This is a genomic window from Epibacterium sp. ABZ3_068, from assembly GCF_056159265.1.
In genome coordinates this window covers 3,985,313-4,091,697 of record NZ_JBSWUV010000001.1, presented here as the reverse complement: position 1 = coordinate 4,091,697, position 106,385 = coordinate 3,985,313, and the positions used below count along the sequence as shown (strand labels likewise).

Sequence of the window (106,385 nt, the reverse complement as noted above, 5' to 3'; positions counted from 1 at the left end):
TATTCTGTTGAAAAACTCTTCTTGTTTGGTGCTGGATTGACTGGTTCAATTCTTGCGACGTTGCAGGAGATTGACCGCGATGATGGGGCCGAGGCAGGAAGCGCAGGGAGCGTTGTTCTACGAGTTCTCGATTGAGGACCATGTTCCTCAGGATCACATTCTCCGTGGCATAGACCGGTTCGTCGAACTTTCAGGCATCCGGGGACACCTTGCCCCCTTCTATAGCTCAACGGGCAGACCGTCAGTTGATCCGGAACTGATGATCCGGATGCTGCTGGTGGGCTACGTGATGGGCATTCGATCTGAGCGTCGGCTCTGTGACGAGGTGCATCTCAACCTCGCGTACCGCTGGTTTTGCCGCCTCGATCTCACTGATCCGGTGCCGGACCATTCGACCTTCTCGAAGAACCGGCACGGCCGTTTCCGAGACAGTGACCTTTTGCGGCATTTGTTCGAGACGGTTGTTACGCGCTGTATCGAGGAAGGGTTGGCCAGTGGGCAGCGTTTCGCAGCTGACGCCAGCCTGATCCAGGCTGATGCCAATCGGCAGAACTCCTCACCGCAGCGGGATTGGGCACCTGAGAAGATCGTCCCTGAAGATGCACCCCGCGCCGTCAGGGAATACCTAGAGACGTTGGATGAAGCCGCCTTTGGTGCTGCAAGCCCGGTGAAGCCGAAGTTCACCTCACATTCCGATCCAGCCTCGCAATGGACAGGGGCACGGGGTGGACCCGCCTATTTTGCCTATTCCGCCAACTATCTGATCGACACCGACAACGGTGTGATCCTGGATGTTGAAGCAACTCGGTCTATCCGACAGGCTGAGGTCGGTGCTACCCGAACCATGGTTAGTCGGGTGCACCAGCGCCATGATCTCAAGCCGGAACGGTTGATCGCAGACACGGCTTATGGTTCGGGACCCATGCTTGGCTGGCTTGTCGATCATGGCATTGCTCCGTATATCCCGGTTATCGATAAATCCGGTCGCAACGACGGGACCTTCGAGCGAGCCGACTTCACCTATGACACTGAGAATGACGCGTACATCTGTCCAGGTGGCAAGGAACTCAAACAATACCGCCGGGCCTTCACAAAGCCGAGGGAACCGAAACCGGACAAGGACGGCATCCTTCGTTATCGTGCCCGCAGATCCGACTGCGACGCCTGCAACCTGAAAAGCCGATGCTGCCCGAAAGAGCCGCGGCGCAAGGTAACACGGTCGGTCCACGAACCATCCCGAGACGTGGCGCGCGCCATCGCCCAAACCACCCAATACGCGATCTCTTGCAAGCTCAGGAAGAAGGTCGAGATGCTGTTTGCCCACCTCAAACGCATCCTCGGTCTCGGACGCCTCCGATTACGTGGTCCATGCGGCGCACGCGACGAATTCCACCTCGCCGCCACCGCCCAGAACCTCAGAAAACTCGCAAAGCTCATCACGGCTCCCCAAACAACACCCGCCATATGATCAAGGTCTCGGCTGTGCAGATATCGAGATCAAAACCGAGCATTCAAATCGGCGAGTTTTTCAACTGAATAAGCCAATAGCTGCCTTTCCTGAACAGCCGAACATTTCTGCTGCGCCAGTCCATTTTGAAAAGGCGCAGCTTGGGCTTTCGGTCTGAAATCAGGCTTTTCCGGCGCCAGTAATCCGGTTCACGTGGCCCATCTTGCGGCCGGGCTTTGCTTCGGCTTTGCCGTACATGTGGATGGCGCAGTGCTTTTCCTGAGCAAGCTCGGGAAGGCGGGCGATGTCATCGCCAATCAGGTTCTCCATGACGACATCGGCAAAGCGTTGACCTTCGCCCAAAGGCCAGCCGACCACGGCACGGATATGCTGTTCGAACTGATCCACTGTGCAGCCGTTCTGTGTCCAGTGACCGGAGTTATGTACGCGTGGGGCAATCTCGTTCACGATAAGACCCTGCGGGGTCACAAAAAGCTCCACCCCCATGACGCCGACATAATCGAGCGCGTTCAGGATCTGGCCTGCCAGCAGTACTGCGTCCATGCGCTGACTGCCTGAAAGACGTGCAGGCACAGTCGTCGTATGAAGGATGCCGTCGCGGTGGATGTTTTCACCGGGGTCAAAGCAGGCGACCTGACCGTCGATGCCCCGGGCCGCGATGACGGAGATCTCATGCGAGAACGTGACAAAACCCTCTAGGATTGCAGGCGCGCCGGCCATATCTGCCAGTGCCTTGGCCGCATCCGCTTCGGATTTGATCCGGGCCTGCCCCTTGCCATCATAGCCAAAACGACGGGTCTTCAGGATGGCCGGAGCGCCAATTTCAGCAAGCGCGGTTTCAAGGCTGGCCATATCTGTGACATTCGCAAAAGGCGCGGTCTTCAGGCCGAGATTCTGCAGAAACGTCTTTTCGGTCAGGCGGTCCTGGCTTACGCGCAGGGCTTCGCGGCCGGGGCGGATCGGGCGAATGGCTTCGAGCGTATCGAGCGCTGCGGTCGGGATGTTCTCGAATTCGTAGGTGATTACATCCACATCGGCGGCAAAGGCTTTCAGCGCTTCGACATCTTCATAGGCAGCGGTGGTGATCCGGTTAGCCACTTGACCCGCAGGCGGCGTGAGACTGGGATCAAAGATATGCGATTTAAATCCAAGACGAGCTGCCGCAACGGAAAGCATCCGGCCAAGCTGGCCGCCACCGAGGATCCCGATGGTCGCGCCTGCATGAAGAGGGTTATTCATCCACCGGCTCCTCGGGAATTGAGGCAGAGAGAGCGGCGCGCCAATCGTCCAGACGTTTTGCAAGCTCTGGATCATTGTTGGCCAGAATGCCTGCGGCCATCAGCCCTGCATTGGCAGCGCCTGCGGCGCCGATTGCCATGGTGGCCACCGGAAATCCTTTGGGCATTTGTACAATAGAGTAGAGGCTGTCGACACCGGACAGGGCGCGGGTTTGTACCGGGACGCCAACCACGGGAACGCGGGTCTTGGACGCAACCATACCCGGCAGATGCGCTGCTCCGCCGGCACCTGCGATAATCACCTGAAGTCCGCGATCTGCGGCTGATTTGCCATAGTCCCACAAGCGGTCTGGTGTGCGATGAGCCGAAACGATCTTGGCCTCGTAGGTCACATTCAATTCATCCAGAATGGTTGCGGCTTCTTTCATGGTCGGCCAGTCGGACTGGCTGCCCATGATAATGCCTACTTTTACATCAGCCATACGCAAAAGGCTCCTTTGGGTGGCAGCGCGCCCGGCACAGAGGCTGCGGGCAGGTGTCATGAATGCGCGCGCACTATAGTGATGCTGGACGGTGGCGCAATGGTTCGCGCATCCAAATGCGGTGGCAGAGGCGTGCTGTCAAGGGAGCCTTGGCACGGGGAGGGCTCCCGCGCCCGCGTCCGTGCATAAAACATGCCCGTTTGGGCCTTGGGCCGAGCGCCGTTCAGCTATGCTGCCCGGCGCGGTTGCATCCAGTCTTTCTCGTCTCAGCCCATAATTGGGTGTTGGCTGGGTTTTTATCTGATGATTGTAGACTGACAAACACCCGGTCGTATGCCTGATCAACGAAAGCAAAGGCGACCCAAATGCGCCAGGTCTCAGAATTTGGAGTGTGCGGTCCATTCTGGACCTATCTGTCTGCACCGATCCGCGTATCCGCTCCTGTGGTCGGGACAGTCTTAGTACTGATGCGTTGTCTCAGGCGATGATGTCCGGGGTTAACCGGTCCTCGATCTGCGCGATGACATCTTTTAGCCGCAACTTCTGCTTTTTGAGCCGTCGGATTGTCAACTGATCGCTGGTTGTTTTCTCTTCCAACGCAGAAATTGCCTCATCCAGATCTCGGTGCTGCCTGCGAAAAACTTTGAGCTCGATTTTTAAAACCTCGTCGGTTTTCATCGAAAGATCGCTTTGCACATTCATTGCGTGACTCTGATACTGTGGTTGCTACCTGTTCATTCATAAGGTTTTAACCGGTTTTTCGCTAGGCCTAGAGGTGGCTGGTCTTGCGAAATCTTTCAAATTACCCATATTGAAGAGGACGAGGCCGCCGCTACGGGGTCTGGTGCAAAGACGTCGCTTTGAATTGAAGGACGAGAAACGTGTCAAAACTTACCTTGGGCTCTTACCCGCATATGCTGGGGTTTGAGCAATTGGAACGCCTTCTTGAACGCTCTGCCAAATCTGGCAACGAAGGCTACCCCCCGTATAATATCGAACAGACATCGGATTTTTCATATCGCATCACCTTGGCCGTTGCCGGATTTGCAGAGGAAGACCTGTCCATAACAATTGAAGATCGCCAGTTGGTGATCCGCGGACGTCAAAGCGACGACAGCGAAGGTCGGGTTTTCTTGCACAGAGGCATCGCCGCGCGCCAATTCCAGCGCATGTTTGTCTTGGCTGATGGTGTGGAAGTTGGGGAGGCCATGATGGAAAATGGCCTGCTGCATGTGGACCTGACCCGGTCCCGCCCGGAAACCGTTGTTCAGACCATTAACATCAAAAAGGGGTAATATAAGATGCAGGAAAATTTCGAGAACGTCTCCGGTTCGCGACGTGTGGTCTATGTCAAAACAGTTGATGTATCTGCCCTGCCGCAAGAGGTGCAGGACAGCGCCGAGGGGCGCAGCCACCTTTATGCGGTGCATGATGATAGCGGTGAACAACTGGCGCTGGTTGCTGATCGCCGCATGGCTTTTGTGTTGGCGCGGCAAAATGATTGTGCTCCGGTCCCGGTTCACTAAACCGATGACCGCCAGTCACGTAATGTAGGCATACAAAGGCGGGTTTTGACCCGCCTTTTTCGTTCCCATAGACAGTTGAACAGAAACAGCGGCTAAGGGAACGGCATGGCAATGAACAGTTTCAATTTTGATTGGGTCGACGCATTTACCGACCGCCCCTTTGGCGGCAACGGCTGTGCCGTGGTGCACGGAGGAGCGCATCTGCCGACCGATGTAGCCTGCGCCTATGTTCGGGAAACCTCACTGGTGGAGTGCACTTTTATTGCACCATCCGAAGTTGCGGATTTTCACGTTCGCTATTTCCTCGCCAGTGGTGAAATTCCCTTTGCCGGGCATCCGACCATTGCAACTGTTGCTGCGCTGCGAAGCCGGGGACTGGTCCAGGGCTCCCTTCTGACGCTGGAAACACAGGCCGGGATTGTTGCCATAGAAGTCCAGGGGGAAGACATTGAGATGACACAGGTTGCACCTCAGTTCGGTGTTTTTCCCGACCCTGATCTGGTTGCCGCTGTGGTGTCGCTACCAACAAGTGCCATTGTCGGGAGGCCGCAGAAGGTCTCAACAGGATTGCCGTTTTGTGTGACGGTCCTCAAGGATCGGGCAAGTCTTGAAGCGGCCAGACTCAACCTCGATGCATTGGAAGAACTTGCTCAATCTTTGGGAAGCAATCGGATCGACATGATGGAGCCTTTCTTGGTGACACTAGAGGGCGCAACTGCGGCAGGGGATACGTTTTCTCGTCTTCTTATGGCTCCGCCCAGCCCGCCTGAGGATCCGTTTACGGGTTCCGCCACGGGGGCAATGGCAGCATATCTTTGGCACCATGGGATGATGGACAAGGAGAGTTTCATTGCCGAGCAGGGCCACGGTTTAGGGCGTCCGGGCCGAGCGCGTGTGACGCGCGTCGGGACTGCGGATGCGATCACGGGGGTCAAGGTTGCAGGGCAGGGCTTTGTTTTGATGTCGGGCCAGGTGCATCTGCCAGACCAGCTTTGAAACGTCACAAGAGAGATGGCCCCGATATGGGGGCCATCCCGGCGTATGTGCAACTCTATTCTGTTTTGGCCACCATGAGGCCGCCCGCTCTTTCTGAAACAAAGCCAAAGACATTGCCGATCAGAAGCGACACAAAGACCATGCCCGCTGCTTGGGCTATTGCGGCCGGGTTGGCGATGGCAACGCCAGTCAGTAAGGCAAAGGCCGCAGTGGATGCGTATCCATAAACGCCGGCGGGGATCGTGGACAACAGCGCCTGATGTGCGCCCATGACCAGCACAACCACGGACACAGAAACGATTGCGGATGTCACCAGAACCGATCCTCCTACGGTGCCGATTACAAAAAGCGCTGCTGCGGCGATCAGGACGCCCCATCCGTGATTGACGGCGGATTTGGTGAGCCCATCCAGGCCGCCACCGGTGTGATAAAAGCTGCCCCAGCCCACAAACAGAGCCCAGACCTGAAGGCCAAACCCTGTGCCCAGGCACAGATATGTGGCCACCCCGGCAAGGGCGCCAATGGCGATCGCTAGTGCGGTAATCAAATTCATAACAGTTCCTCCCAGATACTTTTGACGCCCGCGATTACCAGATGCGGACGCTGCAAAAGCCTAAGCGCAAAGAGGAAGCCCCCCAATGAGACGATTGTTTATGAGACTATTCAGTTCGTGAAATTATCAGAAAATACTGTATGTCTGCGCGCGCGAGTCACAGCTGTCTGCTGGGGTTCGGAGTGAGAAAAGTAATCTTTTACTTGCGCTTGTGGCGTATTTGCTGGCGCGTTGCGATATTCAGAAGTCGCAGGAATTTTGGGCAGTCGAGCGGCTTTGGGTACGGGCAGTCCGCCGTATGACGCAGCATGTTTCGCAGCCCGGTCAGCTGTCGAATATGCAGATCCAGCGCGTCCGCACGTGCGTGTAGCTCAGAGCGATTGCGTTGGGGCTGCCCATCGGGGCCAAGCATGGCTGCGATCTCGGTGAGGGAAAACCCTGCTGATTTTGCCAGGGAAACAACTGAAAGCTGGACCAGGGTCTGGGGCCCAAACAGCCGCCGCAGCCCCTTGCGGCCTGAAGATTGGATCAGGCCGATTTCCTCATAGTAGCGCAAAGTGGACGCTGAAAAACCAGAGCGCTGCGCAATCTCTGCAATGTCCAGAAGCGTGACTTTTCCAGCTGCATCCTGAGAGGCGGCATCCTGTGGTTTCATGATTGACCTTAAGTTGACTTGAAGTCGTAGCATCACGTGAATCAGTGAAAATCGCAGGAGGAATTGCACATGATCGGGAAACCAAAAGCACAGCGACTGTGGCGAGACGGCGCGGCCCTCTCTCTTATGTTGGCGGCGTCCCTTATGGTGATGGGCAACGCCACGCTCAGCCCCGCGCTGCCTTTGTTGGCGGCCGAGTTTGCGTCGGATCCCTGGGCGGATTGGCTAAGCCGTTTTCTGGTGCCAGCTCCATCGGCGGCTGTGGTGGTCTGCGCACCTTTGGCAGGGCGTTGGGCCGATCGCATGGGGCGTCGGCGTCTTTTGTTGATAGGGGTTGCGCTGTTTGCGCTTGCGGGCTGTGCGGGGCTTTGGTTGCCCGATTTACGTTGGATTATGGCAAGCCGTCTGGTGTTGGGCGTTGGAATGGCCTTGATCATGACGGCGCAGACCGCGTTGCTGGGGGATTTGTTTGATGGAGACCAGCGACAGAAGATGCAGGGGCTTTCGATCATGGCGCGCAATTTGGGCGGGTTGGTCTGTATTTCGGCGGCTGGGGTGTTGGCAACCTGGGGCGCGCGGTTGCCGTTTGCGATCTATCTTCTCGCCTTTGCTGCGATGTGGGTGATCTGGCAGGGCGTGCCAAAGGACCGCGCGTCGCAAGTTTCCAAGAACCTCACCGCTTCTTCCGGGATTAGTGGAGGCCGCACTGGATGGCCGCTGGCTGTTGCAGGAATTGCAGTCTTGCAGGGTGTGACGAACCTTGCCTTCTTTGTTATGCCGACACAGGTGCCGTTTTTCCTGAACAGTCTCGGGATCCATGCTCCGGTTGCCGCCGGTGCAACACTTGGTTCGATGACATTGGTCGGCGCGCTTTTTGCCATGCAATTTTCGCGTTTTGCGAGGGTCTTGGGAACCGCTGGAATATTTGCTTTGGGATTTGGAATTATGGCGTCGGGCTATGCGCTTTTGTCCATCGCATCCGGACTGTGGCCGGTTCTGGGGGCTGCGGCTTTGGTTGGGATCGGGTATTCGCTGGTGACCCCAAGCTTTGCCGGCCTCATGCTCACAGCGGCGCCGGTGTATTGGCGCGGTCGGGCCAGCGGAGTGCTGACGACGGCCATCTTTGTCGGACAGCTTTCCTCTCCTGCGCTAAGCCTTCCGGCAATTGCGGCCTGGGGGTTTCCTGTGACCTATGGCGTGCTGTCCGGCGGGCTGATGTGCCTCGCGATTATCTGGAGCGTCTGGGGAGTTAAGGGCGCGCGCAAGGTCAGGGCCTAACGGGAAACTTTGGTTAAGAGCAGGGGAAGCCAGGCCGTGAAATAGAGTGGAGCTGCTTCTTGCCCCAACAAAAACGGCCCGCCAAAGAAGGCGGGCCGATATTCTTTAATGCGTAGCAAAGGCTTACCCTTTGATCAGGCCCATGCTTTCCAGCTTGAGGATCACCTGATGTGCGCAGTTGTCGACATCTGTACCTTCGGTCTCGACGCGCAGTTCCGGGTTCTCCGGGACGTCATAGGGGTCAGAAATACCGGTGAACTCTTTGATTTTGCCTTCGCGAGCCAGTTTATACAGGCCTTTGCGGTCGCGGCGTTCGCATTCCTCGATGGAGGTTGCAACGTGCACTTCGACAAACGCACCATACTGTTCAATGCCCTGACGGACCTGACGGCGAGTGGTGGCATAAGGAGCAATCGGCGCGCAGATCGCGATACCACCGTTTTTGGTGATTTCGGAAGCAACATAACCGATCCGCTGGATGTTCAGATCGCGGTGCTCTTTTGAGAAGCCCAGTTCCGACGACAGGTTCTTACGAACAATGTCACCGTCAAGCAGGGTAACCGGACGGCCGCCCATTTCCATCAGCTTGACCATCAAAGCGTTTGCAATGGTGGATTTGCCGGAACCGGAGAAACCGGTGAAGAAGACGGTGAAACCTTGCTGAGCGCGTGGCGGCTTGGTCTTACGCAGTTCCGAGACAACCTCCGGGAAGGAGAACCATTCCGGGATTTCCAGGCCTTCCGCCAGGCGGCGGCGCAGCTCGGTGCCCGAGATGTTCAGGATGGTGATGTCATCCTTGTCCTCAATCTCGTCGATGGCTTCGTATTGCGCGCGTTCCGCAACCCAGACCATGTGTTTGAACGGCACCATTTTGATGCCCATTTCTTCTTCGTGCTCTTGGAAAAGTTCCTGCGCGTCGTAAGGACCATAGAAATCTTCGCCTTGGCTGTTTTTGCCGGGACCCGCGTGGTCGCGGCCAACGATGAAATGGGTCAGACCGTGGTTTTTGCGGATCAGACCGTGCCAAACCGCTTCACGGGGGCCAGCCATACGCATGGCCAGCGGCAGCAGCGACATCGAGGTGGTGGACGCCGGATACTTGTCCAGAACCGCCTCATAGCAGCGAACGCGGGTGAAGTGGTCCACATCACCGGGTTTGGTCATGCCGACCACGGGGTGGATCAGCAGGTTTGCTTCGGCTTCACGCGCGGCGCGGAAGGTCAGTTCCTGGTGTGCGCGGTGCAGAGGGTTGCGGGTTTGGAACGCAACGATTTTGCGCCAGCCCAGCTTGCGGAAATAGGCGCGCAGTTCGTTCGGAGTGTCGCGACGCGCACGGAAGTCATAGTGAACGGGCTGCTGGATGCCGGTAACTGGGCCGCCCAGATAGATTTTGCCCGCCTGATTGTGCAGGTAGTCCACTGCAGGGTGGGCAATGTCGTCAGCGCCGAATACCTTTTCCGCTTCTACCGATTTATTCGGCTCCCAGCGGTCGGTGACGGTCATGGTCGCGAGGATTACGCCTTCCTGGTCGCGCAGAGCAATGTCTTCGCCAACTTCCAGCGACTGCGCAAACTCTTCGGACACATCCAAAGTGATCGGCATCGGCCAGAGTTGGCCGTCTGCCAGACGCATGTTTTCAACAACACCATTATAATCAGCTTCGCTCAGGAAGCCCTTCAGCGGGTTGAACCCGCCGTTCATCAAAAGCTCAAGGTCACAAATCTGACGCGGGCTCAGGTCATGACTTTTAAGGTCAGCAGCCTCAACTTTCAGCTTTTGTGCAGATTCATAAGATACATACAGCTCGGGAATAGGAGCTAGGTTACTCAATGTTGACATGCGAATTCTCTCATCGTTATCGCAGAATTGGTAAAGGGAGGTGCCTTTTCCAGTTGGGGCATACAGGTAACAGGACGCTGATGTCCACCGTACCAACGTAAAAAGGACAAGATGTGCTTCTGCTGGCCCATCGAGATCTCTGTTCGGCCTTTTTCATGAGCTTTGGGACGAGATTATGTGAATTTTGGAAATTTCAGATGGAAAGTGTTTTTAAACCCGTGTGTATTGAGACGCGGGAATAATGAAATGGCGGCCAGGGGCGCAAAGTTTCAGGTTGTTTGAGGCAACTCTTCACGCAGAACGGCGGCGCTTTTCAGCGGCCAGGCCCGAACAGGGAGCGAAACCCCCCGCAGTTCAAAGGTCCGCAGTTCCTTTCCTGCGAGCGTTATGTTGGCAGCTCTCAGCAGGCTCTCTGAAACCAGAAGTTCGACACCGAGGTCCTTACACATGGCCTCAAGCCGACTGGCGGCATTGACTGTTCCGCCAATAATCGTGCGTGGCGCTTTTGAGCCGCTGCCGATTTCACCAACCACAACTTGCCCCAAATGCAGCCCCATACCGATTTTGACCGGTGAGTCTCCGGCTGCGACAAGCCCTTCGTTAAATCGTTGCAGCGCCTCAGAGATGCCGCAGGCCGCTGTCAGCGCAGCCCGGGCCGAAGACCTGGGATCGTGGGTCTCAAAAATCGCCAGCAAACCGTCGCCCATGTATTTGTCGACGTTGCCGCCCGCATTGGTGATTTCCGGTACGATTGCGTCAAAGAAGCGGTTCAAAAGAAACACGACATCATAAGGTAACAGGCCTGCTGTGCGCTGTGTGAAGCCGCGCATATCCAAGAACAGGATTGCGATTTGACGTTCCACCCCTTGGCTGGCGTGCGCCCTGGTGCGCCCCCCTTGGGGGCGAAAGACGCGATAGACGGTGATGGGCTGGTCCGGGCGTATTTGACAGGCCAAGCGCATATTGGGAGCGGCTTTCGCAGCTTGAAGAGAGCGTGTTTCCGCCAAAGACGGCGGCGGCAGGGTTTCTGCTCCTTTTTCGATCACAACACGACATGTGGTGCAGCGTCCCTTTCCGCCGCAGAGCGCAGTATGGGGAACGCCGTGTGTTTGCGACATCTCCAGTAGGGTCATCCCCCGATCACCGTCCACGGTTGGACCGTCCACATAGCTGATTTTTACAGCGCGTCGACGCAGAATCATGCGCCGGAGCAGATAAACTGCAGCGAGCCCGGCCAGGAGATACCAATAGCCCTGAGTGCTGCCATCCGAAATTTGAACAAGCATTTGACGGGCGGCGCTGTTTGGCCAGTTGAAATCTGCCCGCATGTCCGGCGCAAACCCATCTTCATATGCCAGTTCAGCCAGCCGCCTTCCTTCAAACAAAAATCCCGTCAGCGCAAAGAATGGAACAAAGACCGCAACTCCAATTGCGTAGGGAATGACAGATTGCCACCAATGGGTAAGACGCAGCCAGTGATGTAGACCAATGCAGCCGTGGACCCAGACGACAACAAGCAGCAATGCCTGATACCAACCAGATGTACTGCCCCAGATCAGCAGAATAAGATAACCGTATTCGTCGTTTACTCCAAACAGCTCATGCGCAGCGCGGGTGAAAACCATATGCCCCAAAAGCTGGAGCGGGATCACAAGGCCGAGGATCACCTGCAGCCATTGATGAACCGGCATTCGCAACGTCCGTCTCTGGATGAGCGCATAAAAGGCCAGCCCTGCGTGGCTGAGAAGGGCAGTGCCCAAAACTATGGATCCGACCAAGCTGCGCGTCACATAAGTGCGCGCGTCTTGCATGGCGTCCATCCATTCATAGGAGATCAGCCCAAGGCCGAGATTGAAAAAATGCAGGAAAGCGTAAAGAAATAGGATCAGGCCGGAAATGATCCGAAACTTGGTAACCCGGTCGCCCTGCCACAGTTGTTCAGCCAAAGACACCTCCGCTTCACTTCGTCCATAACTGTGACGGGGAACTCCAAGGGTCAAGTCAAATTGCGTTTAAAGCCTGCGACAGCTTGAAACATCTTGCCCGTTTATCGGTTTGCTTCCGATAGGAATGCAAAAAGGCGGCTATTGCCTGCCGCCTTTTCCTCGGATTTCACCAGATCTTGGTGCCTAGTCTTGTTCCGCTAGGAAGCGTTCGGCATCAAGGGCGGCCATACAGCCCATACCCGCCGATGTGACCGCTTGGCGGTACTTGTGGTCGGTCAGGTCGCCGGCGGCAAAGATGCCAGGGATGGAGGTTTCGGTGGAGCCGGGTTTTACAGAAACATATCCGCCGTTGTGCAGCTCCAGTACATCTTTTACCAGTTCTGTCGCGGGCGCATGACCAATTGCAACAAACACACCTTTGCAGGGGATATCGCTGATTTCGCCGGTCTTCACATTTTTGACTTTCACACCTTCAACACCAACGGGGTTATCGGTGCCATAGACTTCGTGCAGCTCGTGGAACCACAAAGTCTCGATCTTCTCGTTTTTAAACAGGCGGTCCTGAAGGATCTTTTCAGCACGCAGCTCGTCGCGACGGTGGATCAGCGTCACTTTTGAGGCAAAGTTGGTCAGGAACAGCGCTTCTTCGACGGCTGTGTTGCCCCCGCCAATGACCACGATTTCCTGACCGCGGTAGAAGAAACCGTCGCAGGTTGCACAGGCCGAGACACCAAACCCTTTGAATTTTTCTTCGGTTTCCAGGCCCAACCATTTGGCACGCGCTCCGGTCGCGAGGATCACAGCGTCGGCGGTGTAGGTGGTGCCACTGTCCCCTTTGGCGACAAAGGGGCGCGCGGATGTATCAAGCGATGTGATCAGATCGCCAACAATGTCACAGCCCATTGCAGATGCGTGCTCTTGCATCTTGACCATAAGGTCTGGGCCCTGAACTTCGGTAAAACCGGGGTAGTTTTCTACTTCGGTGGTGGTGGTCAACTGGCCCCCAGGCTCCATTCCCTGAACCAGAACCGGTTCCAGCATGGCACGGGCGGCGTAAACCCCTGCGGTATAGCCCGCAGGACCCGAGCCGATGATCAATACCTTGGTGTGGCGTGTCTCAGACATTCGAAATCCTCAAGTCTTAATACAAAACGGGCTTGCCGTTGGTTGAGGATGCATATAGCTGCCGCCTGCGTTTGCTTAAACCCCTCAGATCGCGCAAAGACCAACGTCCCACCATTGACAGAATGCCAGTGTTTTTGTTCTTGATTTTACGGAAAGAGAATAATGCTGCGCAGTTGCGAAATAATATTGCGCGAATGAGCCGGGTTGTTATAACAAACCTGATTTTACGGGAGCATGAATATGGTCACAACGCGACTGGATCCGATCGATCGAAAGATTTTGTCGGAGTTGCAGGCCGATGGTCGCATGACCAATGTGGAACTTGCCAAACGGGTCGGTATCTCGGCTCCGCCCTGTCTGCGCCGTGTTCGCGCCTTGGAAGAGGCAGGCTTGATCGGCGGGTACCATGCGGATGTGAATGCGCGTGAGCTGGGATTTGAAGTTCAGGTCTTTGCGATGGTGGGGCTGGAAAGCCAGGCCGAGCATGAGCTGAGTGCATTTGAAAAGCAGTGCCGCAGCTGGCCACTGGTTCGGGAATGCCACATGTTGAATGGTGAGGTGGATTTCATTTTGAAATGCGTTTCGCCTGATCTGTCGACGTTCCAAAATTTTCTGACGGTGCAGCTTTTGACCACACCGAACGTTGCCAGCGTGAAGACCTCCTTGGTGATCCGCGGTGCCAAGGATGAGCCGGGCGTGCCGTTTGAAATCCTTGAAGAGCGATTGGCACGCGAAGCCTGAGCCGCGATCCAATTCAAAGTCCAATACGTATAGCGTCAAAGATGGAGGCGTCGTTTCTTGAGCGCCTTCCGATGCCAACAGGTTGACATCTTTTCTCCCTAAGAGGTCAGCAGCCTTCTGCTTGCAAAGCGTACCTGTGTCACCCTCTGCCAGTGTCGCCCTCTGAAGGTGCTAACTCCGTTCTGTGAAATCGCATGGGCGCATGTGCGGACAAGGATCACTATCCCGTTATTTATTGTGGGTTTCCGGCCCCAAAGATCATCCTAATTGCCTGAAACAGCCAAAGATCTGAGGTTTCGTGTCAGTCGGAGTGGTCGCTCCAGTGGATTGGGCAGACTGGAATGGCACGCCTTGGACCATATCACGCGGGAACGTGGCAAAAAGTCAATGACCACCCATTCGAGTTGGCCCTTTACGGTGCGCGTCAGAGGGCCAACCGATCGGATATGCCTTTCTGACGCTTAGGCTCGTTAGGCCAATGTCGGCGGCATATCGCCTTCTGGGCCGGTCTCTTCCATTCTCTGGTGACACAGTGGGCCAAAGTCTGCCGCTGTTTCAATATGGGAGAACAGGTTGATATACAGGGCGCGGATGGCATGGCTGACCAGTTTTAACGCACCGGGACCGGGGTGATAGGTTTCAAACGGGAGGCCTCCGACACGGATGACGCAGTGTTGGGAAAGGCAGAGATGAAACATTTCAACCGGCGTTGGAGGTGCGGTTTCAACGATGTTCATACCGTCTAGGAATTCTCCCACCGGGGTCAATAGACCCTCGGTGGTGTCGTCGCCACGTAGGTGAGCAGGGGTACGCAGCAGACGAGCAGCCGGTCCTGCCACCACACAGGACGCAGGCTTGGACAGTCCGAGACTGTCGGGCATAAAGCTAACAAGGCGTTGTTTTTGACCGCGGGCGTTGGGGCGCGTCGGCAGAATTGTCGTGCTACCTTTCCACAACAAGATATGGCGCTTGCCGTCGACCGTCAAAATCTTGTCGCCCGGCAAAAGATCTTCAACCGCAACGGGACCATCGCTTGTGTCCACCAAGGAGCCACGACAAAAAGCGGTGAAGGCTCCTTCAAACAAAGGCAGGGCAGGGGCCGTATGCCGGGTCTCGGCGATATTGCCGTTGGGCAGCAAGCTCATCACATCATAGCGACGAAGCTGCGGCTTGGGCGCGCCGCGTAGCGAAGCTTGGTCCTGAAGCAGGGCCTGTGTTTCAAGTACATTGGTCGCCGCACGTTGCAGCGATTGCGGAATGGTCATTCAGAACGACCCTCTATGTGTTCTCACCAGTTAGACACGGCCTGGCTTCGAGTTCCCCGCCAACGGATCAAAGGAAGACGATCGTTGTGCAGAAGCGGGTTCATCAAGGCATTTCGAGTTCAGATCGACAAACCTGGCGAAAAGGCAGCTGTGTCCAACATGGAGCAATTCTAAGTTCTACGTTAGGAGAAATCCCCTAACGAATGGTCACCGCCGATTTGATATCCCCCATCTAACATATATCCTTGTAAGAGTGCGCCCATGTGGTGGAAGGCTGCGTATATGCGGGAGGTAGATTGGACGATATCAAACGAGGAGCCCACGTCAGGCGCTTTTGCGGATAGGAGCGTATCGGTTTAGGTATGATGGTGAAATCTCGCACAGGGCACTGCGTGCAAACGGGAGAGTGGTTTTGTTTGCACGCGCAGTGGCGATCACGGATTTCAAAAAACGGCTTTTCATGTTTTCTCCTTAGTCCACTCGTTAAACATACAGTGTTTCCTAGGTTATGACTTTTTACATTATCGGTAATTAATGTGCCGGGATTGTGGCTGCGCAGAGGAAATTGCGGGAACGCACTTTGGTTATCCACAGGGGGTGTGGGTAAGTTTAAGGTGCTGGAAATATTCAAAATTAACGCGGCGAAGGGTGAAAAATAAGCGCCAAAGAGACTCCAATTGAGGCCAAAACTGGCCCGAGAACGCCGCACTTACTTAAGTCGCACCAAATTTTATTAAACCTTGAACAGTCAGTTGGGGTAACGCGGAACGGGCGAGATTGAGCCCCCCGTTTCAGAGGCGAATACAGGCAATCAAGCGGCCATAATCCGCCTCACCCGCATGGGTGGTTCTGCGGTAGGAATAAAACCTGTCGGCATCGTGATAGGTACAGTGACGGGTCCAGTCGACCTTAGAAATGCCGATCTCGCGCAATTTGGCCAGTCCGAGACCGGGAAGGTCGAACATGTGGCGATCGCCTTCGCCGCGCATAAAATAACGGGCGTTATCCGGGGTCTGGGCCATGAAGTTTTCATAGAACTCTGGCCCGACCTCATATGCGTTTTGAGAAATGGTTGGACCGATGACCGCGTGTATGTTTGTGCGCTGGGCCCCCAGAGCAAGCATAGCGTCTACGGTTGCCTCCAGCACGCCGTTCAGCGTCCCTTTCCAACCTGCGTGGGCCGCACCGATCACGCCCGATTGAGGGTCCGCGAACAGAACCGGTTGGCAGTCCGCTGTCAGGATTGACAGGACCTTGCCTGGTATATCTGTGACAATGGCGTCAGCGCGTTCTGGCTCGGGCAGGGGGTGATCGGGGGTCAGGGTCACCACATCGGATGAATGAACCTGGTGGACGCCGATCAGAGCATCTTCCGCTGCGCCCATGGCCTCGGCGACACGCGACCGGTTCAGGGCAACAGCTTCACGCTGGTCGCTGGACCCCAGGCCGCAGTTCAGGCCGCTGAATATGCCCGAAGACGCGCCCCCTCGACGGGTGAAGAACCCGTGTTTCACAGGTGACAGAAGGTCCGAGGTGAGAATTTCCAGCGTCATGCTTCCAATCCGGGTGGGGGAGTTTGGGACTTTGGGAACAATCCCATGACTTTGAACAGGTTTCCCATTTCCTGCGGGTGCGTCAACCGCCGATGTGCCGCAACCAGCGTTTCCAGTGCCGCTCCGCTGAGTGGCTGAGCCAGTGTTTGCGCCCGGTTTGTGATCCCCAGCCGCTCGAGGAAAATACCCTGAGGTGTGATGCGGGAAAAGGCGCAGCCTGCTGTCGTAGCCGCCTGGCTGAGGGCCTCGAAATCCACATGCGTGGTCAGATCCGCTGCACCGGGGTCCTGAAGCGGGTCGGTTGGGGCATGTGCTCGCAGGGCCTGGAGGGTATCTCCAAGGGAGCGCCAGTCACCGTAGTCGATGATCAGGCCCGCGCCGCCATGATTGGAAATGCGGGTCGCGATTTCTGCAAGGACGACCGGGGCCGCAGGGCAAATCTCCACAAGATCGTCGTTTTTGGTATCCTCAAGCCGGTGATCCAGCGCGACCTGGGCTGTAGGGGGAGCAAGGCCGAAGGACAGCGCCCCGTCGGTCACCCCAATACGTTTCTCGCACCAGCCATCTCCCTGCCGGACAAATTGTCGAACGGGCAGCGCATCAAAGAACTCATTTGCCACAAGGAACAGCGCCTGCTGAGGCAGCTCGGCCGCATGGTCGCACCATGTAACATCGTACTGTGAAAGCGCGTGTTCTTGTGCCGCGCGCAGGGTGGGTGAGGCCTCTACCAGATGCAGTTGCATCGCCTCGTGGAACTCCGGCACCCCGCGCGTGGCCCGCAGAAGGTCGGCCATCAGCGTGCCACGACCCGGGCCAAGTTCTGCCAGAGTGAAGGGAGCAGGGGCACCTTGATCCATCCAGGCCTGCGCAAGGGACAGGCCGATCAGCTCTCCGAACATCTGAGAGATCTCCGGGGCGGTTGTGAAATCGCCCTGTGCGCCCAAAGGATCGCGGGTGGTGTAGTAGCCAAAGGTGGGATGTAACAGGCATTCCGCCATGTAATCCGCGACGGACAGCGGGCCGTCATTGGCTATACGAGTTTTGAGGTGGTCGAGCAGGCTCATGCGGGGACCTGCTGGTTTCCGGCCCTGCAGGCGCGGATTACAAAGTAGACTCCCAAGGCGACCATCGGCAGGGACAGCGCCTGCCCCTGTGTCAGACCATAGCCGTTGATTTCCCACGCCAGCCCCAAAGGATTACCGGGAGAGACAAATTGCAGATCGGGCTGCCGGAAAAATTCAACAAGGAAGCGCGCGCTGCCGTAACCGGCAAGGAAGGTGCCCAAAATCAGACCCGGACGCAGGAAAGCCTGACGGCGGTACACCAGAAACAGAACCAACGCGCCAAGAACCAGCCCTTCGAGCGTTGCCTCATAAAGCTGGCTTGGATGGCGTGCACAGAGCTCTCCTGCAGTTTGACCGCAGTTCTGCGCTTCTAAGCCTGGAAAGGCAACGCCCCATGGGAGGGAGGTGGGACGCCCCCAAAGCTCTGCGTTGATAAAGTTGGCAAGCCGCCCCAACATCAGGCCTGGAGCAACTGTGTGGGCAACCAGATCGGCCATTTGCAGCTTGGGTATATTATGGCGCGCGGCGTAGATCCACGAGGCTACAACAACGCCCAGAAGACCGCCATGAAAGGCCATGCCGCCCTGCCAAATCCGAAGAATTTCCAAAGGATGCGAGAGGTAATATGCGGGCTGGTAAAATAAGACAAAGCCCAATCGCCCTCCCAAAACAACGCCAAGGATGATCCAGGTGATCAGATCCTCGACCTGTTTGGGCTGCATTGGTGCCGTACCCGCAGGCCATAGTGTAGCGCGTTGCACCGCCATCACTGCCAGTTGCCATGCGATCAGGATACCGGCGATATAGGCCAGCGCATACCAGCGCAGCGCAAATTCATATTCTCCAACAGCTATGGTGAATAATTCAGGTGAGAGGTCGGGAAAGGGGATCAATGCGTGCATATTGGGTCAATGCCTTTGCAACAGGTCCAAAGTCAACGGCTTGCCGTTGGCGAATTGCTTGCCCATATAGGGGGTAAGCTTCACACGGAGAAGACATATGCAGACCCGCAACAAGATCCTGGACGATATTTCGCAGTTGATGACCAATGCCATGGGTGTGGCCCAGGGCGCCCGCGACGAGGCAGAAACCGCCGCAAAGAGCTTGGTGGACCGCTGGCTTGCGGATCGCGATTTTGTGACCCGCGAAGAGTTCGACGCGGTTCGCGCCATGGCGCAAAAAGCACGCGAAGAGAACGAAGCGCTGAAGGTTCGCCTGGCTGCGATCGAAGAAAAGCTATCTGACTGAGCACAAGACGCCTGTCAAAGATGATCTGTTAAAGCAAAGCGCGCCCGGATGTGGGCGCGCTTTTTTGCCTTTGCGGTTCACTCAATCGGAGCGCCAAAGAGCACGATCATCCCGCCCAATAGGGTCAGCACTGCAAAGACTGCCGTGCGTCTTAGCTGTCCGCTTTGGTAGGCGCGCAGGGCCGCCAGAAGCGCTTGTACAGCGTAGTAGGCAGCAAAGGCACGCGAGGCATAGGTGATGATCTCAAACACATTTGCTTGCCAAGTGAGCCAGAGGCCAAAAGCGGTCAGCAGCGCGTAGACCACTGGAGCGGGCAGGCGGTGTCGGGTCAGCTCTGCAACCAGCCCGCCGGACCCCGCAGTATCGGCAACGGCAGCGCTGAACTGTGCGCTGAGAGCGGCTGCGATCAATAGCATCGGCAGTATTGGTGCTACAACCGCCATCAGGGAGATGATCGCAGTTTCCTCCAGTGCCATGGCTTCTGGTGCAAAGATAAAGGTCAGGCAGAGGATATACACCATGTAAATTGCGGTCGACAGGATCTGCGCCAGCCTCAAGGCGCGGATCCGGGTGGATGCGTCATATGTGTCGCCAAGATAGCGTGCAGTCTCAAATCCCTGGACCGTCACCAAAAGGCCAAAACCAAGGGCCAGCGCCCCCCATCCGGTTTGTGTAGGAGGGGACCAGACCAATGTGCCTGCATGGATGTGTTTGGCAAAGGCCCAGATAAGGGCGAACAGCAAACCGGCGATGATCGACAGTTTTACCCCGACTGAGATCTGCTCTAGCCGTTCCAGAGCGCCAAAGCCTCGGGTCCAACCGACAAGCAGAATGATGGCAAAGACACCGCTTGTTACAATACGTGCGTGAAAGCTGTCGCTACTGTCTGTGAGCGTGACTGCAAAAGCGCCCAACAGGTTCAGGTAATAGGCAACGGATACAAAATAGGCGAAAGCCAACATCCATGAACCGACAGTCTCGAGAGTGCGGTCAATCATCGAAGGGGGCGCCGGGGTTTCCAACCAGCGGATATTGAACACAATCGCTTGCCCGAACCCCGCAGCCACAGCACACAAAGCAGCCATGACCAAAGGGGCAAGACTGCCATAGGATGCGTTCAGGATGGGACCTAGAACCAGAAAACCGCTGCCGATAATGGAGGCAAGCGGTGTGATCGTTGCCCGCCATAGGGGCGCATGCGCAAGGCGAGGCCACATAAGCAGCCCCCCACAGAGAACCGTGACCGAAATTATGAGTGCATTCAGAAGCATTGGGCGTGCGAGATCGTTGAGAGAATAAGCAAACGTCAGCTTAGATCATGATGGAGAATGCGCCCTGATATGTGTCAAGCCAAAGAAAAACGCGCCCCTCGGGAGGAGCGCGTCAATGAATGAGCCGTCGGGCGGTGACTATTTCTTATCTTCTGCAATTTCGCGGTCGTAGTCCAGACGCTCTGCAGCTTGCAGCGTCAGGATTTGGAAAAGGCGGGAGGCCTCGTCATCTGACCCGACCGGCGCGCCGCCGTCAGCTCCACCGCCGCCGCCAAAGACGTAGGTCGGCACGTTCCGCTTGGCAAACGCATCGGCCCAAAGGCGCTGAATCTCAACCTCGGCGTCAAGCTTCTGCGCCAACGCGTTGTCAGCTTCCAGGATCTGGCGCTTGGCGTAGGCTTCAGCGTCAGCGGCAACTTGCACAGCCTCCGCGTCAATCCGGGCTTTCTCCAGCAGAATCTCGGACTGTTCCTTGGCAATGCGGGCGGCTTCTCTTTCCCGCTCAGCTGCGGTGATGGCCAGTTGCTTTTCCGTCTCTGCGTCCGTGGTGCGTTCGATCTGGATGACCTTGGCCGAGGCCTGGCGTTCAGCAACTTCGCGTTCACCGCGTGCAACGGCGAGCAGCTTTTGCTCTTCTTCCTGGATGCGCTGTTCACGGGCGATGGCGCGATCAGCCGCTGCCTGCTGGCGCAGGGCCATGCGATCCTTGAATTTCTGATTCGGGTTTACATCGGTCACACGAGCCGAGGTGACGGTAATCCCAAATTTCGTAAAGCTCTGGGCCTTGCGACGCGGTTGGCCTGTGTCATCCAGCAGCTTTTGGACCACAAAGACAGTTTTTGTATCTTCGCCAAACTCTTCCTGGTCGGTTCCAAGTGCCGCATTTGCAGACCCTGTGCGGTTTTGATCCGTTGGCACTTTCTGTTCGATCCGACGCACCAGATAAATACCGTCTTCCATCTGGCGCTGAAATTCATTGTTGAATTCGGTTTTGCCGCCTTGGAAGTAATCTTCAGCTGACATCAATGCTGCATTTGCACCCAGCGTTTCTTCAAACGCGGGCACCAATTCGGTGCGCAACAGGTTTTCCGGGGTCCGGTACTGACGTGCCAATCGCAGGAAGGCGTCCTGGTCCGACGGGAGCTCAAAGCGGGCTGTGGCTGATACCAAAGCATCCACTTGATCCAGAAACACCAGAGATTTTGGCATGAGGTTAGCGCTCATCTGCGAACTGTCCTGCTCGGCACGGACATCGCCTTGACCGGTTGTTGAGGCTTGCACGGACATCGCGTTTTTCCAGGCGTTGTAGCGGCCAAAGAGATAGGTGTTGTATCCGGTGTCGGATACCATTTTCTCTTCGCCCAGAATGGTGCGAACGTGGTATTTAAAGCCGGGCTCTGCATAGAAAAACATGCCGTTGAAGGTGGAGACCGTAAACAGCAGAAGGCCCGCAGCTTTGAGCCCGTGGCCCGCAAAGCTAACCAGCCCATCCAGGTTTTTCTTTTCGTGAAAATCAAAAGCACGCCGAAGGGCAAAGCCAGAGGCGACAATGAACAGGCCAAGGATTGGTAAGAATAGCATGGGTTACCTCATTGATAATGATTCAAAAAATACATGATTTTATTCCTGTGTAGAACTGATCATGTGTTTGGAATTAATTAAGTCTCTATTGGGGTTTTTAATCTTATGCGGCTGTCTGTCGGTGCTGTGCGTTAGCGGCATGTCTCGCTTGGGCTCTATTTCGGCGGCACCTTGTCTTTATTTTGCGGCAGGAATGCGACGAAATATCGTTCAGGTCAACCGATTTAGGATTTCCTGATGTTGGAGCATGGAGCACGCGTTGGGGCAGTGCGGCCAGTTCCGTAAAGAGCATTTCCTGATGAAGCTGTCGTGGAAGTCTTTTTTGTTTCGCCCGGTAGGAAATGCCCTATTCCAACTGAACATTGAATGCCCTTGGCAAACTCCGGTTCCGAAGGTTGATCGAATCTTGCCATGTCAGCCCTGTTGAGGATCCAGGAAAATGGCCGACGTTCTGTGCTGGCCCGGTTTGAAGACCGATCGCCAGGTAGAGGTGATGGGCAGGCCTGCCACCCTCAGCCCCTATTTGAAGCAATCGCTAAAGCAATGTGATGACGGGATTTTCAGATTGTGCGCATTCGCGCGGTCTGACAAGAAGCGGGACGATATTTTGCGCATCAGGGCATGTCGTCCACAAGTTATTGCAGTTATCCCCAAATAAAGGGTTGCCAGAAAGCGTTTGGGGCTTCACCATATCTTGTAGGGAGGCGGTATTCTGCCCCTTCCTATTGAGCAGAAAGCTAATGATTGGGGTGCTGCCACGCCCAATGGTTAGGAGCGAAAGAGGTGGACCCATGTCCCTTTCCGAGCAACAACTTTTCGAAGAAGCCCATCCGATTGATATTGTCGAACATCTTGCGTCGCATCACGACTGGGATTTCGATCGTATCGCAGATGACCAGATCGCTATGGCGGTGGAAGGCCAATGGCGGACGTATTCATTGACTTTGGCCTGGTCGGATTATGAAGAGACCCTGCGTATGGTCTGCAGCTTTGAAATGGACCCACCGCAGGACAAACTGCCGGGTCTTTATGAGCTGATCAACAAGATGAACGATCAGTGTTGGACCGGCTCCTTCACGTATTGGCCAGACCACAAGCTGATGCTGTATCGCTACGGTCTGTTGCTCAGCGGCGGCCAGACTGTGACACCGCAGCAGATCGACAGTCTGATGAATATGGCGGTCGCCAATTGCGAGCGTTATTATCCGGCGATCCAATTGAATATCTGGGGGGAACGTTCACCTGAAGACGCGATGCAAGTCGCCATTGCAGAGGCCTACGGGCGGGCGTAAAGATTTGCCCCAAACCAGAACACGGACGGAGAGGGGGCCCCAATGAACATGGAAAAAATCGCAGCCCGCGGGTTGGTATTGCTGGGCTGCGGCAAAATGGGATCGGCCATGCTGAAAGGCTGGCTGGAAGGTGGACTGCCCCAAACATCTGTCTGGGTGCAGGATCCTTTTCCGTCAGATTGGGTGAATTCTACGGGCGTTCACGTCAATACTGACCTGCCGCAAAAACCTGCGATTGTATTGATTGCGGTGAAACCGCAGATGATGACAGAGGCGCTTCCGGTCCTGAAATCCTATGGGGGAGGCGGTACTTTGTTTGTCTCTGTCGCGGCCGGAACGTCGATTTCCACGTTTGAGGGCATCCTGGGTGCGGGAACTCCCATCGTGCGCGCCATGCCCAATACCCCTGCTGCCATAGCCAAAGGGATTACGGCAATTATTGGAAACGCACATTGCACGACCGCGTCTTTGGAAGACGCGGAGATGCTGTTGTCAGCGGTTGGCCAGGTGGTGCGCCTGGAAACAGAAGCGCAGATGGATGCGGTCACAGGCGTATCGGGATCCGGCCCGGCCTATGTGTTTCACATGATCGAAACGCTTGCTGCCGCCGGTGTGGCGCAAGGTTTGCCTGAGGACCTCTCCATGAAATTGGCCAAAGCGACAGTCGCAGGTGCCGGGGCGCTGGCAGAGGCCGCCGAGGAAAGCCCCAGCCAGCTTCGTGTCAATGTTACCAGTCCCAATGGCACCACGCAGGCGGCGCTTGAGGTTCTGATGAATGAAGCGGACGGGCTTCCGCTGCTTATGAAACGTGCGGTTGAGGCCGCGAGCAAACGATCCGAGGAGCTGTCTCGTGGCTGAGATTTCGTTTGACGACTTTATGAAAGTGGACGTGCGCACCGGCCGTGTGGTGCGGGCCGAAGCCTATCCTGAGGCGCGCAGGCCTGCGATCAAGATGTGGATCGATTTCGGAGATGAAATCGGCGAGAAAAAAACGTCTGCGCAGGTGACAGCCCATTACACGCCAGAGAACCTGGTTGGAAAACAGGTCTTGGCTGTGGTCAATTTTCCCGCGCGTCAGATCGGCAAATTTATGTCAGAAGTGTTGGTTCTGGGCTTGCCGGACGAAAATGGTGAAGTGGTTCTGATTGGCCCGGACGGGGATGTTGCAGCTGATGTGCCGCTGGGGGGAAGGCTCCATTGACCAACGTCCTCATTGCACGCCGGATGACCGCAGACGTGGAAGCGCGCGCCAAGGCTGAGTTTGGTGCCGTCATCCGTATGGAAACCGCTCCCATGAGCGTGGAAGAAATGGTTGATGCTCTGCAGTCGTATGACGTGGTGTTGCCGTCGTTGAGGGACCAATTCTCGGCAGAGGTGTTTGCTGCGGCAGGGGCTGGCATCCGGTGCAAACTCTTGGCCAATTTCGGTGTCGGATACAACCATATCGACGTAACGGCGGCCCGGAACGCTGGTCTTGCGGTCACAAACACGCCCGGGGCGGTGACTGACGCAACTGCAGACATAGCGTTGACCCTGATCCTGATGACGGCGCGCCGAGCGGGAGAAGGGGAGCGCGTTGTTCGTGCGGGGAACTGGCAGGGGTGGCATCCGGTGCAGTTCCTTGGGGCTCACGTCAGCGGCAAACATGTCGGCATTCTGGGAATGGGGCGGATCGGTCAGGCGATTGCACGGCGCTGTCATTTCGGTTTTGGTATGGACGTCTCCTATGTCGCGCGAAGCGAAAAACACCTCGAGTTTCCCGCCAGCCGAGCCTTAGATATCAAAGAACTTGCCGCTCAGGCCGACTTTCTTGTTGTCGCAGTTCCGGGCGGTGCTGATACGCTGCATCTTGTTAATGGGGAAGTTCTGGCAGCGATGAAGGACACGGCATTCCTCGTCAACATCGCACGCGGCGAGGTGGTTGACGAAGCCGCGCTGATCTCGGCCCTTGAGGGAGGGGAGATTGCAGGTGCGGGTCTTGACGTTTATGAATTTGAACCGATGGTGCCAGAAGCTCTGCGCGCGATGGAGAACGTCACGCTACTACCTCACCTTGGCACGGCTGCCGAAGAGATCCGGAGCGATATGGGACATATGGCCCTCGACAACATCGCGGCATTTGTTTCCGGAAAACAGCTGCCGAATACAGTTTTTTGACGTGTAACGCATAAATCTGATGTTCTCCCGCCCGTCGTTGTTTCGCTAAAGCGAACCTCCTCCCGTTGGGCATGGCAGCGCACCTTCGGTGCGCTGTTGGCGCGCAAACCTTTCAACGTAACGACAAACAAAATACACCAAACAACGAAGGAAAAACTTCAATGCGTGTAACTGTCCTTTTCCTCGCGCTGATCTCATTGGCTGGGTGTGAACCGCGCCGGGATTTCCGGAGGCTGATTTGTCTTAGTTACGCGGCCATGTCTGATATCTCCAGAGCCGCGTAGAAGTTTGCTTCGGCTTCTGCTGGCGGGATATTCCCGATGGGTTCCGGCAGGCGGCGATTGTTGAACCAATCGACCCATTCGAGCGTGGCATATTCCACGGCATCGAAGCTGCGCCATGGCCCACGTCGGTGAATGACTTCGGCCTTGAACAGGCCATTGATTGTCTCAGCAAGCGCATTGTCGTAGCTGTCACCGACGCTTCCCTCTGAGGGTTCGATCCCAGCCTCGGCTAAGCGCTCGGTGTATTTTATGGACAGATATTGCGATCCGCGGTCCGAGTGGTGCGTTAGTCCCGATCCGGGTTTGCGTTGATGAACGGCCTGTTCCAAAGCATCAAGAACGAAGTCGGCGGTCGCTGTGCGGCTGACGCGCCATCCAACGATGCGGCGGGCAAAGACGTCGATGACGAAAGCCACACACACAAACCCCTGCTCCCCTCTCACACATGCCTTGCATGTGTTGCCGGTCAGTGGTCGCGACGTAGGTGAAGTCGTCGTCCATTGGGCTCGAACCAATGGCGCCTGCATGGACGACCCCACAGCACGTTTGGTGCGGGCGCGTAGAACTGGCGGTTCACCTTGTCCAGTGGGCATGGCAGCGCCTTGTCCGGGATCGTTGTTTTGGGCTTCTTACCGCGTACAACCATTGCCCGGCAGGCGAATTGCAAGGCAATTCTGCCGAGAGGCGCCTTCAACCCCAATGTCCTTCATCAGCCGTGCGACAGTACAGCGTGCGATATCAAAGCCTTCGCGGCGCATTTGGTGCCAGACCTTTCGAACGCCATAGACGCTGAGGTTTTCCTCAAAGACACGCTCAATCTCGGGCTTCAACTCTTCATCACGCTTGGCGCGATCAGAAAGGCGTGAAGGGGCAGCGCGCTTGGCCAAATGATCATAGAAGGTGGCTGGGGCAATCGGCAAAACCCGGCAGATTGGCTCGACCCCATGATCACCCCGGTGATCTTCCCCTCTCATCGAAACTGCGTTTCGACTGCTGGGCAGTGTATGAACTGGATCATCGTTTCAGCGGGCGGTCGAGCTCCGTCCCGCTGCGCGGCAGTCGCCGCTTGCGGCGATGAGAGCGAGGGCAAAATAAGCAGACGCTTTGCGCAGGATCTCATTGGCCTGCTTCAGTTCGCGCACTTCGCGCTCAAGCGCCTTCATCTTCTCGGCCTGCTCTGCTGTTAGGCCTCCGCGTTGGCCAGTATCAACCTCGACCTTCTTAACCCATTCGTTCAGCGTCTGCGGCGCGCAGCCGATCTTCGACGAAATCGACACAATCGCCGCCCAACGGCTCTCATGCTGCCCGGCGCCATACAATAACATCCGTACAGCGCGTTCGCGCACTTCTGGTGAATACTTGTTCGTTGTCTTTGTCATGGTGCTCCATCCTACTCATGAGTTGGAGCATCCGGCAATCCCGGCGCGGTTCAGTGTAACGGTATTCCATTGGTTCCGTTGATCTAACTCTGCTACGCTAGCTCTGTAAAAGAGGGCTGAGAAACAGAGTGCTTTGCGCCGAGCGAAGCTCGGCGCCCGGCCCAAGGCCGCACAGAGCCTGTTCCGGCTTGCCCGGAGCAGGCGCGGGCGCGGGAGTGTCGCGCCTTCGTTCGAGCTGGGATAAAGGCGCTTAGAGTTTCGAGACCCGTGTGTGGGTATCTGTCACCGATTCCACCCGTTCCGAATAGCGATCCACCAAATACTCTTTGCGGTTGCGCATGAGATATGTGAACTTCACAAGCTCTTCCATCACATCGAACACGCGCCGATAGAAGGGGCCTTCTGGCAGACGTTCCCCTTCTTTGAATTCCAACCAGGCTTTGGGGATCGAACTTTGGTTCGGGATAGTAACCATGCGCATCCAACGCCCCAGGATTCTCATCTGGTTTACCGCATTGAAACTTTGCGATCCGCCGGACACCTGCATCACTGCCAGCGTCTTACCTTGTGTAGGGCGGATGCCGCCTTGTGCAGACAGCGGCAACCAGTCGATCTGCGTTTTCATGATGCCTGTCATGGTGCCATGGCGTTCTGGCGAAGACCAGACCATACCCTCGCTCCAAATGGCCAGCTCGCGCAGTTCCGTCACCTTCGGGTGTTCTGCAGCGTTCTTGTCATCTGGGAAGGGCAGGCCAGACGGGTCGAAAAGTCTGGCTTCGCATCCCAAAGCGGTGAGGATGCGTGCACATTCTTCTGCGACTTTTCGGGAATAGCTCACATCGCGGAGTGAACCATAAAGGAGCAGGATGCGGGGCGCATGTCCCGGATCATCCGCAGCGGCAAGTGCGCCCACATCAATGGGCACGAAAGCCTCGGGTGTCACAGCGGGCAGGTCGCTCAGATCAGGCAGATCCGGGCGCGGTGATTTTGTGTCAGGCACTTTCTTCTTCCAGATGCAGCTTCATGTCGAGCAACACTTGCTGCAAAAGCACCGTTTCCCTCAAGAGGCGTTTTGCCTCATTCACGGTAATAATACCGTCCTCAATAGCGGATTGGTATTCGCTCATCAGGGTTGCAAACCGTTGGCTCAAGGCTATGACGTCGGAATTTACACCGCCCGGACGCGAAACGGCATTGGGTCCATTCCCATAGGACAAAGTGATGTTTCGCAGATCTGCAAGCGCCGATGTCACATGCGGAAAAGAGGCCGATGCTTCCAGACGAGCGACCGCGTCAACAGGCATGAACCGATCTGAATGTTCTGCGTTGTCTGAGTAGTATCGTCCAAGCGTTGCCTTGGATTTTCCTGTTATTTCACAGGCGGCTTCGATGCCTACGTCTTTGACAAGAGCTTCTGTGTGTTTTTTGAGATATGTGCCGATGTCTGCCATTACCGTCCTTTGCCACTCGTCCCCGTTCAGGTTCTTGGGGAACTCGTGGAATTATTTCCCATTTCCGATTTGTAAAGGAAATGCGATTTTCTGACCATCCCTACCGGGTTTAGTGGGGTTGTGAGTGGAGAGGCGTGGCGAAAACGCATCCCTACTTGCAATTTGGTCGCTGCAAAAGTGAGTGGGCAGTGGCTTGTTATAGGCAATTGGTCTGCCATTTTGGTGCATTCCGGCAGCACATTTTTTTGTGCAGCCACCTGTTGTTCACCTGGTTTTGCAGAACCACGAACGACGTATGGGCTGAGCGGGTATTTAGTTCGCCGGAATGCGCTTTTTTTCAATGACTTATTCTGTTGTTTTTGCATGTTCCGGTTCGCCCGGAGCATGCAATTTTTGGTTTGGAAGCAGGTTTCGGTGGCATCGGAAAATGGGATTGTGTTCCTCTGCTTGCCCTTCCAGAATCTCTGTTGCGTCGCTAAACCCCGGTCATGGCCAAGCTGTACTTTAACTATTCCACGATGAACGCCGGAAAATCGGCAATGCTGTTACAGGCGTCCCACAACTACCGTGAAAATAATATGCAGACTTATCTGCTCACGGCTGATTTTGATGATCGTGGTGGGGAAGGACAGATCGCTTCACGAATCGGTATCGCAGCCCGGGCAGACACGTTTTCCGCCAGTGATGACCTGTTTGAACGTGTGCAATCGGTTGTCTCTACGCAGGCTATAGCGGCGATTTTCATCGACGAATCCCAATTCCTGTCCAAAGATCAGGTCTGGCAGTTGGCGCGGGTGGTTGATGATCTGAATGTGCCGGTGCTGTGCTATGGGCTTCGGGTTGATTTCAGGGGGGAGCTGTTTCCGGGGTCTGCGGCTTTGCTGGCGCTGGCCGACGAAATGCGGGAGGTGCGCACCATCTGCTATTGCGGCAAAAAAGCTACGATGGTTGTGCGCAAGGATGAGCAGGGCCGGATACTGACTGATGGCGAGCAGGTGCAGATCGGCGGGAATGAAAGCTACGTGTCCCTCTGCCGCAAACACTGGCGCGAAGCGATGGGTCATTAGACCTGGAGGGGGTCACATCCAAACAGCCATGGCTCTTGGTCTAGACCGTTAGGTGGATTTTGCAGAGCGGCGTTGAAAAATGATCCATTCCCATGTTGAGCGATGCGTATTATACGCGCGCCCATGACCAGCAATCCGCCAGAACTTCGCCCCGACCTCGCTCCCAAACCCACCTTGACCGACGCACCGCGCGACGGGCAGCCCACGTTGGGCATGGTATCTCTTGGATGCCCCAAGGCTTTGGTTGACAGCGAACGTATCCTGACCCGTTTGCGAGCCGAAGGATATGGGATCTCTCCTGATTACGCGGGAGCGGATGCGGTGATCGTGAACACATGTGGTTTTCTCGACAGTGCAAAGGCAGAAAGCCTGGATGCGATTGGCGAAGCGCTCAAGGAAAATGGCAAGGTGATCGTAACAGGGTGTCTGGGAGCGGAGCCTGATTACATTCGCGAACACCACCCGCGTATTCTGGCAGTCACCGGGCCGCATCAGTACGAACAGGTTTTGGACGCTGTGCATAAAGCAGTACCGCCGAGCCCGGATCCCTTTGTTGATCTTTTGCCTGCGTCCGGGGTGAAGCTCACCCCGCGCCATTTCAGCTATTTGAAGATCTCAGAGGGCTGTAACCACAAGTGCAAATTCTGCATCATCCCGGATATGCGGGGTAAACTAGCCTCGCGTCCGGCACATGCAGTCCTGCGCGAAGCTGAGAAACTGGTCGATGCAGGCGTGCGTGAACTGCTGGTTATCAGCCAGGACACATCGGCTTATGGCTTGGACCGGAAGTATTCACCGCATCCCTGGAAAGAAGGCGAGGTGCGCAGCCACATTCAGGATCTTTCTCGCGAATTGGGTAAACTTGCTCCGGCGGACGAGCTGTGGGTGCGGTTGCACTACGTATACCCCTATCCGCATGTGCGCGAGTTGATCCCGCTGATGGCCGACCCTAACAACGCGCTGCTGCCTTACCTGGACATTCCGTTTCAGCATGCCCACCCAAATGTCCTGAAACGGATGGCGCGTCCTGCTGCTGCGGCCAGGACGTTGGATGAAATCCGGGCATGGCGTGAAATCTGCCCCGACATCACCCTGCGCTCCACCTTCATTGTGGGATACCCCGGTGAAACCGAGGATGAATTCCAGCACCTTCTGGATTGGATGCAAGAGGCGCAGCTCGACCGGGTGGGGTGCTTCAAATACGAAAACGTGGATGGCGCGCGGTCGAACGAGCTGCCGGATCATGTGTCTGAAGAGGTCAAACAGGATCGCTGGGAGCGGTTCATGGAGACAGCTCAGGCCATTTCCGAGGCAAAGCTTGCATCCAAAGTGGGGCAAAAACTGCAGGTGATTGTGGATGAGATCGACGAGGACGGCGTTGCAACATGCCGGACCAAAGCCGACGCGCCCGAGATCGACGGTAATCTGTTTATTGATGAAGGCACCGACAGCCTGTCAGTTGGTGATCTGGTGGTTGTCGAAATTGATGAGGCCGGGGAGTACGACTTGTGGGGACGTCTCAAATAGGCGCCCTTACAAATCTGTCAGCGTTGCTGAAGTCGATGATCCTGTGGTTTTGTTTTAAACCACCCGTGTGACCCAGTGATCGCCAAACAGCCTGAACAAACAGGCTATTTGTCTTGCGTGTCTCGCTGAAGTTTGGCGATTTGATCAAGAACTTCTTTGTTAGGGCAAAAGTCTTGCACCGCCTGTTGTTTACCGTTCTTCAAAGTCGAAAGATGCAAGGCACAGGCCCGATCACAACCGGAGCCGCGGCATTTGGTAACAAGCTGAGAATAGCTGCGCGGGTCCAATGCTCCGCTATGCATCGCCGCGCTAAGGTCCGCCCCAACTGAGGAAGCAACTTCTTTTGTCATCCACATGTGCCGGTAAACCTGACCATGCGGACCCTGGCGTTGGTCATCATCGGAAGGTTTCAATTTTGCTTTGCCCATGTCAGCCTGCCTGCTGCAAATAAGAGAACAGATCTGCGTTGCGGCAGTAGTCGGGTGGGCAGTCACCCATTGCATTGCGCAGCGCTGCATCTCCATTTTCGCCAACCGCGTCGCATTTGGCCAACCACCTTTGGCAGGCACCGGCCGCGCCGCAGCGGCTGCAGCGTAGAACGGCTTCTGCTATCTCATCGAACTGAAGACGACCGGCAATTGCCTCTTCTTGGAGGTCCAGACCCACAGCTTTGCCCATACGATCAAACAGGCGCGCGTGCTTCTTTATCTTGGCCGTTTCTGTCATCCAGATACTCCTTTGATAGCGTCTTACTATCCCCTAGCAAAGGATCTGCACCTCGTTCTTGATTTACATCAATCAAAACACACAAAGCTGGATCTGAAATACGCTTATAGATGAACGTCTTTTATTTTCAGTGTTTTGGATTTGGTTTTCAGGCGGCTTCTGTACCAAGGTTACCCCGGGAAAACTGCGGCATTTTGTTAAAAATGTTGCAGGCTCGGCTGCGAACCCCTGACGGCAGAGGGACGATCATTGCCTGAAACGCCAGACTGAGGCGAATGGGCTCACGTGTGTAGGGTTTCGAAATAGGCACGGGTTGCATCCTGTACCCGACGGAAACGGTCGCCGCCGAGCTTCTTGCCGCCATACCAGCGGGTAACGATGATCACGTGATTTGTCAGAGCTTCGCGTTCCATCATGCGCAGGATTACCATGCCCGCGCCGCTTTCTCCGTCGTCCGCTTTGAGGCCGCCAGTAGGCAGGACCGCAGCCCAGGTATTATGGGTCGCTTTTGCATATGCGCGCTCTGATTTCAATTCAGCAAGAACCGCATCAACTTCGGCGCGTGACTGAACCGCGGCGCCGCTGACGGCATATTTGCTTCCCCGGTCAGTCAGGATCACGCCTAGTTTGTGCAGGCTGGGCAACTCACTTTGCGGGGAGGCTCCCATTAATTCAGACCGTATTTGCGAATGGTCGCCTCGACAACGTGAATACGATCCGGGTTCGATGGGTGGCTGCCCAAGAAGCGATCGCCTGGATCCGGCAGGCGATAGAAGAATTTAACGCCAACACTTGGGCGAAACCCCGCCTTATGAGTAATGATGGTGCCCAGTTCATCCGCTTCCAGCTCGAACTCTTTGGAATAGCCACGCGCGCCGACTGTGGCCCCCAGGTCTTGGGCATGTGCGATATCAGCGGCTGTGCCGCCGGCAAGCGTTGCCAGACCGGCAAGAATTATAGCACCTGAAAGGGCATTCTCACGCTGACGTTCCAGGTGGTTGCGAATGTGATGGGCCGCTTCGTGAGACATAACAAAAGCCAGCTCGTCGCGGTTGTCCAATTGGCGCAGCATTGCCTGCGTGAAGACGATCCGGGGACGGCCGCTTTTGTCCAGGGTTTGAAAAGCATTGGGCGGGGCAGAGCGGTCCGGGTCGATGGTGACCAGAAAATCGCAGTTCAGTTGGGTTGTCCGGTTGCGGCATTCTCGTTCCGCTACGGGTTCCACAACCGATTGAACGGAAGAGAAATCCGCACGGCTTATTCCACGTGCCGCACTGGTTTGCGACGCGTTGACGACACTGGGCTGTTCGATGGCAACATCACATGCAGCGACTGAAAGAAGGGCCACTAACATCAAGATACGGCGCATTTTTTGTCCTTTTCCCGATACAGGATTTCAGCGGAGATCTTAACCCGTCCCGGCGGTGAGTATCAATCGCTACGCATGCGATGTCATCTTTTGTTGTCTTTACGGCTTGTCACATTGCTTTGGCTTGCCAGTCTTGAGGGCGCATGGCAAGCTGGCCATATGTTTACAATAGAACATGAATTCGACTCCACCGTTATTACCCTGGTCGATGAGGGGGAGACCCCGCTTCAAGAGGATGTGATCGTCAATGCGTTTTCGGAATGTGTCACTGTTGAACAGGTGGATGTGACCACCGACAGGGTGGTGCGGATTTCATTAAGCCATGCACAGGTCCGGGACTTGGCAGCTGCGTTGGATCTGCCCGAAGGGATCTATCGTCTGGTCCATGATGATGGCGACAGTTGAGACAACTGACCGTTCATTCCTGTGATCTTATGACGATGTGACGCGGAACAGCTTGTCCCGGGCTGTGGCGCCGCGAATGAGCACAAGCCGCGATGGCGCCAGTCCCAAAGCGGTGGCCAGCATAGCGCGCACAGCTTCGGTGGCTTTGCCGTTTTCCGGAGCCTCAGTCACACTGATTTTCAGCGCAGGCTCTGCAATTGTTATGCTGTTTCGCCCGGCCTTTGGGGTCACACGCACAGCAATTTCCTGACCCTCCAAGGCGAGATGAGAAAGGTCCGGAAGATCTTTTTTCTTTGGTTTGCCCATTGGGTCTTCTTTTTGGTTGGCTGTGAAGCGCCGATGCTTGACTGGAAATGCCAATACATGCAAGGCCGACAGGGGGAAACCCACTTGTAAACCCCAGCGAAACCTAAGCCCGGTCGGGATTGTCCCTTGAACTTCAGCCTGTGACAACAGACATAGGCTAGGCCCATGTAAAGAGGTTTCACATATGAGCACCCGAAATGACGCCGCCCTTGAATTCCTGCTGAGCCGCCGCTCCCGACCCGCGAAGACCCTGGTCGAACCTGCGCCAAGCCGGGAGGAGCTGGAACCTATACTGACTGCCGCCGCGCGTACTCCGGATCACGGTATGTTGGTGCCCTGGCGTTTTATTGTTGTGGAAAAAGGCTCGATGCTGCGGTTGGCGGAATTGACGGTTGAAACCGGCAGGCGGCTGGGGAAGTCCGAAGAGGATATCGCCAAGGGGCGCAGCCAGTTCGATCTGGGACATCTTGCCGTTGTCGTGGTCGAAGTACAGACATCGTCCCCCAAGATCCCGGCTATTGAACAGACCTATGCTGCCGGAGCTGCGTGCCTGTCGCTTCTGAATGCTGCACTTGCGTCAGGCTGGGGGGCAAACTGGCTGTCCGGATGGGTAAGTCACGACCGCTCTTTCTGCAAAGAAGCCTTTGGTCTGGATGACAACGAAAGCATTGCCGGGATTGTCCATATCGCAACCGAAGGTTCTCGCCCGCCTGAGCGTCCGCGCCCGGATCTGTCAGAAATCACGACCTGGCTTAGCGCGTAATCGCCTTGGCACGTTACAAAGACTGGGTGTCAAGATGATCCTAGATTCGTTTTTTAAAGCGCTGGCGCAGCTTGGGGACCCACGGTTTCGGCATGTGCTGCTGAAAGGCATCGGCTTGACCATGGCTCTGCTTTTTGGGGCTTACGCGCTGATCTTTTTCGGTATCAATGCTTTGGTTGGATCCGAAACAACGTTGCCCTTGGTCGGGCAGGTTGCCTGGGTTGACGATCTGCTGTCGTGGGGGTCTCTTCTTGTGATGATCCTGTTGTCGTCGGTGCTGATGGTTCCGGTCGCCTCTGCAATAACGTCGATGTTTCTTGAGGATGTGGCGCAGGCCGTGGAAGATCGCCATTATCCACATTTGCCCAAAGCCGAGCCCGTGCCAATCTGGGTTGCACTCAAGGACACAGTCAATTTCCTGGGTGTGTTGATCTTTGCAAATTTGCTGGCGCTTGTACTCTATCTGCTGTTTGCGCCTGCTGCGCCTTTTATCTTTTGGGCGTTGAACGGTTTCCTGCTTGGACGAGAGTATTTTACATTGGTTGCAAGTCGCAGAATAGGCATCACGGCAGCGCGGGCATTGCGGTCCAAACATGCAGCCACTGTTTGGTTGGCCGGAGGGCTGATGGCCATTCCGCTGTCAGTTCCCTTTGTGAATCTGGTGATCCCGATCTTGGGCGCGGCAACCTTCACCCATGTCTTTCATCGTCTGAACAACCGCGCGGCGTCGGCATAGGTGGCCACGCGGGTTTTCCAAATGGCGCGTGAATTGGCTGCAATGCCAGGAATGCGCGGAAATTCATCACCTTGGCAGGCAGATGCCATCGTAAACGGCGCTTTGACTGGGCAGAGGTAAGAATTTGTTTCTATGCTCTCAAGTGCGGGGGCGCTTTTGCGCTCATTCCCGGCGCCCTCACACTCGCACGGCGGCCCTCCTCCAGCAGGGCCGCCAACCCCTTCCGGCAATTACAAGCAGCGGCTTAGATGGGCAGGCTATTGTGGGTCAGGAATACGGTCGAACCAGTCGAAATCATTGACCGAGATGACACCAGACAGGATGATGGTGGCAATAATCGCCCAGATAACAACTGCCACACCCGTTGTAATCAGCGCCTTGGCTTTGAGATGATGCTGCTCCGGGGCGCCGGCATGCGTGCCTGGAACAATCTCTCCACGGTCCCCTTGGGTTTCAATGCGGATCGGAATGATGATCAGGAAGGTCATGAACCAGATCACGGCATAGAGCACCAGCCCAGATGTAATCCCCATTTGATACCCTCACTTAATTGGTCCTTGCGTTGCGCATCCACATCGGACAGATGCGGTCTGCGCCCGGTATGCAGATTGGCCGGGCGCAGCGCCTATCCTGTCACACTTCTTCGAGTTCAACCAGACAACCGTTGAAATCTTTGGGGTGCAGGAAAAGGACGGGTTTGCCATGCGCGCCAATTTTCGGCTCACCACTGCCAAGGACGCGGGCACCCTGTTCTTTCAGATGATCGCGTGCGGCCAGAATGTCTTCGACCTCATAACACACGTGGTGAATGCCACCTGCCGGGTTTTTCTCCAAAAAGCCGTTAATGGGCGAGTCCTCACCCAGCGGATACAAAAGCTCGATCTTGGTGTTTGGCAATTCGATGAAGATCACCGTCACTCCGTGATCGGGTTCATCCTGGGGGGCACCAACCGTGGCACCCAGTGCGTTGCGGTATTGGTCTGCCGCGGCTTCCAGATCTGGAACGGCAATTGCAACGTGGTTCAAACGTCCAATCATGTGCTTCCTCCTCCTGTCACAATGGTCTCAGTAGATGTTTTTAAGTGGGGATGTTTATGCGCGCCGCATCGCAGCAAAACAAGTGCGACACATCCGCTTTTGCAACCAAGGTCGCAAAGCTTCTAAAATTGAGGGCGTAGTTAACTTCTAATTAGCCTCGTTTTCCTAGCCTCGATTCGGAACACATTCGTCCTGGAGCATGTAAAGCTATGGAAGATTCGGAACTCTTTGCCGCCTCCCAGCGTCTGCCGACCTCGCGTCGTCCTTTGCTGGGGCTTACTGTATTGGTCGTTGAAGACAGCCGTTTTGCCTGCGAGGCAATGCGCCTGCTTTGCCTGCGAAGCGGCGCACGAATTCGACGTGCGGATTGTCTGAAATCAGCCCGCCGCCATCTTCAGGCTTATCGTCCCTCTGCGGTGATCGTGGATCTAGGTCTGCCTGATGGCAGCGGTATCGACCTGATTACGGAATGTGTCGAAGCCACACCGCGCGTGGGCGTTGTGCTGGGCACATCAGGTGATTTGGGGCGCGAGGAAGAAGCGCTCAATGCCGGCGCGGATGGTTTCCTGCAAAAACCCATCGCAACTCTGGGTGAGTTTCAGGGACAAGTTCTGCGGCATCTGCCCGCGGACTGGCAGCAACGCGGTCCATCCGTTTTGTCGGATGAAGCTGTAGAGCCGGATCTGTTGGCTTTTCAGGACGACCTTGCCCATGCGGCGGATATTCTGTGCGAGGGTGAAGACGGCAAAAGTCTCGATTATGTCGCGCAATTTGTCGGGGGCGTGGCGCGCAGTATTGGCGACGGTGCGTTGGCGGATGCGGCTTCCGGTCTCGCGGCTGCCCGTGCCAGCGGACAGCCATTGGGCCATGCAACCGCTCTGATCGCTGGCTTGGTTCAGGATCGCTTGGAAAAACGGGTCGCAATCTGACATGATAGAGACAATTCTTGTTGCCAGCGCCACACTGATCATTGTGCTTGCGCTACAGGCTCGCCTGTCAGCGCGTCAGATAGAACGCGCCAAAGTACGGCGCTGACCCTGCGTGGAGCGAAAATTGTCAGCGCGCCAACGAATTCCCCTTAACGGGCGCGGTCCATCTGCCACGCTTCAAAGACAGATTCGCGGCAGAAACGCATCCTGGTCGGCGGGATCAATCGGTTCAAATCGCAGATGACGTTTTGACCAATTATAGTGTTCGGGCACGTGACCGGGCACAAACATCACCGCGTGGAAGAGATAGAAGTTATCGTGTTCGCTGTGCATGAAGGAGGCAAAGACCGGTAGGCGCATATCCCAGACCGAATTCAAGCCCTCGCTGTATTTATCCCCAACTGGTTTGAGGATGCAGCTGAAACGGCCTTCAAGATCGACACCACGGTGGGCATAAAGGGCAAAAGCCGAGACCCAGGACCACACGGCCAAGCTGGTCAGCACACCCGCATACACCACTGCACGGCTTGTCTCCCCACGTTGGGCCCGTAAGATCCCAACCACTAGCCGAACATAAGAAAAAGAGCCGAGAAGCCAGAACAAACTGATTTCAACTGCTGCGTCGATGCTAAAATAGAAACCAAGCAAACCGAACGGAACCATTGTTAGCACCAAAAACACGGAGCATAAGTTCAACAGACGTTCGGGCCACAGACGATGTTGGACGCGCGCCGTGCCCAGCTGCACTAGCAGAGTGAGGGTGGCTAAAACAAGCGGTAGGGTGGCTAAAATAAGCGGTATAGTAATGCCCTGGCCAGTTGGTACCCAGCTGGAGAGCCAAAAAATGACGATCGCCGTAAAAAGTGTTTTCAATTTATTTTTCCCTGAAATGAGCGACGTTTGTATGCGAAGAAGATTCGCTGCGTATGGGTCGCAGTGGACAGGTATTAATCGTTTATGTGCTTCAGCGCCCGGGACAAAAAACGTCCCAGATCGCGGTGGTTGTCAGGTTGTATGAAATATTCAAATTCACCGCGCGCTGCGCGGAATTCAGTGCGTAACGTGCCATCTTTGTCCAGGATCATTGATCTGGGTATATAATTGCCATCCGGTGCAAATGCGGCACTGGTTGCTGCGTCGTGATCTTGGTTGACGATAACAAAACCATTTCTCGTGCAAGCCGTTCGATGCGTGCGTTGTGAAATGCCTTTCGAAACGCCTTACAGGTTGGGCACCAGTCGGCATGAACGAGCAAGTAGATCGGTTTACCTTCGATCTTGGCCCGGCTCAGGCCCGTCTAATACGACACCCAGTCAATGCCGCTGTCATTAAAGCTTGTACTTGAAAGGCTACCACCGGCCAGGCAGGAGAGCGCAGCACAAAGGGCGGCCAGTGTGGCCGCCCTTTGTGTGTGTTTCAGAAAGACCCTCACTGGGATCACTGATCCTGCGGAATGACACGCAAGTTTAGTTCCATCAACTGTTCGGCCAATGGCTCGGATGGGGCGGACATCATCAAGTCTTCGGCGCGTTGGTTCATCGGGAACATGATGACTTCGCGGATGTTGGCTTCATCCGCCAGCAGCATTACCATCCGGTCGATACCTGCCGCACAACCACCGTGGGGAGGGGCGCCGTATTGGAAGGCGTTGACCATGCCACCAAAGCGTTTTTCCACTTCGTCTTTGCCATAGCCTGCGATTTCAAAGGCTTTGAACATGATTTCCGGGCGGTGGTTCCGGATTGCGCCGGACACCAGCTCGTAACCGTTACAGGCCAGGTCATACTGGTTGCCGCGCACGTCCAGCGGATCGCCGTTCAGCGCATCCATACCACCTTGGGGCATGGAGAATGGGTTGTGTTCAAAGTCGATTTTGCCGGTTTCCTCGTCCTTCTCGTAGATCGGGAAATCCACGATCCAGGCAAAGGCAAAGCGGTCACGCCAGTTTTCGTCTTCCGGTGCTTTGGGCGTTTCTTCCCAGATAACGTTACGGGCGCGGCCTGCGATGGCTTCAATCGCTTTGGGCTTGCCGCCCAGGAAGAACGCCGCATCACCGACCTCAAGGCCAAGCTGCTGGCGGATCGCCTCGGTGCGTTCGGGGCCGATGTTTTTCGCCAAAGGACCGGCCGCTTCCATGCCATCGCCCTGATCGCGCCAGAAGATATAGCCCATGCCGGGCAGGCCTTCTTGTTGCGCGAATTTGTTCATACGGTCGCAGAACTTGCGGGACCCACCTTTGGGCGCCGGGATGGCGCGCACTTCGGTGCCGTCTTGCTCCAAGAGCTTGGCAAAGATGGCAAAACCGGACCCGCGGAAATGTTCGGAACAATCCTGCATCTTGATCGGGTTGCGCAGGTCGGGTTTGTCAGAGCCATACCATTTGGCAGCATCCTTGTAGGAGATCTTCGGCCAATCCTCGGCGGCGTCGACCTTGCGGCCTTTGCCGAACTCTTCAAACACACCTGCAATCACTGGAGCGATGGTGTCAAAGACATCCTGCTGGGTGACAAAGGACATTTCCATGTCGAGCTGGTAGAAATCGGTTGGTGACCGGTCGGCGCGCGGGTCCTCATCGCGGAAACAAGGCGCGATCTGGAAGTACTTGTCAAAGCCTGACACCATCATCAGCTGTTTGAACTGCTGGGGGGCCTGGGGCAGGGCGTAGAATTTGCCCGGATGCAGACGGGAGGGCACGAGGAAGTCGCGCGCGCCTTCGGGGCTGGATGCGGTGATGATTGGGGTCTGGTATTCGTTGAAGCCCTTGTCCCACATGCGCTTGCGGATCGACTGGATCATATTGGAGCGCAGCACCATGTTGTTCTGCATCTTCTCGCGACGCAGGTCGAGGTAGCGATAGCGCAGGCGTGTCTCTTCCGGGTATTCCTGATCGCCAAACACCATCAAGGGCAGTTCTTCGGATTGACCCAGAACCTCAAGGTCGCGCACAAAAACTTCGATCTCACCCGTCGGGATCTTGGCGTTTACCAGGCTCTCGTCGCGCGCCTTCACGTTTCCGTCGATACGGATACACCACTCAGAGCGGACTTTTTCCATCTGATTGAACACCGGGCTGTCCGGGTCACAGAGAACCTGTGTCATGCCATAGTGGTCACGCAAATCGATGAACAGCACACCGCCGTGATCTCGGATCCGATGGACCCAGCCCGCAAGGCGGACAGTCTCTCCCACGTGGGATTTGTTTAGGTCGGCGCAGGTATGGCTGCGATATGCGTGCATGGTCATCATCCCTTTGGACGGCATCTATGGTCGCGGTGAGAAAGCGTGCCTGAGCAGCAAAGTCAAGGGACAGCGGCCCGGGTGGGGCGCATTCCGTTCAAAAAGGGCGTACAACATTGCCGGAATAGAAATAGGCCCCCATGCCAACGGTAAAAAGAATGTTGCCGGCGATCGCGTGGAGAAGAACGGTATAAAGGAAGGAGCCGCGCACCCGGTAGGCATGAGAGAACACAAAACTGCCCAGAAATGTGATCAGAGCCACAATCCAGCTCCAATACATCAAATGCGCAAAGGCGAAGACGGCGGCATTTATCACATTGGCCTGATCCCCCCGCGGCAGGATGCTACGATACCGGCGAAAGAACAGAACCCGAAACAAAAGCTCCTGAGGCAGTGCGGACACAAGGGGATAGAAGATCCAGATCATTGCCAAAAGCTCGGGCCGTTCCTTCAGCAGCAAAAATGCTGCGTCCGGGCGCAAGACATAGGTCAGTGCGGTGAAGCTAAGAATGCAGAACAGTGTAAAACCAAAAAACTCTGTCCCCTTCCAGTTTCTCGCCCCGTCCAAAAGGCGTGACCAGTGAAATCTGGGCGTCACCACAAGGAGCAGAAGCCCCAGAGCGGTAAAAACAAAGAGCGCCGGGAACATTTGGGTTGGCGGCAGGAAGACAGCGATCAATGCGGGCGTTAGCAGGTAGAACAGAAAAAACTCAAGCCTTAGTCTTTGTTTAACAGTCATTTATTCGCCTGTGTCCAGCTGAGCGTTTAATTCGTCTTTATCAAATTAGTCGGCAAGACAAAGCTGTAATGCCCAGAGGTAACGATTTTGGGAACGCATCAGCTGAAGAACCATGCGGCCATGCGCGCAGAAGGGAATGTCCGAAGATGGCTGCGTCGGATCAGTTGCCGTCCTGATCCATGCGTATTTGGCATGTGGTCGACCATTGGGCCGGGACCGCTCCGCGCAACGCATTGGTAAAGAATACCGATTTGGCATCTTGCAGGTCCTGAAACGTCAAAACCGCTTCGCGCAGCTGTCCGGACTGTATCAAGCTTTCCCTGAAGACCCCCGGTAAACAGCCAGAGGACAGGGGGGGCGTCAGATATGTCCCATCCTTGCCAGAGATCATCACGTTTGTGATGGTCCCTTCACAGAGCTCTCCGCGCTCGTTCAGAAACAGCCATTCATCAACGCCGGGCGGCAATGAGTTGCGGGCCGCATTGTAAAGGGCGCGCCGCGTGGTTTTGTGGCGCAAAAACGGGTCAGCTGCCGTCAGCCTGGTACTGTGAATGGCGAAGCGCCAGCCTGTCGCCGCCGCTGGCATCGGAGCCGTCTCAAGGTCCAATGCGCCGTCTCTCCCCAGGGTCAGGCGGCATCTCAACGGAGTGTCCCCCGGTAGAGTGTCGATTATCGCCTGCATGTTGGCTGGATCAAAAGGAATACCAAAGAACCGCGCAGAATGGCCAAGCCGGGCAGCATGAAAGGCGCGCCGCGCCACGCCCGTGTCGGGACAAAAGCCAAATGTTTCGATCAGGTGAAAGTCTGGATCATTTCCTATCAGCTCAGATCCGCGAACCGGGCTTTCCATAGGGCTTCCTCATACTCTGATGCAGCTGTGCTGTCCCAGACGACGCCTCCCCCCACATTAAATGTGGCACGCGCGCCATCCACCATAAGGGTTCTAATTGCGACGTTAAACTCTGATCGACCATCTGGCGCGGCCCATCCGATGGTGCCGCAGTAAATCTCTCGTGGCCAGGGTTCCAGCTCGGCCAGAATTTCCATAGCGCGGATTTTAGGAGCGCCGGTGATCGAACCGCAGGGATAAAGCGCAGTGAAGATTTCAGCTAACCCTGCATTCGGACGCAACCGAGCCTGGACCAGCGAGACCATCTGGTGAACCGTTGCATAGGTCTCGACATGGAAAAGCTCCGGCACAGTCACCGAACCCGTTTCCGCAATGCGGGAAATATCGTTTCGCAGCAGGTCAACAATCATCAAGTTTTCGGCGCGGTTCTTTTCGTCCTTTGACAAAAAGCCTTTGCGCTCTGCGTCTTCTTTGGGGTCCGGGCTGCGTGGTTGGGTGCCTTTCATCGGTCGCGTCTGGATGGTCCCGTCCGTCGCAGTTCTAAAGAAAAGTTCCGGAGATCGGGACAGCAGGGCGGGAAGCCCGTCCTGTTCCACAAAAACACCGTGTCCAACCGCCTGCTGAGCTGTCAACGCAGCATAAATCGCTTCAGGGGTGTTTTGGGCCTCTGCATCGATCGGAAACGTTAGATTGGCCTGGTAGATATCCCCTTTGCCAATATTGTGTTTCACGACGTCAAATGCTTGGGCGTAACGGTTGGTGTTCCAGCGCAGGGTTCGCGGTCCAATCCCGCCTGCGGAGCGCGGCAAAGTCTCAGGCGCGCGCGGAGCGTCGTAGGCACCAAAGCGCAACAGCGGCAGCGCGCGCTCTTTTGGCAAATACGCCAGCAAGCGAGGTTCCAGAACATACCCGAGCTCATAAGTTGTATAGCCGGCAATCCAGGCGCCGGCCCTGCGTGCCTGGTCAACTGCTGCCAAAGCAGACGGAACCTCCTCTGCGTCCCAAGCACAGAAAACGTCCTTGGGCGCATCAAACAGGGTGCCTCCCGTCAAAGGGCCACCGTCAAACCTCAGTTTCAATTTGTTCGCCGTTTTCATGAGAACGGCGATATAGTGAAAATCCTGACGGGGGAAGGCAAAGAATGCGGCATTCCACAATCGTAAAACGGACGGCAAACCTTCTGACAAGAAAGCGCACAGGCCCCCTTGAACCTTTTGCGCTGCCGCCTATAACGCAGGACAATTTGGGCGCTTGGTGGTGCGCCCGACTCGTTACCAATAATAATCGCGCGCGGAACATCGAAGGGTACAGCCTATGCCAAAGAGAACTGACATCAAGTCGATCATGATCATCGGGGCGGGCCCCATCGTGATTGGTCAGGCCTGCGAATTCGACTATTCCGGTGCCCAGGCCTGTAAAGCCCTGCGCGAAGAAGGCTACCGGGTTATTCTGGTGAACTCCAACCCTGCAACGATCATGACCGATCCGGGCTTGGCCGATGCAACCTATATCGAACCGATCACCCCCGAGGTCGTGGCAAAGATCATCGAGAAAGAGCGTCCCGATGCGCTGTTGCCGACCATGGGCGGGCAGACCGGTCTGAATACCTCTCTTGCGCTCGAAGAAATGGGTGTGCTGGAGAAATTCGGCGTTGAAATGATCGGCGCCAAACGCGATGCGATTGAAATGGCTGAAGACCGCAAGCTGTTCCGTGAAGCCATGGATCGTTTGGGACTGGAAAATCCGCGCGCGACCATCGTTACTGCGCCGAAGCTCGACAACGGCAGTGCAGACCTGGACGCAGGGGTTCAGATCGCCCTTGAAGCGTTGGAAGACATTGGTCTGCCTGCGATTATTCGCCCGGCCTTTACTCTGGGCGGCACCGGTGGCGGCGTGGCCTACAACCGTGAGGATTACATCCACTTCTGCCGGTCGGGTATGGATGCATCGCCCGTCAACCAGATCCTGGTCGACGAAAGCCTGCTGGGCTGGAAAGAATACGAGATGGAAGTTGTCCGCGACAAAGCGGATAACGCCATTATCGTTTGTTCCATTGAAAACGTCGATCCTATGGGCGTGCACACCGGCGACTCGATCACGGTGGCACCGGCGCTGACGTTGACCGACAAAGAGTATCAGATGATGCGCTCTGCCTCGATTGCGGTACTGCGCGAAATCGGTGTTGAAACCGGCGGTTCCAACGTTCAGTGGGCGGTGAACCCAAAAGACGGCCGTATGGTTGTGATCGAGATGAACCCGCGCGTGTCGCGGTCTTCTGCGCTGGCGTCCAAGGCGACCGGTTTCCCGATTGCCAAGATCGCTGCAAAACTGGCGGTCGGTTACACTCTGGATGAGCTGGACAATGACATCACCAAGGTGACGCCTGCCTCGTTTGAGCCTTCGATCGATTATGTCGTCACCAAGATCCCGAAATTCGCGTTTGAGAAATTCCCGGGCTCTGAACCCTATCTGACCACGGCGATGAAATCGGTGGGTGAAGCGATGGCGATTGGCCGGACCATCCATGAATCGCTGCAAAAGGCGCTGGCCTCCATGGAATCCGGCCTCACCGGGTTTGACGAGGTTGAGATCCCAGGTGTGTCTGTTGGTCTTTGGGAAGATGCGACAGCAGGTGACAAAGCAGCCGTTGTCAAAGCGATCAGCCAGCAAACCCCGGACCGTATGCGGACCATTGCACAGGCGATGCGTCACGGCCTGACGGATGATGAAATCCAAGGTGTGACCAGCTTTGACCCGTGGTTCCTTGCCCGTATCCGAGAGATCGTGGACGCAGAGCGCGACATTCGCAAAAATGGCCTTCCTGTGCGCGAAGACGAGCTGCGTGCTGTCAAGATGCTCGGCTTCACCGATGCGCGCCTTGGTGCGCTGACCGGCCGGGACGAGGACAACGTACGCCGTGCGCGTCTGAACTTGGGCGTTAAAGCTGTGTTCAAACGCATCGACACCTGCGCGGCTGAGTTTGAGGCGCAGACGCCTTACATGTACTCCACCTATGAAGCGCCTATGATGGGAGAGGTCGAGTGCGAGGCGCGCCCCTCCGAGCGTAAGAAGGTTGTTGTTCTGGGCGGCGGTCCAAACCGGATCGGGCAGGGGATCGAATTCGATTACTGCTGCTGTCACGCGTGTTTCGCGCTGGCGGATACCGGTTACGAAACCATCATGATCAACTGCAACCCCGAGACCGTGTCGACCGACTATGACACCTCGGACCGTCTGTATTTTGAGCCACTGACATTCGAACACGTGATGGAAATCCTGCGTATCGAGCTGGAAAACGGCACCCTGCATGGTGTGATCGTTCAGTTCGGCGGTCAGACACCTCTGAAACTGGCGAACGCATTGGAGGCGGAAGGCATTCCGATCCTCGGCACCAGCCCGGACGCAATCGACTTGGCGGAAGACCGCGAACGCTTCCAAGCGCTGGTCAATGACCTCGGCCTGAAACAGCCACGAAACGGCATCGCATCTACCGATGCGCAAGCGCTGGAAATTGCCGAAGTGATCGGTTTCCCGCTGGTAATCCGCCCGTCTTATGTTCTGGGTGGGCGCGCGATGGAAATCGTGCGCGATATGGATCAGCTGAAACGCTACATCGCCGAGGCGGTTGTGGTCTCTGGTGACAGCCCTGTTCTGCTCGACAGCTATCTGGCTGGTGCTGTGGAACTGGATGTCGATGCGCTGTGTGACGGCGAAGCTGTCCACGTTGCGGGGATCATGCAGCACATCGAAGAGGCTGGCGTGCATTCTGGTGACTCGGCCTGCTCGCTGCCGCCGTATTCGCTCTCCAAAGAGGTGATCGAAGAGGTCAAGGAACAGACGTTCAAACTGGCCCGGGCGCTGAATGTTGTTGGCCTGATGAACGTGCAGTTTGCGATCAAAGATGGCGATATTTACCTGATCGAGGTAAACCCGCGGGCCTCCCGCACGGTGCCGTTTGTTGCAAAGGCAACCGACAGCGCCATCGCGTCGATCGCAGCCCGTTTGATGGCCGGTGAACCCCTGTCGAATTTCCCGCTGCGCGCGCCTTACAGCGAAGATGCGGGCTATGACGTCAACACGCCGATTGCCGATGCGATGACACTGGCAGACCCTGATATGCCTTGGTTCTCGGTCAAGGAAGCGGTTCTGCCCTTTGCGCGTTTCCCGGGCGTTGACACCATTCTGGGGCCGGAAATGCGCTCCACCGGTGAAGTTATGGGCTGGGATCGCTCCTTTGCGCGCGCCTTCCTCAAGGCGCAGCTGGGTGCTGGCATGGTACTGCCGTCGTCTGGAACCGCTTTCATTTCGATCAAAGACGCCGACAAGACTCCGCAAATGGTCGAGGCCGCGCAGGTTCTGGTGGGGCAGGGCTTCGAGCTGGTCGCAACCCGTGGCACCCAATCCTGGCTGGACGGTCAGGGCGTGCCCTGTGCTTTGGTCAACAAGGTCTATGAGGGCCGCCCGCATGTGGTTGATCTGATGAAAGACGGCAAGGTTCATCTGCTGATGAACACAACCGAAGGTGCGCAGGCCGTTGAGGATAGCAAGGAAATGCGTTCGGTCGCGCTTTATGGCAAGATCCCGTATTTCACCACGGCTGCGGGCGCCCATGCCGCAGCTCTTGCAATCCAGGCGCAGGCCGAAGGGGACGTTGAAGTCAAAAGCCTGCAAGGCTGACGTGCCTGCTGATCGAGCTTAACAACATGAAACGCCTCCCGTGTCGGGGGGCGTTTTTCTTTGGGATGCCAGACCTGTAGCGCGTCTGAGGTTGCCTTGTATGGCTGCGCTACCTAATCTGGACACAAAAGGTGGCAGGAGAGCCCTATGCGTTTGATCATTCGCGTTATTTCGGCAGTTTTGGTGACACTGGCGGTGCTTCTTGGCGTTGTTCTGATATTGCCCGGGGAAAAAATCGCCAATTTGGCTGCGGATCAGTTGGAGAAACAGACTGGCCGCAAGTTGAACTTTGCAGGGCCGGTGCGGTTCACCTTTTGGCCAACTCTGGGGATGAAGGCAGACGGTGTAACGCTGTCCAACGCTGAATGGGCAGGGGCTGAGCCTATGTTGCGTGCCGAACGCCTGACGATCGGCCTTGCCGCTGCTGATTTGTTGCGGGGCGATGTGCGGGTGACCGAAGTCTCCGCGATCTTGCCCGTTTTGAATCTGACGACGCGTGAAGACGGTGTCGGGAACTGGGTGTTCGATGAAACACCGTCCGCTTCTCCTATGGAGAACGGCGGAGAGGGCAGCAACCCGCTGGCAATCTCGGTTGAGAAGGTCACTCTGACCGGGGCCAGCCTGCGATACGCGGCGCATGGGGCCGATCCTGTTGAGATGAAACAGATCGACCTTCTGGCGGAATGGCCAGATCCACAAGGCACGGCTGAGGTCGATTTGACCCTGCGCCCGGCGGGTGTACCGGTGCGTCTGTTGGGCGAAATCGGGACGTTTTCCCAGTTCCTTGGCGGTGCCGTATCATCAGTTGGCATGACGATCGAAACCGCGGGTGGGCATGCACGTTTTGACGGCAACGCTGATCTCGCCGGAGACGCGCAAGGGCGGATAACCGCAGAAGCGTCTGATTTGAACGCGGTTATGACCTCACTGGGGCAACAGGTCGAATTGCCGTCCGGCATCGGGTCCAACGCGCTTCTGGCGGCAGATATGACCTATACAGCTGCCGGACAGCTTAGCTTGCGGGATTTGCTGGTTGGTCTTGGCAAAAACCAGCTGCGCGGTGCGATGGATTTGGTCACATCAGGCGATCGTCCCAAACTTACAGCACAGTTGAAGGCCGATGCATTGGATGTTTCGGCATTGACCCGATCTCAGAAGCACGGCTCTGCATCCGGCGGGGCTTCTCAGGCGAGCGGTTGGTCTGGGAGTGACATTGACGCCAGTGCGCTGGGGCTCTTGGATGCCAAAATCGGGCTGAGTTTCAACAGTCTGAACGCCGGGGATATTGTCTTGGGCGAAAGTGCCATGACCTTGACCATCGACCGCGCGCGTGCGGTGGTGGATATGCAGCCCGCGACTGCGTTTGGCGGAACGATCCAGGGTGAATTGGTCGCCAACAATCGCAATGGTTTGTCGGTTGGCGGAAAACTTGCGTTTAACAGAATTCGTTTGGAACAGGCACTTGGTCAACTTGCGGAATTTGACAACATGAACGGCACCCTTCTGGGGGAGCTGAACTTCCTTGGCGTTGGCAATAATATGAACGCGATTATGAACTCTTTGTCCGGTGACGGATGGTTCGAGGTCGGCAAGGGATTTTATACCGGGTTTGATCTGGAAGCGCTGATGCGGACGGGGGGAGGCAACGGTGGAAGCACTGTGTTTGACGCATTGTCGGCGAGCTTCACCATTGCGGACGGGGTTGTGCGTAATTCCGATCTTCAGGCACAGGTTAAAGGGGCCAATGTGACGGGCGAAGGTCAGGTGATGCTGGGCGCGCAAGCACTGGACTACTTGTTTAAACCGACCTTGGCTCGCGATGGCGGCACCGGCCTGACCATTCCTGTCAAGGTTTCGGGACCTTGGGCCGATCCCAAGATCCGGCCGGACCTGGAAGGCGCGCTGAAGCCGCGACTGGATAAGCTGGAGACTGAGATCAAACAGGACGCTGAGGATAAGCTGCGTGAAAAACTGGGGGAAGAGCTCAACACGGTGATCGAGCCGGAGCAGGATTTGAATGATGTTCTGAAAGACCGGATTGAGCAGGAAGCCAAAGAACAGCTGCTGAAATTATTGGGTGGGAACTAAGGGCCTGTCGCTCGACCAAAAGTCACTGACGTGCGGGCTCACGAACACAGATCAAAAGAAACGCATTACGCGCCCGCCAAAGGCGGGCGCGTGGGTCGCCTGCCGGAGGTCAGGTGAAAAACCTTTTAAGACCCGATCAGATCACAACCGGTTTGGCCTTGGCTATCTGATCGAACTGCATGAGCGTCTGAACCAGATCCGGCATTTGATCCAAGAAGATCATATTTGGCCCGTCGCAGGGGGCATTGTCTGGATCCTGATGTGTTTCCATAAAGATCGCCGCCACCCCGATTGCCGCTGCCGCACGCGCCATTACCGGAGCGAATTCACGTTGACCACCGGAAGATCCACCACGGCCGCCAGGTTGCTGCACCGAATGTGTCGCGTCCATGACAACAGGATACCCTGTCTGGGCCATAATGGGCAGAGAGCGCATGTCGGCAACCAGCGTGTTGTAGCCAAAGGATGCGCCACGCTCGGTCAGCATAATCTTGTCGTTGCCGGTGCTCTCGATTTTTGTCGTGATGTTTTCCATCTCCCAAGGAGCCAGGAATTGCCCCTTCTTCACATTGATCACAGCGCCAGAATTGCCGGCGGCCAGCAACATGTCGGTCTGACGGCACAAGAAAGCTGGAATTTGCAGAATGTCGGCAGCTTCGGCAGCAAGGGCGCATTGTGCCTCTGTATGCACATCTGTCAGCACGGGGACACCGAACTCCTTTCGGATACCGTCCAGAACGGCGAGGCCCTTCTCGATGCCAAGGCCACGTTTGCCGGACAAAGACGTACGGTTGGCTTTGTCATATGAGGCCTTGAAGACATATTGCGCGCCTGCTTTGGCGCAGGCCTCTTTCATTGTTCCGGCAATCATCTGCGCATGATCTGCGCTTTCCAACTGGCAGGGGCCAGCAATGATCGTCAGCGGTTGATCGTTGCCGATGGTGATTCCGGCGATGTCGATGTGTTGCATAACTTACGAAGAGACCTGTTCTCGGAGGATTGATGCGGTGAGCGAGCACATCAAGTAGATACCGGAAAAAATCAAGAAGGCCAAAACGGTATTTTCGAACTTGCGCGGATAGGACGGTTCTTCGCTGGCCACTGGCGCAACCGAAGTGGTCAGATACCGTACCTGCCGGTTGGCTTCCATTCGGGTGGTGTCAACCTGCTGCAGAGCCGACTGTAGGATCAGATCACGTGTGGCAAGGTCTGCTTGGGCCATCTGAATCTGCACGCGAAGGTTCGCAAGCGAATTTTCCCCTTCCGAGGCGTTAATCATTCTCGAGTTGAGCTGGGCAATCACCGCTTCAAGGCGATGAATATCTCCTTCGACCCCTGTCACTTTTGCACGGTTTGGGCGCAGGTTGTCCTGCAAAGCTGCCAGTTCAAGCTGCTTTTCCTGGAGTTGCAATTCAAAGGTGGAAATCTGCGATCTGAGTGAGGCAATCACACCCTCGGGGTCAAGCACAGATCCCTGCTGTTGCAGGATGACCAATTGTTGCTGCGCTTCCCGGCGCTTGGCTTCCGCATCGGCCAATGTGGCCTCTGCGTCGGACATCTGATCACGGCGTTTCTGCTGGGACAGGTTGTTGACCCGCTCTTGCGCATAAGAGATGAGCTGTTGCGAAAAGGCAGCTGCCACTTCTGGGTCTGCAGCGCTGACTTCCATACGAACCACGCCCTCTGTCGGATCATAGCCAATTTTTACGTTTCGCCCGTAGACTTTATAGGCTTTTTCATTACTGGCCTCCGGATCCAGCCGTTGGATCGGGTCGATCCAGTCCTGCTGGAAATGGGACTTAAACCCAAGCTCCTCATCCAGACGCAACATGGCTTCCTTGGATTCCAGATAGCTTTGAACCGCAATCGAATCCTGGCTGGTGGCAAATTGTGTTCCACTGAACAGCCCTCCAACCGCGCCGGACGCACTGTCAGCCTTCAGGACCAGGAATTCGGACTTCGAAGAATACATCGGTGTTGCCACCGAGTAATAATAATAACCCGCGACAATTGTCGGGGCGAAGACGAAGAAGCTCAACCGGCCGAACAATAAGCCCAGGCGACGACGACGACGGCGCGCAATGTCATGCTGGATTTGGCGGATTTCGCGTTCGCGCCGTTCCGCCGGGCTGAGCTCTGTGGATGGCAGCGAGGTTTTTCCCGCCGGAACCGTTTGTGGGAGCTGCACCTTGCCTGGGGCAAGGGGGACCCCACTGGGCTGAGCGGTGTTCTTTGGGACGACCAGTTCCAGCATATTTGCATGCTGGAAGGGATCGATCCCCTTGGTGCGAAGCAGGCGCACCGCATCAAAATCTGACGTTGCGGACAGACCATGCTTTTGCGCGAGCCGACGGGCCATGCGCAGCTGTCTGCCTGTCAAACCTTCCTTGCGGATGGCGTCCAAATCGGTTTCCATATTGGTTTCACGGCGGCTGCTAACCATTCCTGCCAGCACTTTTCTGCTGCCGTCGGCAGGCTGTGAAACGCTTTTCTGAGCTGCAGGAGAGCCACCGCTTTGGGCGCTTGGCTTTGTGGTAGCGCTTTCGGCCGGGCCGGGCACGGCACGTGGTGTGGGCGCAGTCTCGGACGGAGATGCGCTGGACCGGCGAATGCGGAATTTTTTAGCCTTGGGTTTCATAGTCATAGAGCTGTTTCGCTTCTTCCAAGGTATCAAACATATATAACTGACCGTCGAGTAGCACTGCGGCAGATCGCGCGAACTTCTCTAGGGTTTTGGCCTGGTGCGACACGATAACGATGGTGGTCGTAGCCAGACGCTCTTGCAGGATCGCACCGGCTTTTTTGTTGAAGTCCACATCGGTGGTGCTCGGCATACCCTCGTCAATTAGGTAAATGTCGAAATCAAGCGCAAGCATCAAGGCAAAATTGAACCGCGCCCGCATACCAGAGGAGTAGGTGCCAACGGGCTGATCAAAATACTCCCCCAATCCGCAGAGCCAGCGACAGTAAGCTTCGACATAATCGGCATCAAGCGCGTATATATTGGCTATATAGCGTGCGTTTTCCATCGCAGACAGACGACTGACGACGCCCCCCATAAACCCGAGAGGGAAAGAGACTTTGCAGCCGCGCCGGATTGAACCCTCGTCCGGTTTTTCAAGTCCCGCCATCATATTGATCAACGTTGTCTTACCGGTGCCATTGGGAGCAAGGATCCCGATGGAATTGCCGAGTTCAACGCGAAAAGACACGCGGTCAAGGATCACCTTGCGCTGTTTGCCGGTCCAGAAGGACTTGCTTACGTTTTCAAACTCCAGCATTTCGAATGCCCGATACTGCTCTGTTCGTCCCGGTTTGGGTTGTATGTTATTTGCCTGCCACAAGAAAGGAATGTGCAGCTATTTGATAATAGCAGCAGACAGTTAACCAGTTATATGGCGAGTTTGTTTTTATTATGTCGGATTGTCTAGGATTGCCGCAATGATTTGTTAACTTTTTGTCAGGCCACGTAATCAGGGTTCTTTCTTTGCATATAGTCAGCTGTCAAGGTTAGGGTCAGGACTCATAGCCAATAGATAACGAGTGCTGCGAGGGCGATTGCGGACAGGAAGACCTTCGGGCACCTGTCGTATCGGATTGCCACACGCCGCCAATCCTTCAACCTTCCGAACATGATCTCGATCCGGTTGCGCCGTTTGTAGCGACGCTTGTCGTATTTCACCGGTTTCTTCCGCTGCTTCCGGCCAGGGATGCAAGCTCGTATCCCTTTGTCTTGCAACGCTTCTCGGAACCAGTCGGCGTCATAACCGCGATCCCCAAGCAGCCAATTAACCTTCGGAAGGCTTCTGAGCAATGCCCGCGCGCCGATATAATCGCTGACCTGTCCTGCCGTGACGAACAGATTGAGAGGGCGTCCTTGACTGTCGCGGATGGCGTGCAGTTTGGTATTCATGCCGCCCTTGGTCCGGCCGATCAGGCGTCCACGCCCCCCTTTTTCGCGGCCATACTGGTCGCCGTTCGGTGGGCCTTCAAGTACGTGGCGTCGATCATGACGGTCTTTTCTTCGACGTGCTCGGCAGCCAGACCCGCCATCATCCGGGCAAAAACACCCTTATCACTCCACCGCTTCCAGCGGTTGTACAACGTCTTGTGCGGCCCATAGACAGTGGGGGCGTCGCGCCAACGCAAGCCATTGCGATTAATAAAGATAATACCGCTCAGCACGCGCCTATCATCAACACGTGGCTTGCCGTGGGACTTGGGAAAGAAGGGCTCAAGACGCGCCATCTGCGCATCCGTCAGCCAGAATAGATCAGACATGTTCACCGCTCGATTTTCGACCCGTGAATCACGTAGCCAAGCGGAAATCAATGGGTCCAGACCCTAGTGAACCACTTTCAGGTGGCTACTCCAGCGGCACAAAAGCGCGACAGGTCCAGTTTCGTCTCTACACACAGCCAAGTATCGCGATCTTAAGTTACTCTTCGCAGGTCGTCGACAAGCGGCTAACAGGGCCGGGCAGGTAGAAGAACTAAGGGTCGAATGTCGTACTTTGAGGAACGATCAGAACTGCGTTTGAGCCACGTAGAAGTCAGCTTGGTGCAAACCGAACGAGCGCTGCACCAATCGATCGAAACGAAAGAAAGGCTGGCGGATTACAGCAAGAGATTGAGAAAGCATATTGCTGACATGGGCAAAAAAGCATGAGAATGAGAATACACTCACAATTTTAGTCCGTGGGTGTTGAAACTGCTTAGTTGGGAATGGATGCTAAAGGACTTTCATAAGCTCAAATTGGAGATGCAGGCTTGCAGGCTATGTAAGGATCTTCCGCTTGGTCCAAACCCCATTTTTCAGCTGGAAGAGCGGGCAAAGGTTCTGATCGTTGGCCAAGCTCCCGGACGCATTACTCATCTAAAAAATCGCCCTTTTGACGATCCCTCTGGGGATCGTTTGCGAGACTGGCTTGGGGTTGATAAGTCTGCTTTCTACGCGGATCCCCAGATTGGCATATTTCCAATGGGACTTTGCTTCCCTGGTGCAGGTTCTTCTGGCGACAAACCTCCACCAGAAATTTGCGCGACAACATGGCGGAAGAAAACGATGGCAGCTCTCAAGAGTGTCGAACTGACTTTGGTCTTGGGAGCCTATGCCATCGCATGGCACTTGCCTCACCTGAATGGAAAGACCGTTGCAGAGGCGGTCAAACAGTCTTCTGAAGGCCAAGACCGGGTCTTTGTACTGCCCCACCCGAGTCCGCGAAACAACAGATGGCTTAAGCAAAACCCTTGGTTCGAGGCTGATGTCATTCCAAGAATTCGGCAAAGCGTGAGACAACATCTAAGTGAATCTGAGAAGAAATAAATCACTTTTCGCTGAGCAGTTACTCGAAAGAAACCGTCTATAGACGGGTTTTCCTGGGTCTAACGCTAAAGGATCTGATCTGCCGTCGCCGCCAATTTGTGCCTGACAGTTGCACGGTGCAGTCCTTCAGGACCTGTCATATCTGCATCTGCGAATCCTGGTTGGCGGTTACGTGCAGAAATACCACCTTAGAACTCGCGCAGGCGTTACGCAAACCGCAAAGAACTGGCGATCCTTTGCACCGGGCGTCTTTCCCTTGCCTCATCCGTCCTGGCGCAATACGGCTTGGTTGCGAAAAAAATCCCTGGTTTGGGTAAGAGGTGTTGTCCGCTTTGAGGGCGCGCATAAAGGAAGTGATGCAAGAATGACTGAGGAAACGGCTCTGGATCTGGCCTATGCCACAATGGAAGCGACCCCACAGGATGAGCGCGCTCGGTTGCGATTCTTTGAACGGCTGGCTGACAGCGAGTTATTTCTTCTGCTTGGTGCCGAACCCGAGGGTGACACAATAAAACCAGAAGTTTTTCCGACCGAAGACGGAGAATTCGTTCTTGTTTTTGACCGGGAGGAGCGCTTGTCCGAATTTGCCGACAGCATTGTTCCCTATGCTTCACTGTCAGGACGCATGATAGTTCAGATGTTGGATGGGTCTGACATTGGCCTTGGTTTGAACCTGGATGTCGCACCATCGCAGACCTTGATCCCGGCGGATGCGCTAACTTGGTTGCGTCAGACGCTTGCGCACAACCCTCAGGAGGTCGAAACCGGGGTCGAAGAAGTTTTGCCGCCCAAAGGTTTGCCCGAACTTCTTTTGGAGGCGCTCGATACCAAGCTGGCCACGGCAACGGGACTGGCGAAAGGCGCATATCTGGTGGCATTGCGGTATCAGGGTGGGGGGCAAGGTCATTTGTTGGGTTTTGTAGATGCCCTGGATGGTGCAGATGCGGCATTGGCCCAAGCCGTCTCTGAGGCGTTGACCTTTTCAGGTATTGAGGCGGGCGCATTGGACGTTGGCTTTTTTGCGGCAACTGACGAAATGGCGGCGCGCTTGGCCCGTGTCGGGTTGCGCTTCGAGCTGCCTCAGCCCACGGAGGCAAAGACCTTTGCGCCTTCGATGCCCGGCTCTGATCCGGAAAAACCACCGCGCTTGCGATGAAAAACGTTCAGTCTTTGTCACCGCAAGGGGGGGGGGGCTGGCAGGACGGCTCACATCAATATTCATGGGGGTCTCCCGCCCGTCATCAGCTTTTGAAAAAAGCTTCTTCCCGTTGGGCGTAGCGCCGTGCCAAAGGCACGGCGCTACGCCCAAGGCCGCCAAGATGTGGTGACGCAGTTACCGCAGCTGCGGGCGCGGGAGATCCGCCTGCGAAAACCCTATGGCGACACATATATTGAAGCGTTTCGAGATCTCAGCCTTCCAGCTTACCCTGGGTTTTGGTCGCAAAATCTGCCGCGTCATGGCGTTCATGGAGCTGTTCGCTCAGCTCACCCCAGGTGCGGTTTACCATGCGTCCTCGTTTGACAGCAGGGCGCTCTGCAACCATCTTGGCCCACCGCATAAGGTTCGGATAGCTTTCCACATCAAGGAATTCTGCCGCGTCATAAAGCGTGCCCAGAACCACTGCGCCGTACCAGGGCCAGATTGCCATATCCGCGATCGTGTAGTTGTCGCCCGTGATATAAGTGTTGTCCGCCAGCTGTTTGTCCAGAACATCCAACTGCCGTTTCGTTTCCATGGTGAAGCGGTTGATTGCATATTCGAACTTCTCAGGCGCATAGGCATAAAAATGGCCAAAGCCGCCGCCCAGATAGGGGGCCGATCCCATTTGCCAGAACAGCCAGTTCATCACTTCAGTTCGCGCGGCCCCACTTTTGGGCAGGAAGGCGTCAAATTTTTCTGCCAAATGCACCAGGATAGACGCGGTTTCAAAAACCCGGACGGGGGTATCGCCCGAATAATCCATCAGTGCAGGGATTTTTGAATTCGGGTTGACCTCGACAAAACCGGACCCGAATTGATCACCGTCGCCAATCTTGATGAGCCAGGCATCATATTCCGCGCCGGTCTTCCCAGCTTCCAGAAGTTCTTCGAGCATTATCGTCACTTTCACCCCGTTGGGTGTTGCGAGCGAATAGAGCTGTAAAGGGTGTTCTCCAACGGGGAGAGCCTTGTCATGCGTCGGTCCTGAGATCGGCCGGTTGATGCTGGCGAATTTCCCACCGCTTTCTGCATCCCAAGTCCAAACTGCGGGGGGGGTATATGTGTTGTCTGTCATTGTGTTCGCTTTCCTGGTGCACGGTTGGACAATCGTTTTCGGCAAGTCCCTCAGTTAAATATGTAACCGGAGCAAAATTCCAATGACTGGAAGCTTTGATACGGCCGTATCACTGAAATTTGTTTACCTTTGGATATTACGAAAATCTCACAGACGCTCTTTGGTGGACACAGAACTGTGAGCCCCCCTTCGCAAAAGACGTAAACCGCATATTGTTTGGCCATGACGTGACCAGCCGCATCGGTTGTCGCACAAGAGTTGACTATCTAACGCACCTGAAATGAGGACGCCCATATGAAACGTTTTGCCCTAGCCGCCGTTGCTGCGCTTGCATTGGCTTTGCCCGCGTTTGCCGGAGAGCAGTATATTGATGAAACCGGTTTTGCCGTATCGGGTTACGATGTTGTTGCCTACCGCTCGCTGACACCCAACCCTGTTGGAACCCCGCAGCCTTTGGCTGTCCCGGGTTCGGCAGAATTCACTGCTGAGTACAATGGCGCCACCTTTGCTTTTGCTTCCGCAGCGAACCGTGATTTGTTTGTGTCAAACCCATCGCATTACGCGCCGCAATATGATGGCCATTGCGCATATGGCGTCTCGCGCGGTGGTAAAGTGCCGGCAAACCCGAACCTGTGGCGCATTGTCGATGATAAGCTGTATCTGAACATTACCAAGAACGTCGTAGGGTTCTGGGAAGAAGACATTCCAGGCAACATCAATCTCGCGGAAGACAATTGGGTTGGTATCGAACCCAATGAAGCCTCGGAAAGCACCATTCCAAACTTTACGTCCCCTGTGCCCACAAAGGGCTGATCGCAGTATCATAAAAAAACAGACAGACCCGCGCCATTCGACGCGGGTCTTTTGGCTTCCTCAGACAGGGTCGGTCAGGTGAGGCTTGGAAGCCACAAGACTATAGACGGGAAGGCCACCAGCGCTGCGATGGTCAAGGCATCGGCGACGAAGAAAGGTGTCACCCCCTTGAACACGTCCTGAACGCTCAGGTCATCACGCACACCAGCCACCACAAAGCAGTTTAGGCCAATCGGTGGGGTGATCAGGCAGAATTCTGCCATTTTCACAACGAGGATCCCGAACCAGATCGCGCACATCGACCCCGACATGCCAAAGGTGCTGTCTGCGACTGAAACAAATTCCCCCCCATTCAGCGCCATAACTGCAGGGTAAACCACAGGCAGGGTAAGCAACAGCATTCCGATTGCGTCCATGAACATGCCCAGCACCGCATAGGCGAGAAGGATGCAGATCAGGATCAACATCGGTGACATGGTGAGCGAGGTAATCCAGTCGGCAAAGGCTCCGGGCAAATCGGCAAAACCCAGGAAACGCACATAGATCAGAACACCCCAGATGATGGTGAAGATCATCACCGACAGCTTGGCCGTTTCCAGTAGCGCGTCCTTGAGTTCTGTCCAGCGCATGCCCTGAAACAAAGCCATCAGGAAAACCACAAATGCGCCAATGGCTCCGCCTTCGGTTGGCGTACCCCAGGCATCCCCGCCATAGGGGTTGTAGGCAAACAAGACAATGGTTGCGACAACAAACAGGATCGGCAAGGCCGGGGGCAGGGCAGCAAAGCGCTCTTTCCACGTGAATCCACTCACGGCGGGGCCAAAACCTTTGATTGTCAGCGCCATGCCAATGATCAAAGCTCCGTAGATCAGCGCGGAAAAGGCACCGGGAACAAATCCAGCAAGCAACAGTTTGCCCACGTCCTGTTCCACAATGATTGCATAAATCACAAGGATTGCTGACGGCGGGATCAGCGAAGCCAATGTGCCACCAGCGGCCACAACACCGGCGGCAAAGCGTTTGTCATAGCCGATTTTCAGCATCTCGGGGATCGCGATCCGGGCAAATACGGCAGAGGTCGCAACCGATGCGCCAGAGACCGCCGCAAAGCCGGCCGTTGCAAAAACGGTAGAGACCGCAAGGCCGCCGGGCACCCAGGCAAACCAGCGTTTTGCTGCTTCAAACAGTGCTTTGGTCAGGCCCGCGTAATAGGCAAGGTAGCCGATTAGGATAAAGGTCGGGATCAGCGACAGTGCCTGGCTTGAGACTTTGGAATGCGGCACCTGACCTGCGGTTTTGACCGCCACGGTCAGCGCTTTTCCAAAGCGGTCGGGATCATAACCGTACTTCGCCCAGAAAATCCAGATCAGCCCGACCATTCCGGCCAGACCCGCAGCAAAGGCCACGCGCATCCCCAGCACAACAAGCACCAGCAAGCCGCCAGAGACGGCAATACCAATTTCAATAGGTTCCATCAGCGTTGGTCCTCGTCATTCATCTTCTGCAAGGCGGCATTTTCCACCGCGTCGTCGAGATCGTCATGGCCCGAGACATGTTCGGCTTCCATTGCGGCTTGGGTTGCGGCGTCGGCGATCATTGGAATTGCCACAGGTTCATCGTCGTTTCGGACAAAGGCCCGCAGATAGCCCCACAGCTGCAGGCCCAATCGCAGGCACAGAACCGAAAACGCAACCGGCGCAAGCAGCTTTGCGGGCCAGATCGGCAGAGCGATGTCCATGGAGCTGTCGCGGCTCCACATGGGGGATGCAAAGTCAAAGCTGCGCTGGAAATGGGACCACGTCCCCCAGACCAACAGGACCATCAGCAGAAGAACCGCCAAAGTGGTGATAAATTCGACCAGATACAGCGCACGTCCCTTCAGGGCGCCTACCAGCATGTCCATGCGGATATGGCCGCCGTCGCGCTGGGTGAAGGAGGCCCCCATAAAGGCGATCAGCGGCATCGCCTGTTCGATCCAGTCCACATATCCGGGCAGGGGCTGGTTGAACCCGTTGCGCCCCGAAACCGATATTACCGCCAAAATCATAAGTGAGAACACAGCCAGACCGCTGAGGAGCGCCAGCACTTTTTCAACCGCATAGAGCCGCATGTCCAAACGGCTGAGCGTACTATCGTCCGACAGTACAAGAGAGGATCCGGCCATGTCGGGTCGCTCCTTTACAATTCAGGATATAAAAAGGCCCCCAAAAGGCCCGACGGGCGCTCATGGGGGCAAAGCGAGTGCGGATATCAGCTACCTTCGGCGATCATACCGGTGACCATGTCATAGAGCTCCTGCGCAGGCAGACCGCGCGCGGTGTTCTCTTCGATCCAGGCCTTGGCAGCCGGAGCAGCAGCGGCGTCTTTGAATGCTTTGATTTCATCCGCCGAGAAGGTCACTTGCGTGATGCCACGCTCGTCCAGGGCAGGGCCCCAGGCATCCATGGTTTTGTTGTTGTAGTTGTCAATGTAGTACTCCAACGCTTCCGGAACGGACTCCATCAGCGCTGCACGGTGCTCGTCCGACAAGTCGTTCAGCGCATCGGTGTTGACAACAACCGGGCAGTTCACAGTGCCGGGGTTCAGGTTCGCGGTCCACCAGGTGGCGTCTTCAATGGTGCCAAAGGACATATGTGCATGGGGCGCAAAGCTTGCAGCCTTGATCACGCCGCTGTCCATCGCCTGGCGCACTTCGGTTGCGGACATGGACGTCGGAACAGCACCGATGGTTTCCATCGCCGCACCGATGCCGCCGGTTGCGCGAACGCTCAGACCTTCAAAGTCTTTGATTGTAGAAGGCACATCACCGACGCCAACGATATTATATTGCGGCAGCGGGGAGGGCATCAGAAGGGTTGCGTTCCAACGGCCAAGGTCTTTGACAACAGCGGGGTGCTGATAAAGCGCCATGGACAGCTGCGCTTCCTGCTCCAATGTGGTCACACCCAGAAACGGCAGTTCCAATACGGTGATCGACGGGTTCTTGTCACGGTGATACCCGGCGCAGAACTGCGCCATCTCAAAGGCTCCAATTTCGATCCCGTCCAGATTTTCGCGGTTTTTGGACAGGCCGCCATAGCTGATGTTCAGTGTAAACTCGCCATTGGTTTTCTGGTCCAACAGCTCGGCCAGCTTTTCAACGTGCTCGGTGAAGGCCCGGCGTTTCCCCCAGAGCGAGACGCTCCATTCGGTGGCCATGGCTTCGCCTGCAAAAGCGACAGTTAAAGCAACAACAGCGGTTTGCGAAAGAATTTTGCGCATTCTGTCTCCTCCCAGATGCAAATTGGATTCTTAAATCGCAGTGTGCAGAAACAAATAGGCTTTGCCTATGAAGGAAAGCGCGCAGTGACGCAGCGTATCCCTGCGGCTTTCCGCAGGGCGAAGCGGGTCACAGCAATGCATCCTTGTCCAGACGTAGTTTCACGATTTTCTCGTTCAAGGTGCGGCGCCCTATGCCAAGCGCGTCCGCCGTATCATCCATTCGGCCCTGATGGTCGCGGATGGCTTTGGCAATCAGTTCGCGTTCAAAGGTGGCCACCGCTTCGCGTAGGGTCAGCGGCACGTCTTCGATGTTCTTTTCACTGCGGATTGCTTCAGCCATATTGCCCGTGCCCCGACGTGCGGCAAGACAGCGGCGCTCGCAGACATGGCGCAGCTCACGGACATTTCCGGGCCAGGAATGCGCCAAAAGAGCGGCCAAGTCATCATGGCTCAGATCCGGCGGGGGCGTGTCATATATCCGTGCCGCCTGTTCCAGAAAGTGTCGCGCCAGTAGCGCCAGATCATCGCCGCGTTGGCGCAGCGGAGGCAGATCCAGAACAACCGTGTTTAGGCGGTACAAAAGGTCCGCGCGCAGGCGCCCTTCGATCACCGCCTGTTCCGGATCTTCGTTGGTGGAGGATAAAATCCGAAAGGATGCGGCAATCGGGTGCGGGGCACCAACCGGTAGAATTTCCTTTTCTTCGATCACACGCAACAGTTTGGCCTGAACCGGAAGGGGACAAGAGCAGATCTCATCCAGGTAGAGCGTGCCCCCTGCCGCCGCCAGCAGCCGCCCGTCGACGTTGCCATAGGTGCCAAACATATCGGCTTCAAATGTGTCGGGCGACAGGCCCGCACAGCTCAAGGCGAGGAACGGTGCATCCGGCGCAGGACCAAGGTCGTGCAGAGCGCGGGCCGCAAGATCTTTGCCGGTGCCCGTTTCTCCGTTCAACAGGACCGGCGCGTCTATGTCGGCCAGCGTTAGGATGTCCTGTCTTAACGCTGTGATTTCCGGGGTCTGGCCCAGTACCATACGATCCAGCCCCGAAAGCTGGTAGAGCCGGGCGGTCAGCCGCGCATTGCTTTGGCGCATCCGCGCGCGTTCAGCGGCATTTTGCAGAACCGAGAGCAGCCGACGTGGCTCATGTGGCTTCTCAAGGAAACTGTAGGCCCCGTCCTGAACCGCTTGAACCGCCATTGGAATGTCGCCATGGGCTGAGATCAGAACCAAAGGCGGCGCAGCTTCCATCGTTGTCAGCTGTTGTAACAGCTCCAATCCGGACATGCCGGGCATGCGCACATCAGACAGGATCACATCGGGTGCGGACCGCGTCAGATACTCCTGCACTTGGGTCGCCCGGGACAAAGCCTCGACCCGCCAGCCCGCCGCCTCCAGCAAGGCCAGAAGCGATTGTCGCATCATCTTGTCATCATCGACCACCAGAATGCTGAAAGGGCTCTGTTCGCTCATACGGCCTCGCCGTGTTGATCTGTCGGAAATGTGAGGGAGAAAACCGCGCCGCGCCTTCGTTCTCCGTTGCGCGCCTGAAGCACGCCGCCGTGTTCCTTTACGATCTGAGCAGATATCGCAAGTCCCAGCCCCATTCCCCGCCCGCTTTCACGTGTGGTCATGAAGGGTTCCTGAAGATCCGCCAAAGTTGCCGCGCCAAGCCCGTGACCATTGTCGCGGATTTCACAAAGGGTCTCTGTTGTGGAGCTTCGCAGAGTGATATCGACGCGCGGGTCTGTTTCGTCTTCCACGGCGTCCAGGGCGTTGCGCACAAGATTGGTCAAAACCTGTTCCACCCGCAGCCTGTTGCCGCGTATCAGGGCTGGTGAGTTTGGCAGAATGGTTACAATTTCGGCACCGATCCCTGTGCGATTGGGCTCTACAAGATCCAATACAGCTTGGAGCGCGGCCACCAGATCCACAGGTTCAAATTCATCCTCACCTGAACGGGCAAAGAATTTCAGCTGCCGCGTGATGCCTTCCATCCGTTCGACCAGCGAGGTGATGTGGCTCAGCAACGGGCTTTCCGAAGCGTTCAGCATTTGCGCAGCCGCAAGGTGGTTTCGCATGGCTGCGATCGGTTGCCCCAGTTCATGTGTCACCGAGGCGGCAACCTGTCCCAGCGCCGCCAAACGACTGGTGCGTTCCAATTCATCCTGAGTGCGGCGCAACTGTTGCTCAGCAAGGCGTCGCTCTGAAATCTCGTGCGCCAAACGGGTATTTGCAGCTCGCAGTTTGCTTTCTTCGTTTTCGGAGCGAAACAGCGCGGATCGGATGCGGCGGGTCCGGCGCAGTTGCAGCACGCCAAGCCCCATCGCCAGCAGGACCACGGCCACAGCTGTCACCAGCCCGGCGCGGGCCAGAGCCCGGTCCCCGGCCGCGAAATAATGGAGTTGCCACCCATGAGGCTCGGTCGCACTTGTCAGGTGCAAAAGGCTCTCGCCTCCAATGGAGGCTTGCTGCATGCCGTCTACGGTCCAATCCAGTGGGGGCAGTGCTTGTTCCGGAAACTGTCGCTCGGCTTCGATACGCGCGCGGGTCGCGCTGGGTAGGGGGGACAAAACCTGATATTGCCAGACAGGGTTCGATGCCAGGAGAACAACACCGGCCTGATCCGCAAGCAGGACTTTTTCGCCAGAAGCTCGCCAGCTTTTGGCAAGGTTCGTCAGGTCAATCTTGATGGCGATTGCGCCGCGAACCGTGCCATCATCACTGCGGACCGGGTCGGCAATAAAATACCCAGGCGCGCCGGTTGTTGCACCGATGGCGTAAAACCGCCCTTGCTGGCCTGAAATCGCCGTTTGGAAATACGGGCGGAACGCATAATTCTGCCCGATAAAACTGGTGTCTGTTGCGTAATTTGATGCCGCGATGGTGCGCCCGGTGGGGTCCATCAGGTAAATCGCATCCAACCCGGCACGGCTAGCGAAATCCGACAGCCGGATGTTCAGCCTTGCCGTTGAGGATTGCGCGAGAGCCGCCCTGACAAAGCTGTCCTGTGAAAGCACATGGGTCAGATGCGAGAAACGATCCAGTTCGGCTTCAACGGTGGACCGGTAAAGCGACAGTCGACCCTCTGCACGAACCAGCTCTTCGGTCCTGAAGTAGTCATAGGACAAGCGAAACAACCCAAGCGCAAATAGGATCGCATAGACGACATAAAGCAAAAGATGCAGTCGGCGGAGGAACTTGGGGCGGGCCACGCGGTCAAGGGCTCCGAGCATGAGTTTCAGTTGGGCTTAAGCAAATTGGCGCATTTCTGCGGAGCTTGGCAAATGAAAAGGCGAAACAAGCCTGCCCGTAAAAGTAAAACGCCCTGCCACCAAAATCGGTCGCAGGGCGCATAAGATCCAAATTCGCAGATTACCGTTTGCGGTCGCGGCGTGTGCTCATCGGCTGGAAGGCTACGCCGACGTGGGCCTCGCAATAGGGTTTGCCTTGCTGGACTGGCAGCCCACAGAACCAGAAATCATCGGTTGCTGGATCGCCGACAGGCCATTTGCAGGTGCGCTCGGTCAGTTCCATCAGGGAAAGCTTTTTGGCCTTCTTTTCGATTTCATTGACTTTGGCCAGCGCTTCCGGGCTGATCTCGTTTGCGGACGGCTGCGGCGGCAAGGGTTGGCCGGCCGGAATGATCTGCTTGCGGGCCGGCAGCGATGGTTTTGCTTCGGCAGCAGGTGCCGGTTCTGGCGCCGCAGGGCGCGCCGGTTCGGTCTTTGGCTGTGGCTTTGGTTTGGCCGCAGCCTTTACCGCAGGCTTTTCCTTGGCCTCGCCACCGCTTTTGGCACCTGTGGTGCGGTTGGACAGACCCAGACGGTGGACCTTGCCGATCACAGCGTTGCGGGTCACGCCCCCGAGTTCTTTGGCGATCTGACTGGCCGACTGACCTTCGCCCCACATTTTTTTGAGCAGTTCGACGCGCTCATCTGTCCAGGACATATTTTGCCTTTCAAAGCTAATAGCGGCCCCAGCATCCTGCGGCCGCCATCGGAATTCCTTATCAGGTCTCTATTCTAGTCACTGGCGGCGGAGTTACAAGGTATCTTGCGCTTGGGTGTGCATAAGCTATGCAGCAAGAGCACAGAGCACCGGGAGACAGCACGTGGCACAGTCGGACTACACCATCGATTTGGGCGAACGCCGCTTTGGTCGGATCAATTGGCTGGGGCTGCAGACCATAGCCAAGCGAGAGATTATGCGGTTCATGGCAGTTTGGACCCAAACTCTTTTGGCGCCGCTGGTGACGGCCGGCCTGTTTCTGATGATCTTCAATCTGGCGATCGGTCCGAACCGGGGCGAGGTCATGGGCGTACCTTTCCTTCATTTCCTGGCCCCCGGCATTTTGACCATGACAGTGATCCAAAACGCCTTTGCCAACACGTCTTCTTCGATTGTGATCTCAAAGGTGCAGGGCAATATCGTGGATACATTGATGCCGCCCCTGTCCGGGTTAGAGGTCCTGCTTGGCTATCTGGCAGGTGCTGTTGCCCGCGGGCTTTTTGTCGCGCTGGGCATCGGCCTGGGGCTGTTCCTGGTGCTCGGAATTGTGCCGGAACATCCGTTTGTTGCGCTGGTGTTTGTTATTCTGGGCGCGCTCTTTCTGGGTGGGTTGGGGATCGTTGCCGGGGTCTTTGCAGACAAGTTCGATCAGATGGCGGCGATCACAAATTTTATTGTAACCCCGCTCGCATTTTTATCGGGCACATTTTATTCGGTTGATGCCTTGCCGCCGGTTTTGCACATTCTCAGCCATGTGAACCCTGTTTTCTACCTGATCGACGGTGTGCGATTCGGTGTTATAGGAGTGTCTGACAGTGCGCCTTGGCTTGGCTTCGCGGTCTGCAGCGGGGCGACACTTGTGGTTTGCACCTTGGGTTGGCTGATGCTGCGCAGCGGCTACCGACTGAAACCCTGATTACTATCCCAAAACCCGCATGCGACGGCGCTGAACCGCTTCGCGCCAGGCCAAAAGAGCAGCGCCACTGAGGATCACACAGGCACCCATAACGCTTACCCAATCCGGAACTTCTTCAAACACGGCAAAATCATAGATCGTTGCGAAGACCAGGGTTGCATATGTGAAGGGCGCGACAAATGACGCATCAGCCCGCGCCATCGCATTGATAAAGAGGCTTTGCGCGCAGGCCATTATCGCCCCCAGTGTTCCAAGTGCGATCCATTGCTGCGCCGTTGGCATCTGCCAGAACGGCAACACCGCCAAGGTTGCGATCACCACTCCCAGCGCATTGTTGATCCCCAAGATCTGCAAAGGCCCCTCGCGACCGGCAAGTTTCTTTATGAAAATAATTTCCATCCCCATCACAACCGCGGCAGCAAGGGCCAAAAGCGATGCCGGCTGAAAGCTGTTAGGCGTTGGCCGCAACAGGATCATTGCGCCGAGCATTGCAATGCTCGCCGCCGCCCATCGCCAGGGGCCAACGCGCTCTCCCAACAAAGGGATGGCGAGCAGCATTCCAAAGACAGGGTTCAGGAAAGTGATCGCTGTGGCGTCGGACAGTGGAATATAGGCGACGGCGGAAAACATCAGCGTAACGCCGCCCCATCCAAAAATCGTGCGCCCGACGTGAAGTCTCATATGGGGGGGCGTAAAATGCGGTCTGCGTATAGCCACAAAAGTCGTAATCGCTGAGAAGGCGAACATAAAACGCCCGTGACTGATCTGCAGCGGGTGCAGTGCTGGCCCCAGAGTTTCGGTTCCCAACAGCTTGGCCAGCAGTGTTGTCGCTGCAATGAATACGGTCGCTGTCAGGATCAGCGTCGCAGCAAGGGGGGGATTCTGGCGTGCAAACTGGCTCATGGATAAAGCGATGCGCCTGGTTCAGGCTTTTTGCAAGCACAAGCCTGTATCCATACAAACAGTTCACAGCCGCAGCCGCGCTGCTCCGTATCCCCACATTAAAACCATCCCAACCGCAGCCACGAAAAATGGCAGGCGCAGTGCCAAGTCGTGTCCCAAGCCCGGCGTTGCCAGCGCGACCAGCGCCCCGCCAATAAGCGCTCCAAAGGGGGACATGCCCCAGCCAAAGAAACGGTAAAGGCTGTTGACCCGTCCAAGCAGCTGATCCGGTATGTGGCGCTGCCGGTAGGAGACTGTCACCACATTCCACAACAAAGCGGCAAACATTTCAAGAAACAGGCCGACGGCTACCCACCATACTGACGGGGCAAAGGCGATGATGACCATGGCTGCGGCCAGACCAGGAAGGGCAATCAGCAGGGCGGTGCGTTCATTGGTGCGTGCAGCAATGGTGGGGCACAACAGCCCACCAACCACGCCTCCGGCTGCTCCGGCCGTCAGCAACACCCCGTGCTGCGCCGCGTTCAGCCCCAACAGGTCCTGGGCAAAAAGCGGCAGCACCGCCAAAGTCATCATTGAAAAGAGGTTCATCAGCCCCAGCATAATGGCCAAGCGCAAAATGGTTTGATGCCGACGCAACCAGTCAATCCCCTCGCGTGCCTCATGGTGCCAGCGGCGGGGTGGGCGCTTTGCGCGCGGAGCAATCCGCATGGCCCATACAAGGGCTGCCGCCGCGGCAAAGGTCACTGCGTCCAGAAAAAATGGGGCAGGTACCGCATAGGCGATTAGAACTCCGGCCAGAGGCGGCCCGACAAAGCTGCCCATAACCTGTTCGACACTCCAAAGTTGCCCATTGGCGCGCTCCAGCGTCTGTGTTGGGACGACCGAGGGGAGAACCGTCTGCGCCGCGTTATCGCGCAGCACCTCAGCGCAGCCCAGTAAAAACGCCAGCGCCGACAGGGCCAGAATATACGGCATGGGGGCTGCTACCGGAAATGCCGGTGCGGAGAGGATGATACCGATCACGCCAAATGTCAGTGCCATGCGCACAAGGTCAGCGCGCAGCATCAATTGTCTGCGGTCCGATCTGTCGGTCCAGACACCGGCTGGCACTGACAACACCAGCCAGGGCAGGCGGGTGGCAAAGGCAACCATAGCAACCAGAAACGGGTCGCGGGTGATCATGGTCGCAAGCCAGGGAAAGGCCAGCGCGGAAACGCCATCGCCCAGATTGGAAATTGCGGTAGCGGAAAACAAAAGCCGGTAATTCGGCAGGGTCCATAAATATGTCATGCTCCCAGCAAGGCTGGCACAGAGGGCTCTGTCAATCCTTGCTACAGGAGCAGCCCGCCGGGGATGCGTGGAAGATGCAACGCCAAATCGGCGCTTTTGGGTGACAAAAGGGGTTCACAAGCGGTGATTCCTCCCTTATGGAGCCGAAGTATGACCAAACACGCAAATAATTCGTCCCTCCGACGTCGACGCTGACCGGCTTTGCCGGGGCATTTGCCCTGTTTGATCCCCATGCACGAATGTTTCGCTAATATTTGTGCAGTTCTCGCTTCCAAACCAATTGACCCTATGGCCAGCCTGTTGCACTGATTTGGCCTCTTATTTTTTGAAAAGGATGATCCGATGATCCCGTCCGTCTTGCCAACCTATTCGCGCGCCCCGCTGCACTTCGTCAAAGGCGAAGGCTCCTGGCTGGTGGAAGCCGATGGTCGACGCTTTCTGGATCTGGGAGCAGGCATCGCGGTAAACGCCTTGGGCCATGCGCATCCGAAATTGGTGGAGGCGCTGACCAGTCAGGCGCAGAACCTGTGGCATGTTTCCAACCTCTACGAGATCCCCCAGCAGCAAGCTCTTGCGGACAAGCTGGTAGAACATTCCTTTGCGGATACGGTGTTCTTTACCAATTCCGGCACCGAAAGCTGCGAGCTGGCTGTGAAAATGGCCCGCAAGTACTTCTTTGAAAAGGGCCAGCCAGAACGGGTGGAAATCATCACCTTTGATGGTTCTTTCCATGGCCGCTCTTCTGCTGGTATTGCGGCGGCCGGGTCCGAGAAAATGGTAAAAGGCTTTGGCCCGATCTTGCCGGGGTTTGTGCATCTGACTTTTGGCGATCTGGACGGTGTGACCAATGCAATCACAGATCAGACCGCCGCAATTCTGATCGAACCGGTACAAGGCGAAGGGGGCATCCGCCCTGTACCCGATGCCGAGCTGAAAGCGCTGCGTGCAATCTGTGACGAAGCGGGCATCCTGCTGATTCTGGATGAGGTCCAATGTGGCGTTGGCCGGACGGGTAAGCTCTTTGCCCATGAATGGGCGGGGATTACCCCGGACATTATGATGGTTGCCAAAGGGATCGGCGGCGGTTTCCCCTTGGGCGCTGTTCTTGCCACCGAAGAGGCTGCCTCTGGGATGACCGCAGGTACACATGGTTCCACCTATGGCGGCAACCCGCTTGCCTGTGCTGTTGGTGCTGCGGTGATGGATGAGGTGGCAACGCCTGAGTTTCTGGCGGAAGTGAACCGCAAGGCAGGCTTGCTGCGGCAAAAACTCGAAGGTCTGGTTGCCGCCCATCCAGATGTCTTTGCCGAGGTGCGCGGATCAGGTCTGATGCTGGGGCTGAAATGCGTCGGGCCGAATACTGATGTGGTTCAGGCGGGCTATGACGCCGAGCTGATCACGGTGCCGGCTTCTGACAATGTGATCCGCTTGTTGCCCGCGTTGAACCTCACCGATGAGGACATCAACGAGGCCTTCACCCGCTTGGATGCGGCAGCAAGCCAGGTCGAGACCGCTTGACTTCATCTTTTCCCAAATACTTCGGGGGGGTGGGGGCTGGCCCCCACATCTGTCCGATCCAGAAAACGAGACCGATATGAACCATTTCCTTGATATCCACAAAACCGACGCAACTGCTTTGCGGGGGATTATTGATCAGGCCAGCGCCATGAAACAGGCCCGCCTTGGTCGCCCCAAAGGCGCAGGTGATGATGAACAACCACTTGCCGGACATATGGTTGCGCTGATCTTTGAAAAGCCATCGACCCGTACTCGTGTGTCGTTTGATGTGGGGGTGCGCCAGATGGGCGGTCAAACCATGGTGCTCTCGGGTAAGGATATGCAGCTTGGCCATGGTGAGACCATCGCTGACACGGCGCGGGTTCTCAGCCGCTATGTGGATCTGATCATGATCCGTACCTTTGATGAAAGCGTCCTGCTGGAGATGGCGGAATATGCCGATGTGCCGGTGATCAACGGTTTGACCGACCGCACGCACCCCTGCCAGATCATGGCGGACATCCTCACCTATGAGGAACACCGGGGCTCGATCAAAGGCAAAAAGGTTGTCTGGACCGGCGACGGCAACAATGTCTGCGCGTCTTTTCTGCATGCCGCGGGCCAGTTCGGCTTTGACGTGACCTTCACCGGCCCTGAACAGTTGGACCCCGAAGAGGAATTTGTCGGCCTCGCACGCAAGGCCGGGGCAAGTGTCATCATTGAACGGGATCCGGTCAAAGCGGTTCAGGGCGCGGACCTGATTGTGGCGGACACTTGGGTCTCCATGCATGACAGCCAGTCCTCCAAGGAACGTCGGCATAACCTGCTGCGTTCATACCAGGTCAATGACGAGCTGATGTCACATGCCAAACCGGATGCATTGTTCATGCACTGCCTGCCTGCCCACCGAGAAGAAGAGGTGACTTCGGCCGTGATGGATGGCCCGCAATCCGTGATCTTTGATGAGGCGGAAAACCGGCTGCACGCGCAAAAAGCAGTCATGCGCTACTGTCTGGGTGTTTGATCCAGAAACGAAGTTCTTAAAAAGCCGCTCTGGGTCAGGGCGGCTTTTTCTATTGAACCACCTGCATCATCGCAGTGAAAATCACCGCAGACAGTGAGGCGGCCGCAGGCACTGTAAAAATCCAGGCCGCAATGATTGTCATGAAATGGCTGCGGCGCACCAACCTGCGGCGGCGTACTTCTTCTTTTGCAAGTTTCGGGGTGTCAGGCAAAGACTTATGCAGCTTTTGACGTCTTCGGGTCATGTACCATTCACGAAAGAATCCCACGCCAAAGACACCGCCAACCGCAACATGGGTTGACGACACCGGAAGCCCCATCCCGCTGGCCAGAATGACCGTGATCGCAGCCGAAAGCGACACACAGAATGCGCGCATCGGATTTAGCTTTGTTATCTGGTCGCCGACCATTCGGATGAGCTTTGGCCCAAACAGAAACAGGCCAAAGGATATTCCCAGCGCACCAATGACCATGATCCAACGCGGCACCTCCACATCAGCGACGCTGGTGCCTGTCTGGGTGGCATGGACAATGGCAGCAAGGGGGCCAACGGCATTGGCCACATCATTTGCACCATGGGCAAAGGACAAAAGCGTTGCTGAAACAACCAGCGGCAGGGAAAACAGCGACTTTAGGGACCGGTTTCGGTTCTCCATGCGCCGCGCCTTGCGGCGGATCAACGGTGCGACAATGACATAGGTCACTCCTGCCACAGCCAGCCCAATTAGCGGAGCGGAGTTCGGCGAGGTTGTGAACAAGCGATCTACGCCTTTGACCATCAAATACGTCGAGAAGGCCCCGGCCATCACCGCGACAAGTACCGGAACCCACCGCGCGGCAGCGGCCATCTTGTCTTTTTGATATATGATCTTGGTCTTTACAAAGAACAGGATTGATGCGGCGATCACTCCGCCCAGGATCGGTGATAGCATCCAATTGGCGGCGATCACGGCAACCAAGGGCCAGTTTACCGCAGAGCCTCCCAACGCCATGACACCGGCGCCCAGGACACCGCCAACGATGGAATGGGTTGTTGAAACCGGAGCGCCGAGCCATGTGGCGACATTGACCCATGCGGCGGCACCGATCAGCGCTGAAAGCATTGCCCAGACTAAGGCCTGGGTATCGGTTGCCGCGTCAATCTGCAGGATATCATATGAAATCGTGTGCACCACGTCGCGTCCGGCCAGCAGGGCGCCGGCGCTTTCGGCAACTACAGCGATCAGAATTGCCGCGCCCATTGGCAATGCACGTGCCCCAACAGCGGGCCCCATATTGTTGGACACATCATTCGCGCCGATGTTTATCGCCATATAGGCGCCGACGGCGGTTGCTGCGATGACCAGCAGCAAGTTGGGTTGTGCGCCCCAGACAAAAGCTGCCACCATTGCTGCAATCAATATGAATGCAAAAGCAAAACCGCTGCCAATCAGGCCGCGTGCGATAGAACCTGTCGCCAGCTCAACACGTGAAATACGACTGAGATCATTGTCTAGGGTTTTCCACCCCTTCGGCGCAATCGGCATGGCTGGCCCCTCAGAGGATTAAAGTTCCAGCAGCAAATTACGCAGAGCTGGCTCGGCCACCAGTGTGGAGGCCTGCTGTGAAGGTATCCATTGGCGCTTGCGCTGATGGGCTTCAGGATATGTATTGGCCAGTTTTTTCACTTTTGCAGCATAAACCAGTGCGGTTACCGGCTCTGAGGTGCCATTGTCGCGCCGCTTGGTATAGTCAAAACGGCCAATGGGCTCTTCAGCAATATCTGCTTTTCTGACACCGGCTTCTTCCCAGGCTTCTTGCAGGGCGGCTTCGGCGCAGGTCTTGCCATCCATCGGCCAGCCCTTTGGGATGATCCAGCGTCCTGTATCTCGGCTGGAGATCAACAATACCTCGGTTCGTCCGTTGCGTTCACGATAGCATAGCGCGGCCACCTGCAGTTGCTTGGGGCGTTGCAGCAAGGGACGAATATATTCTTCCCAAGTTCTCCCGAGTAGACTGGTCGTTGTAGAGGAGGCTATGGCTTGGATCCTTGAAAAATTTGCGGGAACATAATGTTTGCGTAACGGTGTTCAAGATGTGTCACCGTAAATAATGTGCAATTCATGTTGAAATTAAGTTCATACTTCAAATGTGTTGGAATGGGGTTACAATTTTTGCCTGGTGGACGTAAGCCTGCGTGCTGGCTGTGATCATTATTTATGAAGGGCTGCGCCTCCGATTGGCGCGCAGGGTAGGGTCAGCTTCGGTGGGGTCGTCGGGCCAGGGGTGTTTGGGATATTGAGCGCGCATATCTTTGCGCACATCAGCATAGGACCCTGCCCAGAACCCCGGCAGGTCGCGGGTGATCTGAATCGGTCGCTGCGCCGGCGACAAAAGGGTGATCTTCAGGGCCTCGCCGCCGATCCTTGGGTGTTGCGTGACACCGAACATCTCTTGCAAGCGGACCTCGATCGCGGGGATCTCCCCGGAGTAGTCAATGGGGATTTTGCGCCCCAAAGGGGTCTTGAAACTGCCGGGCGCTTCGCGGTCCAGAAGCTGGCTTTGGTCCCAGGTCAAAGCGGCCTGAAGCGCAGGAAGCAGATCGAAACGCTTCCAGTCCTCGGCGCTGCGTTCGCGACCAAGCATGGGCAACAGCCAGTCGTCCAATGTTTCAAGCAAAGCGGGCGGCGAGAAGTCCGGCAGATCATGTCCGTCGGCACGCAACAGCTCCACCCGAGAGATCAGCCGGGCGGCGGCAGGGGAAAACCGCAGGCCAAGTTCGCGCACACCGTCAAGCATCGCGCGGGCAATTGCGTCCTGTGGGGCATCCTTCCAGATCTGGTCTTCCAGGACAATTGCCCCCAGCCGTTCCTGTTTGCGGGCCACCACCCGGCGGTCGCGTTTTGACCAGTGACAGGCGTCGACCTGTGCGATTTGGGTGTCAAACAGCGCGCGAATCTCGCTTTGACCGATCTGGGCTGCCATGCGGATCCGGGCCTCGCGCGGGTTGCCGTCAGTATCGATGGCCACCACAAACGCCGCGTTGGCCAGCCCATCCGTGGCCTCCAGTATGGCCCCTTTGCCGCCGGACAGGACAAAACGCGGCACATCGCCTTTGCGCCGCTGTCCGATGCGGTCGGGATAGGCGAGCGCGGCCATGGCAGCCGGGGAGAGACCTGGCGCAATGTCAGGGGCCTGGTGTTGCAGGCGTTTGATCTCGGTCTTGATGCGATCCACGGCTGGACGGTTGATCTGGTAAGGGCGACGCGCGGCAAAGGCTTTGGGATCCTTCAGCAGCTCAAGCCTGAGGCCAAGGTCCGGTGGCGCGCCGCGCAACGGGTCCGTTTCGCCGCACAGGGCACATAGCGGCGCGGCGGCGGGGCCTGCGTTCAGAAGCAGATGTCCCAGGCGCGGATGCAGCGGCAGCTTTGCCAAAGCCTTGCCATGGTCCGTAATCCGCCCGTCTTGATCCAAGGCGCCAAGCATCCGCAACAGCGCCTGCGCCTCGGCCAATGTTCCTGACGGTGGCGGTGTGAGAAAACCGAGATCCGAAGGCTGCGCGCCCCAAAGCGCCAGTTCCAACGCCAACGGCGCCAGATCTGCGGCCTCAATCTCGGCCGGGGGGAAGGCCATCAGCGCGCCTTCCTCTCCTTTGGTCCAGAGGCGGTAGCAGATGCCTTCAGCCACGCGTCCGGCACGCCCCATCCGCTGTGTTGCTTCGGCGCGGGTCACCTTTTCGGTCACAAGACGCGACATGCCTGAGCCCGGATCAAACCGCGCCCGCCGGGCCTGTCCCATATCAACCACCACACGCACATCGGGAATGGTCAGCGAGGTTTCTGCAATAGATGTCGCCAGCACCACTTTGCGCCCCTGTGTCGAGGGGCGAATGGCTGCTTGTTGTTCTGCAAAGGGGAGCGCGCCAAAGAGGGGGCGGATGTCACAGTTTTGCGGCAGTTGACTGGCCAGTTGGGTGGCGGCGCGACGAATTTCGCCTTCGCCGGGCAGAAAAACAAGGATCGCGCCGCCGCTTGGACGTGTCTCGCGTTCAGCCTTAACGACCAGCTCCACCAGCGCATCGATGCGGCGCGCCTTGGGGCCAAGGGGCTTGTCTAGCCAGCGGGTTTCCACTGCAAAACTGCGCCCTTCAGAGGTTACCATCGGGGCGTTCATCAGCCTGGCCACCGGGTCTGCGTCAAGCGTGGCCGACATGACAAGAAGCTTCAGATCATCACGCAGCGCCTCTGCGACTTCAAGGCACAGCGCCAGGCCGAAATCTGCGTTGAGAGACCGTTCGTGAAACTCATCAAAGATCACGGCGCTCACACCGGGCAGGTCTGGATCCGACTGGAGCATCCGGGTCAGAATGCCCTCAGTTACCACTTCGATCCGGGTGGTTTTGGAGGTCTTGTTGGCGCCGCGCATCCGGTAGCCGACGGTCTGCCCGACCGGTTCGCCCAACGTGTCCGCCATCCGTTCCGCCGCCGCCCGCGCGGCAAGGCGGCGAGGTTCCAGCATCAGAATGCGTCCCTCGCAGAGCCCGGCTTCGAGCATCGTCAATGGCACTCGGGTGGTTTTACCGGCACCGGGTGGGGCTTGCAGAACGGCCCGTCCTGATGTGCGCAAGGCATCCATGAGGTCGGGCAGGGCGTTTTCAATTGGCAGGCGAGGCGAATTTTGCATGACGCCTTATTGCCAGCCAAACGGCAAAGGTCCAGTGCCTCCACCATGTATGGGCGGTCTGAGGCCGGTGTCACAGACGGAGCGTGAACCGCCCAATCGTGGTCGACTAAGACAAGGTCTAAAAGCCTGGGCTGGCAGCGGCTGTTTCCATTTGTCCTATGCTTGACACTGGACTTTGCATGGCCAGTTGGGTTCAAGTCTGCCAAAGGTTTCCAAGGACAGGCGCGGGTATGGGTAGCGACATCGCACAATTGGGTGACAGGATTTTAAATGGCGAACGTCGGGCATTGGCACGGGCGATCACCTTGATCGAAAGTGGTCGCGCCGATCACCGCAACGACGCGGAGGCGCTGCTTCAAGAGGTGCAGGCCGCAAACCGGCAGGCGTTGCGCATCGGTCTGTCCGGAACGCCCGGTGTGGGAAAGTCTACCTTTATCGAGGCTTTCGGCATGATGCTGATTGGCCTAGGGCTGCGTGTAGCGGTGCTGGCAGTTGATCCAAGCTCGACACGGTCCGGTGGCTCAATCTTGGGTGATAAAACCCGAATGGAACACCTGAGCCGCGAGCGAAATGCCTTTATCCGCCCATCTCCCAGCCAGAATCATCTGGGTGGGGTGGCACGGCGTACGCGTGAGGCTGTCGCCCTGTGTGAAGCCGCTTCCTTTGATGTTGTACTGATCGAAACGGTTGGTGTTGGCCAGTCTGAAACCGTTGTATCCGAGCTGTGCGACCTGTTCCTGCTGCTGCTTGCACCGGCGGGAGGGGATGAATTGCAGGGGGTCAAACGCGGGATCATGGAAATGGCTGACATGATCCTGGTGAACAAAGCCGACGGGGATCTGAAACCCGTGGCCACCCGAACCTGTGCTGATTACGCCGGCGCATTGCGCCTTTTGCGCAAACGACCCTATGACCCCGAAGGGTATCCCTGCGCCAAGATGGTTTCAGCGCTTGAGAAAAACGGGCTTCAGGATGCGTGGGAGAGCATGCAGGAACTGATAAAATGGCGCAAGGAAAACGGCCATTGGGATTCGCGCCGGTCCGCACAGGCGGCCTATTGGTTTGATCAGGAAGTCCGTCAGGCGCTGCTGGCACAGCTCCAGTCCGAGGCCGCGCGGGCCGCGATGGCAGACCTGTCCGGTCAGGTTGCGAGCGGAACTCTGACACCATCTTCTGCTGCCAAACGGATGTTGCAGGAGTATTTGACCGCGCGATGATATAGCCCGCCGCGGAGCGAGCGGAACCAATCCACGACGCGCATTCTGACCCTGGCAGCAGCGGCAGAGCGTGGTCAGGCTTGTGGTCCTCCGGAAAACCGCGCAAAAAGAGCCTGAAGAAAGCTGAGTTGAATCACTTGACGCTGTTGACGGTTGAGCGTAATAGCAGCGGACCAGTTTTCGGGCGCAGCCAATGGCAGCGCCCCTTGTGATTTGGCCCGGACCTTCCTGGGCCTCCAGAAACGAAGGATGATGATATGTCGCGCCGTTGCGAACTGACCGGAAAAGGCCCGATGACTGGCAACAATGTCAGCCACGCCAACAACAAAACTAAACGTCGCTTCCTGCCGAACCTGAACGACGTGACTCTGCAGTCCGAGACTTTGGGCCGTGGTGTGAAGCTGCGTATTTCTGCTGCTGCTCTGCGTTCGGTGGACCATCGCGGTGGTCTGGACGCGTTCCTGGCAAAAGCCAAGGACGAAGATCTGTCCAGCAACGCTCTGAAAGTTAAGAAAGAAATCTTTAAGGCACAGGCTGCTGAAGCGTAATTCGCTGATTGCAACTGTCTGAGATTTGAGCGCCGCACGGGACGTACCCGCGCGGCGTTTTTGCGCATTTTGCGCCCTTGTCCAAGGTTTGGCCAACAGGCATAAGACGCCGGTATGCAACGTCTTTGGTCCATCTGTTTTGCGCTTGTTCTGGCCCTGTCCCTGATCCTTCAGGGGCAAAGCGCGGCGGCGCGCGTGACGATGCAGGATGCGGCAGGGCAGATCGTGATCTGCACCGGGTCAGGCCCGATGACGGTCTTTGTGGATGAAAACGGTCAGCCCGTCGATGCACCTGCTCCCTGTCCGGACTGCCTGATTCTTTCGGTTGTTGCGCTGTTGACGTCACCAATTGAGATTTCAGCCCCATCTCGGACAAGCCACCGCACGACGGCGCAGACTTGTCAGTTTTGCCCTGACTGGCTGGCCTGTACTCCCTGTGCTCGCGCTCCCCCGACCGTGTCTTAACTTCAAATCCCAAAATCGAAATCTGATAAGACACATCCCAAAAGGGGGAGACAACATGTCCCTGAAAACCTATTTTCTTGCCGCTGGCTTGATGGCCGCTGCTGTAGCACCTGCCTTTGCAGAAAGCGATAAACCCATCATGATCGAGGACGCCTATGCGCGCGTTTCCTCTCCGAACGCCAAGGTGGGCGCGATCTTCTTTGAGATTGAAAACCATGGAGGCGCGGCGGACCGTTTGATCGACGCAAAGTCGGATGTGGCGGCGCGGGTTGAACTGCACACCCATAAAGAGGGCGAGGGAGGCATCATGCAGATGCTGCATGTGCCTGAAGGGTTTGTGATTCCTGCGGACGGCCATCACGCGTTGAAACGCGGAGGGGATCATGTGATGCTTATGGGGCTGCATCATGGCTTGAAAGACGGGGACAGCGTTCCTCTGACCCTGGTCTTTGAGGAGGCCGGCGAAATTTCGCTTGAGGTGAAAGTGGACCTGAACCGTGCGGATGCGCAAGGCGCAGAGGCGGCGCATGGTCATGATCATGGCGCGCATAAGCACGACGATCACGATCATTCAACCCATTCCCACGGGAATTAAGCCCAATCGGGAAGGGCGCGTCGGCAGGCGCAATGCGCCCTTCGCCGCGCCCGTCGCCCTTGAGGGGCTCCCCTGCGCCCAGGGTGTGTCGCCTGATTAAGTCGGGACGTGCTGTGCGTGATACCTTTTCCCGCGCGCAAGCTGCAAAGTTCCTATTAAACCAATGATTTGCTGGACAGAACTTCGGTGACCCAAGCGGGAACGGTCTTGCTGGCCAGGCCAAACCGGGTTTCGTCAAAACGGCTGACAACAGCGGAAGGCTCAAGGTTCAGCTCAACTGTATGCGCCCCAGCAAACCGGGCCTCTTCTACAAAACCAGCTGCCGGGTAGACTTGCCCTGAAGTTCCAATCGCAGCAAAGAGATCTGCCTGCGCCAGGTGGCCATAGATCTCTTCCATGTGATACGGCATTTCTCCAAACCAGACCACATTCGGGCGGCTGCTCATCTGGGCGCAGGATGGGCAGCGATCTGTGACCTGCATCTCATCCGGCGCGGTCCAACAATGCCCGCAACGCGCGCATAGCGCCTGGTCCAATTGCCCATGCATGTGAAACACAGTGTGGCTGCCCGCGGCTTCATGCAGGCTGTCGACATTCTGCGTGACCAGTACCACATGGCCCGGCCAGTCTTTCTGTAGCCGGGTCAACGCGTGATGTGCCGCGTTTGGCTGCGCCTTGGCGGCTTGCGCCCGGCGTGCGTTATAGAAACGATGAACCAGCGCCGGATCCCGGGTGAACCCTTCTGGCGTGGCGACGTCCTCTATTCGGTGTTGCGCCCAAAGCCCGTCTTCGTCGCGAAAGGTGCCAAGTCCGCTTTCGGCGGAAATACCTGCTCCGGTCAGAATCACTATGGTGCCTGCGGATTGCTCTGTATGTGCCATCTCGTTAAAACCTCATCTGGCATCCCGCGCCTGTCGCGGTTTAGTTTGGAGTCGCTTCACCATGACCTATCGTGTGCTGTTTGTCTGTTTTGGGAATATTTGCCGCTCACCCGCGGCGGAAGGGGTGTTCAGAACGCTTTGCCCGGATGTGCAAACCGATAGTGCAGGGACGGGGCGTTGGCATGTGGGGGAACCGCCCTATGCTCCGATGCAGGCGGCCGCGCGGTCAAGGGGGCTGGACATTTCGGACCTCAGAGCGCGCCAATTCACGTCCGAAGATTTTGCCGCCTTTGATCTGATCATCGCCATGGATCAGAGTAATCTGGATGATATCGAGGCGCTGCGCCCGGCCGGAAATCAAACGGTGGCAGAGCTGTTCACCACCTACGCCCCGTTATGCGGCTCGGATCATGTTCCCGACCCCTATTACACGCGCGATTTTGCGGGATGTCTGGATCTGATTGAACACGCCGCAGCCGGGCTGATGCGGGCACTAAGTGCCCCTTAATCCTCGATTACCCGAAATTCACCTGTGAGCCAGGGCAGGCGGTTCTGGGCCGGGTCGATCATCTGGCTTTGCACCAGCCGACGTACGGTGGTCGCCACATCACGGGGCACCTGTTCCGCCCAATCTGACGCCGCAAAGAGCGAGATCGTGCGGTCCGCATTGCCAAAGGGCAGGGGGAAGGCGTCCAGTTGTTCGTGAAACCGCGCCGCCCGCATAAAGCCAAGTGGAGTCGTGACAGCCCATCCAATGCGGCGCGCAACCATCGCCATCAAAGCAAGGTGAGAGCCTATCTCGAACCGCTCTTCAAAATCGAGTTTCTGGCTTTGCATATGGGCTTCGATTTGCTGCGAGATCAATTGATCCCGCGCATATCGCAGGAACGGGAGCTTGCCCAGACGATCAAGATCCTCGTGCCCGGTCTCAAGGAATCCGCGTGGAGCCACCAGAATAAAGGGGTCCCGCACCAAAGGGTATTCGTCGATTCCGTTCTTTGACTCACCTGTGGACGCGCCAATCGCGATGTGGAGTTCGCGAGCTTCCATGGCTTTGCTGATGTCCAGACTTGAGGCAGTGATCATCTTGAACCGGCATTGCGTCATGCTGTCGGCCAATATGGTCGCCAGGCGAGGCGTCAGATCATTGTCAAAATCGTCTATCAGCCCGATTGATAGGGTGCTGAGATGGGTGAGATCCATCACCGACATCTCGCTCTGTGCAAGGCGAAGCTCGGCCAGAACCAGCTCTGTTCGGCTCAGGAAGTTACGTCCGGCCGCGGTTAGAACCATGGGGCGGCGGCCGTGATCCACGAGGTCTCCGCCCAGGGCCTTTTCAAGATTTCGCAGCTGCTGGCTGACCGCAGGTTGGCTCAACCCTGTGATCTCGGCTGTTTGGGCAACTGATCCTGTTTTTGCGAGGGCCTCAAATACTTCCAGCCCGCGTAACGTCACGCCTTTTAACAACATGCTGCGCTCCAAATGAAATCGACACTTTGTAATCTCAGTTCAACTTAAAGAAAAAGGTGCAGGTTTACTGTCTTTTCCCCATAAAATCGCGTGTTAAACCGTAAAAATCAGAAGGTTATATTTACAATATGGCACACGCGCAGAGCAAAGCCAATTAGACGAAAGTTTTTGATTATCAAAAACACCGTCATGCAGCCGTAGTTTATGCTGCATTGCCGCAATGCGATTTGGCGCTGCGTCTTGAGTGACGAAAGCACGTTCCCCCTTCATCTGGCGCGGGCAATGCCAACGTCAGCGATCTGGTCTCACAGCAATGGGTTTGCGAGGAGGCGTGTCGCGCTTTGGGTGTGGGCTAACAGTCGGGGTTAGCTACAGACCTGCGCCGCTGTTTCACCAAAGGCTTTGTAGCGATTCCACAGGCGGTTGTCGCTGACACGGTCGGATTGGCGCACTTCTTGCGCCTGATCAGGGTCTTTGAACCATTTTGCAACCGTGCGCTGTTCCGTACGGCTCAGTTTGGCGTCTGCGACGCGTCCAATGCAATTGCACAAGGCCCGGCTGGCGCTGCGGTCAGATTGGCGGCAGGCTTTTTCTATGTCCGCACTGGCAGGGCTCAAAGGGGCAAATACTGCCAAACCAATGGATAATGCGCCTACAGCCAGCAAGATACGCGTCATGACTTATGCCTTCTCTCCGTGAACCGGCGGATTTATTCCTGCCGAAAACCTGTCCCAAGGGGTTCCTTTTGCCCGCAGTGCGCGCGCTTTCAGCTACTATGGAAGGACAATGGAGAGCAATCAATCAAATGCTAGTAAAAAACGCCACTGCGCAAATATTTGCCGATCTGTGCCAGAACAGTCGCAGACCGGCAAATTTTCGTTTTATCACGCGGCCTTGCGCGCGTTTTGCCATTGGTTTGTGAACCCTTCATAGCGCTCAACCAATGCACCATTTGGGCCAGCCAAAATAAGAAGCCCGCTGACCAGATTGCCGAGTACGACGGGATTGCCCAGTATCGGCGAAACCGCTGCCCGATCACCCGGTGCGCAGGTTTGGGCGTTCAGTTTGTTCAAGGTGCCTTCCAGTACGTCAAACGCCATGTTGAACTTCGCGACCTCTGATTTCAGCGTTGATTTCGCGGGCTCTGCAACTGTTCCCTCGGGGAGGTTGCGAAGCTGGAGAACAATCTGTGTCAGGCTCTGTGGCATTTCAGTCAGGGCCAATTGGGCTCCTATAGGGGAAACACCCTCCGTGGGTTTGGGAGAGGTTGCGCGCAAGGCGGCGGCCGCACCATCCAAAACCGCCGTGGCAAGAATGCGGTTGTCCAAAAGATGGTCTACAGTTTCTGGCATAGCAGCCTGCATGCGTACCGCGGCTTCTGCCTTTGCGGCCTCTGCTGTGGCGGCGGCTTCCGCCCGCGCGGCTGCGGCTGCGGCCATGGCAGCGCGCATCCGCTCAATTTCCTGAGCAACGGCCTGCGCGCCCGCGCGCCAGATTGCATCATCTATTTGTGCAACAGCTGTCTGGAATTCCCAGTCAACGGGGCGACCACCCATGTAGCCCTGGTACCATTCGACCCAATAATCCCAGAGCGGGTCATTTTTTGCGGCCTTTACAAAGCCTTCCCAGAATTCAAGCATCGGCATGGGCGCTTTGCCAGTGGACCAAAGACGCGTTGTCAGAAGGTCCGTTCCGGCGGAGCCGATTTCCGCATCCTTCAGCATCGTGGCCTCAGAGTCGAACGGGTTCAATCCTGCGGTCAGCGTTGATGATCGCGCCGTGTCCCCGGCAAGCTGCATCGCTTGTGACGCCGCATCCGCAACAGATGCTTTTGAGCTGCTCAGAACGGTTTCAGCCGCTGACATTCCTGCCAATGTGGCCGTTCTGTCGGTGACTGAGGGGTACATGCGCGGAGCTGCCCGCGTAGCCGCATGGGCCGCGTCCTTCAACTCTGGTGAAGGGCCGTCTTCCTGTCTGGCAGCCACACAAGCCACAATGGTGGCGCGCAGACAGGACACCAAAGAGGCACCGGCGTTGACATTGCCTGAGGTTCGCTCAACCTGGTTCATAACGGCTGGAAGACTGCGCAGCGCCGCCCGCGCGGCCATTGCGCGGCTCAAGCTTGCAGGTTGCGCTGATAGCCAAGCATAAAGCTCCCGCTCGTTGGTGACCTCGTCCATCTCGACCTGTGCCGCTGCCTGTCCCGCCATGGCTACTGTTACTCCCGCGCTTCCGCTTCAAATTTCCTGTCTCATGGTCACACACGCGCTTGACCAAATCGCAAATCCAAATCATATCCCACAGCCATGACAGAGCTCTCGAAAATCCGAAACTTCTCCATCGTCGCACATATTGACCATGGCAAATCCACCCTCGCCGACCGTCTGATCCAAGAGACGGGTACGGTGAAGGACCGTGACATGAAGGACCAACTGCTTGACAGTATGGACATCGAACGTGAACGCGGGATTACCATCAAGGCAAATACAGTTCGAATTGAGTATAAAGCCGACGATGGTGAAGTTTACGTTCTGAACCTGATCGACACCCCGGGTCACGTCGATTTCGCCTATGAGGTCTCCCGCTCCATGCGCGCGGTTGAAGGCTCGCTTTTGGTGGTCGACAGCACCCAAGGGGTCGAGGCGCAGACGCTGGCCAATGTCTATCAGGCGATCGAAGCGGATCATGAGATCGTGCCGGTTCTGAACAAGATCGACCTGCCTGCCTCAGACTGTGACCGCGTGGCGGAACAGATCGAGGACGTGATCGGCATCGACGCAACCGAGGCAATCCAGGTTTCGGCCAAAACCGGGCAGGGTATCCGCGAGACGCTGGAAGCCATTGTCCAGAAACTGCCTGCGCCTGAGGGTAATCTGGATGCGCCCTTGAAGGCGATGCTGGTCGACAGCTGGTATGACGCATACCTTGGCGTCATCGTTCTGGTGCGCATCATGGATGGCACGCTGAAAAAAGGCATGCGCGTGAAGTTCATGTCCAACAACACACTGCACCATGTGGATCGCGTGGGCGTGTTCCGCCCGGAAATGCAGATGGTGGACAGCCTTGGCCCCGGCGAAATCGGTTTTCTTACCGCCTCGATCAAACAGGTGCGCGACACCCGCGTTGGCGATACGATCACCAATGACCGCCACGGCACCGAAGTGGCGCTGGACGGTTTTAAACCCGCGCAGCCGGTGGTCTTCTGTGGTCTCTTCCCGGTGGATTCGGCTGAATTCGAAGACCTGCGCGACGCCATTGATAAGCTGGCCCTGAACGACGCCTCATTCTCTTTTGAAATGGAGACCTCTGCCGCCCTTGGCTTTGGCTTCCGCTGTGGCTTCCTGGGCCTCTTGCACCTTGAGGTGATCCGCGACCGGATCGAACGTGAATATAATATCGAGCTGATCACCACCGCGCCCAGCGTGATCTACCACATCTATATGAAGGGTAAGGACAACGAACCCGGTGAGATGATCGAGCTGCACAACCCCGCCGACATGCCCGACATGTCCAAGGTCGACCATATGGAAGAGCCTCGGATCAAGGCGACCATCATGGTGCCGGACGAATATCTGGGCGACGTGCTGAAACTCTGCCAGGACCGCCGCGGCATTCAGGAAGACCTGACCTATGCCGGCACCCGCGCCATGGCCGTTTATGACCTGCCCCTGAACGAGGTGGTCTTTGACTTCTATGACCGTCTGAAATCGGTGACCAAGGGCTATGCCTCCTTTGACTATCAGATGACCGGCTACCGTGAGGATAACCTCGTGAAAATGTCGATCCTGGTGAACGATGAACCCGTGGATGCGCTGTCAACCATGGTCCACCGCGACCGGGCCGAACAGCGCGGCCGTGCCATGTGTGAAAAGCTCAAAGAGCTGATCCCGCGCCACATGTTCAAAATCCCGATCCAGGCGGCCATCGGCGGCAAGGTCATCGCCCGCGAAACCCTGAGCGCATTGCGCAAAGACGTAACCGCCAAATGCTACGGCGGCGACGCCACCCGGAAACGGAAGCTCTTGGACAAGCAGAAGGCGGGTAAGAAAAAGATGCGCCAGTTCGGGAAAGTAGACATCCCGCAAGAGGCGTTTATTTCGGCGCTCAAGATGGATGATTGATTTTCGCCCCCGCGCCCCGGCGCGGGGGCGAAACGCTCCATGTGCTATCTCTACGTTTGCTAGGCCGCGCGCCAACTTTTTGACATGCCCTCAAATCACGTTCGTTAGGTTGTGTCTTAAGTGTTTGATATAGTGAAGATTCACAAGAGGGTTGCTGTGTTTCTTGGACCGTCTATCATAAAAGAAAACGAGAGAGCCATGAACGAGATTTTTGTTACTGCCCCACAGCCGACTCTCAAGCGCGTGGCTGATTTAGATGGACCCGATTTTTACCCGACGCCAGCTTGGGCAACCCATGCGCTTATCGAAAACGAGTCCTTCGTTGGAGATATTTGGGAGTGTGCCTGTGGCGATGGCGCAATGAGCTCCGTTCTCGAAAAAACAGGCCAAGATGTCACTAGTTCGGATCTATACGACAGGGGCTTTGGGGAGGGTGGTGTAGATTTCCGGAATACTTCCAGAAAAGCAACTAACATTATCACCAACCCGCCTTTTAATGCAGCAGAAGAGTTTGTGCATTCCGCACTGAAAGCCGCTGACAGGAAATTCGCATTGCTGCTGCGGCTTGCTTTTCTAGAAGGAGCAAGACGTCAGGCAAGTATTTTTAGAAGTGCCGCCCCGAGCAAAGTATGGGTCTTTAGTGAAAGAATAACTTTCTACCCTAAAGGAGCAGTCCGCAAAGGCAGTGGAACAACCGCCTATGCTTGGTTTGTTTGGGATAAGGACCACGAAGGAATAACAGAATTAAACTGGTTGCCTACCGGTTACAAAAATCGACAATTTAATTGAGTTTTGCGGCGTAACTGCGTCCCATTTTGGTTAGTGTCCAAGACTCCGTAGGCTTGTCGTAGTCAGCTAAGCCTTGCGCGGATAGGCCAGTGCTTTGATTGCGATGTGAAACTAGGTTTCGTACTTTCTGTGAAAAGTAAGTGTCGCTACGATTTTTGGCAAGTTGCGCATCTTTTCCTGATGGTTTTAGTCGCTTGGACAGTCGTTGAATGAGATCAGAAGTACTGAGAGTTTGTCTGGGCACTTTTAACATTTCTTTGCATGCTTCGTTGCGGATCTCGGATTCGGTATAAGTCATTTTAGGATCTCGGAATTATTTCTGTACATCCTATAGTGGTGTGATGATCTGTTTTCTTCAAGTTGAGAAGTGGAAACGGCCACGATTTTGGGGTGAACAGATTGCAGGAATACGCATCCTTGGCCCGCTTGGTAAACTGAACGTCAGTATCAAACAAAACGCATGAGCTTTGCCCACACCTCGGTGCTGCGCTGCCCTTCGTGTGTTGCGGCGCAGGTCTGCAAATGAATTCAGGTTTTCCAAGTGCCCGGCAAATGTCGCCGAAGGCCGAACAGGTTCTCAAACTAAACAGCAGAGCCTACTGCCCAGCACTCTCTTCTTTCTTCTTCTTATCTTGATCATAGTGCCACTTGATGGCGAAATACATGCCGACGCCCAGCACAATCAGCTTGAACGGCAGGAAGACGATCGGGAAGAAATTTACCCAGTTTATGTCCATCTTCTCTCTCCTTGATGCGATCAACACGAGTGGTCCGCGCGGAGCGCTACGCCAAAGCCGGGCCGGGCTGTAGCCGCCAGATTGACGCAGGGCAGATGTGCCTTTTGCTGGGTGATAAACGGGAACCCGGATCAGAGCGCCTGCTGCACATCCGTTGCGGCCTGGCCGATGGCTTGTCCGGCTTTCTCGATATCGCGGCCGGCTCCTTTGGCGGTCTCGCAGGCGGTTAACGCACACAGGGCAAGAATCAACAGGGCGGTGCGGGTCATGGGGGTTCTCCATCTTTGGTCCCGTCGCAGATGCATGGGACGTCGTTCGTTGTTGCGCAGACATTCCCCAAAACCCGCGCCTTTGGCAAGGGGGCGAGCAGGGGGGCAGGGCAGGGCCGCCTTTTGTTGCGACTCCTGTTGGCCAGGGCCCCGGATGACCCAGATCAAAGCGTATGAATTCGGAGTTCGATATGTGTCCACCTGCGCGCGCGAGGTACAGAGATCGAGGTCCGAATGTTCCGTCTTGCTTTAATCCTTCACGTCTTTATCGGGTCCACTTTGATGGGGGCCGCGATAATTGCAGCGCTTGCGCTTGGGATGACCACGCTTCAGCCGATTCTCGTTGCTGCGGCCATAGGCTTTGTGGCCGCCGTCCCGGTGAGCTGGCTGATTGCAAAACAACTATATGGAGCGCAGTGAGAAGGGCGCTGTCGGGACAAAAAAGGCTCTGGCCTTCCTGTTTGATCGAAGTCACAACTTTGAACACATGGGACAGAGACGGAGTTTGAGGCCTTTCCTGTCCGGACCGGCTGATTTAAAGGGGCGATAGATTTCCCTCTTCAGGAGCCCGTTCGCCCCCGTGACTTGCCAATTATGTTCTGCCGCCGCTCCTGTTGATCTGTTTCCGGTTGCGGGTGGTCCCGAAGCGGCCGCTGTGAAAATCTGCGGTACCTGTGCCGAACAGATTTCGGGCGATATGGATTCGGATCACTGGCGGTGTCTTGCCACAACTATGTGGAGTGAAACCCCTGCGGTTCAGGTTCTGTCAGCGCGTTTGCTCAAACGGCTGTCCGATCAGGATTGGGCACGGGATCTTTTGGACCAGCTCTGGCTGGATGACGAGACACAGGCCTGGGTCGATGCCGAGCCTGCAGAGACGTCCCACAAGGACAGTAACGGTGCCCCGCTGGCCGCTGGGGATACAGTGGTTCTGATCAAGGATCTGCCCGTCAAAGGTGGTGGGTTCACCGCCAAACGTGGGACCGCAGTGCGCAATATCTCTTTGGTTGCGGACAACCCGGAACACATCGAAGGGCGCGTTGAAGGTCAGCGCATTGTAATCCTAACCAAATACGTAAAACGAAAATGAGTTGCCCATGCCACAATGACGGGGCAAAAAGATGCGGAATTCTTGCCGAGCCACGCCCCGTGTGGCAGAAAGAAGCAACTGCCAATGATAAAGAGCTGTGCCAATGACAGATTTTGCCGAACGTCGCCGCATGATGGTGGATACTCAGGTCCGTCCGTCTGATGTGACCAAATATCCGATCATTGAAGCGATGCTGGCAGTTCCGCGTGAGCAATTCGTGCCTGATGCTCAGGCTGAAGGGGCCTATGCCGACCAAAATGTTCCTTTGGGAAATGGTCGTGTCCTGGTTGAAGCCCGGACCATCGCCAAAACTCTTGATGCCCTGGATATCAACAAGGATGAGCTGGTGCTCGATCTGGGCTGTGGACTTGGATATTCCACGGCCGTGATTTCACGCATGGCGCAAATGGTTATCGGTGTCGAAGAAGAGGATAATCTGGCAGACGATGCTGCGTCGATTCTGTCAGATGTGGGCGCGGATAATGCCATCATCCATAAGGGGGAACTGGCGGCGGGGGCCGCTGAACATGGCCCTTATGACGTGATTGTGGTGCAGGAGGCGGTGGAAACACTGCCAGAGGGTCTTTTGGCCCAGCTCAAAGACGGCGGTCGTATTGCGGCTCTGTTTATGACCGGCGCCCTGGGGGAAGTGAAAATCGGCTACAAGGCAAATGGCGCTGTGTCCTGGCGTTTTGCCTTTAATGCCACCGCGCCGGTTCTGCCCGGCTTCAAAGCTGCCACAGAATTTGCTCTCTGATCCAAGATCAGCGGGTGGTCGTCCGGGTTTGCGCCCTGACAGATTATGTGAATGAAACGGCGGCTTGATCTTAAGGTCCAGCCGCCGAAACATGTTTGAATTCACGCCATTTGGCTCCGGATCCGGGGCGGGGCGGCGGCAGATAGGTGACAAAGATGCTGAAGACCATTTTCGCAAGACGAACCCAAAACGGCGGCAAGAAAAGCGCTGTACGTGCCTTGGCAATGGCGGGCAGCATGCTGGCTGTATTGGCCGCACCCGGCCAGCTCAAGGCGGATAATCTTTCGGATGCCCTGATCGGAGCCTATAAAACCAGCGGCCTTCTGGAACAGAACCGGGCCTTGCTGCGGGTGGCAGACGAAGATGTGGCCTCGGCGGTTGCAGCAATGCGTCCGATTGTGAACTGGGCTCTGACGGCGTCGCATCGTTACTCGCGCGCGCCGGGCACGCTTACGCTTCAGGACCATGACACCAATACCTTTGCAGCCACGATCAACCTGTCCTGGGTTCTGTGGGACGGCGGTCAGCGCCAGTTCACCAAACGCGCCGCTCAGGAGGCTGTACTGGCGACGCGTCAAAGCCTTCTCGACGTGGAACAGCAGGTTCTGTTTAACGCGGTGACAGCTTATGTCAGCGTGCTCTTCCAGGAAGAAAACGTGCGTCTGCGCAGCAACAACCTGCGTCTTCTGCGTGAAGAACTGCGGGCTGCACAGGACCGTTTTGACGTTGGCGAAGTGACGCGGACAGATGTTGCCCTCGCCCAAAGCCGGGTTGCAGGTGCGCAGGCGGACCTGACACAGGCGCGCGGGGACCTTGCATCGGCGCAAGCGACTTATAAACAAGTGGTTGGTCGGGAACCTGGCGCGATCCAGGGGCAACCGCCCTTGCCAAGTGGCACGCGGTCCGAGCGTGATGCGCAGTATCTGGCCCGTCGCAACCATCCGGCCTTGCTGTCTCAGCAGCATGCGGTGAAGTCTGCAGAATTGCGTGTTGAAAGCACCCGTGCTGCTTTGGGGCCGTCGATCACCCTGCGCGGTGATGTTGGGCATACACAGACGTTTAACCAGCGCACCGACACTGACACTCGTGGCGTATCTCTTGAACTGGGACAGACCATTTATGCGGGTGGCGGACGCCAATCGGCGTTGCGGGCCGATCGCGCACGCCTGGATGCTGAAAAGGGCGTGCTGATTTCAGCCCAGCGTCAGATCGAGCAGGGTGTTTCAGCGGCTTTTGCAACGCTTGAAGCTACACGCGCCAGTTTGACATCGTCTGAACAGCAGGTGCGCTCAGCCCGTGTGGCCTTTGATGGTGTCCGCGAGGAAGCGACCCTAGGCGCGCGCACAACACTGGATGTGCTCGAAGCCGAACAGGAGCTGCTGGATGCACAGGTTGAGCGTGTGCAAGCGCGGGCGAACCTGTCGTTGGCTGCCTATGAACTTCTTCAGTCCCAGGGTCTTCTGACCGCCGAGCATCTCGGTCTTGCGGTCGAAATCTATGACCCGACACTCTATTATAATCTGGTTAAAGATGCCCCGGCAGCAGGCAGCAAGCGCGGAAAAGACCTGGATCGTGTTCTCAAGGCGCTTGGCAAGCAATAAGACAGAAGAAAACCGCGAGGCACTCGGCAGTTGTCGGATGCCTTTCAGCAGGTTACAGTCTCAAAAAAGAGGCCAGAGTAGTTAGGTAGTCATGTCAGGTCCCCTAGAGCAGGCAGGTGTCGAAGACGTCCTTTCCTCAATCCGTCGATTGGTCAGTGAGGACAACCGAATCGCGCGTTCTCCCTCTTCTGCACGCGCAAAAGGCCTGCGCCCGCGGCTTGTCCTGACACCTGCTTTGCGTGTGTCTCCCGAAGACGCCGCGACTCCGGAACCTGCGGCCGCAGAAGATGACTTTACCGAGAATACCAAAGACGTGTTTGACAGTCCGAATATGTCAGAACACACGATGGAAGACGCTCAGGTAGAAACGGCCGAAGTCTTCCCGCATGAGGAAGAGGACCGCAGCGAAGTGTCACCTGCAGCGCGTTTCCTCGGGGGGGACGATACGTTGGAACGTCCGGCATCGCTGGATGTGTTTAGCCTGCGCGGACTGTCAACGGACGCCGGGGGTGCCGACGCCGATGTGCAGCTGGAGGTTGAGGCGGAGGTGGCGGAAGATGGCACGCTGCAGTCTCCGCCTTGGAAAGATCCGGATACCACACTTTATGATGCGGCTGTCGGGCTGGAGGACGCGGGGGGTGAGGCTGAAACAGCAGCCAGTGCCGCTGATGATGTTTCGCCACGGGGTCCGTCTGAAGCGCCGGAGACAACAGCTGAGGTGACACAGCTTCACAACGCAACGGCACGCCAGAGAGCTGCGGCCGTGGTGCGCAAGATAGCCGAGATGGAAGCCGCAGATGCAAATTCCACGGCAAAAGTGCAGTGGGAACCCGATGCGCGCCAGAATGGACCTTTTGCCAATGGAACCTCGACCTGGCGTGCGCCTGCAGATGAGAGCGTTGTTCCCGAGACAGCTGACCCTGTTGAGGTTCTTTCTGCCGAGGTTGTCGATATTACCGCTGAAGAGATCGAAGACGATATAGCTGAAACGGTTTTGGCTGCCGATAACATCTCGGATGAAGCAGCTGTTCTGGATGAAGACACGCTGCGGGATATGGTCGTGGAAATCGTGCGCAGTGAGCTACAGGGTGCGTTAGGTGAGAAAATCACCCGAAATGTCCGCAAACTGGTCCGCCGCGAAATTCAGCGCGCTCTGGCCGCCCACGACCTTCTTTGACACGATAGGCTGCTGATCTGCGTTGGACTTGCGGGGGAACATCTCCTCTGGGGATGCATTGGTGCGTCCTTTTGTGATTGGTGGAACATTATCCCATGGGGTCTCGCAGACACTCCCGCCCAGCTCCGGTTTCCTTTTGAGAAAACCATCGCCGGTTGGGCGTGGCACCGCGCCTTTGGCGCGGTGCCACGCCCAAGACCGCAGGCGGCATCGGCCCAATTGGCCGATGGAACCAAAGGGCGCGGGAGCGCTCCCCTTTGGGTAAACGCACAGGTTTATGCTTTTCTAGGACGAGGTTACGGAGCCTGACAGTTCCAGAAGTTGGTCCAGGTCCAGATAACGTTCCAAGTGGCTCGCAAGTTGATCCAGCGCTTCGTCCACGTCAGCGTCATATAACAGCGTACTTTTCACGCCTATGTCCGCCAGAAACTGTGCGCGGAACGCGTCGTTGGAGAAAAGCCCGTGCAGATATGTGCCGCTCACACGCCCACTGAGGTTTGCTGCGCCCTCAGCGCGTCCGTCAATCTCGAGCCAGGCGCGGGCGCAGTCTGGTCCGGTTGTGCGACCCATGTGGATCTCATAACCGTCGACCACCAGGCCACCGTCGCGTGTCTTCGCTTGCGTCAGTGTCACTCGCTTGTCGCCAGCCATGACCGTTTCGACATCCAAAAGCCCGAGCCCTTTGGCACGCCCCGGACGTCCATCCACTCCCGCAGGGTCGTCCACCCACTGCCCAAGCATCTGGTAACCGCCGCACAGGCCCAGAACGCGTCCGCCCCGCCGGTGATGCGCGTTAATGTCGATGTCCCAACCCTGGGCCCGCAGGAAGGCAAGATCGCCCAAAGTGGACTTGCTGCCGGGGATCAGAACCAGATCCGCATCACCTGGTAGCGCGCGTCCGGGAGGAACCATCTCGACGCTCACATCAGGTTCTGCGGCCAACGGGTCAAGGTCGTCGAAATTCGCCATCCGCTCCAACTGAGGGACCGCCACTTTGAACGTGCCGCCAATTCGGGAGGCCACGTCCATACTGTCCTCTGCGGGGAACTTCCAGGCGTCCTGGAACCAGGGGATCACCCCCAGCGAAGGCCAGCCCGTGCGTGCGGCGATGTCGTCGCGTCCCGCGTCAAACAGACTGAGGTCTCCGCGAAACCGATTGACGGCAAACCCGACGATCTTGTCCCGGTCCGCCTGATCCAGCACCGCCTGAGTGCCAACAATCTGCGCTATGACCCCGCCGCGGTGAATGTCCCCCATCAGGATCACGGGCACATTGGCCGCCTGCGCAAAGCCCATATTGGCAATGTCACCCTTGCGCAGATTGGTCTCTGCCGGAGAGCCGGCGCCCTCTATCAGGATCAGATCCACATCTGCCGCCAGCCGATGAAAACTCTCAAGCGCTGCCTCCAGCAGGCCTGTCTTGTCCCGCATGAAAGAACCGGCAGCCCGCGTACCACGCCGCTTGCCCTGTACAATCACCTGCGCGCCTGTATCGGTCTCGGGCTTCAATAAGATCGGGTTCATATCTGTGTGAGGGAGGCGACCAGCAGCGCGGGCCTGTAGCGCCTGTGCCCGACCGATCTCGCCACCTTCGGGTGTGACCGCCGCATTGTTGGACATATTCTGGGGCTTGAACGGTGCAACCCGCAGTCCGCGCCGCGTAAACGCCCGCGCAAGCCCTGCCACGATCAAAGATTTGCCAACATTGCTGCCTGTGCCTTGCACCATGATCGCGCGTGTCACGTAGTGTTCCTAACCTAGAGCCGGGCGGGTGATTCCGCTGGGCGACCTTAAAACCAAACGAGACTGATATGAACACACCCGCACATCTACTGACCGGAGCAGCGCTGTTTGGGCGCAACGGCGGACGGGAGGTTTTGATCGCAGCGGTGATTGGCAGTCTGCTGCCGGATCTTTCGCTTTATGTAATGGCAGCCTGGTCGATCTACGTGCTTGGTATCCCGGTGCGGGAGGTCTTTGATGAACTGTATTTTTCGCCCTTGTGGCAGCAGGTCTTTGCCATAGACAACTCATTCCCGATCTGGGGAGCCTTGCTTGCCTTGGCGCTCTGGCTGCGCAAGGACTGGTTGGTGGCGCTCTGTGCCGCAGCGCTATTGCATGTCTGCGTCGACTTCACCATGCACGCAGGGGATGGGCGTCCCAATTTCTGGCCATTCAGCAAATGGGTCTTTCATTCCCCAATCAGCTATTGGGACAGGCATCACCACGCAGGCCTCCTGGAACCCTTGATATTGGCAGCCAGCCTTGTCAGCTTTGCCTTTCTGTGGAGAGCTGCGGGGCGGCTCGGACGGGGTGTCTTTGCTGTTTTGGCCTTGATGGAGCTCGCCACATCCAGCGTCATGTTTGTGATCTTTGCGGGCTAGCCCAACACGCATCCTTCAAACCACAGATCCATCAAACCGCAGATCGCCAAAAGAAAAACGCGCCCCCACCGGACGCGTCTTTCTTTTGGCAGCTTGTAGGGATGGCTTAGGCCGCTTCGGCCTGCGCATTGCGGCGCTCGCTTTCTTCACGAGACAGCGCAACAGAAGTCCGCACTCCGCGTCCTACAAAATCCATCAGGCCTTCAACAACCCGCTCGTTCGGGTCGATGCCGGCACAGCTCAGCACTTCACGGCCATCGCGCGACCGCGCCCAGCGGGCAATCTGCTCGGGGCCATTTCCATATTTCTTGTCGTCCGCAATTGCGTCGTCCAATGCAGCCAACACAACGGCTGCAAACAGTTTGCGGGCTCGGTTACCCTGCTCGTTATTATAAGCAGTGCCGTCCACGAAATCTCGCATCTCGCTTCCTTTTTTGTTCTTGCTATTGCAATTTCTGTTTTTTCGGCGTGACGCCCCTTATGGCGATTTTGTGACGATTCGGGTAGTCAAAAATTGCATATCTATTATGCGTATTTTGCATGGCTCTTCCATGCCCCGATTTGCCGCTGTTCTGCCCTGATCGTTTTCTTGCCAGCCGTTCTGTTGCTCGATATAGGGGCTTTTAATTGTTCAACAACCACCCGAAAGGCATTTCCCATGCCCAAGATCAACGGCAACGAAATTCGCCCCGGCAACGTGCTGGAACATAACGACGGTCTGTGGGCCGCGGTCAAGGTCGACCATGTGAAACCGGGCAAGGGCGGCGCCTTTGCGCAGGTGGAGCTGCGCAACCTGCGCAACGGATCTAAACTCAATGAACGTTTCCGGTCGGCTGACAAGGTTGAACGGGTACGTCTGGAGCAAAAAGATCAACAATTTCTGTATGAAAGCGACGGAATGCTGATCTTTATGGATTCCGAAACCTACGAACAGATCGAACTGCCTGCCGAACTTCTGGGCGAGCGCCGTCCGTTCCTTCAGGACGGTATGACTATCGTTGTGGAATTCTATGAAGACGAGGCGCTGAATGCGACTTTGCCGCAGAAAGTGACCTGCAAGATCGTCGAGACAGAGCCGGTTGTAAAAGGCCAGACAGCAGCGAACTCTTTCAAACCTGCGATTCTGGACAATGGCGTCAAAGTCATGGTGCCACCTTTTATCGGTCAGGATGAGATGATCGTGGTCAATACAGAGACCATGGAATATTCCGAGCGTGCTTAAGGTACCGTAAAAATGCGACACTGGTCGCCAGACGCCCTGCGTACGATCGTTCGCAGGGCTTTTTTGCGCCGTTTTGGGGCATTCGAAGGCACTGCCTAAAATTTCCGCATTCAGGCGGTGCGCTGCTTTTTCAGCAGACATCTTTATTTCCATGTGCCTTTTCCTCTATGCTCAGGCCTATCCCGACTTGGGACCGTAGGAGGAGTGATGGGAGTGCTGGCGCATTCTGGACATGTGCAACGCGTGCTTGAGGCCGCGGATTCGCCCGTGGGTGCGGCAAAGTCCCGTGTGGTGGCGTCTTGGCGGCGCTCCATAGTTAAACACGGTCTGGACCCTGCACAGGTCTCGCGGGGAGAGCGGGTCGACGCTCCGACGCTGAACGCGCGTAAAGAGGCCTCTGATCGTTTTCTGGACATCGCCACGCCGCAGCTCGATCAGCTTTATCGCCTGGTCGGACAATCCGGCTGCAGCGTCTTGTTGACGGATGCCAAGGGCCTCGTGCTGGGGCAGCGGTGCAGTGATGGCGATGCCCGTGTGTTTCGTGAGTGGGGTCTCTGGGAAGGCGCGGACTGGAGTGAAGCGGCAGAAGGGACCAATGGCATCGGCACCTGTCTTGCCGAGGAACGCCACGTGATCATTCATCGTGACGAACATTTCTTTGCCCGAAACGCCGGGATGAGCTGCATCGACGCGCCGATCTTTGGTGCCGATGGGCAGGTTATCGGGGCGTTGGATGTCTCGTCTGCCCGCGCGGATCAGACTGAAGGGTTCAACAAGCTGATTGCGGCATCTGTCCTGCAAACCGCCCGTCAGATCGAAGCCGAGACCTTCCGCGCCGCATTCCCCAAGGCCCGTTTCATTTTGGCCGATGCAGAGGAGGGGCCGTTGGTCAAACTTCTGGCGGTAGACAGTGATGATATTGTGATTGGCGCGACACGGGGCGCACGACGCGCCTTTGGGCTTGCTCCGTCCGGTCCCATTGAACACCGTCCGGCAACCGATTTGCTGGGCCGGGACGAGAATGAGCCGACGGGATTTGAACGCGGGGAACGCGCCGCTGTGATACGTGCACTGTCCCGTGCCGAAGGCAATGTCTCCAGCGCAGCGCGTGCTTTGGGAATCGGACGTGCGACGCTCTATCGCCGTATGAAACGCCTCGGAATCGGCGAGCGCGCCGACTAACCCTAAAATTTTCTGCAACATTGCCGGTTCGGTATGCCTTTGCATGCCCACAACTGTCTCAGACCTGAGACAGAGTGCAAATTTACTTCCTTGGTCTCAGATGACATGGGCGCAGCTTGGGTGCATCTTTCTCGTCACAGATGCGGCGGAGGGGTCGCACACATGGAGGACAACATCATGAACGAGATGACACAAGTCGCTGGTGAATTCACTTCACCGTTCAAAGAGCGCTACGACAACTTTATCGGCGGCAAGTTTGTCGCCCCGGTTTCAGGCCGTTATTTTGACAACATCACCCCGATCACCGGCGGTGTTGTGGGCCAGATCGCCCGTTCGGATGAAAAAGACGTCGCCCTCGCGCTGGACGCGGCTCATGCGGCCAAAAAGGCATGGGGCACAACCGCACCTGCTGTGCGCTCTGACACGCTGCTGAAAATCGCAGACCGTATGGAAGAGAACCTGGACATTCTCGCCAAGGCCGAGACCTGGGACAACGGCAAGCCGATCCGCGAAACAACCCTGGCCGATATTCCGCTGGCCATCGACCACTTCCGTTACTTCGCAGGCGTTCTGCGCGGTCAAGAAGGCACGATGTCGGAAATCGACAACGACACCGTTGCCTATCACTTCCACGAGCCTCTGGGCGTTGTGGGTCAAATCATCCCTTGGAACTTCTCCATCCTGATGGCGGCCTGGAAACTGGCGCCGGCGCTGGCCGCGGGCAACTGTATTGTCTTGAAACCGGCAGAACAGACACCGGCCGCCATCATGGTGATGATGGAGCTGATCGGAGATTTGCTGCCTGACGGTGTTCTGAACGTCGTCAACGGCTATGGCGCCGAAGTGGGTGCTGCGCTTGCGACCTCTGACCGTATCGCCAAGATCGCCTTTACCGGCTCCACCCAGACCGGCAAGATCATCATGAAAGCCGCGACCGAGAACCTGATCCCGGTGACCCTGGAGCTGGGCGGTAAATCCCCGAACATCTTCTTCAAGGATGTGATGGACCAGGATGATGAATTCCTCGACAAAGCGGTCGAAGGCTTTGTTCTCTTTGCCTTTAACCAGGGTGAAGTCTGCACCTGCCCAAGCCGTGCGCTGATCCACGAAGACATCTATGAAGAGTTCATCACCCGTGCCATTGCACGCGTGAAAGCCATCAAACAGGGTGACCCGCGTCTGATGGAAACCATGGTTGGTGCACAGGCAAGCCAGGAACAGCAGGACAAGATCCTTTCCTACCTGCAAATCGGCGTCGAAGAAGGTGCCGAAGTTCTGGCCGGTGGCGCAGCAGCACGTTTTGGTGGCGATCTGGAGAACGGCTTTTATGTGCAGCCGACAATCCTGAAAGGCCACAACAAGATGCGCGTCTTCCAGGAAGAGATCTTTGGCCCGGTTGTGTCGGTTTGTACCTTCAAGACCGACGAAGAAGCGCTGGAGATCGCAAACGACACGCTCTACGGCCTCGGCGCTGGTGTCTGGTCGCGTGACGCAAACCGCTGCTACCGCTTTGGCCGTGGCATCGAAGCAGGCCGTGTCTGGGTCAACAACTACCACGCCTATCCGGCCCATGCGGCCTTTGGTGGCTACAAGCAGTCCGGCATCGGTCGCGAGACCCACAAGATGATGCTGGATCACTACCAGCAGACCAAAAACATGCTGGTCAGCTACAACCCGAACAAACTGGGCTTCTTCTAAGTTTCACGGGTTTGTTGAATTCAGAAAGCCGGGGCAGGGATGCCTCGGCTTTTTGTGTTTGGATTCGCGAACCCAAGCTGTAAGCCCTACGCGCGGCGCGGGCATTCCAGGACGCATTCGCGCGCTTCTCGAACCCTGGGGCAATGTTCTGCACAGCCCAAACAGGGGCAAAGGGTGGCCATATTATCGCCTGATTAACCCTTTACCTGCTGAACTATGGATACACTATCGACCACCTTTGCTGAGTTTGTCTCGAATGCCGCCGGCCCCAAAAGCAGGCTTTGGCCCTTGTATCTCCTCATCACCTTGGGGATCTGTGTCTATGTCTACCGACGGCAGGCGATCCGCGTGCCATTCATTCAATGGCTCTTCCCAAAGGCGATCTACTTTCACGCCTCCCATCTGGTCGATGTGAAGATTTTCCTGCTCAGCAAGGTGTTTTCGACGCTGGGCCTGTTTGGATTGGTTTTCTTCAGCGCGGGCGTATCCAATGTGATTGTCGCAACCTTCGGCGGCAACGCGGCGGTTGATCCTTTGCATCCGGTCTGGATCGCAATCCTTCTTTTGGTGGTCAGCGATTTTGCCACCTATTGGGTCCACCGGATCCACCACGAGAACAAGATCATCTGGCCCTTTCATTCCCTGCATCATTCAGCAGAGGTCATGACACCGGTCACGGTTTACCGAAAACACCCGATTTACGATTTGATTTCATCTTTTGTGCGGGGGATCTTTGTGGGTGTTCTTCAGGGAGCCATGCTGTGTCTCTTTGATCAGGCCCCTGGATTCGCGACCCTCGCAGGGATCAACGCCTGCTATGTGATCTTCAATATTGCAGGCTCCAACCTGCGTCACAGCCATGTGTGGCTCAGCTTTGGTCCGGTGATCGAACATATCATAATCTCGCCTGCGCAGCACCAGATCCACCATTCGATTGATCCGCGCCACTACAACAAGAACTACGGCGAAGTTCTGGCGGTTTGGGACTGGATGTTTGGCACGCTCTATGTGCCGCGTGGACAGGAACTCATTGAATTCGGCCTGGGGGACAAATCAGGAAAACGTCTGCGACAGCGCCATGACAGCTTGACAGCGGCCCTCTATGTGCCTGTCCGCGACAGTGTCGTGCAGATCAAAAAAGCACTGGCACGGCGTCAGGAGCGCGTCTCGGCCGATCGTCCAAAGGCCGACACACTGGCCGAAACACTGTCGGCAAAGCCCCCGACTTCGGCAGAGTAGCCGAATGTCACGGGCATTCTCTTTCTATCTGGATGCACTGCGGTTTTGCGCTGCCGTTCTGGTTCTGCTGTCGCATTTTGCCTACCCGCGTTTCAGCGATGGCCGCTGGCTCTGGGTCCGGGACCTCAACCTCGGCAGCGATGCTGTTGTCATCTTCTTTGTGCTCTCTGGCCTTGTAATCAGCCATGTTGCCCAGACAAAACCGGGCGGCGGGGTGCAATACGCCTTTGACCGTGTGACCCGGCTGGTCTCAGTTGCGCTGCCTGCTCTTCTTGTGGGCTACGCCTTTGACCGCATCGGCGCGCAGCTGGCACCGCATCTCTATGTCGGCTGGATGTACAACCCTTTGCCACTATGGGAGCTTTTGTTGCGCGGGCTCACATTCTCAAACGAGTGGACAGGCCTGGCGACGCGGCTTGGGACAAATGGCCCGTTCTGGTCACTCAGTTACGAGGCGGCCTATTATGCGCTTTTCGGCATTGCCTTTTACACCCAAGGCGCGCGCCGCATCGCGTTATTGGCACTGGGCGGATGGATTGCAGGGCTCAATATTCTGCTGTTGATGCCTGCGTGGCTGATCGGCGTCGGCCTGCACCGGTGGATCATCAAGGGGCCAAAGCCCTCCCGGCGTGCAGCGCTCTATCTGGCGGCACTCCCCGTTCTGACCTATGTCGCAGCGCTTGCCTATGGGGTGCCACAGATCCTGCACGCGCCCATCCTGCAATATCAGGCCAGCCTGCGGTTTTCGGACGAGTTCCTCTGGAACACGGTCCTTGCCCTGATGGTTGGTGCGCATCTTTTGGGAATGGTGACACTCATGGTCGGTCATGCGCAGGGACGTGCCACGGCTTCGATCCGCTGGCTGGCGGCTGGAAGCTTCTCGCTCTACCTTCTGCACTACCCAGCGCTACAGTTCCTTGCCGCCCTGGGCCTCGCCAGTCACGATCTGATCAGCGACGCCCTGCTTCTTGGGTCCACGATGGTGCTGTGCTATCTCTTCGCCGAAGCCTTTGAACGGCGCTTGCCGGTCTTGCGGCAATGGGGTCTGCGCGTTTGGCGAAATTCTGACGCGCGTTTTGCCGGGAAAAAGAACCTTGCCGCAGGGCAGACGCGGTCCCAGTAGGGCGGGGGGCTGCAACGGCCAAGCGGCTGGAAAATTTCGTTCGTGGTCTCAAACAGCAAACGGGCCTTGCAATCTCCTGCGAAATCCCGGGCAAGCAATTGCCCGCGGCTTCACGGGCTGGGGCGGATTTCACCCCGAAATTCGCTCATCGCAACCCCTCTGATAAATTTGGCCAGTTGAGAATAGGCGCGGGGGCTTCCGCTCGCGGCGCGCCAGACCAAACCAATATGGCGATGTGGTTCCGGTGTCAGATCAAGAATTGAGACATCTCCCAGATCTTTCTGGACCTCGGATTGCACGTAAAGCGACGGCAAAAGCGTGATCCCCATGCCAAGAGATACCATCTGGCGCAATGCATCCAGGCTGGTGCCCTCCAGATCTGTTCTCAGCGTTGCGCCGGAGCGATGGCAAAAATCGGCAATTTGGCGATGCAGTGCATACTGTGGACTAAGGGACAGCAGATACTGCCCTGTCAGATCCGAGCGTTTCACTGTTTCCTGCCGTGCAAGGGGATGGTCGCCTGTGACCGCCAGTTTCAAGGGCTCGCGATAGAGTTCTTCAGAAACAAAACCCTCTTCTGAAACAGGGAGCTGGGTCAGGATGAGGTCATGCTTTCCGGCAGCCAGTTCCTCACTCAGCTCTTTGGGAGACCCGTCGCGGATGATCAGTTTGAGGGCCGGGAAAGACATGTGCAACTGGCGTAAAACCCAAGGGAGCAGATAGGGCCCGATCGTGGGCGAAGACCCAAGCCTGAGCGTGCCTTCGATACTCTCACTTTTTGGGGCAGCGATATGTTTCAACTGTTCGACATCGTTCAGCACCGTTTCAACATGGGCGGCGATCTCACGGCCCGTCGGGGTCAGGATCAAACCACTTTTCTTGCGCTCAATGAGCCGGGCCCCAAGGACTGCTTCAAAGGCGCTGATCTGCGCGCTCAGCGATGGTTGACTGATATCAAGCTGCCGGGCGGCTTTGCGAAACTGCAGCGTGCGGCTCAGCACTGCAAAATACTTCATTTGTTTCAGTGTCAGGTCTGCCATCTTATCCTCAGATTTCAGATAGGAAAAAGCTATCATTCTTTGTAGATTAAATGTCTTTTCCGTCAAGATTTCCCCCCCATTTCAAGAGAGCAGCCCAGTAACGGTTGCCTGTTTCACGTCAAAACCGAGGAGACCCTTCGATGAGAAAACCAAAGCGGGTGAAGATCTTTTCGCTGCACATCAAATTTACAAAGCTGAAAATCAAACACGGTCTGGTCAGCGCCAAAATCGCCTCAGAGCTCAAACGGCCGGTGCCCTGTAGCATTGTTCTGCAAAGTCTGAAGAAACAACGGGTCCATCTTAAAGATCAGATGCGGCGCTGTCTGGTCAAGCTCAAGAAGATCGGAGCCATCAAACCGACCACGTCAAAAGCCTTTACGAGCATCGGCGCATAATGCGCTTTGGGGTGGGCGACAGACGCGCCCGCCCGGGCTTCACACCTGCCGCAGGCGCAAGGGGATCGGCTTCGGCTTTTAGAGTTAGACTACGGCGTAGTGACACGCCGCAATCCGCACCGGCGCCATCAATCCAGCGCCGGTTCTGTGATCTCAATCGAGTGCCCGCAACTGTCCATCATCTTACCATAGGCGGCGGTAAACCCTTTGAGAGAGGCCAGGTACACGCGCTCGCTGGCTTTGATCGGAGACAAAAGCCGCACGTCCATCTGGCTGCCACCTTTCATTCCCATCAGAACATAGACTGCATCATTCCAGCGCACTTGGGCCCTTGCCTGCAGGATCCCGTCATCGTGAAAATACGCGTCCACCAGCGCATAGTAATCAATGCTCTGATCAACGATCAGCGTCACGGCCTGGCCGTTCTGCATTTGGGTGTTGTAACCGCGCGGCGCGCTTTCGTGGACGGTCAGCTGTGGGTAATCATCCGGTGGCCCGCCATCCCCGTTTGAGGTCTCCAACCGAAGGGTAGGTTCCCCGTCGCCTCCGGTCCAGGCGGTGCAGGTCAGGCGCCAATCCTCGCCGGTGTCTACTCCCTCGACGTGGACTTGCCAGTCGTCGTAGCTCCAGTACCAGTCTTCGGCTGAAACCGCGGTGCTCCAGACCAATGGGATCAAAAGCCCCGCTGCGATCCCTTTGGTAAATCTCATCACCACTTGGCTAATCCAATCAGAAAAAGAAGAATTTGATCCAGCCCTAACAGCCATCAATGAACATGAGGTTAGGGGCCTTCGCTCCAACGCAAGGTCGCATCGCCTGCCTGCATGTCACCCGTCGCGCGGTCATAGCGCAAATAGGCAATCGCCTTGGTGCCCGCCTGGGTAAAGAGAGTCCCAACCGGTTTGCCCGCGGCCGTGATCTCTGTGCCAACCGGCGCAGAGCCCGAAATATCAACAACCTGCAGACCTTTCTTCAGGGTTGTCTTGTGCTTCATCCGCGCCGTGACTTCCTGGCCGACATAACAGCCCTTGCGGAAATCCACCCCCGACAGCACCTCGAACCCGGCTTCCAGAATATAGCTGTCCGTGGTCAGCTCGATACCTGTTTCGGGAATGCAGTGGGCCACGCGGATCGCATCCCAGTTGCTGCCGTCATCGCCCCCTTCGCTGCCATAAAGCCGCCAGCCCAGATCTGCGTGGCGCGGATCCGTCAGCGCCCCGTCAGGCGCATTCGAAGTGCCGCGTTTCACCCGCAAATCAGTCTCCTCCAGCGTCACATCAGCCCGCAAACGATACATATTCAAACGCTGCGCCAGTCCGGGGGCCAGCGTGCTGTCCACATCCAGCAGCACATCATCCCCGTCCGCCAGCAGGAAGAAATCGGCCAGATATTTTCCCTGAGGGGTCAGGAGCGCCGCGTAAACCAGACCTTGGTCGATCCCGTCTACGTTGTTTGTCACCAGGTTCTGCAGGAAGGAGCGGGTGTCTGCGCCGCTCAGGCGGAAGAGTGTGCGGGCGGTCATTCGGGCCTCTTTTTTGATGTTGGCTTTGGTGTGATGCTGCTGGGGCGTGCTTTTCTCTCTGGCTGTGATATAGGAATGTTGCCGGAAATAAACAGGATTTCGTCGATGACAGCCCCGATCAGTGTTGTGATCCCCACGCTCAATGCCGCGCCGCATATGCAGGCAAGCATCGAGATGTTGATGGAGGGGCTGTCCGCCGGTTTGATCCGGGAGCTGTTGATCACCGATGGCGGCTCGACCGACACGACGTTGAAGATCGCAGATGAGGCGGGGGCAGAGATCATCACAGGTCCCGCTTCACGCGGAGGACAGCTGCGTCGGGGCTGCGCTGCGGCCAAGGGGGAATGGCTCCTGGTTCTCCATGCAGATACAGTTCTGGAAGCAGGGTGGAGCAAGGTTGTCACGGAACATATCCGCATGTTCCCGAACCGGCCCGGCCATTTCAAACTGGCGTTTTCGACACGCGGTCTGCGCCCGGCGGCGGTTGCAGGATGGGCCAACCTGCGTTCGGCCGTTCTTGGCCTGCCTTATGGGGATCAGGGGCTTTTGATGCCAACCGCGCTTTATCACGCCAAAGGGGGGTATCCGGACCAACCGCTGATGGAAGACGTGGAAATCGCCCGCCGTCTGCCGGATATGCGCATTCTGCCCGCCTATGCGTTGACCAGCGCAGAGCGCTATCAGCGCGATGGCTGGATCCGGCGCGGCAGCCGCAACCTGTGCACGCTGATGCGATATGCAATGGGGGCCGACCCGGAAAAGCTGGCCGCAGCCTACCGGCGCTGACCAGCCAATCGTTTTTTATCCGATGAACCGTCGCGCCAGACGCCGCAGCCATCCGGCCTCGGCACTTGCTTGGGGTGTGTCCTGCGGCAGCTGGGCGGCCACACCTTCGGGATCAACTAGGGTTTTGCCGTCCTTGAACTGCAGGCGATAGAGGTCCGCATAAACCCCACCCCGCTCCAGAAGCTCTTCGTGGCTGCCCTGGTCCACGATCTGTCCACGCTCCATGACCACGATCTTGTCCGCGTTTTGGATGGTCGACAGGCGATGCGCGATCACAATGGTGGTGCGCCCCCCCGCCAGCTTCTCAAGCGCGGATTGCACCACTTTTTCCGATTGCGCATCCAGAGCGGATGTCGCTTCATCCAGCAGCAGAACAGGGGTGTTGCGCAACAGGGCCCGCGCGATAACCACGCGCTGACGTTGCCCGCCCGACAGGGCAGAGCCACGGGGGCCGACCAATGTGTCCAGACCGTTTGTCAGTTTCGGAAGGAAATCCGACACATGCGCTGCGTCCAGAACCTCCTGGAGTTGTTCATCACTGACATTCGTGCGGCCTAGCAGGATATTTTCCCGCAGGGTCTCATCGAACAAAAGCGCTTCTTGGGTCACAACCGAGAACAGCCCGCGCAAGTCATTCAGGTCCATTTGATCCACGGCCACGCCTCCAACGGATGCCGCACCCTCCTGTGGATCAATAAGCCGGGTGACCACGTTGAAAATCGTGGATTTACCCGCACCAGAGGCCCCAACCAGCGCCGTGGTTTTCCCGGCCTCGGCCACCAGTGTCAGGTTTTTCAGAACGGGTGAGCTGCCATAGCTCAATGAGACATTGTCCAGTCGCACCTCAGGCAGGCCGCTCGGCGCCGGTTGCGGGTCGGCTGGGGATGTCACCTTGATGGGTTCATCCATAAGTTCCTTGAGCCGTTCAATAGCTGCCGCCGCCGACTGCCAGATGCCGCTGACGGCGGCCAGACGGCGCATCGGGTCAAAGGTCAGGCCGATGGCTGTGAAAAAGCTCATGAACTCCCCCACCGATTTCTCGCCACCGATGATCTGCTGGCCGCCGTAAAGCACCACCCCCATCACCCCAAGGCCGGCCATCACGTCAATCATGCAGGTGATCGAAGAGGTGCCAAGGTTCGCTTTCAGCTCCTGACGGACAAAATCGTCCATGTGGTAGTCATAGCGATCTTCTTGATATTGTTCGAGGTTGTTGAGCTTGATCGGCACCATGCCGTGAAAAATCTCATCCAGCCGCGTTGAAAGCGACGCCCCCAGGTCCCGGGCGCGCGCGGCTTTCTTGCGCACATAGCGTTGCACCCAGGACAGGGGCAGAAGCAACATGGGCAGCCCCACCAGCATGATCAACGTCCAGCGCCAGTCTACCATCAGCGCCACATACATGGTGGCCACCAGCTGGGTCACATCGCGTCCGGCACCGGTGATGACAGCCTGCCAGACCTGGTTGATCGCACCGACGTCTCCTTGAACCCGCTGGATCAGGAAGCCGGGCGGGTTTTCCTGGTGAAACGACGGATCCTGCCGGATGATCCGCGCCAACAGGTCCTTGCGCAGGAGGGCTCCGGACAGCAGAGAGATCCGTGCCAACAGGACTTTCTGGGCCACGCTGGTGATGCCACGCACGGAAAAAATAACAAAAAACGCAAGGCTGACCCAGATCAGCGCATCCGCATTGCCCGCCACAAAGACGTGGTCGAACATCGGTTGCATCATATATGCCAAGCCGCCAACGGTTGAGCCTTCAATCAACATGAAGATAAAGGCAATGCCAAGCAAGCCCATGTAGTGGCGCAAATATCCGCGCCAAAGCCACCCCATCAATTCACGAGAGGATTTCGGCTGGGTCTTCATCAGGGCACTGCCTTCTGCCAAGTTTTCTATTCGCCCCGGGACGTCCCGGGATTTGCGCCATTTAAGCAGGTCGCAGCCGCTGTGCAACCGTTCCCCGGTTTGCTCCCTCATACAGTGCGCCGCGAAATCAGGCAGGAACAGGGGCGAACCGTCCGCTTCGCCACGTCATGATATTTCCCGATTGACCCTGCAAAAAGCCGGGCTACGGTCACATCACCCATCCGGCATCAAAGCGAGATGCCATTTGATTTAGGCGACGATCCAATGACAGATTTTATCTCTTTGGCCGCAGGACGGCCCTATCTTGCCATTCCGGGCCCCTCTGTTGTGCCCGATCAGGTGTTGCGCGCAATGCATCACCACTCCTCCAATATTTATGAGGGGGAGTTGGTCGATATGGTGCCCGGTCTGGTCGCGGACCTGAAGCGGGTTGCACGTACAAAGCACAAGGCTGCCATCTATATCTGCAATGGCCACGGTCTGTGGGAGGCCTCTTTGTCCAATGTCGCTGAGGCGGGGGATCGCGTGCTTGTGGCCTCAAACGGGCGTTTTGGGGTGGGCTGGGCCGATACCGCCCGCCGTATGGGGCTTCGTGTTGAAGAGATTGACAGCGGTATGGCGAAGCCCTGGGACATGGACCGCTTGCGTGCGGCGCTGAAGGCTGACACTGCGCATGAGATCGCAGCACTTTTGGCGGTCCATGTGGATACATCCGGCTCGATCCGAAACGATGTGCCCTCCTTGCGTGCGCTCCTGGATGAGGTCGGTCACCCGGCGCTGTTGATGGTGGATTGCATCGCTTCCATGGGCTGCGAAGTGTTCGAGATGGACGCCTGGGGGGTCGATGTTGCAATCACCGCCAGCCAGAAAGGGCTGATGATGCCGCCGGGGCTGGGTTTTGTCTTCTTTAACGAGAAAGCTGCGGCGCGTCGGTGCGAACTTGAACGGGTCAGCCCCTATTGGGACTGGTCCCCCCGTGGCACCCCCGAAGTGTTTTATCAGTATTTCTGCGGCACCGCACCAGTCCAGCAGCTCTATGGGCTGCGCGCGGCGCTGGACCTGATCCATGGCGAAGGTATTGAAAACGTCTGGAAGCGCCACAAGCTTTTGGCGCGGGCCATTTGGGCTGCGGTGGAGGCTTGGGGCGCAGAGGGGGCCATGCGGTTGGAAGTCACGGATCCAGAGCAACGCTCGCATGCGGTGACGGCCCTGTCGCTGGACGCGCCGGATGGAACCCGTTTGCGCAAATGGTGTGAGGCCCATATGGGGCTTACGCTGGGGATCGGCCTGCGGGCCACGCCCTTTGGAGATCCGGAATGGGATGCGCATTTCCGCTTTGGCCATATGGGGCATGTCAGCGGTCAAATGATTCTGGGGC

The 106,385-nt window shown here is 56.6% G+C and carries 104 protein-coding genes and 1 pseudogene (1 of these 105 cut by a window edge); 46 read left to right on the top strand and 59 right to left on the bottom strand.

Going from position 1 to position 106,385, the window contains the following annotated elements:
- The first annotated feature begins 79 nt into the window (after positions 1–79).
- On the top strand, positions 80–1,468 hold the full coding sequence (locus ACXAEW_RS19815) for a transposase (protein WP_474940964.1): 1,389 nt from the start codon (positions 80–82) through the stop codon (positions 1,466–1,468).
- A gap of 159 nt (positions 1,469–1,627) precedes the next feature.
- Here the strand turns inward: ACXAEW_RS19815 and ACXAEW_RS19810 are convergent, their stop codons facing one another.
- From ACXAEW_RS19810 to ACXAEW_RS19800, 3 genes are all read right to left on the bottom strand, one after another.
- Entirely contained in the window at positions 1,628–2,707 is a 1,080-nt protein-coding gene (locus ACXAEW_RS19810) for a 5-(carboxyamino)imidazole ribonucleotide synthase (protein WP_474942970.1), read from the bottom strand.
- Positions 2,700–3,188, bottom strand: coding sequence for a 5-(carboxyamino)imidazole ribonucleotide mutase (purE, locus tag ACXAEW_RS19805; protein WP_474942969.1), 489 nt, complete (start codon positions 3,186–3,188; stop codon positions 2,700–2,702). Before purE ends, ACXAEW_RS19810 begins: the two co-directional genes overlap by 8 nt.
- Positions 3,189–3,665: 477 nt before the next feature.
- Positions 3,666–3,890 (bottom strand): YdcH family protein, encoded by a 225-nt coding sequence (locus tag ACXAEW_RS19800; RefSeq protein WP_474942968.1) that lies wholly within the window; start codon positions 3,888–3,890, stop codon positions 3,666–3,668.
- Between the two features lie 179 nt (positions 3,891–4,069).
- On the opposite strand from ACXAEW_RS19800, the gene ACXAEW_RS19795 reads away from it, so the two are divergent.
- The 3 genes from ACXAEW_RS19795 (at position 4,070) to ACXAEW_RS19785 (ending at position 5,710) form a co-directional block, all read left to right on the top strand.
- Positions 4,070–4,483, top strand: a complete 414-nt coding sequence (locus ACXAEW_RS19795; RefSeq protein ID WP_474942967.1) for an Hsp20 family protein — start codon at positions 4,070–4,072, stop codon at positions 4,481–4,483.
- A gap of 6 nt (positions 4,484–4,489) precedes the next feature.
- A complete protein-coding gene (locus ACXAEW_RS19790; RefSeq protein WP_474942966.1) occupies positions 4,490–4,714 on the top strand; it encodes a DUF1150 family protein in 225 nt (74 codons plus the stop codon).
- Between the two features lie 111 nt (positions 4,715–4,825).
- Positions 4,826–5,710, top strand: coding sequence for a PhzF family phenazine biosynthesis protein (locus ACXAEW_RS19785; RefSeq protein WP_474943075.1), 885 nt, complete (start codon positions 4,826–4,828; stop codon positions 5,708–5,710).
- 55 nt (positions 5,711–5,765) lie between these two features.
- On the opposite strand, the gene ACXAEW_RS19780 is transcribed toward ACXAEW_RS19785, so the two are convergent.
- Together ACXAEW_RS19780 and ACXAEW_RS19775 are read right to left on the bottom strand one after the other, a co-directional pair.
- Positions 5,766–6,263 carry a DUF1097 domain-containing protein gene (locus ACXAEW_RS19780; RefSeq protein ID WP_474942965.1) on the bottom strand — a complete coding sequence of 166 codons (498 nt, stop codon included), beginning with the start codon at positions 6,261–6,263 and terminating at the stop codon, positions 5,766–5,768.
- Between the two features lie 199 nt (positions 6,264–6,462).
- Positions 6,463–6,918, bottom strand: coding sequence for a helix-turn-helix domain-containing protein (locus ACXAEW_RS19775; RefSeq protein WP_474942964.1), 456 nt, complete (start codon positions 6,916–6,918; stop codon positions 6,463–6,465).
- 69 nt (positions 6,919–6,987) lie between these two features.
- On the opposite strand from ACXAEW_RS19775, the gene ACXAEW_RS19770 reads away from it, so the two are divergent.
- Positions 6,988–8,196, top strand: coding sequence for an MFS transporter (locus ACXAEW_RS19770; protein WP_474942963.1), 1,209 nt, complete (start codon positions 6,988–6,990; stop codon positions 8,194–8,196).
- Between the two features lie 123 nt (positions 8,197–8,319).
- On the opposite strand, the gene ACXAEW_RS19765 is transcribed toward ACXAEW_RS19770, so the two are convergent.
- The 3 genes from ACXAEW_RS19765 to trxB form a co-directional block, all read right to left on the bottom strand.
- A complete protein-coding gene (locus ACXAEW_RS19765) occupies positions 8,320–10,035 on the bottom strand; it encodes a bifunctional sulfate adenylyltransferase/adenylylsulfate kinase (protein ID WP_474942962.1) in 1,716 nt (571 codons plus the stop codon).
- A 269-nt stretch (positions 10,036–10,304) separates the two neighbouring features.
- Complete coding sequence (locus tag ACXAEW_RS19760) at positions 10,305–11,981, bottom strand: adenylate/guanylate cyclase domain-containing protein (RefSeq protein ID WP_474942961.1); 1,677 nt, start codon at positions 11,979–11,981, stop codon at positions 10,305–10,307.
- Positions 11,982–12,164: 183 nt separating this feature from the next.
- On the bottom strand, positions 12,165–13,106 hold the full coding sequence (trxB, locus tag ACXAEW_RS19755) for a thioredoxin-disulfide reductase (RefSeq protein WP_474942960.1): 942 nt from the start codon (positions 13,104–13,106) through the stop codon (positions 12,165–12,167).
- A 240-nt stretch (positions 13,107–13,346) separates the two neighbouring features.
- On the opposite strand from trxB, the gene ACXAEW_RS19750 reads away from it, so the two are divergent.
- Positions 13,347–13,847, top strand: a complete 501-nt coding sequence (locus ACXAEW_RS19750) for an Lrp/AsnC family transcriptional regulator (RefSeq protein WP_474942959.1) — start codon at positions 13,347–13,349, stop codon at positions 13,845–13,847.
- Positions 13,848–14,317: 470 nt separating this feature from the next.
- On the opposite strand, the gene ACXAEW_RS19745 is transcribed toward ACXAEW_RS19750, so the two are convergent.
- The 4 genes from ACXAEW_RS19745 to lgt all read right to left on the bottom strand — a co-directional run bounded on the left by ACXAEW_RS19745 (position 14,318) and on the right by lgt (position 18,631).
- The gene (locus ACXAEW_RS19745) at positions 14,318–15,112 is read right to left on the bottom strand and encodes a Hint domain-containing protein (protein ID WP_474942958.1); all 795 of its coding nucleotides are present in this window, start codon (positions 15,110–15,112) and stop codon (positions 14,318–14,320) included.
- A 791-nt stretch (positions 15,113–15,903) separates the two neighbouring features.
- Complete coding sequence (gene pgeF, locus ACXAEW_RS19740; RefSeq protein WP_474942957.1) at positions 15,904–16,665, bottom strand: peptidoglycan editing factor PgeF; 762 nt, start codon at positions 16,663–16,665, stop codon at positions 15,904–15,906.
- Positions 16,662–17,729 (bottom strand): class I SAM-dependent methyltransferase, encoded by a 1,068-nt coding sequence (locus ACXAEW_RS19735; protein ID WP_474942956.1) that lies wholly within the window; start codon positions 17,727–17,729, stop codon positions 16,662–16,664. The genes pgeF and ACXAEW_RS19735 overlap by 4 nt, the downstream gene beginning before the upstream one ends.
- Positions 17,726–18,631: a prolipoprotein diacylglyceryl transferase gene (lgt, locus tag ACXAEW_RS19730; RefSeq protein ID WP_474942955.1), complete on the bottom strand. Its 906-nt coding sequence runs from the start codon at positions 18,629–18,631 to the stop codon at positions 17,726–17,728. The genes ACXAEW_RS19735 and lgt overlap by 4 nt, the downstream gene beginning before the upstream one ends.
- Before the next feature lie 97 nt (positions 18,632–18,728).
- On the opposite strand from lgt, the gene ACXAEW_RS19725 reads away from it, so the two are divergent.
- Entirely contained in the window at positions 18,729–18,977 is a 249-nt protein-coding gene (locus tag ACXAEW_RS19725; RefSeq protein WP_474942954.1) for an accessory factor UbiK family protein, read from the top strand.
- A 77-nt stretch (positions 18,978–19,054) separates the two neighbouring features.
- Here the strand turns inward: ACXAEW_RS19725 and ACXAEW_RS19720 are convergent, their stop codons facing one another.
- Together ACXAEW_RS19720 and ACXAEW_RS19715 are read right to left on the bottom strand one after the other, a co-directional pair.
- Positions 19,055–20,194: an APC family permease gene (locus tag ACXAEW_RS19720; protein WP_474942953.1), complete on the bottom strand. Its 1,140-nt coding sequence runs from the start codon at positions 20,192–20,194 to the stop codon at positions 19,055–19,057.
- A gap of 192 nt (positions 20,195–20,386) precedes the next feature.
- The gene (locus ACXAEW_RS19715) at positions 20,387–21,829 is read right to left on the bottom strand and encodes an SPFH domain-containing protein (protein ID WP_474942952.1); all 1,443 of its coding nucleotides are present in this window, start codon (positions 21,827–21,829) and stop codon (positions 20,387–20,389) included.
- 791 nt (positions 21,830–22,620) lie between these two features.
- Between ACXAEW_RS19715 and ACXAEW_RS19710 the strand changes: the two genes are divergently transcribed.
- Genes ACXAEW_RS19710 through ACXAEW_RS19695 form a run of 4 tightly spaced genes read left to right on the top strand, consistent with a single transcriptional unit; the run spans position 22,621 to position 25,278 of the window.
- Positions 22,621–23,121, top strand: coding sequence for a type III secretion system chaperone family protein (locus tag ACXAEW_RS19710; RefSeq protein ID WP_474942951.1), 501 nt, complete (start codon positions 22,621–22,623; stop codon positions 23,119–23,121).
- Between the two features lie 42 nt (positions 23,122–23,163).
- Positions 23,164–23,979, top strand: a complete 816-nt coding sequence (gene proC / locus ACXAEW_RS19705; protein WP_474942950.1) for a pyrroline-5-carboxylate reductase — start codon at positions 23,164–23,166, stop codon at positions 23,977–23,979.
- On the top strand, positions 23,972–24,322 hold the full coding sequence (locus ACXAEW_RS19700; RefSeq protein WP_474942949.1) for a tRNA-binding protein: 351 nt from the start codon (positions 23,972–23,974) through the stop codon (positions 24,320–24,322). Before proC ends, ACXAEW_RS19700 begins: the two co-directional genes overlap by 8 nt.
- A 23-nt stretch (positions 24,323–24,345) precedes the next feature.
- The gene (locus ACXAEW_RS19695) at positions 24,346–25,278 is read left to right on the top strand and encodes a 2-hydroxyacid dehydrogenase (RefSeq protein WP_474943074.1); all 933 of its coding nucleotides are present in this window, start codon (positions 24,346–24,348) and stop codon (positions 25,276–25,278) included.
- A gap of 247 nt (positions 25,279–25,525) precedes the next feature.
- On the opposite strand, the pseudogene ACXAEW_RS19690 reads toward ACXAEW_RS19695, so the two are convergent.
- The 3 genes and pseudogenes from ACXAEW_RS19690 to ACXAEW_RS19680 form a co-directional block, all read right to left on the bottom strand.
- A pseudogene (locus ACXAEW_RS19690) lies at positions 25,526–26,941 on the bottom strand (IS3 family transposase).
- Positions 26,942–27,191: 250 nt separating this feature from the next.
- Positions 27,192–27,941 carry an arsenical resistance protein ArsH gene (gene arsH / locus ACXAEW_RS19685; protein ID WP_474942948.1) on the bottom strand — a complete coding sequence of 250 codons (750 nt, stop codon included), beginning with the start codon at positions 27,939–27,941 and terminating at the stop codon, positions 27,192–27,194.
- On the bottom strand, positions 27,934–28,392 hold the full coding sequence (locus tag ACXAEW_RS19680; protein ID WP_474942947.1) for a hypothetical protein: 459 nt from the start codon (positions 28,390–28,392) through the stop codon (positions 27,934–27,936). The genes arsH and ACXAEW_RS19680 overlap by 8 nt, the downstream gene beginning before the upstream one ends.
- A 488-nt stretch (positions 28,393–28,880) precedes the next feature.
- Here ACXAEW_RS19680 and ACXAEW_RS19675 point away from each other — a divergent pair, with 488 nt between their 5' ends.
- Positions 28,881–29,459: a thymidine kinase gene (locus tag ACXAEW_RS19675; RefSeq protein WP_474942946.1), complete on the top strand. Its 579-nt coding sequence runs from the start codon at positions 28,881–28,883 to the stop codon at positions 29,457–29,459.
- A 123-nt stretch (positions 29,460–29,582) separates the two neighbouring features.
- Positions 29,583–30,986, top strand: a complete 1,404-nt coding sequence (gene rimO / locus ACXAEW_RS19670; RefSeq protein ID WP_474943073.1) for a 30S ribosomal protein S12 methylthiotransferase RimO — start codon at positions 29,583–29,585, stop codon at positions 30,984–30,986.
- A 104-nt stretch (positions 30,987–31,090) separates the two neighbouring features.
- Here rimO and ACXAEW_RS19665 read toward each other — a convergent pair whose 3' ends face one another.
- The 4 genes from ACXAEW_RS19665 to ACXAEW_RS19650 all read right to left on the bottom strand — a co-directional run bounded on the left by ACXAEW_RS19665 (position 31,091) and on the right by ACXAEW_RS19650 (position 33,081).
- On the bottom strand, positions 31,091–31,414 hold the full coding sequence (locus ACXAEW_RS19665) for a DUF6455 family protein (protein WP_474942945.1): 324 nt from the start codon (positions 31,412–31,414) through the stop codon (positions 31,091–31,093).
- Position 31,415: 1 nt separating this feature from the next.
- Positions 31,416–31,712 carry a DUF6455 family protein gene (locus ACXAEW_RS19660; RefSeq protein WP_474942944.1) on the bottom strand — a complete coding sequence of 99 codons (297 nt, stop codon included), beginning with the start codon at positions 31,710–31,712 and terminating at the stop codon, positions 31,416–31,418.
- A 281-nt stretch (positions 31,713–31,993) separates the two neighbouring features.
- Positions 31,994–32,380: a YigZ family protein gene (locus tag ACXAEW_RS19655; protein WP_474942943.1), complete on the bottom strand. Its 387-nt coding sequence runs from the start codon at positions 32,378–32,380 to the stop codon at positions 31,994–31,996.
- Positions 32,380–33,081, bottom strand: a complete 702-nt coding sequence (locus ACXAEW_RS19650; RefSeq protein WP_474942942.1) for a M48 family metalloprotease — start codon at positions 33,079–33,081, stop codon at positions 32,380–32,382. Before ACXAEW_RS19650 ends, ACXAEW_RS19655 begins: the two co-directional genes overlap by 1 nt.
- A 159-nt stretch (positions 33,082–33,240) precedes the next feature.
- Here ACXAEW_RS19650 and ACXAEW_RS19645 point away from each other — a divergent pair, with 159 nt between their 5' ends.
- Entirely contained in the window at positions 33,241–33,486 is a 246-nt protein-coding gene (locus ACXAEW_RS19645; RefSeq protein WP_474942941.1) for a hypothetical protein, read from the top strand.
- Positions 33,487–33,513: 27 nt separating this feature from the next.
- On the opposite strand, the gene ACXAEW_RS19640 is transcribed toward ACXAEW_RS19645, so the two are convergent.
- Entirely contained in the window at positions 33,514–33,792 is a 279-nt protein-coding gene (locus tag ACXAEW_RS19640) for a DUF167 domain-containing protein (protein ID WP_474942940.1), read from the bottom strand.
- A gap of 184 nt (positions 33,793–33,976) precedes the next feature.
- Here ACXAEW_RS19640 and ACXAEW_RS19635 point away from each other — a divergent pair, with 184 nt between their 5' ends.
- Positions 33,977–34,555: a nitroreductase family protein gene (locus tag ACXAEW_RS19635; RefSeq protein WP_474942939.1), complete on the top strand. Its 579-nt coding sequence runs from the start codon at positions 33,977–33,979 to the stop codon at positions 34,553–34,555.
- Positions 34,556–34,589: 34 nt separating this feature from the next.
- Positions 34,590–35,291 carry an EI24 domain-containing protein gene (locus tag ACXAEW_RS19630; protein WP_474942938.1) on the top strand — a complete coding sequence of 234 codons (702 nt, stop codon included), beginning with the start codon at positions 34,590–34,592 and terminating at the stop codon, positions 35,289–35,291.
- 257 nt (positions 35,292–35,548) lie between these two features.
- On the opposite strand, the gene ACXAEW_RS19625 is transcribed toward ACXAEW_RS19630, so the two are convergent.
- Positions 35,549–35,824, bottom strand: a complete 276-nt coding sequence (locus tag ACXAEW_RS19625) for a DUF1467 family protein (RefSeq protein ID WP_474942937.1) — start codon at positions 35,822–35,824, stop codon at positions 35,549–35,551.
- A gap of 100 nt (positions 35,825–35,924) precedes the next feature.
- Positions 35,925–36,329, bottom strand: a complete 405-nt coding sequence (gene mce / locus ACXAEW_RS19620) for a methylmalonyl-CoA epimerase (protein ID WP_474942936.1) — start codon at positions 36,327–36,329, stop codon at positions 35,925–35,927.
- Positions 36,330–36,538: 209 nt separating this feature from the next.
- Between mce and ACXAEW_RS19615 the strand changes: the two genes are divergently transcribed.
- Entirely contained in the window at positions 36,539–37,258 is a 720-nt protein-coding gene (locus ACXAEW_RS19615; protein ID WP_474942935.1) for a response regulator, read from the top strand.
- Between the two features lie 177 nt (positions 37,259–37,435).
- Here the strand turns inward: ACXAEW_RS19615 and ACXAEW_RS19610 are convergent, their stop codons facing one another.
- The 6 genes from ACXAEW_RS19610 to ACXAEW_RS19585 form a co-directional block, all read right to left on the bottom strand.
- A complete protein-coding gene (locus ACXAEW_RS19610; RefSeq protein WP_474942934.1) occupies positions 37,436–38,131 on the bottom strand; it encodes a hypothetical protein in 696 nt (231 codons plus the stop codon).
- Between the two features lie 208 nt (positions 38,132–38,339).
- Entirely contained in the window at positions 38,340–38,549 is a 210-nt protein-coding gene (locus tag ACXAEW_RS19605; RefSeq protein ID WP_474943072.1) for a thioredoxin family protein, read from the bottom strand.
- A 146-nt stretch (positions 38,550–38,695) separates the two neighbouring features.
- On the bottom strand, positions 38,696–40,495 hold the full coding sequence (aspS, locus tag ACXAEW_RS19600; RefSeq protein ID WP_474942933.1) for an aspartate--tRNA ligase: 1,800 nt from the start codon (positions 40,493–40,495) through the stop codon (positions 38,696–38,698).
- Between the two features lie 97 nt (positions 40,496–40,592).
- Positions 40,593–41,234: a CPBP family intramembrane glutamic endopeptidase gene (locus ACXAEW_RS19595; RefSeq protein WP_474942932.1), complete on the bottom strand. Its 642-nt coding sequence runs from the start codon at positions 41,232–41,234 to the stop codon at positions 40,593–40,595.
- Between the two features lie 160 nt (positions 41,235–41,394).
- Positions 41,395–42,084, bottom strand: a complete 690-nt coding sequence (locus ACXAEW_RS19590) for an aminotransferase class IV family protein (protein ID WP_474942931.1) — start codon at positions 42,082–42,084, stop codon at positions 41,395–41,397.
- Positions 42,054–43,163, bottom strand: a complete 1,110-nt coding sequence (locus ACXAEW_RS19585; protein ID WP_474942930.1) for an aminodeoxychorismate synthase component I — start codon at positions 43,161–43,163, stop codon at positions 42,054–42,056. The genes ACXAEW_RS19590 and ACXAEW_RS19585 overlap by 31 nt, the downstream gene beginning before the upstream one ends.
- A 235-nt stretch (positions 43,164–43,398) precedes the next feature.
- Here ACXAEW_RS19585 and carB point away from each other — a divergent pair, with 235 nt between their 5' ends.
- On the top strand, positions 43,399–46,761 hold the full coding sequence (gene carB / locus ACXAEW_RS19580) for a carbamoyl-phosphate synthase large subunit (protein ID WP_474942929.1): 3,363 nt from the start codon (positions 43,399–43,401) through the stop codon (positions 46,759–46,761).
- 147 nt (positions 46,762–46,908) lie between these two features.
- The gene (locus ACXAEW_RS19575; RefSeq protein WP_474942928.1) at positions 46,909–48,849 is read left to right on the top strand and encodes an AsmA family protein; all 1,941 of its coding nucleotides are present in this window, start codon (positions 46,909–46,911) and stop codon (positions 48,847–48,849) included.
- A gap of 136 nt (positions 48,850–48,985) precedes the next feature.
- Here ACXAEW_RS19575 and kdsA read toward each other — a convergent pair whose 3' ends face one another.
- The 4 genes from kdsA to ACXAEW_RS19555 form a co-directional block, all read right to left on the bottom strand.
- The gene (gene kdsA / locus ACXAEW_RS19570) at positions 48,986–49,819 is read right to left on the bottom strand and encodes a 3-deoxy-8-phosphooctulonate synthase (protein ID WP_474942927.1); all 834 of its coding nucleotides are present in this window, start codon (positions 49,817–49,819) and stop codon (positions 48,986–48,988) included.
- 3 nt (positions 49,820–49,822) lie between these two features.
- Positions 49,823–51,493: a KpsE/RkpR family capsule polysaccharide export protein gene (locus ACXAEW_RS19565; RefSeq protein WP_474942926.1), complete on the bottom strand. Its 1,671-nt coding sequence runs from the start codon at positions 51,491–51,493 to the stop codon at positions 49,823–49,825.
- Positions 51,471–52,130 carry an ABC transporter ATP-binding protein gene (locus tag ACXAEW_RS19560; protein WP_474942924.1) on the bottom strand — a complete coding sequence of 220 codons (660 nt, stop codon included), beginning with the start codon at positions 52,128–52,130 and terminating at the stop codon, positions 51,471–51,473. Before ACXAEW_RS19560 ends, ACXAEW_RS19565 begins: the two co-directional genes overlap by 23 nt.
- 242 nt (positions 52,131–52,372) lie before the next feature.
- A protein-coding gene (locus tag ACXAEW_RS19555; protein WP_474939587.1) for an IS5 family transposase occupies positions 52,373–53,130 on the bottom strand; the annotation gives its coding sequence in 2 pieces (ribosomal slippage) (positions 52,373–52,806 and positions 52,806–53,130; 759 coding nt in all).
- A gap of 447 nt (positions 53,131–53,577) precedes the next feature.
- Between ACXAEW_RS19555 and ACXAEW_RS19550 the strand changes: the two genes are divergently transcribed.
- Together ACXAEW_RS19550 and ACXAEW_RS19545 are read left to right on the top strand one after the other, a co-directional pair.
- Positions 53,578–54,174, top strand: coding sequence for a uracil-DNA glycosylase family protein (locus ACXAEW_RS19550; protein ID WP_474942923.1), 597 nt, complete (start codon positions 53,578–53,580; stop codon positions 54,172–54,174).
- Positions 54,175–54,538: 364 nt separating this feature from the next.
- On the top strand, positions 54,539–55,330 hold the full coding sequence (locus ACXAEW_RS19545; protein ID WP_474942922.1) for an SseB family protein: 792 nt from the start codon (positions 54,539–54,541) through the stop codon (positions 55,328–55,330).
- Positions 55,331–55,583: 253 nt separating this feature from the next.
- Here the strand turns inward: ACXAEW_RS19545 and yghU are convergent, their stop codons facing one another.
- The gene (yghU, locus tag ACXAEW_RS19540; protein WP_474942921.1) at positions 55,584–56,450 is read right to left on the bottom strand and encodes a glutathione-dependent disulfide-bond oxidoreductase; all 867 of its coding nucleotides are present in this window, start codon (positions 56,448–56,450) and stop codon (positions 55,584–55,586) included.
- Positions 56,451–56,744: 294 nt separating this feature from the next.
- Between yghU and ACXAEW_RS19535 the strand changes: the two genes are divergently transcribed.
- Positions 56,745–57,263, top strand: a complete 519-nt coding sequence (locus tag ACXAEW_RS19535; protein WP_474942920.1) for a YHS domain-containing (seleno)protein — start codon at positions 56,745–56,747, stop codon at positions 57,261–57,263.
- Positions 57,264–57,337: 74 nt separating this feature from the next.
- On the opposite strand, the gene ACXAEW_RS19530 is transcribed toward ACXAEW_RS19535, so the two are convergent.
- From ACXAEW_RS19530 to ACXAEW_RS19505, 6 genes are all read right to left on the bottom strand, one after another.
- Complete coding sequence (locus ACXAEW_RS19530; RefSeq protein ID WP_474942919.1) at positions 57,338–58,738, bottom strand: TRAP transporter large permease; 1,401 nt, start codon at positions 58,736–58,738, stop codon at positions 57,338–57,340.
- Complete coding sequence (locus ACXAEW_RS19525) at positions 58,738–59,427, bottom strand: TRAP transporter small permease subunit (protein ID WP_474942918.1); 690 nt, start codon at positions 59,425–59,427, stop codon at positions 58,738–58,740. Before ACXAEW_RS19525 ends, ACXAEW_RS19530 begins: the two co-directional genes overlap by 1 nt.
- Positions 59,428–59,513: 86 nt before the next feature.
- Entirely contained in the window at positions 59,514–60,524 is a 1,011-nt protein-coding gene (gene dctP / locus ACXAEW_RS19520) for a TRAP transporter substrate-binding protein DctP (protein ID WP_474942917.1), read from the bottom strand.
- A 127-nt stretch (positions 60,525–60,651) separates the two neighbouring features.
- A complete protein-coding gene (locus ACXAEW_RS19515) occupies positions 60,652–61,995 on the bottom strand; it encodes a sigma-54-dependent transcriptional regulator (protein ID WP_474942916.1) in 1,344 nt (447 codons plus the stop codon).
- Positions 61,992–63,758 carry a sensor histidine kinase gene (locus ACXAEW_RS19510; RefSeq protein ID WP_474942915.1) on the bottom strand — a complete coding sequence of 589 codons (1,767 nt, stop codon included), beginning with the start codon at positions 63,756–63,758 and terminating at the stop codon, positions 61,992–61,994. Before ACXAEW_RS19510 ends, ACXAEW_RS19515 begins: the two co-directional genes overlap by 4 nt.
- 139 nt (positions 63,759–63,897) lie before the next feature.
- Positions 63,898–64,473 carry a GcrA family cell cycle regulator gene (locus ACXAEW_RS19505; protein ID WP_474942914.1) on the bottom strand — a complete coding sequence of 192 codons (576 nt, stop codon included), beginning with the start codon at positions 64,471–64,473 and terminating at the stop codon, positions 63,898–63,900.
- 163 nt (positions 64,474–64,636) lie between these two features.
- Between ACXAEW_RS19505 and ACXAEW_RS19500 the strand changes: the two genes are divergently transcribed.
- Positions 64,637–65,449 carry an ABC transporter permease gene (locus ACXAEW_RS19500; protein WP_474942913.1) on the top strand — a complete coding sequence of 271 codons (813 nt, stop codon included), beginning with the start codon at positions 64,637–64,639 and terminating at the stop codon, positions 65,447–65,449.
- Between the two features lie 3 nt (positions 65,450–65,452).
- On the opposite strand, the gene ACXAEW_RS19495 is transcribed toward ACXAEW_RS19500, so the two are convergent.
- The gene (locus ACXAEW_RS19495) at positions 65,453–66,352 is read right to left on the bottom strand and encodes a DMT family transporter (RefSeq protein ID WP_474942912.1); all 900 of its coding nucleotides are present in this window, start codon (positions 66,350–66,352) and stop codon (positions 65,453–65,455) included.
- Positions 66,353–66,415: 63 nt separating this feature from the next.
- The gene (locus ACXAEW_RS19490) at positions 66,416–67,645 is read right to left on the bottom strand and encodes an MFS transporter (protein WP_474942911.1); all 1,230 of its coding nucleotides are present in this window, start codon (positions 67,643–67,645) and stop codon (positions 66,416–66,418) included.
- Between the two features lie 342 nt (positions 67,646–67,987).
- On the opposite strand from ACXAEW_RS19490, the gene ACXAEW_RS19485 reads away from it, so the two are divergent.
- Positions 67,988–69,163 (top strand): acetylornithine transaminase, encoded by a 1,176-nt coding sequence (locus ACXAEW_RS19485; protein WP_474942910.1) that lies wholly within the window; start codon positions 67,988–67,990, stop codon positions 69,161–69,163.
- A 76-nt stretch (positions 69,164–69,239) separates the two neighbouring features.
- Positions 69,240–70,166, top strand: coding sequence for an ornithine carbamoyltransferase (argF, locus tag ACXAEW_RS19480; protein WP_474942909.1), 927 nt, complete (start codon positions 69,240–69,242; stop codon positions 70,164–70,166).
- A gap of 49 nt (positions 70,167–70,215) precedes the next feature.
- On the opposite strand, the gene ACXAEW_RS19475 is transcribed toward argF, so the two are convergent.
- From ACXAEW_RS19475 to hrpB, 3 genes are all read right to left on the bottom strand, one after another.
- Positions 70,216–71,691 (bottom strand): inorganic phosphate transporter, encoded by a 1,476-nt coding sequence (locus tag ACXAEW_RS19475; RefSeq protein ID WP_474942908.1) that lies wholly within the window; start codon positions 71,689–71,691, stop codon positions 70,216–70,218.
- An 18-nt stretch (positions 71,692–71,709) separates the two neighbouring features.
- Positions 71,710–72,123, bottom strand: coding sequence for an NUDIX hydrolase (locus ACXAEW_RS19470; RefSeq protein WP_474942907.1), 414 nt, complete (start codon positions 72,121–72,123; stop codon positions 71,710–71,712).
- A 238-nt stretch (positions 72,124–72,361) separates the two neighbouring features.
- A complete protein-coding gene (hrpB, locus tag ACXAEW_RS19465; RefSeq protein WP_474942906.1) occupies positions 72,362–74,827 on the bottom strand; it encodes an ATP-dependent helicase HrpB in 2,466 nt (821 codons plus the stop codon).
- Positions 74,828–75,057: 230 nt separating this feature from the next.
- Here hrpB and meaB point away from each other — a divergent pair, with 230 nt between their 5' ends.
- From meaB to ACXAEW_RS19445, 4 genes are all read left to right on the top strand, one after another.
- The gene (gene meaB, locus ACXAEW_RS19460; protein WP_474942905.1) at positions 75,058–76,044 is read left to right on the top strand and encodes a methylmalonyl Co-A mutase-associated GTPase MeaB; all 987 of its coding nucleotides are present in this window, start codon (positions 75,058–75,060) and stop codon (positions 76,042–76,044) included.
- 257 nt (positions 76,045–76,301) lie between these two features.
- Entirely contained in the window at positions 76,302–76,592 is a 291-nt protein-coding gene (rpmB, locus tag ACXAEW_RS19455) for a 50S ribosomal protein L28 (protein ID WP_474942904.1), read from the top strand.
- Between the two features lie 114 nt (positions 76,593–76,706).
- On the top strand, positions 76,707–77,057 hold the full coding sequence (locus ACXAEW_RS19450; protein ID WP_474942903.1) for a hypothetical protein: 351 nt from the start codon (positions 76,707–76,709) through the stop codon (positions 77,055–77,057).
- 55 nt (positions 77,058–77,112) lie between these two features.
- Positions 77,113–77,652 carry a copper chaperone PCu(A)C gene (locus ACXAEW_RS19445; protein ID WP_474942902.1) on the top strand — a complete coding sequence of 180 codons (540 nt, stop codon included), beginning with the start codon at positions 77,113–77,115 and terminating at the stop codon, positions 77,650–77,652.
- 155 nt (positions 77,653–77,807) lie between these two features.
- Here the strand turns inward: ACXAEW_RS19445 and ACXAEW_RS19440 are convergent, their stop codons facing one another.
- Positions 77,808–78,533, bottom strand: coding sequence for an NAD-dependent deacylase (locus tag ACXAEW_RS19440; protein ID WP_474942901.1), 726 nt, complete (start codon positions 78,531–78,533; stop codon positions 77,808–77,810).
- 61 nt (positions 78,534–78,594) lie between these two features.
- On the opposite strand from ACXAEW_RS19440, the gene ACXAEW_RS19435 reads away from it, so the two are divergent.
- Positions 78,595–79,041 (top strand): low molecular weight protein-tyrosine-phosphatase, encoded by a 447-nt coding sequence (locus tag ACXAEW_RS19435; protein ID WP_474942900.1) that lies wholly within the window; start codon positions 78,595–78,597, stop codon positions 79,039–79,041.
- Here ACXAEW_RS19435 and ACXAEW_RS19430 read toward each other — a convergent pair.
- The 3 genes from ACXAEW_RS19430 to ACXAEW_RS19420 form a co-directional block, all read right to left on the bottom strand.
- The gene (locus ACXAEW_RS19430) at positions 79,038–80,003 is read right to left on the bottom strand and encodes a LysR family transcriptional regulator (protein ID WP_474942899.1); all 966 of its coding nucleotides are present in this window, start codon (positions 80,001–80,003) and stop codon (positions 79,038–79,040) included. The genes ACXAEW_RS19435 and ACXAEW_RS19430 overlap by 4 nt on opposite strands.
- A gap of 365 nt (positions 80,004–80,368) precedes the next feature.
- Positions 80,369–80,680 (bottom strand): hypothetical protein, encoded by a 312-nt coding sequence (locus ACXAEW_RS19425; RefSeq protein WP_474942898.1) that lies wholly within the window; start codon positions 80,678–80,680, stop codon positions 80,369–80,371.
- A gap of 207 nt (positions 80,681–80,887) precedes the next feature.
- The gene (locus ACXAEW_RS19420) at positions 80,888–82,213 is read right to left on the bottom strand and encodes a hypothetical protein (protein WP_474942897.1); all 1,326 of its coding nucleotides are present in this window, start codon (positions 82,211–82,213) and stop codon (positions 80,888–80,890) included.
- A 96-nt stretch (positions 82,214–82,309) separates the two neighbouring features.
- On the opposite strand from ACXAEW_RS19420, the gene lepA reads away from it, so the two are divergent.
- Complete coding sequence (lepA, locus tag ACXAEW_RS19415) at positions 82,310–84,124, top strand: translation elongation factor 4 (protein ID WP_474942896.1); 1,815 nt, start codon at positions 82,310–82,312, stop codon at positions 84,122–84,124.
- 198 nt (positions 84,125–84,322) lie between these two features.
- Complete coding sequence (locus ACXAEW_RS19410; protein WP_474942895.1) at positions 84,323–84,913, top strand: hypothetical protein; 591 nt, start codon at positions 84,323–84,325, stop codon at positions 84,911–84,913.
- On the opposite strand, the gene ACXAEW_RS19405 is transcribed toward ACXAEW_RS19410, so the two are convergent.
- The 3 genes from ACXAEW_RS19405 to ACXAEW_RS19395 form a co-directional block, all read right to left on the bottom strand.
- Positions 84,906–85,211, bottom strand: a complete 306-nt coding sequence (locus ACXAEW_RS19405; RefSeq protein WP_474942894.1) for a hypothetical protein — start codon at positions 85,209–85,211, stop codon at positions 84,906–84,908. The genes ACXAEW_RS19410 and ACXAEW_RS19405 overlap by 8 nt on opposite strands.
- A gap of 298 nt (positions 85,212–85,509) precedes the next feature.
- Positions 85,510–85,650: a hypothetical protein gene (locus ACXAEW_RS19400; RefSeq protein WP_153214844.1), complete on the bottom strand. Its 141-nt coding sequence runs from the start codon at positions 85,648–85,650 to the stop codon at positions 85,510–85,512.
- A gap of 131 nt (positions 85,651–85,781) precedes the next feature.
- Positions 85,782–85,919: an entericidin A/B family lipoprotein gene (locus ACXAEW_RS19395; protein ID WP_474942893.1), complete on the bottom strand. Its 138-nt coding sequence runs from the start codon at positions 85,917–85,919 to the stop codon at positions 85,782–85,784.
- Between the two features lie 234 nt (positions 85,920–86,153).
- On the opposite strand from ACXAEW_RS19395, the gene ACXAEW_RS19390 reads away from it, so the two are divergent.
- The 5 genes from ACXAEW_RS19390 (at position 86,154) to ACXAEW_RS19370 (ending at position 90,544) form a co-directional block, all read left to right on the top strand.
- Positions 86,154–86,339 carry a CTP synthetase gene (locus ACXAEW_RS19390; protein ID WP_474942892.1) on the top strand — a complete coding sequence of 62 codons (186 nt, stop codon included), beginning with the start codon at positions 86,154–86,156 and terminating at the stop codon, positions 86,337–86,339.
- Positions 86,340–86,499: 160 nt separating this feature from the next.
- Positions 86,500–87,009, top strand: a complete 510-nt coding sequence (locus ACXAEW_RS19385; RefSeq protein WP_474942891.1) for a PhnA domain-containing protein — start codon at positions 86,500–86,502, stop codon at positions 87,007–87,009.
- 103 nt (positions 87,010–87,112) lie between these two features.
- Entirely contained in the window at positions 87,113–87,766 is a 654-nt protein-coding gene (locus ACXAEW_RS19380; protein ID WP_474942890.1) for a protein-L-isoaspartate O-methyltransferase family protein, read from the top strand.
- 155 nt (positions 87,767–87,921) lie between these two features.
- Positions 87,922–89,367: a TolC family outer membrane protein gene (locus ACXAEW_RS19375; protein WP_474942889.1), complete on the top strand. Its 1,446-nt coding sequence runs from the start codon at positions 87,922–87,924 to the stop codon at positions 89,365–89,367.
- Between the two features lie 91 nt (positions 89,368–89,458).
- On the top strand, positions 89,459–90,544 hold the full coding sequence (locus ACXAEW_RS19370) for a hypothetical protein (protein ID WP_474942888.1): 1,086 nt from the start codon (positions 89,459–89,461) through the stop codon (positions 90,542–90,544).
- 285 nt (positions 90,545–90,829) lie between these two features.
- Here the strand turns inward: ACXAEW_RS19370 and ACXAEW_RS19365 are convergent, their stop codons facing one another.
- Positions 90,830–92,272, bottom strand: a complete 1,443-nt coding sequence (locus ACXAEW_RS19365) for a cobyric acid synthase (protein WP_474943071.1) — start codon at positions 92,270–92,272, stop codon at positions 90,830–90,832.
- 83 nt (positions 92,273–92,355) lie between these two features.
- Here ACXAEW_RS19365 and ACXAEW_RS19360 point away from each other — a divergent pair, with 83 nt between their 5' ends.
- Positions 92,356–92,928, top strand: a complete 573-nt coding sequence (locus ACXAEW_RS19360) for a cobalamin biosynthesis protein CobQ (RefSeq protein WP_474942887.1) — start codon at positions 92,356–92,358, stop codon at positions 92,926–92,928.
- A 106-nt stretch (positions 92,929–93,034) separates the two neighbouring features.
- Here ACXAEW_RS19360 and ACXAEW_RS19355 read toward each other — a convergent pair whose 3' ends face one another.
- The gene (locus ACXAEW_RS19355) at positions 93,035–93,349 is read right to left on the bottom strand and encodes a DUF6280 family protein (RefSeq protein WP_474942886.1); all 315 of its coding nucleotides are present in this window, start codon (positions 93,347–93,349) and stop codon (positions 93,035–93,037) included.
- A 237-nt stretch (positions 93,350–93,586) separates the two neighbouring features.
- Between ACXAEW_RS19355 and efp the strand changes: the two genes are divergently transcribed.
- The 5 genes from efp to ACXAEW_RS19330 all read left to right on the top strand — a co-directional run bounded on the left by efp (position 93,587) and on the right by ACXAEW_RS19330 (position 99,392).
- Positions 93,587–94,150 carry an elongation factor P gene (gene efp, locus ACXAEW_RS19350; RefSeq protein ID WP_474942885.1) on the top strand — a complete coding sequence of 188 codons (564 nt, stop codon included), beginning with the start codon at positions 93,587–93,589 and terminating at the stop codon, positions 94,148–94,150.
- Positions 94,151–94,357: 207 nt separating this feature from the next.
- A complete protein-coding gene (locus tag ACXAEW_RS19345; RefSeq protein WP_474942884.1) occupies positions 94,358–95,332 on the top strand; it encodes a helix-turn-helix domain-containing protein in 975 nt (324 codons plus the stop codon).
- Positions 95,333–95,509: 177 nt separating this feature from the next.
- A complete protein-coding gene (gene adh / locus ACXAEW_RS19340; protein ID WP_474942883.1) occupies positions 95,510–97,030 on the top strand; it encodes an aldehyde dehydrogenase in 1,521 nt (506 codons plus the stop codon).
- A gap of 288 nt (positions 97,031–97,318) precedes the next feature.
- A complete protein-coding gene (locus ACXAEW_RS19335) occupies positions 97,319–98,269 on the top strand; it encodes a sterol desaturase family protein (RefSeq protein ID WP_474942882.1) in 951 nt (316 codons plus the stop codon).
- 4 nt (positions 98,270–98,273) lie between these two features.
- Positions 98,274–99,392: an acyltransferase family protein gene (locus ACXAEW_RS19330; RefSeq protein ID WP_474942881.1), complete on the top strand. Its 1,119-nt coding sequence runs from the start codon at positions 98,274–98,276 to the stop codon at positions 99,390–99,392.
- Between the two features lie 110 nt (positions 99,393–99,502).
- Here ACXAEW_RS19330 and ACXAEW_RS19325 read toward each other — a convergent pair whose 3' ends face one another.
- Positions 99,503–100,432: a hydrogen peroxide-inducible genes activator gene (locus ACXAEW_RS19325; RefSeq protein WP_474942880.1), complete on the bottom strand. Its 930-nt coding sequence runs from the start codon at positions 100,430–100,432 to the stop codon at positions 99,503–99,505.
- Between the two features lie 140 nt (positions 100,433–100,572).
- Between ACXAEW_RS19325 and ACXAEW_RS19320 the strand changes: the two genes are divergently transcribed.
- On the top strand, positions 100,573–100,827 hold the full coding sequence (locus tag ACXAEW_RS19320) for a YdcH family protein (protein WP_474942879.1): 255 nt from the start codon (positions 100,573–100,575) through the stop codon (positions 100,825–100,827).
- Positions 100,828–100,955: 128 nt separating this feature from the next.
- Here ACXAEW_RS19320 and ACXAEW_RS19315 read toward each other — a convergent pair whose 3' ends face one another.
- A complete protein-coding gene (locus ACXAEW_RS19315) occupies positions 100,956–101,537 on the bottom strand; it encodes a hypothetical protein (protein ID WP_474942878.1) in 582 nt (193 codons plus the stop codon).
- Between the two features lie 71 nt (positions 101,538–101,608).
- On the bottom strand, positions 101,609–102,349 hold the full coding sequence (ygfZ, locus tag ACXAEW_RS19310; RefSeq protein WP_474942877.1) for a CAF17-like 4Fe-4S cluster assembly/insertion protein YgfZ: 741 nt from the start codon (positions 102,347–102,349) through the stop codon (positions 101,609–101,611).
- A gap of 105 nt (positions 102,350–102,454) precedes the next feature.
- On the opposite strand from ygfZ, the gene ACXAEW_RS19305 reads away from it, so the two are divergent.
- Positions 102,455–103,135, top strand: a complete 681-nt coding sequence (locus ACXAEW_RS19305) for a TIGR04283 family arsenosugar biosynthesis glycosyltransferase (protein ID WP_474942876.1) — start codon at positions 102,455–102,457, stop codon at positions 103,133–103,135.
- Between the two features lie 15 nt (positions 103,136–103,150).
- Here the strand turns inward: ACXAEW_RS19305 and ACXAEW_RS19300 are convergent, their stop codons facing one another.
- A complete protein-coding gene (locus ACXAEW_RS19300) occupies positions 103,151–105,007 on the bottom strand; it encodes an ABC transporter ATP-binding protein (RefSeq protein ID WP_474942875.1) in 1,857 nt (618 codons plus the stop codon).
- Positions 105,008–105,271: 264 nt separating this feature from the next.
- Between ACXAEW_RS19300 and ACXAEW_RS19295 the strand changes: the two genes are divergently transcribed.
- On the top strand, positions 105,272–106,385 hold the 5' portion of the coding sequence (locus ACXAEW_RS19295) for a pyridoxal-phosphate-dependent aminotransferase family protein (RefSeq protein WP_474942874.1). The gene runs 98 nt beyond the window's last position; only the first 1,114 of its 1,212 coding nucleotides appear in the window; its start codon is at positions 105,272–105,274; the stop codon falls past the right edge of the window.

What these genes read in the sequence shown, in the direction of transcription:
- ACXAEW_RS19815 (WP_474940964.1), top strand. Translation starts at nt 80, where the DNA reads ATGATGGGGCCGAGGCAGGAAGCGCAGGGAGCGTTGTTCTACGAGTTC.
- ACXAEW_RS19810 (WP_474942970.1), bottom strand. Translation starts at nt 2,707, where the DNA reads ATGAATAACCCTCTTCATGCAGGCGCGACCATCGGGATCCTCGGTGGC.
- purE (WP_474942969.1), bottom strand. Translation starts at nt 3,188, where the DNA reads ATGGCTGATGTAAAAGTAGGCATTATCATGGGCAGCCAGTCCGACTGG.
- ACXAEW_RS19800 (WP_474942968.1), bottom strand. Translation starts at nt 3,890, where the DNA reads ATGAATGTGCAAAGCGATCTTTCGATGAAAACCGACGAGGTTTTAAAA.
- ACXAEW_RS19790 (WP_474942966.1), top strand. Translation starts at nt 4,490, where the DNA reads ATGCAGGAAAATTTCGAGAACGTCTCCGGTTCGCGACGTGTGGTCTAT.
- ACXAEW_RS19785 (WP_474943075.1), top strand. Translation starts at nt 4,826, where the DNA reads ATGAACAGTTTCAATTTTGATTGGGTCGACGCATTTACCGACCGCCCC.
- ACXAEW_RS19780 (WP_474942965.1), bottom strand. Translation starts at nt 6,263, where the DNA reads ATGAATTTGATTACCGCACTAGCGATCGCCATTGGCGCCCTTGCCGGG.
- ACXAEW_RS19775 (WP_474942964.1), bottom strand. Translation starts at nt 6,918, where the DNA reads ATGAAACCACAGGATGCCGCCTCTCAGGATGCAGCTGGAAAAGTCACG.
- ACXAEW_RS19770 (WP_474942963.1), top strand. Translation starts at nt 6,988, where the DNA reads ATGATCGGGAAACCAAAAGCACAGCGACTGTGGCGAGACGGCGCGGCC.
- ACXAEW_RS19765 (WP_474942962.1), bottom strand. Translation starts at nt 10,035, where the DNA reads ATGTCAACATTGAGTAACCTAGCTCCTATTCCCGAGCTGTATGTATCT.
- trxB (WP_474942960.1), bottom strand. Translation starts at nt 13,106, where the DNA reads ATGTCTGAGACACGCCACACCAAGGTATTGATCATCGGCTCGGGTCCT.
- ACXAEW_RS19750 (WP_474942959.1), top strand. Translation starts at nt 13,347, where the DNA reads ATGGTCACAACGCGACTGGATCCGATCGATCGAAAGATTTTGTCGGAG.
- ACXAEW_RS19745 (WP_474942958.1), bottom strand. Translation starts at nt 15,112, where the DNA reads ATGACCATTCCGCAATCGCTGCAACGTGCGGCGACCAATGTACTTGAA.
- pgeF (WP_474942957.1), bottom strand. Translation starts at nt 16,665, where the DNA reads ATGACGCTGGAAATTCTCACCTCGGACCTTCTGTCACCTGTGAAACAC.
- ACXAEW_RS19735 (WP_474942956.1), bottom strand. Translation starts at nt 17,729, where the DNA reads ATGAGCCTGCTCGACCACCTCAAAACTCGTATAGCCAATGACGGCCCG.
- lgt (WP_474942955.1), bottom strand. Translation starts at nt 18,631, where the DNA reads ATGCACGCATTGATCCCCTTTCCCGACCTCTCACCTGAATTATTCACC.
- ACXAEW_RS19725 (WP_474942954.1), top strand. Translation starts at nt 18,729, where the DNA reads ATGCAGACCCGCAACAAGATCCTGGACGATATTTCGCAGTTGATGACC.
- ACXAEW_RS19720 (WP_474942953.1), bottom strand. Translation starts at nt 20,194, where the DNA reads ATGTGGCCTCGCCTTGCGCATGCGCCCCTATGGCGGGCAACGATCACA.
- ACXAEW_RS19715 (WP_474942952.1), bottom strand. Translation starts at nt 21,829, where the DNA reads ATGCTATTCTTACCAATCCTTGGCCTGTTCATTGTCGCCTCTGGCTTT.
- ACXAEW_RS19710 (WP_474942951.1), top strand. Translation starts at nt 22,621, where the DNA reads ATGTCCCTTTCCGAGCAACAACTTTTCGAAGAAGCCCATCCGATTGAT.
- proC (WP_474942950.1), top strand. Translation starts at nt 23,164, where the DNA reads ATGAACATGGAAAAAATCGCAGCCCGCGGGTTGGTATTGCTGGGCTGC.
- ACXAEW_RS19695 (WP_474943074.1), top strand. Translation starts at nt 24,346, where the DNA reads ATGACCGCAGACGTGGAAGCGCGCGCCAAGGCTGAGTTTGGTGCCGTC.
- ACXAEW_RS19680 (WP_474942947.1), bottom strand. Translation starts at nt 28,392, where the DNA reads ATGGCAGACATCGGCACATATCTCAAAAAACACACAGAAGCTCTTGTC.
- ACXAEW_RS19675 (WP_474942946.1), top strand. Translation starts at nt 28,881, where the DNA reads ATGGCCAAGCTGTACTTTAACTATTCCACGATGAACGCCGGAAAATCG.
- rimO (WP_474943073.1), top strand. Translation starts at nt 29,583, where the DNA reads ATGACCAGCAATCCGCCAGAACTTCGCCCCGACCTCGCTCCCAAACCC.
- ACXAEW_RS19665 (WP_474942945.1), bottom strand. Translation starts at nt 31,414, where the DNA reads ATGGGCAAAGCAAAATTGAAACCTTCCGATGATGACCAACGCCAGGGT.
- ACXAEW_RS19660 (WP_474942944.1), bottom strand. Translation starts at nt 31,712, where the DNA reads ATGACAGAAACGGCCAAGATAAAGAAGCACGCGCGCCTGTTTGATCGT.
- ACXAEW_RS19655 (WP_474942943.1), bottom strand. Translation starts at nt 32,380, where the DNA reads ATGGGAGCCTCCCCGCAAAGTGAGTTGCCCAGCCTGCACAAACTAGGC.
- ACXAEW_RS19650 (WP_474942942.1), bottom strand. Translation starts at nt 33,081, where the DNA reads ATGCGCCGTATCTTGATGTTAGTGGCCCTTCTTTCAGTCGCTGCATGT.
- ACXAEW_RS19645 (WP_474942941.1), top strand. Translation starts at nt 33,241, where the DNA reads ATGTTTACAATAGAACATGAATTCGACTCCACCGTTATTACCCTGGTC.
- ACXAEW_RS19640 (WP_474942940.1), bottom strand. Translation starts at nt 33,792, where the DNA reads ATGGGCAAACCAAAGAAAAAAGATCTTCCGGACCTTTCTCATCTCGCC.
- ACXAEW_RS19635 (WP_474942939.1), top strand. Translation starts at nt 33,977, where the DNA reads ATGAGCACCCGAAATGACGCCGCCCTTGAATTCCTGCTGAGCCGCCGC.
- ACXAEW_RS19630 (WP_474942938.1), top strand. Translation starts at nt 34,590, where the DNA reads ATGATCCTAGATTCGTTTTTTAAAGCGCTGGCGCAGCTTGGGGACCCA.
- ACXAEW_RS19625 (WP_474942937.1), bottom strand. Translation starts at nt 35,824, where the DNA reads ATGGGGATTACATCTGGGCTGGTGCTCTATGCCGTGATCTGGTTCATG.
- mce (WP_474942936.1), bottom strand. Translation starts at nt 36,329, where the DNA reads ATGATTGGACGTTTGAACCACGTTGCAATTGCCGTTCCAGATCTGGAA.
- ACXAEW_RS19615 (WP_474942935.1), top strand. Translation starts at nt 36,539, where the DNA reads ATGGAAGATTCGGAACTCTTTGCCGCCTCCCAGCGTCTGCCGACCTCG.
- aspS (WP_474942933.1), bottom strand. Translation starts at nt 40,495, where the DNA reads ATGCACGCATATCGCAGCCATACCTGCGCCGACCTAAACAAATCCCAC.
- ACXAEW_RS19595 (WP_474942932.1), bottom strand. Translation starts at nt 41,234, where the DNA reads ATGACTGTTAAACAAAGACTAAGGCTTGAGTTTTTTCTGTTCTACCTG.
- ACXAEW_RS19590 (WP_474942931.1), bottom strand. Translation starts at nt 42,084, where the DNA reads ATGGAAAGCCCGGTTCGCGGATCTGAGCTGATAGGAAATGATCCAGAC.
- carB (WP_474942929.1), top strand. Translation starts at nt 43,399, where the DNA reads ATGCCAAAGAGAACTGACATCAAGTCGATCATGATCATCGGGGCGGGC.
- ACXAEW_RS19575 (WP_474942928.1), top strand. Translation starts at nt 46,909, where the DNA reads ATGCGTTTGATCATTCGCGTTATTTCGGCAGTTTTGGTGACACTGGCG.
- kdsA (WP_474942927.1), bottom strand. Translation starts at nt 49,819, where the DNA reads ATGCAACACATCGACATCGCCGGAATCACCATCGGCAACGATCAACCG.
- ACXAEW_RS19565 (WP_474942926.1), bottom strand. Translation starts at nt 51,493, where the DNA reads ATGACTATGAAACCCAAGGCTAAAAAATTCCGCATTCGCCGGTCCAGC.
- ACXAEW_RS19560 (WP_474942924.1), bottom strand. Translation starts at nt 52,130, where the DNA reads ATGCTGGAGTTTGAAAACGTAAGCAAGTCCTTCTGGACCGGCAAACAG.
- ACXAEW_RS19550 (WP_474942923.1), top strand. Translation starts at nt 53,578, where the DNA reads ATGCTAAAGGACTTTCATAAGCTCAAATTGGAGATGCAGGCTTGCAGG.
- ACXAEW_RS19545 (WP_474942922.1), top strand. Translation starts at nt 54,539, where the DNA reads ATGACTGAGGAAACGGCTCTGGATCTGGCCTATGCCACAATGGAAGCG.
- yghU (WP_474942921.1), bottom strand. Translation starts at nt 56,450, where the DNA reads ATGACAGACAACACATATACCCCCCCCGCAGTTTGGACTTGGGATGCA.
- ACXAEW_RS19535 (WP_474942920.1), top strand. Translation starts at nt 56,745, where the DNA reads ATGAAACGTTTTGCCCTAGCCGCCGTTGCTGCGCTTGCATTGGCTTTG.
- ACXAEW_RS19530 (WP_474942919.1), bottom strand. Translation starts at nt 58,738, where the DNA reads ATGGAACCTATTGAAATTGGTATTGCCGTCTCTGGCGGCTTGCTGGTG.
- ACXAEW_RS19525 (WP_474942918.1), bottom strand. Translation starts at nt 59,427, where the DNA reads ATGGCCGGATCCTCTCTTGTACTGTCGGACGATAGTACGCTCAGCCGT.
- dctP (WP_474942917.1), bottom strand. Translation starts at nt 60,524, where the DNA reads ATGCGCAAAATTCTTTCGCAAACCGCTGTTGTTGCTTTAACTGTCGCT.
- ACXAEW_RS19515 (WP_474942916.1), bottom strand. Translation starts at nt 61,995, where the DNA reads ATGAGCGAACAGAGCCCTTTCAGCATTCTGGTGGTCGATGATGACAAG.
- ACXAEW_RS19510 (WP_474942915.1), bottom strand. Translation starts at nt 63,758, where the DNA reads ATGCTCGGAGCCCTTGACCGCGTGGCCCGCCCCAAGTTCCTCCGCCGA.
- ACXAEW_RS19505 (WP_474942914.1), bottom strand. Translation starts at nt 64,473, where the DNA reads ATGTCCTGGACAGATGAGCGCGTCGAACTGCTCAAAAAAATGTGGGGC.
- ACXAEW_RS19495 (WP_474942912.1), bottom strand. Translation starts at nt 66,352, where the DNA reads ATGAGCCAGTTTGCACGCCAGAATCCCCCCCTTGCTGCGACGCTGATC.
- ACXAEW_RS19490 (WP_474942911.1), bottom strand. Translation starts at nt 67,645, where the DNA reads ATGACATATTTATGGACCCTGCCGAATTACCGGCTTTTGTTTTCCGCT.
- ACXAEW_RS19485 (WP_474942910.1), top strand. Translation starts at nt 67,988, where the DNA reads ATGATCCCGTCCGTCTTGCCAACCTATTCGCGCGCCCCGCTGCACTTC.
- argF (WP_474942909.1), top strand. Translation starts at nt 69,240, where the DNA reads ATGAACCATTTCCTTGATATCCACAAAACCGACGCAACTGCTTTGCGG.
- ACXAEW_RS19475 (WP_474942908.1), bottom strand. Translation starts at nt 71,691, where the DNA reads ATGCCGATTGCGCCGAAGGGGTGGAAAACCCTAGACAATGATCTCAGT.
- hrpB (WP_474942906.1), bottom strand. Translation starts at nt 74,827, where the DNA reads ATGCAAAATTCGCCTCGCCTGCCAATTGAAAACGCCCTGCCCGACCTC.
- meaB (WP_474942905.1), top strand. Translation starts at nt 75,058, where the DNA reads ATGGGTAGCGACATCGCACAATTGGGTGACAGGATTTTAAATGGCGAA.
- rpmB (WP_474942904.1), top strand. Translation starts at nt 76,302, where the DNA reads ATGTCGCGCCGTTGCGAACTGACCGGAAAAGGCCCGATGACTGGCAAC.
- ACXAEW_RS19450 (WP_474942903.1), top strand. Translation starts at nt 76,707, where the DNA reads ATGCAACGTCTTTGGTCCATCTGTTTTGCGCTTGTTCTGGCCCTGTCC.
- ACXAEW_RS19445 (WP_474942902.1), top strand. Translation starts at nt 77,113, where the DNA reads ATGTCCCTGAAAACCTATTTTCTTGCCGCTGGCTTGATGGCCGCTGCT.
- ACXAEW_RS19440 (WP_474942901.1), bottom strand. Translation starts at nt 78,533, where the DNA reads ATGGCACATACAGAGCAATCCGCAGGCACCATAGTGATTCTGACCGGA.
- ACXAEW_RS19435 (WP_474942900.1), top strand. Translation starts at nt 78,595, where the DNA reads ATGACCTATCGTGTGCTGTTTGTCTGTTTTGGGAATATTTGCCGCTCA.
- ACXAEW_RS19430 (WP_474942899.1), bottom strand. Translation starts at nt 80,003, where the DNA reads ATGTTGTTAAAAGGCGTGACGTTACGCGGGCTGGAAGTATTTGAGGCC.
- ACXAEW_RS19425 (WP_474942898.1), bottom strand. Translation starts at nt 80,680, where the DNA reads ATGACGCGTATCTTGCTGGCTGTAGGCGCATTATCCATTGGTTTGGCA.
- ACXAEW_RS19420 (WP_474942897.1), bottom strand. Translation starts at nt 82,213, where the DNA reads ATGGCGGGACAGGCAGCGGCACAGGTCGAGATGGACGAGGTCACCAAC.
- lepA (WP_474942896.1), top strand. Translation starts at nt 82,310, where the DNA reads ATGACAGAGCTCTCGAAAATCCGAAACTTCTCCATCGTCGCACATATT.
- ACXAEW_RS19410 (WP_474942895.1), top strand. Translation starts at nt 84,323, where the DNA reads ATGAACGAGATTTTTGTTACTGCCCCACAGCCGACTCTCAAGCGCGTG.
- ACXAEW_RS19405 (WP_474942894.1), bottom strand. Translation starts at nt 85,211, where the DNA reads ATGACTTATACCGAATCCGAGATCCGCAACGAAGCATGCAAAGAAATG.
- ACXAEW_RS19400 (WP_153214844.1), bottom strand. Translation starts at nt 85,650, where the DNA reads ATGGACATAAACTGGGTAAATTTCTTCCCGATCGTCTTCCTGCCGTTC.
- ACXAEW_RS19395 (WP_474942893.1), bottom strand. Translation starts at nt 85,919, where the DNA reads ATGACCCGCACCGCCCTGTTGATTCTTGCCCTGTGTGCGTTAACCGCC.
- ACXAEW_RS19390 (WP_474942892.1), top strand. Translation starts at nt 86,154, where the DNA reads ATGTTCCGTCTTGCTTTAATCCTTCACGTCTTTATCGGGTCCACTTTG.
- ACXAEW_RS19380 (WP_474942890.1), top strand. Translation starts at nt 87,113, where the DNA reads ATGACAGATTTTGCCGAACGTCGCCGCATGATGGTGGATACTCAGGTC.
- ACXAEW_RS19375 (WP_474942889.1), top strand. Translation starts at nt 87,922, where the DNA reads ATGCTGAAGACCATTTTCGCAAGACGAACCCAAAACGGCGGCAAGAAA.
- ACXAEW_RS19370 (WP_474942888.1), top strand. Translation starts at nt 89,459, where the DNA reads ATGTCAGGTCCCCTAGAGCAGGCAGGTGTCGAAGACGTCCTTTCCTCA.
- ACXAEW_RS19365 (WP_474943071.1), bottom strand. Translation starts at nt 92,272, where the DNA reads ATGGTGCAAGGCACAGGCAGCAATGTTGGCAAATCTTTGATCGTGGCA.
- ACXAEW_RS19360 (WP_474942887.1), top strand. Translation starts at nt 92,356, where the DNA reads ATGAACACACCCGCACATCTACTGACCGGAGCAGCGCTGTTTGGGCGC.
- ACXAEW_RS19355 (WP_474942886.1), bottom strand. Translation starts at nt 93,349, where the DNA reads ATGCGAGATTTCGTGGACGGCACTGCTTATAATAACGAGCAGGGTAAC.
- efp (WP_474942885.1), top strand. Translation starts at nt 93,587, where the DNA reads ATGCCCAAGATCAACGGCAACGAAATTCGCCCCGGCAACGTGCTGGAA.
- ACXAEW_RS19345 (WP_474942884.1), top strand. Translation starts at nt 94,358, where the DNA reads ATGGGAGTGCTGGCGCATTCTGGACATGTGCAACGCGTGCTTGAGGCC.
- adh (WP_474942883.1), top strand. Translation starts at nt 95,510, where the DNA reads ATGAACGAGATGACACAAGTCGCTGGTGAATTCACTTCACCGTTCAAA.
- ACXAEW_RS19330 (WP_474942881.1), top strand. Translation starts at nt 98,274, where the DNA reads ATGTCACGGGCATTCTCTTTCTATCTGGATGCACTGCGGTTTTGCGCT.
- ACXAEW_RS19325 (WP_474942880.1), bottom strand. Translation starts at nt 100,432, where the DNA reads ATGGCAGACCTGACACTGAAACAAATGAAGTATTTTGCAGTGCTGAGC.
- ACXAEW_RS19320 (WP_474942879.1), top strand. Translation starts at nt 100,573, where the DNA reads ATGAGAAAACCAAAGCGGGTGAAGATCTTTTCGCTGCACATCAAATTT.
- ACXAEW_RS19315 (WP_474942878.1), bottom strand. Translation starts at nt 101,537, where the DNA reads ATGAGATTTACCAAAGGGATCGCAGCGGGGCTTTTGATCCCATTGGTC.
- ygfZ (WP_474942877.1), bottom strand. Translation starts at nt 102,349, where the DNA reads ATGACCGCCCGCACACTCTTCCGCCTGAGCGGCGCAGACACCCGCTCC.
- ACXAEW_RS19305 (WP_474942876.1), top strand. Translation starts at nt 102,455, where the DNA reads ATGACAGCCCCGATCAGTGTTGTGATCCCCACGCTCAATGCCGCGCCG.
- ACXAEW_RS19300 (WP_474942875.1), bottom strand. Translation starts at nt 105,007, where the DNA reads ATGAAGACCCAGCCGAAATCCTCTCGTGAATTGATGGGGTGGCTTTGG.